The sequence below is a fragment of the Plantibacter sp. AC185 genome, assembly GCF_979258065.1.
The window spans coordinates 3,901,338-4,014,359 of record NZ_OZ409831.1 but is presented as its reverse complement, the minus strand read 5'-3'; the positions used below and the strand labels follow the sequence as shown (position 1 = coordinate 4,014,359).

Genomic DNA, 113,022 nt, shown 5'->3' with positions numbered 1-113,022 from the left:
GACCGAGCGTCGCGACGGTCAGGTGACCGATCTCGGCGCATCGTGGGTGCACGGGGTGAACGACAGTGCGGTCGCCGCGGCAGCCGACGCGTTCGGCATGCGGACGGTCGAGTTCACCGTCGGCGGCTACCAGCCGGACAGCCGGCGGATCGCGTACTACGGACCCGACGGCGAGCGCCTGTCGGACGCCGAGGCTCGCGGCTTCGCCGAGGACGTCCACGCCCTCGACGCGACGCTGCTCGGTGTCGTCGCCGAGTCCGCACCGGACGCGTCCTACCGTGACGTGACCGAGGCGGCGCTCGCGCTGCAGGACTGGGACGCCGAGCGGGTGCAGCGGGTCCGCGAGTACCTGGAGCATCGTTCGGAGGAGCAGTACGGCGCGTGGATCGAAGATCTCGCGGCCCACGGGCTCGACGACGACGCGATCGACGGTGACGAGGTCGTGTTCCCCGACGGGTACGACGTGCTCCCCCGGCGATTGGCCGAGGGGCTCGATGTGCGCCTGGAGCATGTGGTGACGAATGTGCGGTGGTCTGCGGACGGCGTCGAGGTCACCGCGCAGGGACCGATGGGCGAGGTGGTGCTGCACACGGGCTCGGTGGTGGTGACGGTGCCGGTCGGGGTGCTGCAGTCGGAGGAGTTCACGATCGATCCCCCGCTGCCGGAGCCGGTCGCCGGTGCGCTGTCTCGGTTGCGGATGAACGCGTTCGAGAAGGTGTTCCTCCGGTTCGAGCGGCGCTTCTGGGACGAGGACGTCTACGCGATTCGTCAACAGGGGCAGGAGAGCCGTCGCTGGCACTCCTGGTACGACCTCACGACGGCGCACGGATCGCCGACGCTGCTCACGTTCGCCGCCGGCCCGACGGCCGTGGAGATCCGGGACTGGGACGAGTCGCGCGTCGTGGAGTCGAACCTCGAGCAGCTGCGGCGCCTGTACGGCGACCGTGTCGAGGAGCCGACGGAAGTGCACGTCACCCGGTGGCAGGACGACCCGTTCTCCCGCGGGTCCTATGCCTACATGACCGTCGGCTCGACGACGGACGACCACGACGCCCTCGCGACCCCGGTCGGCGGCGTCGTGCACCTCGCAGGCGAGGCCACCTGGACCGACGACCCCGCGACGGTGACGGCGGCATTCCACTCCGGCCATCGGGCGGCGGAGCGCATCCTTGGTCAGTCGATCCCGATCGAGACCCTCTGGCGCGACGAGAGCGCAGTACCGGTCGTCAACCCGGTCCGATAGCGACCACGAGTGCGCTCTCGAGAGCGTCGAATGAGAGGAAACGTATGCGATTCATGATGTTCGTCCTCACGGACCCGGTGCCCGACGAGCCCACCGACGACTCCGACGTCGACCACTGGGTCCAGGAGCTCGACACGACGGGTCGGCGGCTCCTCGGCGACGTGCTCGACCCGAGCGAGGCGCGCGGCGTCCGCGTCCGCGCCGGCGAGCGCCTGGTCACCAACGGCCCGATCCCGGGTGCGACCGACACCCTCTGGGGCTTCGACATCCTCGACTGCGCCGACCTCGACGAGGCCATCGACGTCGCCGCCCGCCACCCGATGGCCCGCAACGGCCGCCTGGAGCTGCGCCCCTTCCCTGCAACGAGCTGAACGGCACGCTGTCGAGACCGAAGGGTCAGTACTCGCGCATCTCGTAGAACGGCAGATCGTTGCAGCCTGCCTCCAGTGCGTCCATCCGCCGCTCCATGGGTGTATCGAGTAGTCGCTCCAGCGGCGAGTTCGAAGCCCCTGCGGCGATCGCATCACACGTGGCGACGGCACGGAAGTGGGCCGGGTAGATGAAGATCGCCAAGACGATCGCCGCGAGGCTGAAAAGCAACAGCCCTGGAGCGATGCCCGTTCCTTCCGCTTGAGTTGGAATCCGACCCCGGCGATGATCGCTGCGATCGGCGCGAAGAGGGCCCCGGTAATGACGACACCCCCGAGTAAGGCGACGAGGGTAAGCCATACCTCTGGATTCCGCATTCGAACCTCCATTGGTTCCGATGCAGCTGATGCTCCTATCACGCCATGGCCCCGACAACCCCCAAGGCGGGGGGCAGCTGGCGAGCTGAGCGGTCCTCACGCCGACCAGGGTCCTCGGCATCGGTCGAAGCATCGCCACCGGCCTCGCCCGGGCTGGCGCCGCGGTCCTCCTGCCTGTGCGCTCGACCACGAGGGGCGAACACGTCGTCGAGCCGGTGGGGTGTCTCCAGCAACCTGTCCCACCCCTGCTTCTCCCCCACCAGTCTGTTGGCCGCCCAGCCGGGCATGGGTCGCCAGCGAGACACCGGAGCCCGTCGCGTGGTCACCCTGCTCTCACACCTCGGCGCCGCAGGCACGGTGTCGAGTGACTCGCAGCCTGCGCTCATCGGCGCAACGGCTTCGACCGCAGGAAGCGACGAGATCTACGGCCAGGTCTGGACCATCGGTGGCCGCCCCGCGCTCCTCCCGGCCCTGCGTCCGCCGATGCGGAACCTGGATGAGGCCCACAGAGGCCCTGGAACGAGTCCGAGCGGCTCATCGGTGGGTGCGCCCGCGTCTGCCCCGCCGGCCAGTTGTTCGAGTGCCCCGATACCCGCCGCGCCCGCGGCGATCGCGTCGACCAGGCCATCGGTCGCCCGCGTCGAGACGATCCGCATCGTCGCCCGCTACTCGGCGACGGGCCGCTGTTCAGCACCGCCAGCGATGCGGAGCATCCGCGTCGCCGTCGCGCGCACGAGTTCACGGAGATCCTCAGGCTCGTCGATGATGACCGCGTGATCTCCCATCCCGGCGATCACCGCTGGAAGCCAGTCGAGGCGTTTGGCTCGGATCGACACCCGATGCCAGCCAGATACGTCCTCGATCGACTCCACGGCGGCCACGCTCTCCGGGAAGCGGGCACGGATCTGCGGGACGCTCGCCTGGATGCGCAACCGGACGTGCCACCGGTAATCCGCCCCCACGAAGCGATCGACGAGTGGAGGGCGCTCCGCTCGAGCAACCGGGCCTGGGAAGACCCCGGGCAGCGTCCGCGCCGATCGGATGCGGTCGACCCGGAAGGTGCGCTCCTCCGCTTGTTCGACGTCGAATGCGTCCAGGTACCAACGACCGGCATGGACGAGCAGGTCGAACGGATGCACCGTGCGACGCGAGGGCGTGTCCTCCGCGTCGCGGTAGCGAAGTTCGAGGGGACGTCTCGCTCGGAGCGCATCCGACACGGTGAGCAGGACTCCCGCGTCGGGCACGTCGTGGCGCGACGGTCTCCGGGCTGCGGCCTGCAGGACCGCCTCGAGGCGGTCCACGGATGCGGCCGGGAGGGAACGCCGGATCTTCGCGAGGGCGATCTGCGCTGCGACATCCGGGAAGTCCGAGGTCGATTGGGCTTCACTCAAGCCGAGGAAGACGGCGACCGCTTCCTCGTCAGTGAGCATGATCGGCGACACCCGTCGGCCGACGGCGAGGCGGTACCCACCGTAGCGACCGCGCACCGATTCGATCGGGACATCCATGTCCACGAGACGCTGCACGGAGCGGCGCACGGTCCGTTCATCCACGCCCAACCGTTCGGCGAGCTCTGGCACGCTGCGGATCTCCGCCGACTGCAGCAACTCGAGCAGCTGCAGCGCTCGAGCAGTCGGCGAGCTGACATGTCCCATCTCATGAGAATACCGGGCGAAAACGGTCCGCTATTGGCTCTATCGTCGTCACGGCCCCGCACCTGTGGGGGAAGACCACCAGCCAAGGAGACACGCATGCACCTCGCAGCAACCCGGATCATCACCGACGACGTCGACACCCTGGTCGCGTTCTACGAACGGGTCACCGGTGCGACCGCGGCACGATTGCACCCACTGTTCGCCGAGGTGCGCACCGACACCGGCACGCTCGCCATCGCCAGTTCAGCGACCATCCCACTGTTGGGCGAGGACGCCGCCGCACCGCGAGCCAACCGATCCGTCATCCTCGATCTGCTCGTCGATGACGTCGACGCGGTCTACACGACACTCCAGGGCGTCGTGGAGACGTTCGTGAACGAGCCGACGACCATGCCGTGGGGCAACCGGTCGCTGCTGTTCCGCGACCCCGACGGCAACCTCGTCAACGTCTTCACCCCGACCACGTCCGATGCAGGTGAACGCGTCGGATCGTGAACCTGCACCTGCCGACTACGCCGGGATGACGCTCGACATGAGACGCGGTGCTGGCGGGAGCGCTTCGTGCCGGTCGGACGCGCGCAGTCCGTCGATCACGAGTGCGGCGTAGCGTCGTGCAGCTCGGACGCGCTCCGTCTCCGTCGTACGTGAGAGTCCGCGAGCCGCGAGCAGGACCACGAGGAAGTCGTCGAGGACGAAGTCCGCGCGCAGCGCGCCGGCGTCGATGGCGCGACGAGCGACGGCGGTGATCGCGCGCACGGCCTGTTCGCGCTGGGTCCGGAAGTCGACGGCATCGGGGTAGGCGGCGAGGAACGCGTCCGTGAACCCCTGGTTCCGGGCGTTGAGGACCAGGACCTCCTCGATGATGCCGCGGAATCCACGCCAGGGGTCGACGTCCGCGAGGGCGTCGACCACGATCGAGCGGCAGTCGTCGAGCTCGTTCACGAATGCGGCTCTGACGAGATCGGCTTTGGTCGGGAACCGTCGGTACAGGGTGGCCGGCCCGACGCCGGCTCGGCGGGCGATCTCTCGCATCGTCACGTGGAGGCCGTCGGTCCCGAACAGTTCGCGGGCCGCCGCGAGGACGCGGTCACGGTTCTCCTGCGCGTCGGAACGCAGATTCTGAGGCAGTGTCGCGGGCATGTGTCTCACATTACTCAAGTGGACGGGTGCGTCCGTTACGTTGCGGGAGGCGGGTCAGATCCCCCGCCGCGAAACGGAGTGCACCCATGCGCGCAGTGATCATCCGGACCTTCGGTGAACCGAGTGGGATGGAGGTGACGGACCTGCCCGTCCCCACGCCCGGGGCCGGTGAGGTCCTCGTTCGAACGGAGGCCGCAGGCGTCGGCGGGGTCGACGTCGTGATCCGCCGGGGCGGGATCGCCGAAGCCACCCGGGACTCGGGGATGATCCCGGGGAGTGAGGCCGCCGGCGTCATCACCGCGACCGGGCCCGACGTCGACCCCGCGTGGGTCGGTCGACGGGTGTGGGCGTTCACGGGGACCTCGGGCGCGTACGCCGAGTACGTGATCGCGCGAGCCGACGAGATCGTCGAACTGCCGTCCGACCTGACGTCCGTCCAGGCGGTGACGCTGGGCAGCGCGTTCCCGGTCGCGCACTTCGCGCTCGAACGCGCTCGCCTGGCCGAGGGCGAATCCGTCCTCGTCCGCGGGGCCGCCGGGAGTATCGGCCTGGCCGGCGTCGAGCTGGCCGCTCGTGCCGGCGCCGGCGTCATCGCCGTCACCACCTCGTCCTCCGAACGCGGGGAACGTCTGCGGGCGTTCGGTGCAACCCACGTGCTCGACCGCTCCGGTGCAGGCGATATGGACGCCCCGGCCGAGTTCGACGTCATCCTCGACATCGTCGGCGGCCCCGACCTCCCCCGGTTCATCGAGCGACTCTCGCCGAACGGCCGCCTGATCGCCGTGGGCGTGGTGGGCGGGTTCCCGCCCACCGACTTCGGCACGGCTCTGCTGGCCGGCTTCCGCCGATCGATCACCTTCGGAACCCTGAGCCTCGACACCGTGCCGCGCGAGGAACTCGCGCGGGTGCGAGCCGAGGTGTTCGACGACGCCGTCCGAGGCACGCTCTCACCGGTGGTCCACGACACCCTGCCGCTGAGCGACGCAGCCGAGGCACACCGTCTCATGGACGCCGGGGACGTGTTCGGGCGCATCGTGCTCGTCCCCTGAGTCGGCTGACGAGGCAGGCACCGATCCGCCACCGCTACAGCCAGATCGTCGCCAGCCAGATCTCGACGGCGGCGAGCACCAGCAGGGCGACATTCAGCCCGAGTACCCGGATCTCGCCGCGACGTAGGTGCAGGGTGATGCCACCGATCTGCACGAGGACCAGTCCGACCGCCGCAGCGACGCTCAACCAGGTGAGGACGCCCACGAGCGGGGGCAGGATGAGGCCGACCACACCCAACACTTCGAGCAGTCCGATCACTCGAACCGCCGAGAGCGGCATGCCGTCGACCCACGCCATCATCGGGCGGAGCTGCTCGGCCGAGCGGACGAGCTTCATGCCGCCCGAGTACAGGTACAGGACCGCGAGCAGTCCTGCGACGATCCAGTAAGCGACGACCATGTGCAACCTCCGAGTGGGTATATGCGTTGATGGTTACGATGGGTAACCAACGCAAGTGTGGACCGGTTCGGACCGGCGTACAAAAGGCACACGCGTGTGACCGAGCCGCGAGGGGTGCCGTGTTCCGCTACCAGAGGCTGTGTTCCGTCCGGGGCGACCAGGGCAAGGCCATCCGCTCACTCCTGGACCGCATCGCCGACAAGTGGGCGCTCCTCCTCATCGCGACGCTCCATGACGGCCCGTTCCGGTTCACCGAGCTCGAGCAGCGCATCCCGGGCATCTCCCGACGCATGCTCACCCTCACTCTCAGGAACCTGGAACGCGACGGGCTCGTCACCCGCACCACCTTCGCCGAAGTGCCGCCGCGGGTCGAGTACGAGCTGACGGACCTCGCGCAGTCGCTCATCCCCCACGCGGTGGCACTCGCCGAGTGGGCCGGAGAGCACGTCCCCGTGATCGAAGCGAGTCGAACGGCATACGACGAGCGGTTCTGACCACCGAGCCACGCTACGAACAACGAGAAAGTCCCGGAAACCAGAGGGTTTCCGGGACTTCATGGTCGGGCTGACAGGATTTGAACTTGCGACCCGTTGACCCCCAGTCAAGTGCGCCACCAAGCTGCGCTACATCCCGTTGTTTAGTTCTCGAGCCGTATTGCCGCTTCAACTCACCTGACCCCCAGGTACCAGGAGCGGGGCTCCCGGGCCACCTGACCTGGGGTTACAACTTTCACGGCATGCTCTGCGTGTCACGTTTTACACAGTTTGCAGCCTGTTGGTCACCTGATTGGTCCACCTCACTTCCTGGGCCGCGGGACAGCAATATTCGTCATCTCAGCTCGCCGACTTGCGAATGTTGCAGATCAGGTGAGCAAGCACCGCGTTGTCTCGGGTGTGGTCTCCACCTCTCGACAGCGGCACGACGTGGTCCAAGCTCGCGCTCATGGCGTCGGGAGGGAGCACTTCGGGATCGACCTCCTGTCCACAGATACCGCAAAGCCAATGGTCTCGTTCGTACACCTCCAACGGGTCGAATTACTCGATGGCCGCTTCCTCCCGCGCCCTCCGCTCATGCTTGACCGCGTTGCTGCTGACTCGGCGTCGACGATCCATTTCCGCTCGGTAGCGAGCCGAATGCACCGGCGCAAGATAGCGCGGCGAATCGACGGGGGCCGCGGCATAGCACTCCCAGAAGAAGTAGTCCACACCGTCGGGCTGCAGGTCCGTAATGCGCTCGTGACGCCATTCACACAGCACGCCGTTGACTTGGAAAGTGTGGCTGAACAACTGGCCTTCAAGCCGTTCGCCCCGTGGGACGTGCGGCCCGATCACCAAGGATGGGTAGTAGCCGTCGCTGGTGGCGCCGGCAACAAACATGTCGCCGCTTTCGGCAACGGCTATCACGACCCGCGAGGTGAAGTAGCTGTCGGCATGTCCTGGACGAGGTATTGGGTCAGGATGCCGTAACGCTCGATCACGTCACAGGGGCGCGGCCCGTATCCCTCCCATTCGATAGCTAGTTCAGGCAAGATTGCGTCCGGCCGGGTTTGGAACACGCGAGGGCCGCTGGTGCGCGAGCACGGTCGGGGTCCGACGGCTTCGACCGCCGCTGCCAGCCCCTCGGCATCGATGCTTGCGCTGCCGCGTCCGTACCGGCGGCGCAGCAGGCTGTTGCACCGTCCCGAGCACACGTGTCTGTCACTTTGAACCCAGTGGGCGCTGGTTGATTTGGGTTCACCGCCAACGACGCAAGGTTTGCCACCCGCGGCGCGACCTGCTGAGTGTCTCAACGCCGCGTCCATAACGCGGAAGTGAGCGTCTTGATCTGCCATGACGATCGACATTCCATCGTTGACGCTAGCGGAGTCCACTACTCGTGGCTGGTTACGGACAAGGCCAGCCCTGCCGCATCACCTGTGGTCTTCGAGACGCGTTCAAGGAGCGGCTGAACGCGGGCGCGTGCGTCTGCCCATCTTGACGTCCAGACGTCTGCGGCAACGGCAGTATCGATCTGATTGATGGCAGCGTCGAGGACAGCGGCATCCAGGTCATCTGCGAAAGCAATGAATCGCGCTATCCCCGCCAGATCATGGTTCTGAGGCTTCGTAATCGCCGGCACGAGGTCGCCACGCATCTGTCTGAGCCATTGGATTGCGGCGTCCCGATCGATGCCTGCCATGGCGCCTAAATCGGCGGTGAGTGCTCCCCATCCCGAGTCGGCTGGAGCGTGAGTCTCCACGCGCACCCCTCTGCGGATCGAACGTATTGCGAGGTCTGGGTACTGCCTCACGAGCGCGGAGGGGAACGGCTCAATCTCCTTCTCATGCTCTTCGAGGAACCCACGCACGACGCCGTTGCCCCGCTCTCCCCAACTCAGATGGTGGAGCAGGTACTCGATCGCGCCGAAAGGACGCCCTTCAGGCCATCCTTCCTCCCGTGCTTCTTCGACGACACGCAAGAGCCAATCCGTCGACAAGTTGCTGGCGATCTCGTCCGTGATGTCGGTCGACAGGTACGAGAGCCACGCGAGCAACAGGTCGAGGTTGTGGAGTTGATACTTCTTCTTGCGTTCCAGCGAGAGAGCAGCGGCGGTCCAGTCAACAGCCAGCATCTCTGCGAGAACGGTCGCGGCTAGTTCACGAAGTGCAGGCTCGGTACCTTCCATGAATGCGGTGCGAGCGGCGTCCGACTCGTGGGGCTCGCGTTCGTCATCATCATCGTCATCGCGTGCGGATGGTGCCTCGGCGAGCATGGCTACGAGGATCATCGTGCCGAATATCCAGTCTGAGAAGTTACTTGCCGCATCCGCGAGGTCGTGTTCCATCGCGTCCCGAATCTCACCGGCGCAGGCCTCGAAGACCGTTCTGGCTGTGCGAGGGGCGATGGAGGCGAGCGCGTCGATGAGGTCATACACCTCGAAGGGGTGCGAACGGGAGTCCCTCTCCGACAGCCAGCCAGTGAGGGCATCTGGGTCGACGCCGATTTCGAACTCGTCGCTCCATGCTAGGAGGTTTCCGGTCCGCCAGTCTGGGCAGAGTTCTTGGATGAGGTGGGTCCAGTCCATCGCTGACCAGCGGGTCCCGGCGACAGAAAGCCGCTTTGCAAGCACTCTGGCCGCGGCGGCGCCCCGAATTCTCTCGTAAGCAGGTTTGTGATTTGAACGAAGTCCACTCAACATCCATCGGTAACCGTTGACTTCTTCGGCTGCCAGATACGGAAGCCACTGGATGATGCTGCTCGCAAGCTCATCGGCGGCTGATTCGGGCAGTTTGTGCAGCCATTCCGAGGCCCAGAGGAGGTTCAGTGCGACGCCGCGGTCGCTACCAGGCGCCGCTGCGAGGCACTGGCGGAGAAGACTCTCGGAGACCTCCTCGTCGAGAATGGAGTTGGCCCACCGGTAGCGGTAGGCGTCCACACGATCGAATACTCGAAAAAGCCACAACTTGCCCGCGACTTCAACTTCGTTGTCTAGCAGGGCTGTACGGACGCCCGCTCGTACTGTGGCCCCGATCCCGTCTGCTTCACGTTGTCCGAGATTTTGCAAAGTGCGCTCAGCGATCCGGATGTGTGCGGCCCGGACGCGGCCGTCATGTTCGCGGATGAGTTTTTCGTTAGTCAGAAGCAACAGTGCTCGGTCGATGCGATCCACTTGCAGTGCACCCTCCGGACCGAAGCGGGCGCTCGCCTGCTTCGTGGCCACAGAGGCAAGCTCCTCACGAGAAACGCCTGCGTCTCTCGACGTCATTTGAGCTGTGCAGATGAACGCAAGCACCAGGGCAGCATCGACGTCCTCAACAGCCCGATCCAGTGCGCCGACAATGCGACGCTCGCCACCTGACGCCACGAACATGTACAGCCATGGCTCTGTAGCCGTGCGCGCCGCGAGGTCGAGACGTTGCTCGGGCGTGTCCGAGAAGACGGACCATCGCACCCGGTCGTCAAGTTGCGTCAGCAACGGGGCGACCATGTCGATGTTAGCTCGGCAGTACTCATCAAGAACTCTTACCGCCTGGGTCGCGAGAAGTGTCTCATCGTCCCGAGTCTCCAGCCGTTCTGTGGAAACCAAGAGGACAGCATGAGTATCATCCGCAGACGATTCAAAATCAGCGACCACCCCTCGCTCAATGGCTTGGGCGTCGTCGATCACCGCAAGCACCGGACCTTTCAGACGACGGAACTCTTCTACATCGACAGTTGAAGCAACGCCCGCCTGCTTCAGTTCAACAACCTTCCATCCCTCGCGGTTGAGCCGACGAGCAGCGTGGAATGCCGTGACAGATTTTCCCGTACCGCTAGACCCAGACAGGGTCGCGAACCGCGACGCGAGCAACCGCTCCGCGAGTCTCGGGGCTGCCGGCAGTTCCGGACACGCATCCACGTCTGTCGGGCGAAGACGCTCTCCCCTCAGCGCCGCCAGGAAGTTACGACTTCGGAGGAACGTGACGTACTTCCACCCTCTGAGCGGGTCGACGGGCGCAAGTGCTGTAGCAAATGCGGCGAGTGCCCAATCAGCGGTGCCCACGACCGCTCCGTCGCCTGTGGCAGACGGTCCGACGCGGACAACAGGCCATCTCTCCTCCAGCGGTGCAAGCAACGATTCGACGACAGTCGCATCGCTGCCGCTGTAGCCGAGCACCATGAGTGTTCGCGGCCGATCCGAGAGTTCGGTGACTCGGTCGAGTACCCCTGTGGAAACTTGGCCGTCCTCGTCCGGAAGCACCCAGTTTCCTTCCGGGTGGGCGGCGTCCCCGTGCGGCTTATGCAGAAGGCCGGCTGGCAATCCGACTCCGTACATGCGCTCATGGGCTCGCTCGAGGCAGGTATCCCAGTTGTATGAGACCACCGCCTCGACGTGTCCGGTGTTCACGAGACGAGCAATGTCGAAGTGAGCGCTCGACGGTTCTCGGTCAGCATCGAGAGCAACAAAGGCTGATTGAAAGGACAGCCTGGCGGATGGAAACTCTCGGATAAGCTCCCATCCAACCTGAAGAGCCGTTGAGTCTGACGACAAAATCTCTTTCGCGCTTCCTGTGGCGCTCGTGCGTGCCCGCAACTCCGCGAGAGCGTCAGGAACATCTTCGATCGCCTGCCAGACAAGAGGCGGAAGCTGCGCTGTCATGGGGTAGCCGCCGGCGGACAAGCCCGCACCAACGACGACAAAGGCGCCGAAGGACCTAACCATTCCAACCGCGTGCGCGAGCTCTACGTCTCTCTGGACAGCGCTCGTTGCTCTAGCCATTCCCCTGAATTCTCTCTCGCGTACGATCAGAGATCCGCTGTCGGAGCTGCGCGCGAACCTCATCATGGATGGTCGTGGAGGTTTCCTCCGCCGTTTCAACGGAGACCACGAGCGCGTAGCGGACGGTCTTGCCTGCACGGAGCCTTTGGGCATCGTCCATGCATTCGATGTGGATGGGGAACGCTTCGCCGTCACCGAAAACCATCGTTCGAGTGCCTTGGACGATCTCGTGCTGGAGACTCCCCCGCCTAACCGCGTTGTGCTCACCGTCCGTTCGGTCTCCGCCGGCGAGGCTGGTATCGGGTGTCGCGAAGTAGACCTTGGCACCTCGATACCTTGTCAGCTGACCCACGGTCGGAACCATGTATGCGAGGGTGATCGTGAAGCGGTGCCACTCCGCTCGCGCTCGAAGGGACGGCGGCAGAGGCAAGTCGTACGTGTGGCGCTGGTTCCGCGCGATCAGTCCTCCGCCAACGAGTGCAGCTCTGTTTGTTGCGGCGGTTCCGAGCCTGCTGGCGTCGAGCCGCCCATATCCGAGAAGCGCCGTCAGGCTCCGGCGGGCCTGCTGATTGCTGAGTCCGAGTTCGCGGCGGAGTCTCGGCTCCCAGTCACCCCAGTTGCTTGCGTGGGTAAGGAGGGCGCGTACAAGCAGTGGGTGGTATTGCGGGTCGGGGAATGCTGCGTCCTGGGCGTCGGGTGCGCCTGCTTCCAGGATATCGAACAGGCGACTCGCCTCGCGCGTCACCAATGCGGTGGCGTTGCTGGTGCCGACCGTGAACACGGTGCTATTGGTCGCGCCAGCTCGTCCGGGAGCGGCTACTTGGAGTCCGGGGCCCGCGATCGCTGTATGGGCGGGCTCGATGGTGACTGTTTCGTCACCGGGCGTGGTGATCGGGCGGGTGTAGAGCGCCCTTCCGCCAGTGTGGTGGAGGTCCGGCTTAACGGACCGATCGACACCGGGACCTGTCGCACCATAGTGAGCCGGCGCGCCTGGGTGGGTGATGTCCCAGACGGTGTCGGGCACGTCGATGTCTCCGAGTCCGTCTTCGTGAGTAGCGCCTATGGTGAGTGCGTTGAGTGCGTCGCCCGGAGGCAAGATGCCCCGCAGGAGCGCGGCGTCGTAGACGGAACGAGTTGCCGCTGACCGCGCGGCATCGGAATCCGTAAGGGTCGCGGCGGGGATGATAATCGGGTCGCTGTGGTTGCCTGCGCTGACAATGAAAAGCAGGTTGTAGGAGTGGGCGAGCCAGTCGAGCAGACGCCCTACGGGGCTCATCCTCCTCACGAGGGCTCTCGCTTGGGCACCAATGGAGAGGTTGACGATTCGGACGCTAGGTGCGACTGCTGCCCTTCCCCCTTCACCCTCAACAATGCGCTTGACCGCCTGGTGTAGGAGGTCGGTGAGGAGTCTGTTGGGGAGGATCTGCTCGTACCCTTCGGCAAACTCGTGGGGCCGCATGATGGGTCGCACGTACAGAGGGCGGTCCAGCGGTTCGCCGCCGATCGAGAGGTCGCCTTGCACGATGAGCGACGCCATCGCAGTGCCGTGGTTGCGTGATGACAACGGGTAGCTTTCAGCGACACCGTCAGGGTCATCGACCACCAGTCTGCCTGCGAGGGCGTCGTGGTTCGGAAACGGGAGCCCGTCAAGGAGTGCGATGCGTGGCAGGCCATCCACTCGATCTCCAGGTGGGAGTCGAACTTCGGCGACGGGTTCGAGGGTGGGTGGCGCGACGCTCATGGGCGTGAACGGGCTGACGAACATGACCTCGTCGGTTGTGAGCAGTCGGATGGATTCCGCGCCATTGTTGAGTACGGAAAGAACTTGTTGGATAGGAAGTTCCGCGAGCACTGCGTGATAGCCGATGTCGCCGATCTGCGATTGGTCGATGACTCGTCCACCGCTGGCAGTAATGGTTTGTTCAACATGAGTCTGGGCGCTGACGCGCTGGACCGCGTCGCGTCGGTACCAAAGTTCAATTTCCACCATGACCGTGCTGACGGACTGTCCAACGAGGTCGAGGGTTTCCTGCCACTTCTCGCGCAGCCCTGTCTCACGGATGCGATCCTCTGGTCCCCATCGTCGGATCGCGGTCAACTGTTGAAACGCCGACTTGAACTTGCCAAGGCCGTGCACGAAGGAGGCCGATGGATCTTGCTGCCAGAGGGCGAACAATCTCAGAAGTTCTTCGATCGCCTTGGCATTCGACATCACTAGGTAGAGGGAGTGCGCAACGGGTTTATCCGTGCGACCCGCTTCCCGTTCGGCCATGTAGAAATCGTCGTCTGGATCGGATCGGTCCCCCAGCAACTCGGACAGAAACTCAAGACCGTCAATCTTGTCGATCGCGTTACGAAAGTCCTTGATGCCTCCTGCGAGGTCGAAAACAACCACCAGCGCTGGATCGACTTCGTCAGGAGTTTCCGCGGAGAGACGCACCCGCTCCGCATCAAACGCTGCGGTCAGGTCACCGAATTGAGGCGCTAACCGCTGTCCTTGCCTGCCCGTACCGGGTTTGGATAGGCGCGGCGTGTCTCGCGGGGTCTGCGTGGGCCGTTCGGCGACGACTGGCGGACCGAATGCCAGGAGCGGTCGGCGCTCCGCGGTCACGCAGTGGCCTGACCGCGCCTGTGCTCAAGACGTTCTTGCACAATCCGCCGTAGGTTGCTGTCCGGCAGTTCCAGCACCGCTCGGCGGCGCACGTCGAGAGCAAACTCTTCCAGTTCGGAGTAGCTGGCCCCAGCGAGTTTGTCTGCCAATGTACGCGGAGCGAATCCGAGGTCACCGCCGAGCCGGGCGGCGAGCCGTTCGAGGAACCGCGTTGCTTCGGAGCGGCTCGGGGGTTCGAGTTCGGCCCGAATCTGGAAGCGCCTCCATGCGGCGCGGTCGAGCAGCTCGCTGTGGTTGGTCGCGCCAACGAAGAGCACGTGCGCAGGGAGCCGGTCGATCTGGAGCAGCAAGGTGGACACGACGCGCTTGATCTCGCCCGTCTCGTGCTGATCTGACCGCTCTTTTGCGATGGTGTCGAGTTCGTCGAAGAACAATACGCATCGTCGCGTGCGCGCGAACTCGAAGGCGTTATCGAGTCTGGCGGCCGTCTCGCCGAGGAAGCTAGACATAACTCCTTCGTAACGAATCACGTAGAAGGGGAGCATCAATTCGGAGGCGATAGCCTCCGCGACGCTGGTCTTCCCATTGCCGGGGGGGCCGGACAGTAGGAGCCGGTTGCGAGGCTCAATCCCATAGCTGCGGAGCAGCTCAGCGCGCTTCTGCTCCTCAATCAATTCTGTGACGACCCGCAGTGGAACGGAAGCGAGTTCAAGGTCATCGAGACGACGACTGGGTACGACTTCGTGAACGAGATCGCGAATCGCGGTGGCGCGATCATCGCGGACAAGCCCTTGCCCGGTCGTGGTGATCAGCTCTGAAAGACGGTCCGCCACGAGGTGGTGTTGGTTTGCACGCTCCTCGGCGATCACTGCCTCTACGAGGGTGCGGAATCGATCACGGTCCCCGTGGCGCTCGGCCTCGACGAGGTCGAGAAGCAGGTCGGCGCGCGCCATCTCTCGCCTCCCTCAGTTGAGTGCTGACATTCTTCGCCAACCCTACCGGTGGCGATGATCAGACTACCGAACCGCGCCGACATACTCGTAAGCACTAGTCACAAGCAAAAAAGCCAGCGGACCGGTTGATGATCACATCTAGAAACGACTCGGCCCTGGCGAGAGGATCATTCTCACCAGGGCTTTTCTGTCGGGCTGACAGGATTTGAACCTGCGACCCCTTGACCCCCAGTCAAGTGCGCTACCAAGCTGCGCCACAGCCCGATGCCATCTCCGCGGGCGGAGAAGACAACTCGAACAGTCTAGCGGATTCCGAGAGCGCTTCGTGACACGGCTCCGGCGACCACGGCCCGGCCCAGACAGGCCGCAATCGTCGGGTGGGAGGTCTCCCCTGCCCGCCCCCGCACGGGGCACGCTACCGTGACTCGTCCGCGCCCGCGTGACAGGACGAGCAGACCGATCCGGTCACCCGACGAAGGACCCCCATGCGCTACAGCCGTTACTGGAAAGAGGTCCGCGTCGCGGCACTCACCGCCCTGCCGGTCGCGATCGTCTCCGGCATCGTGCAGGTCAGCCGCAACACACCGATCGACGATGCCGTCATCGGCGGCGCCATCACCTTCGTCGCACTGTCACTGCTCATCCCCGTCGTGCGCCACTGGCTGCACCCCGAGTCCCGCGGCTGACCACCGCGGTACAATCAAGCGCCTCCAGGACGCGTCCAACGACGTGCCGAGAGGTCGGGGCATGCGCCCCGACAGCCGCTACTCAGCCTTGCGATCCGCGACGAGCTGGTCGCGCACCTTGCGACGCAGCACCTTGCCGATGAGCGACGTCGGCAGCTCGTCGAGCTGCACGACCCGCTTGGGCACCTTGTACGCCGTGAGGCGGGTCCGGCAGTAGTCGCGCAACGAGCCGGCGTCGAACACCGTCCCGGCACGCATGACGACCGCGGCCGTCACGTCCTCGCCACCGGAATCGCGCGGCAGGCCGACCACAGCCGCCGACTCGACGTCCGGGTGCGACAGGAGCGTCTCCTCCACCTCGGACGGGCTCACGTTGAACCCACCGGTGATGATGAGCTCTTTCACCCGGTCGATGACCGTCACGAAGCCGTCAACCGACACCGTCACGATGTCACCGGTCCGCAACCAGCCGCCCTCGAGCAACGCCTCGCGCGACTCGTCCGGACGACCCCAGTAGCCCTGGAAGACCTGCGGGCCACGGAGCAGCAACTCGCCCGACTCCCCCGCCGCACGATCCACCGTCGGGTTCTCGGGATCGACGACGCGGATCTCGGTGCTCGGGAACGGCACACCCACGGTGCCCGGCCGACGCGACGGACCGATCGGGTTGCCGAGCGCCACCGGCGACGACTCCGTCATCCCGTAGCCCTCGACGAGCAGACCGCCGGTCGCCTCCTCCCACCGCGTGACCGTCGACACCGGGAGGCTCATCGCACCGGAGATCGCGAAGCGGACACTCGTCAGGTCGACGCCCTTGCGGCTCGAAGCACGCGACAGCGCGTCGTAGATGGGCGGCACCGCCGGCAGGAACGTCGGCGGGGACTTCTTCGCGGCTGTGAGCACCAGCTCCAGGTCGAACTTCGGGAACAGCACGAGCCGCGCCCCGATGCTCATGGCGAACGTGAGGCACAGCGTCATGCCGTACGCGTGGAACAGCGGCAGGACTCCGTAGAAGACCTCGCCACCTTCGCTCAGGCCAGGCACCCAGGCGCGTCCCTGCTCGGCGTTCGCCCGCAGGTTGCGGTGCGTCAGGATGGCACCCTTCGGTGCCCCGGTCGTCCCACTCGTGTACTGCAGGAGCGCGGTGTCGTCGAGCGTCGGACGCACGACCCGCTTCGACAGCTTCCGTCCGCCGATCAGACGTTCCCACGGAAGCACGTGCTTCGCCGACGGGGTCGCGGTCATCGCCGCACGCGACTCGCGCGCACGCTTCACCGGCAACCGGAGCGCCAGACGCTTCGACAACGGCAGAGCCTGAGTGATGTCGACGGACACGATCCGGCCGCGCATCACGTCGGCCGGGAGGTCGGCCACGAGATCGTAGACCTTGTCCCACACGATCGCGACGTGCGCGCCGTGGTCCTCGAACTGATGCCGCAGCTCGCGAGCCGTGTAGAGCGGGTTGTGCTCGATGACCGTCGCGCCGAGCCGGAGCGCCGCGTAGAACGCGACGACGTGCTGCGGGCAGTTCGGCAGCACGAGCGCCACGCGGTCACCCGGCTTCACGCCGAGCTTGCGGAGCCCCTCGGCCGCTCGCGCGACCTGTTCGCCGAGCTCGCTGTAGCTCGTCTCGGCACCGAAGAATTCCAGAGCGATGCGATCACCGAAGCGCTTCACCGAGGTGTCGAGCAGGTCGACGAGCGTCTCGGTGACCTCGTCGATGTCGGCGGGCACGCCACTGGCGTAGGACGACAGCCACGGCCGCTCGGCCAGACGCTGACGCTGTGCCTCGCCAGCCTCGGTCGGCTCCGACGACTGCTCGCCCTCGCGCTGCTCGGCTGTGTTTCCTCGATGGTCCACGACGATCCTCCAGATGACACCCGTGCGCACCGCACGCATGCCTCCACCCTAGGCGGGCGCGTATGCCCGACCGGGGATGCGACCGGACCGCTTGACAAGCTCCAAAGCGACACCGGTGAATCGCCCGAGGAGTCGTGGAACAACGCCAGAAGCCGGCCACCCGAAGGCGACCGGCTCCCGATGGTCCAGCGACTCAGACGGCGTCGGGTGACGCGGGCGTCTTCGGCTGACGCTTCGCGGCCGCAGCCGCGTTGTCGGACATCGCCTGCTGGAGGTTCTCCCCCAGCGCGCCACCGGCGACCCCGCCCAGGAGGGCGGACAGGTCGAGCCCGGTGATGTCCTTGACGACCTTCGGCACCTCGCTGACGACCTGACCGACCGTCTTCGTGACGGCTGACGCACCCTCGGTCGAGATGACCGTGAGATTCGAGATGTTGCCGAGCGGCTCGGACACGGCTCGCGTGATCTCGGGCAGACGGGCGATGATCTCGGACGCGAGCCCGGCCTCACCGTACTTCTTCAGTGCCTCCGCCTTCGCGTCGATCGCCTCGGCCTCCGCCAGACCCTCCGCGGCCACGGCCGACGCCTTGGCGTCACCCTGGGCGCGGATACCCTCGGCCAGCGCGATCTGCTTGTCGCGCTCAGCGGTACCGGCGAGACGCACGGACTCCGCAGCGGCCTGGGCGTCCTGCACCGCCGCGACCTTGTTCGCCTCGGCGATGGTCTTCCGCTTGAACGCATCGGCTTCCGTCGCGGCGTTGGCCGCATCTCGGGCCGCCTGCGCGCGCTGGACCGTCGCGTACGCGTCGGCTTCGGCCGGCTTGCGCACCTCGATGTCGAGGCGCTCCTGCTCCACCTTCGCCTTCTCGGCGAGCGCCTCACGCTCCTGCTCCGCGACCAGGCGGTCCTGCTGCGCCGTGGCGAGCTGACCGGAGGCCTCGGCCTCGGCGTTCGCGCGGTCGGTCTCCGCCTTGATGGTCGCCTGCTTGAGGCTCAGGGCCTTCTGACGCTCCGCGACCTGCTCCGCCGCTTCGATCCGCGCGAACTCGGACGCACGAGCGGTCTCGGCCTCCTTGATCTCGGCGTTCTGACGCGCGAGCGCGTTCTCCGCTCGACCGAGGTCGGCGAGGTAGTTGGTGCCCGGCGTCGAGATGTCGGAGATGTTCAGCAGGTCGACCTGGAGGCCTTGCTCGGCGAGATCCGTCTTGGTCGCCTCGACCACCGCTTCGGACAGGGCGTTGCGGTTGGAGATGATCTCCTTGATCGGCATGTTGCCGATGATGGAACGCAGCGACCCTTCGAGGGACTGCTGGATGATCTGCGTCAGCGACCCCTGCTGCGAGAGGAAGCGCTGCGCGGCACGGCGCACACCCTCCGGCGTGCCGGACACCTTGAAGTTCACGCTCGCCTGGATGGCGACCTTGATGAAGTTCGTGTCGACGCCCTCCACGACGATGCCGATCTGGCGCTGCTCGAGCGAGATCGGGAAGCCCTGCTGCAGGATCGGCCAGATGAACACGCGCCCACCGATGACGACGCGCTGCCCGCCATCGGGCTCACCCGTCTTGGCGCCGGCCCCCCGACCGACGATGACGAGCGCCTGGTTCGGCGGTACGCGCTTGATCCGTCCGGCGACGAACGCGACGATCGCGAGCGCCACCACGACGAGTGCGATCACGGCGATCACCGTGATGTTGGTGGTGATGAAGTCCATAGGGCAGGTGCCTTCCCCTCGAGGGCGTGCTGGTGGATGGATGGAATCAGGGCTGCGTGTCGGCAGCGGCTCCGCTCGATGCGGGTTCGACCTTGACGCGGGAGCCCTGGAGCTCGACCACGCGGATTCGACTGCCGGTCTCGATCCGGGTGTCGGAGAAGGCGAGGCGCGTCTCGATCTCGTGCGGACCGTCGAGGCTCACCTCGCCGAAGGAGGCCGAGATGGTCGACCGGGCGACGCCGTAGAGACCGAGCGGTGAACTCGGCGTGCCGTCCTCCGAGCGCTTGAAACTCCGGATCATCAGCTGGACGCCGACAAGCACGAGGACACCGATGACGGCCGAGATGACGTACGCGGACCAGACGGGCAGCCCGTTCGCGAGCACGATCGCACCGACCGCACCGAAGACGGTGAACGCGCTCCCGAGCGCGGTGGCCGAGACCGCCCCGTCCAGGAAGTCGAAGATCTCACCGAAGACCAAGGAGATGAGGACGATCACGAGACCGACGGCGCCGACGATGATGAACAGGGTCATGGCACCAACCCTACTGAACGCCCAGACGGAGTGCGGGAAAGCGGTCTCCCGTGACGGCGCCGACGGTCTGCAGGCTCCTGTGGAGCGACTGCCGCTGCCCTCAGCTGACTTCGTCGAGCATCTCCGTCAGCCAGCCGGCACCGCGCGTCGTCGCGCCCAGACCCTCGACGCGTTCCCGCAGCTCACGGTCGGAGGTGACCACGACGACCGCGCCGTCGAGCCCACGGACGACGTCCACGATCGCGTCGTCGCCACTCCCCGCCGCGTCGGCGACCGAGACGCCCGCCCGCAGCTCGTGACCGGGCTCTCGCACGCTGTCATCGGTGTGGACGCCGCGGGCCTGTCCTTCGACGACGGCGACGTAGGCCGGCCACCAGCGGTTGAAGTCGAGGTCGAGCGCCTGGGCGTCGAGTCCCTCGTGCGCGAGGCGGACGAGTCGCGCGACGAAACGCTGCGCGGCACCCGCACGGTCCTTCCACCACCCGTCCGGTCGCGACCCGACGACGTTCGCCACGTCGACGACGACCGTGACGCGGCGCTCGAGCTGCGACCGCAGGCCGGGCCACGAATCGGCGAAACCGGGGTGCAGGGGCAACGCCTCGACCTCGTCGAGCGGCACCCAGGCGAGGGCGATGCTCTCCGGGTCGGAGACCACGGGTTCGAACGGCTCGACCGCCTCGACGATCACCGTCGTGTACGACCAGAATCCGAGATCGAGCACGGAGTCGAACCGCAACTCGATCGACTCGGCGGGGACACCCGCCTCCTCGTGCGACTCACGGACCGCGCCGTCGACAGCGCTTTCGAACTGATGACGCGCACCGCCTGGGATGCCCCAGGTGCCGCCGAAGTGGCTCCAGCCGGCCCGATGCTGCAACAGCACACCGCGGGCCCGATCGTGCACCAGGAGTCCGGCTGCACCGAACCGTCCCCAGTACTTCCGGCCGTCTCCGGATTCGACCCAGGCATCCCCGGCGTCCCGGACCGGGCCGCCGGGAGGATGCGCATCAGTCATTGGACCAGCCTGGCACGAAACGCTGTGCGCCACCCCCTTGCCCAGGGTCATCTCCACCGCACGTGCGGAATATGTTATATATTGAACTCCAGTATTGCATCGGCCGCGCTCGCGCCCGCCGCACCGAACCCACGCGAAGGACCCTCATGGATGCACGTCAACGCCGGACGCGGGCACGGCTCGCGCGCACGATCCTGCAACTCGCCGCAGAACGCCCCACCTCCGAGATCTCCGTCTCGGAGATCGCCGCACGCGCCGGCATCAACCGATCGACCTTCTACCAGCACGCGGCGGCGCCGTGCGAGCTGCTCGAATCAGTCCTCGCCGAGGAGCTCACGGAACTGAGCATGACCCACCTGGCGACCGTCTCCGCGGACGACGCCCCGGCGGCGATCACCCGGGCCACGGTCGCCGCGCTCCGCCACATCGACGAGCGCGCCGACATCTACCGCGTCGGTCTCGGCGACGACCTCATCGGCGCGAGTCTGCAGCCGATGCTCAACCGGGTCTTCACCTCGACGGTGCTCGACATCTTCGAGCGCGGGGCGATCACCCTCCCCCACGCCGAATGCCTGAGCGAGGAGCAGCACGAGCTGTTCATGCGATCAGCAGCGCACTTCGTCGCCGCGGGCTCCGTCGCGAGCTTCCGTGTCTGGCTCGACACCCCAGCACCACGCGACGTCGAGTCGTTCCTCGAGGTCATCCGCGAACTGCTCCCGAGCTGGTGGCCGTTCGAGACCGAACACGGGCCCGCCCTGGCGCCCGCCGACGAATCCACCCTCGCTCGCTCCTGATCACACATCGACCAGTACGACGAAGGCCCGGGACCACTCCATGGAGTGGTCCCGGGCCTTCGTCGTCGCCGTCCGAGGGACGGACGCGGCGGATCAGCGCTGGCGCTTCTCGCGGACGCGCATGTTGACGTTGATCGGCGTGCCCTCGAAGCCCCAGATCTCGCGCAGGCGACGGATCACGTAGCGACGGTAACCAGGGTCGAGGAAGCCGGTCGTGAAGAGCACGAAGGTCGGCGGGCGGCTCGCAGCCTGCGTGCCGAACAGGATGCGGGGCTGCTTGCCACCACGCAGCGGGTGCGGATGCGCCGCCGTGAGCTCAGCGAGGAAGGCGTTGAACTTGCCGGTGGGGATACGCATGTCCCACGACTCGAGTGCGACCTCGAGGGCCGGGACGAGGCGCTCCAGGTGACGGCCCGTCCGCGCGGAGATGTTGACGCGCGGCGCCCACGACACGTGCGAGAGGTCCTGCTCGATCTCGCGCTCCAAGTACTTCCGGCGTTCGTCGTCGAGCTGGTCCCACTTGTTGAAGGCGAGCACGAGGGCGCGACCGCTCTCGAGGACGAGGTCGATGATGCGCACGTCCTGCTCGCTGATCACCTCGGTGACGTCGATGAGGACGACGGCCACCTCGGCCTTCTCGAGCGCCGTGCTCGTGCGGAGCGACGCGTAGAAGTCGGCACCCTGCGACAGGTGCACGCGACGACGGATACCGGCGGTGTCGACGAAGCGCCAGATCTTGCCGCCGAGCTCGATCTGCTCGTCGACCGGGTCGCGGGTGGTCCCGGCGAGGTCGTTGACGACGACGCGCTCCTCGCCTGCGGTCTTGTTGAGCAGGCTCGACTTGCCGACGTTCGGGCGCCCGAGGATCGCGACGCGGCGGGGTCCGCCGAACTCGTCCTTCGCGACGGCCGAGACCTGCGGGAGGACCTTGAGGATCTTGTCGAGGAGGTCGGCGACACCACGACCGTGGATCGCGGAGACCGGGTGAGGCTCGCCGAGGCCGAGGTTCCAGAGCGCTGCGGCCTCCGGCTCCTGACGGGCGTCGTCGACCTTGTTGGCGACGAGGAAGACGGGGCGTCCGGTCTTGCGGAGCAGCTTGACGACCTGCTCGTCGGTCGCCGTGGCGCCGACCATGGCGTCGACCACGAAGATCACGACGTCGGAGAGGTCGATGGCGATCTCGGCCTGGGCCGCGACGGACGCGTCGATCCCCTTGGCGTCGGGCTCCCAGCCACCGGTGTCGACGACCGTGAAGCGACGGTCGTTCCACTCGGCCTTGTAGTTGACGCGGTCGCGGGTGACACCGGGGGTGTCCTCCACGACGGCTTCACGACGGCCGAGGATGCGGTTCACCAGCGCGGACTTGCCCACGTTCGGGCGACCGACGATCGCCACGACGGGCAGCGCCGGCAGGAAGCGGATCTCGTCCGGGTCCTCCGTCGCGCCGTCGAGGATGTCGAGGTCGTCGCCCTCGAGGTCGTAGTCGGCCAGGCCGGAGCGGAGGGACGCGGCCCGCTGGGTCGCGAGCTCCTCGTCCATGTCCTGGAGGCGGTCCGCGAGGTCGTCGGGGCCTCCGTCGAACTGCTCGTCATCGTGAGCCATGGGAGTTCCTTGCTGTGAGGGATTCGGTGACGCGGACGACCGCGTCGACCGTCTCGTCGAAGTCGATGTGCGTGGAGTCGACCGTGGTCACTCCGTCCGCCGCGTTCATGAAGTCGACGACCCTGGAGTCCGCCCGATCACGCCGCTGCAGTTGTTCCGCGACGTCGCCGGCAGGGTGGCTCTCGAATTCCGCTGAACGCCTGGCCATTCTAGCCGCTTCGGATGCCGTGAGCAGGATCCGAGCCTGAGCGTCCGGTGCGACCACCGTGGTGATGTCGCGTCCCTCGACGACGATGCCCGGGCGGTCGACGTCGGCGATGAGGGATCGGAAGGTCTCGTTGATCCACGCCCGCACCTCCGGGACACGGGCGACGGCCGACACGACGGCCGTCACGCGGGGGCCGCGGATCTCGTCCGTGACGTCGCGATCCCCGAGCGTGAACGCCGTCACGTCCGGGTCGAGGGAGACGGTGAAGGCGCCACCGAACGCGTCGAGCGAGCTGATCACCGCCGCCGAGTCCTCGGGGTCGACGTCCGCATCGAGCGTGTGGAGCGCGAGCGCGCGGTACCAGGCGCCCGTGTCCAGGTAGCGGTAGCCGAGCCGGCGGGCGACGGCCTTGCTCACGCTGGACTTGCCGCTGCCGGCCGGTCCGTCGATCGCGACCACGACGGGTGCGTCCGGCGTCGTCGACGCGTCGGTACTGGTGGGGTGCTGTTCGGTCATGTCTCTTCCTATACTTCCGCGATGCGCCAGCCGCGCGACTCGAGGTCGTCGACGGTGCGCTGCTTCACCTCGGGGAGGACCTGGACCTCCGCGAGACCGATGTTCGCGCCGGGCGAGTGCTCCAGACGCAGGTCCTCGATGTTGACGCCGATCTCGCCGAGCTCCGTGAACAGGGCGCCCAGCTGGCCGGGGCGGTCGTCGAGGAGGACGACGATGCTCGCGAACCGGCGGTTCTGGCCGTGCTTGCCGGGGAGCCGTGCAACGCCGGTGTTGCCGGCGGCGATCGTGTCCGCGATCGTGCGGCGAGCGCCCGGCACCTCCGGGTCCCGGAGTGCCGAGATGACCGACGCGAGGTCGGTGGACAGCTGCTCCAGCACCGGGAGGACCTCGGCGTGGTTGGCGCTGAGGATCTGGACCCAGAGCTCCGGTGCGCTCGAGGCGATGCGGACGGTGTCGCGCAGGCCCTGTCCGGCGAGCTGGATGGCGCCCTCCTCGGCGTCCTGCAGCTGGGCGGCCAGGAGGCTCGCGACGAGTTGCGGCGTGTGCGAGACGAGCGCGACGAAGCGGTCGTGTTCGTCCGGCGTCATCTCCATCGGGATGGTACCGAGGTCGAGCGCGAGGCCCTCCACCTGCGACAGCGCCCAGGCGGGTGTCTCGGCGTCGCGGCAGATCACCCAGGGGCGGCCGAGGAAGAGGTCGGCTCTCGCGGAGATCGCTCCCCCGCGCTCACGGCCGGCGAGCGGGTGGGAACCGATGTACCGGGTGAGGTCGACACCGCGCTCGAGCAGTGCACGGTACGGTTCGAGCTTCACGCTCGCGACGTCGGTCACGACGGCGCGCGGGAACGCGGCGAGTTCGGCCTCGATGACGCGGGCGGTGACGTCCGGTGGGACGCAGATGACGACGACGGACGGGTCGTCGTCGGGTTCCGCCGCACGACCCGCGCCGTAGTCGATGGCGAGGCGCAACTGGCTGGGCGACGCGTCGTCGAGGATGATGTCGACGCCCTTGGCACGCAGTGCGAGTCCGATGCTCGCGCCGAGGAGGCCGGCTCCGACGATGCGGACCGACCCCTGCACGCGCGCGGGCGCGGAGCTCAGGTCGCTCATGCCGTCGGCTCCGACGCCTCCGCTGCCGTGCCGTCGGCCGCGCGGGCTTCAGGACCGTGTGCGCGGGCGATGGTCAGGATGGCGCCGAGTTCGTCCTTGCTCAGCTCGCGCAGCTGCCCGGATCCGAGGGTCCCGAGGTGCAGGGGGCCGAACTGACGGCGCACGAGGTCGACGACCGGGTGGCCGACGGCGTCGAGCATGCGACGGACGATGCGGTTCCGCCCGGAGTGCAGCGTGAGCTCCACGAGGCTGAAGCCGTCCTCGGTGCCGAGCAGGCGGGCCTTGTCGGCGGAGATCGGTCCGTCCTCGAGCTCGATGCCCGCGGTCAGCTTCGCGAGGACCTGCGCAGTGACCTTGCCGGTGACCTTCGCGATGTACGTCTTCTGCACGCCGAACGACGGGTGGGCGAGCACGTGCGCGAGGTCGCCGTCGTTGGTGAGGATGAGCAGCCCGCTCGTCTCGGCGTCGAGGCGGCCCACGTTGAAGAGCCGTTCCTCGTACTGCTCGGTGAAGCGGCGCAGGTCGGGGCGACCGCGGTCGTCCTTCAGCGAGCTGTAGATGCCCACCGGCTTGTTGAGCATGAGGTAGCGCTTCGAGGCGTCGAGCTGGATGGCGCTGCCGTCGACCGACACGAGGTCGTGCTCCGGATCGATCCGCGAGCCGAGTTCGGTGACGACGACGCCGTTCACCTCCACGCGGCCGTCCTCGATGAGTTGCTCCGACACGCGCCTGGAGGCGACGCCGGCGTTCGCCAGCACCTTCTGCAAGCGGATGCCCTCTGATTCAGTGCTGGTCACTGTCGAATCCTTCCCGGCCATCGTCGAGCAACGGCGAGATCCGCGGCAGCTCCTCGATGGCGTTGATACCAAGTTGGGTGAGCAGGAGATCGGTGGTGCCGTAGTTGATGGCACCCGTCTCACTGTCGGTGAACATCTCCGTGATGAGTCCGCGCCCGAGAAGGGTGCGGACGACGGAGTCGACGTTGACGGCGCGGATCGAGGCGATCGCGCCGCGGCTGATCGGCTGCTTGTAGGCGATCACGGCCAGGGTCTCGAGCGCCGCCTGCGACAGCTTCGTCGGGTTCTGGGTCACGACGTAGTCGGTGACGAGCGCGTCGTAGTCGGCTCGGACGTAGATCCGCCAGCCGCCGCCGACCTCGCGGAGTTCGAACCCGCGTCGGACGCCACCGCGTTCGCCGTCGTAGTCGGCGACGAGTTCGACGATGGCCCGTCGGACGGCGCCGACCGGGACGTGCACGGCGGCGGCGAGGTTCACGAGGCTCTGCGGTTCGTCGGCGACCATGAGGATCGCCTCGAGCGCCCTCGGGACGTCCGGTGCGGGCACCGGCGCGGGCTCGGCCGGCAGGCCCTGGGCGGCGTCCATCGGCCGCTCGATCGACTCGGGTGTCGCGTCAGGCATCGTAATCGGCTCCCAGGTTGGCGAGGCTGTCGTCGTTCCAGGTCTCGGCGGTCCAGCGGAGCGTGAGCTCGCCGAGCGGTTCGATCTGCTCGAAGGACAGCGCGGCGTGTCGGTACAGTTCGAGCACGGCGATGAAGCGCGCGATGACCACGCCCTTCAGCTCCGCACCGGCCACGAGCTCGCGGAAGGTGTGGGACCCGCCGCGGCGCAGGATGGCGACGACGTGCGCCGCCTGCTCCCGGATGCTCACGAGCGGTGCGTGCAGGTGGTCGAGGCCCACGGTCGGCACCTCGCGCGGTGTGAACGCGAGGGTCGCGAGTGCGCCGAAGTCCTGCGCGGTCAGCGTCCAGACGAGTTCCGGGGTCTGCTGACGGTACTGCTCCTCCAGCCGGACCGCCCGGAAGTGGCGTGCCGCCTCCAGGTCGAGGCGCTCCGCGAACCACGCCGACGCCTGCTCGAACGCGCGGTACTGCAGCAGGCGGGCGAACAGCAGGTCCCTCGCTTCCAGCAGGGCGACGTCCTCCGCGTCCACGAGCTCACCCTGCGGCAGCAGCCCCGCGATCTTGAGGTCGAGCAGGGTGGCCGCGACGACGAGGAACTCGCTCGCCTGGTCGAGTTCGTCGTCGGCCTCGAGCGTGCGCAGGTAGGCGATGAACTCGTCGGTCACGCGGCTGAGCGAGACCTCGGTGATGTCGAGTTCGTGCTTGCCGATGAGGGTCAGCAGGAGGTCGAAGGGCCCTTCGAAACCCTCGAACGACACCCGGAACGACGGTGCCGGTGTTGGGTCGACGGGCGACGCCTCAGCGGAGCGCGAGCCGGTGTCGCCGGCCGGAGGGAGGACAGCCACGGGCGTCCGCGCGGGATCAGGCGATCGCGCCACGGGAGATGAGCTCTCTCGCGAGCTGACGGTAGGCCTTCGCGGCGGCGTGCTCCGGTGCGAACTCGGTGATCGGGGTTCCGGCGACGCTCGCGTCGGGGAACTTCACGGTCCGTCCGATGACCGTCTCGAGGACCTTCTCGCCGAACGCGTCGACGACGCGCTCGAGGACCTCACGCGAGTGCAGGGTCCGGGAGTCGTACATGGTGGCGAGGATGCCGTCGAGCTCGATCGCCGGGTTGAGGCGGTCGCGCACCTTGTCGATGGTCTCGATGAGCAGCGCGACACCGCGGAGCGCGAAGAACTCGCACTCGAGCGGGATGAGGACCCCGTGGCTGGCGGTGAGGGCGTTGACCGTGAGCAGGCCGAGCGAGGGCTGGCAGTCGATCAGGATGACGTCGTAGTCGTCGGACACCTTGCGGAGCACCCGGGCCAGGATCGTCTCGCGCGCGACCTCGTTGACGAGGTGGACCTCGGCGGCCGAGAGGTCGATGTTGGCCGGGAGCACGTCGAGACCCTCGATGGCGGTGTGCTGGATGACCTCGGCCGGGTCCTTCACGGTGCCGAGCAGCAGGTCGTAGACGGTGTTGGAGTCGTGGGTGGAGATGCCGAGACCGGCGGACAGCGCACCCTGCGGGTCGAAGTCGACGACGAGCACCCGGCGGCCGTATTCGGCCAGCGCGGCGGACAGACTGATGGTGGTCGTCGTCTTGCCGACGCCACCCTTCTGGTTGCAGAGCGAGATGATGCGTGCCGGACCGTGCTGCGCCAGTGTGGGCGGCACCGCGAACTCACGACGCGGGCGGCCGGTCGGGCCGTTCGGGTTCAGTTCGGCGGCGGTCTTGCGCGCAGAATCCTGCACTGCGCTCGTGTGCTTCGTACCGGCCACCGGTGTTGCCTCGCTCCCGCTTGCTGTCGTTCGAGTGACGAGTCTACCGGGCCACGGGTCAGGCCTGCGGTGCCGCTCCGCCCGTGGTCCATCTGGCCCGGGGATGGGACTGCGTGTACACGTCGCGAAGGTTGTCGACCGTCACCAGCGTGTACAGCTGGGTCGTCGCCACCGAGGAGTGACCGAGGAGTTCCTGCACGACGCGGACGTCGGCTCCACCCTGCAGCAGGTGCGTCGCGAAGGAGTGTCGGAGGGTGTGCGGCGAGACGTGCGATTCGAGTCCTGCGCGCTCGGCGGCGCGTTGGAGGACGAGCCACGCGCTCTGCCGGGACAGTCGCGCACCGCGCTGCCCGAGGAAGAGCGCCGGCGTGGACCGGCCGAGGCCGGAGAAGACCGGCCGGACGCGGACGAGGTAGCGGTCGACGGCGTCACGGGCGAAGCTGCCGAGCGGCACGATCCGCTGCTTGCCGCCCTTGCCGAGGAGCCGGACGATGTCGGTGTCGATGACGTCGTCGACGTTCAGGCCGACGGCCTCGGAGACGCGGGCCCCTGTCGCGTAGAGCAGTTCGAGGAGCGCCTTGTCGCGGACAGCGAGTAGGTCGTCGCCATCGGTCGTCTCGAGCAGCGCGCGGACCTGGTCGATCGTGATCGCCTTCGGGAGCCGCCCTGGGAGCTTCGGCGGGCGGACCTCGCGCGCGACGTCGACCTCGACGAGCTGTTCGTCGAGCAGGAACCGGTGGAGGCCGCGGATCGACGACAGCACCCTGGCGAGCGAGGACGCGCGCACCGGCTGCCCCTCGGGTGTCCGGAGCGACGCCGTGTACTCCGACACGTGCGCGGCGGTGACGGCCGGTGCCTCGACGACGCCGTGCGCGCCGAGCCAGGCGAGGTAGCCCTCGAGATCCCGTCGGTAGGCGGCCTGCGTGTTGGCCGACAGGCCGCGCTCGATCGCGATGTGCCGCAGGTAGTCGGCGACCGCGCGATCGAGCGCCACGCCTCAGGCTCCGCCCGGCCCGATCGTGGAGTCGCCGCTGTCGCGCAGCGTCGACCACCCGCGATCGCGAGCCGCAGCGGCCGTGAGGACGCCGAGCATCAGGATCGAGTTGTGGAGCCGGCCGTCGAGCACCGCGGCCACGGCGTCGTCGAGGGGCACCCACTCCACGAGGATGTCCGCCTCCTCCTCAGCACGGGCGAAGGCCTCGGCGGTCGCCGTGAGGTCTCGCGCGAGGTAGATGCGGATCGACTCGTTGCTGCCGCCGGGCGTCGTGTAGAACTCCGTCAGCAGCTGGAGCGAACCGGCGACGAGGTCGGCCTCCTCCTCCAGCTCGCGACCCGCGGCCACGGCCGGGTCCTCCCCCGAGATGTCGAGCAGGCCAGCCGGCAGCTCCCAATCGCGCTCACCGATCGGGTGGCGGTACTGCTGGATGAGCAGGACGCGCTCGTCGGCGTCGAGCGCCAGCACCGCGACCGCACCGGTGTGGTCGACGAACTCGCGCACGACCTCGCCGTCGCCGTAGCGGAACGTCTCCCTGCGGATGTCCCACACCTTGCCCGCGAACGCGCGCTCGGAGGACACCACCTCGACGGGGTGCGGCTCGTCGCGCAACGACGCGGCGTCGCCGATCGACTCAACCATTGGCGACGTCGAACAGGCGGCTCGCCTGCTGGCGCTCGAGCGAAGCACCGACGAGGCCGGCGAACAGCGGGTGCGCGTGGTTCGGGCGCGACCGCAGCTCGGGGTGCGCCTGCGTCGCGACGTAGAACGGGTGCACCTCGCGCGGCAGCTCGACGTACTCGACCAGCGTGCCGTCGGGCGACAGACCGGAGAACTGGAGGCCGGCGTCCGCGATCTGCTGGCGGTAGCCGTTGTTCACCTCGTAGCGGTGACGGTGACGCTCGGACACCTCGTCCGCACCGTACAGCTCGGCGACGATCGAGCCCTCGTCGAGCTTCGCCGCGTACAGACCGAGGCGCATCGTGCCGCCGAGGTCGCCGCCGGCGATGATCTCGACCTGCTCGGCCATCGTCGCGATGACGGGGAACTGCGTGTCGGGGTCGAACTCGGAGGAGCTGGCGCCCTCGAGCCCGACGACGTTCCGGGCGTACTCGATGACCATGCACTGCAGGCCGAGGCACAGGCCGAGCACCGGGATGCCGTTCTCGCGGGCGAACTTCAGGGCGCCGAGCTTGCCCTCGATGCCGCGGATGCCGAAGCCACCGGGGACGCAGATGCCGTCGACGTCGGCGAGCGCCTTGATCGCTCCCTCGACGGTCTCGCAGTCGTCGGACGGGATCCAACGGATGCTGACCTTGGTGTCGTGGGCGAAGCCGCCGGCCTTCAGCGCCTCGGTCACCGACAGGTAGGCGTCGGGCAGGTCGATGTACTTGCCGACGAGGCCGATGGTGACCGCGTGCTTCGGGTGGTGGACGGCCTCGAGGAGGTCGGCCCAGCCGCTCCAGTCGACCTCGTTCGTGACGAGACCCAGGCGGTCGGCGATGTACGCGTCGAGGCCCTGGTCGTTCAGCATGGTGGGGATGTCGTAGATGCTCGGGACGTCGACCGCGTTCACGACCGCGTCCTCGTCGACGTCGCACATGAGCGCGATCTTGCGCTTGTTGCTCTCGGTCACCGGGCGGTCGCTGCGGAGCACGAGTGCGTCGGGCTGGATGCCGATGGACCGGAGGGCCGCGACCGAGTGCTGCGTCGGCTTCGTCTTCTGCTCACCGGAGGCGCCCATGTACGGCACGAGGGACACGTGGACGAAGAACACGTTGTTCCGGCCGAGCTCGTGGCGGATCTGGCGAGCCGACTCGATGAACGGCTGCGACTCGATGTCGCCGACCGTGCCACCGATCTCGGTGATGATCACGTCGGGCTGGGGCGTCTCGGACGCCTGGAGGCGCATGCGGCGCTTGATCTCGTCCGTGATGTGCGGGATCACCTGCACGGTGTCGCCGAGGTACTCGCCGCGACGCTCCTTGGCGATGACGGTCGAGTAGATCTGACCGGTCGTCACGTTCGCGGCCTGGCTCAGCTCGATGTCGAGGAACCGCTCGTAGTGGCCGATGTCGAGGTCGGTCTCGGCGCCGTCGTCGGTCACGAAGACCTCGCCGTGCTGGAACGGGTTCATCGTGCCCGGGTCGACGTTGAGGTAGGGGTCGAGCTTCTGCATGACCACTCGGAGCCCCCGCGCCGTCAGCAGGTTGCCGAGGCTGGCTGCGGTGAGCCCCTTGCCCAACGAAGAAACGACACCACCAGTCACGAAGATGTGCTTGGTCGTGCCGTTGGAGCCCGAGACGATGCCGTCGATCGGAGAGTTCAGGTTGCCCGCTTCAGAAGTATTCACCACGGGCTTTTATCCTACCATCCAGTTCGGGTTCATGTGTCGCTTCCTTCGCGGTCGCGTCGTCAGGAGGCTGCGAGGGCGAGCAGTTCGCGGGCGTGGGCGAGACCGCTGTCGGACTCCGCGAGCCCGGAGAGCAGCCGCGCCATCTCCGCCTCCCGCTCGGCGCCGACGAGCTGGCGCACACTCGAGGCCGTCACCGAACCGTCGCCGCCCTTGACCACGCTCAGGTGGTTGTTGGCGAAGGCCGCGACCTGCGCGAGGTGGGTGACGACGATCACCTGCGAGCGCTCGGCGAGGGCCGCGAGGCGACGCCCGATCTCGATCGCCGCGGCTCCGCCGACGCCGGCGTCGACCTCGTCGAACACGAAGGTGGGCACGGGGTCCGCACCGGCGATGACGACCTCGAGGGCGAGCATCACGCGGGACAGCTCTCCACCCGAGGCGCCCTTGCCGAGCGGTCGGGGCTCGGCACCGGCGTGCGGCCGGAGGAGGAAGGCGATCACGTCCTTGCCGTGCAGCGTGAGGTCGTCGCGATCGGACACCTCGACGACGAGCTCCGCCTCGGCCATCGCGAGCGAGCGCAGTTCCGCGCTTGCGGCTGCGCCGAGTCGAGCGGCGGCTTCGATCCGGACGGCGCTCAACGTCGCGGCAGCGGCGTCGACTTCCCCGGAGAGTCGTTCGACGTCGCCCTCGAGCTGGGTGATGCGGTCGGAGTCGCCGTCGAGTTCCATCAGGCGGGTGCTGCCCGTCTCGAGCAGGTGCAGGACGTCCTCGGGCGTCGGCCCGTACTTCCTGGCGAGCGTCGCGAGGGTGGCGCGGCGCTCCTGGACGACCTCGAGTTCGCGAGCGCCGTCCTCGTCGAGTCCGGCGAGGTAGCTCGAGAGCTCGGCGGCGATCTCTGCGGCCAGGTAGCTCGCATTGGCGACACTCGCGGCGATCGCGCCGAGGGCGGGATCGTGCACCGAGGCCCGGTCGAGCTGCCGCCGCGCGCCTTCGAGCAGTCCGACGACGTCGCTCTCCTCGCCGGCCTCGGCCGAGACGAGTTCTCGGGCGCCGGCCGCCGAGAGACGGAGTTCTTCGAGGTTGGTCAGTCGATCGGCGCGCTCTGCCAGCTCGGCGTCCTCGCCGGGTTGCGGGTCGGCCTGCTCGATCTCCGCGAGCGCGACGCGCAGTTGCTCGGCCTCGAGGAGTCGCGTGTCGCGCTCGTTCGTCAGGGTCTCGAGTTCCGTCCGCAGCTCCAGGAGCTCCGTGTAGCGCCGCTGGTAGTCACCGAGGGCCAGCTGGAGTGGCTCACCGGCGAAGCGGTCCAGGGCGTCGCGCTGGGCCGGCGCGGCCCGCAGACGGATCTGGTCTGACTGCCCGTGCACGACGACGAGCTGCTCGCCGAGTTCGGAGAGGATCCCGATGGGCGCCGTCCGGCCGCCGACGATCGCGCGGCCGCGGCCCTCGGCGGTCACGATCCGGCCGAGCAGCAGCTCTGCCGCATCACCCGCGGGATCGAGGTCTCCCCCGGCCTCGCGGACGCGCTCGGCGACCGAGCCGTCGCCGGGCACCAACCAGCGTCCCTGGACGCTCGTCTGCTTCTGGCCCGCTCGCACGACGCCGCTGTCCGACCGCTGACCGAGGAGCAGCCCGAGGGCGGTGACCACCATCGTCTTGCCTGCGCCGGTCTCGCCCGTCACGGCGGTGAAGCCGGGTCCGAGTGGGAGCGTCCCGGACGCGATGACGCCGAGGTCGCGGATCTCGATCTCCTCGATCATGCGGTGCCCTCCTGATCGCTGTGGTGTCGGGTGGCGGTGGAGGCCGGGAGGTGGATCGTGCCGGTCATCGGCTCCTCACGTCCGACGGGGCCGCGCCAACCGGTGACCGGCAGCCGGAACTTGTTGACGAGACGATCGGTGAAGGTGCTCTCGTGGAGGCGCGCGAGGCGGACCGGCACCGAGGAGCGTCTGACGACCACCCGTGCGCCCGGCTGGAGGTCCTTGGCCCGGCGACCGTCGCACCAGAGCACGCCGAGGCCGTCGGTGCGTTCCAGGACCTCGACGGCGAGGGACGACTCCGGGCCGACCACGAGCGGCTTCGCGAACAGGGCGTGCGCGCTGAGCGGGACGAGGGTGATGGCCTCCACCGACGGCCACACGACCGGCCCGCCCGCCGAGAAGTTGTAGGCGGTCGAGCCGGTCGGCGTCGAGATGACCACCCCGTCGCACCCGAAGGAGGAGAGCGGACGCTGATCGACCTCGATCACGACCTCGAGCATGCGTTCCCGGCTCGCCTTCTCGACCGTGGCCTCGTTGAGCGCCCACGTCTCGTAGACGACCTCCGCGCCGACCTTGACCCGGACGGAGAGCGTCATGCGCTCCTCCACGAAGTAGTCGCGACGCACGACCCGTTCGACCGTCTCGGCGAGGTCGTCGCGCTCGCTCTCGGCGAGGAAACCGATGTGACCGAGGTTCACCCCGAGCAGCGGCGCCGTGGATCCTCGCGTGACCTCGGCCGCGCGCAGGATCGTGCCGTCGCCGCCGAGGACGATCGCCAGTTCGATGTCGCCGAGGGAGACCTCCTCGTCGAGGATGGAGACGACGTCGAGATCCGGGTCGACCGCGATGAGGTCCGCCCGCTCCAGCGCGCTGAGGACCGGGCGGACGCCCGCCTCCAGGAGCAGCCTGGACACGAGCACGGCGGCATCGCGCGAGTCGTCGCGGCCGGTGTGCGCGACGACCAGGATGTTCCTCGCCGCGACCGCAGGATCGGTGGAATGTGCCATCGGGTTACGCTCCAGCCATCGAGGTGATCTGCTGCATCCATTCTGTCGGATTGGTTCCGTGCTCCGCCGATATCCACACCACGTACTCGCGGTTGCCGTGGGTGCCGACGATCGGCGACGGGATGAGCCCGGCCGTCCCGAGCCCGAGGTCCCAGGCCGCCCACAGGACGCCTGCGACGGCATCGGCACGGAGCGCGGGCTCGGTGACGACGCCCTCACGGACGCCACCACGACCGACCTCGAACTGCGGTTTGACGAGCAGGACGAGTTCCGCCGGTGACGCGACGACCGACACGAGTGCCGGGAGCACCTGCGTGAGGGAGATGAACGAGAGGTCGCCGACCACGAGCGACGGACGCTCGTCCAGACCGGTGAGTTCGCTGAGCTGCTCCGGCGTCAGGAAGCGGACGTTACACCCCTCGACGACCCGCACCCGCTCGTCGTCTCGGAGCTGTGGCACGAGCTGGTCGTGCCCGACGTCGAGGGCGATCACCCGACGCGCTCCACGCTCGAGCAGGACCTGGGTGAATCCTCCGGTGGAGGCGCCGGCGTCGAGGACGAGTGCGTCGTCGACAACGACAGGGAAGGCGTCCAGGGCGGCGAGCAACTTGTGGGCGGCGCGACTGACGTAGTGGTCGGCGCCGGCGACGACGACCCGAGCATCCGGGTGGACCCGGTGGGAGGCCTTCACGATCGTGCGGTCGTCGACGCTCACGAGGCCGTCGGCGATGAGCTGGGCCGCATGGGTCCTCGAACGGGCGAGTCCGCGCGCGGCGAGGGCGGCGTCGAGGCGGGCGGGCTGCGCGGCGGCGTCCGGCGAATCGGCTGCAGCCGGCGGTTCGGGTGTGTTCTCCATGCGCTACGCCGAGGTCTTCGGCGAGTCGCTCCCCTCGAGCGTCGCCCGCAGTTCGTCGACGAGCTGGCTGTATGCGGCGGCCCGCTCCTCGAGCGGCTGCTCGTCGATGAGGTGGACGCGGGACACGAGGCCGTCGGTCGGGTGCTCCGGTTCGTTCGTCACAGGGCAACCCTACCGGCCGCCGCCCTCGCCGCCCCCGGGAACCGCTGTGGGCGAACACCCGTGGCGACCCGCGCCTCCCGAGGGGTGGGCATCACTCCGCGTACAGGTGCTCCGGGACGTTGAGCCCGTAGATGGCACGGCCTGACGCCCAGATCGCGGCGCACGCGGCACGCAACAGGTCGATCCGGGACGGGCCGTCCGACTCCACCACGACGTCGTTCCCACGGATCCGCACCGTGGCCGCACCGACCGTCGCCGCCTTGCCGTCGCGCGACATGGTGGTGGCCGGATACGGCTCGTGCAGCTGCCGCAGGTCCTCGAGGATGAAGGTCGGCCGGGAGTGCTGATCGGCCGCGAGGACGTGCTTGGCCCGATCGATGCCGGTCAGGACCAGGGCTGACGCGATCCCGGCGCGGTTCGCGCCGAGGATGTCGGTGTCGAGTCGGTCGCCGATGAAGAGCGGCTTCGATGCGCCGAAACGCACCTTCGCCTCGTCGAAGATCGGTACCTCCGGCTTCCCGGCGACGGTCGCCAGACGGCCGACCGCCGTGTGGACGGCCGACACCAGCGTGCCGTTCCCCGGAGCGATCCCGCGAGCCTGCGGAATGGTCCAGTCCGTGTTCGTCGCGACCCACGGCAGCTCGGATCCGTCGGCGGTCGGCGTCTGCAGCGCGAACGCCGCTTCGGCCAGCTGCGACCAGCCGACCTCGGGAGCGAAGCCCTGGATCACCGCAGCCGGCGAGTCCTCAGCCGAGCGGGTGACGACGAAGCCACCCTTCTCGACCTCGTCGACGAGCCCGGCGCCACCGACCACCAGGATCGTCGACCCGGCGGGCACCAGGCCGGCCAGGAGCCGGACCGCGGCCTGTGGGCTCGTGACGACCTCTGCCGGCGCGACACTGAGGCCGAGGTCGGTGAGATGCTGCGCGACGGAGGCGTCCGTCCGGGAGGCGTTGTTCGTGATGTATCCGACGCGAACGTGTTCCGCCGCCAGATTCAGCGACTCCACCGCGTGCGGGATCGGGTTCGGGCCGGCATAGACCACGCCGTCAAGATCCGCGAGGACCACGTCGACGCCGTCGAGCGGGGTCACGGGCTTAGGCCTTCTCGTCAGCAGCGGACTCACCGGACGGCTCCTCCCCGGGCTGATCGTCGGATCCAGCGGCATCAGCCGTTGGCGACTCGGGTTCGTCGTCGAACTCGACGAACTCCTCCACGACCACCATCGTCTCGCCCTCGTCGTCCGCAGCGGACTGCTCGAGCGCTTCGGAGGCGATCATCGCCCGGTCGTGCCAGACGGTCGCCTCCTCCTCACGGCCGAGGACCTCGAGGGTCTCGGCGTACGCGTTGAACAGCGCCGGGCTGTAGGAGAACGCACGCTTCGGGTCGAGCTGTGGGATCTGGAGCTCGAGCAGCGCGTCCTCGGTCTGCCCGAGGTCGAGCCGGGCACCCGACATCGCGATCGCGAGGGCGACGCGGACCGGCACGTCGAGGGTCGAGCGATCGACGGACCGTCCGAGTTCCAAGGCACGCTCCGGTCGGCCGACGCCGCGTTCACTGTCGACCATGAGCGGCAGCTGGTCGTCCTTGCCGGAGATACGGCGGTAGGTCCGCAGCTCACGAAGCGCGAGGGCGTAGTCGCCGGTCTCGTACGCGGTGATGGCGAGGGTCTCGCGGACCATCGCGATCCGGCCGGCCCGACGGGCAGCGGACATCGCGTGGAGGTGGGCCAACGCAGGATCGCTGTCGATCAGTCGCGCCGCCATCGCCAGGTGCTGGGCGACGCCGTCGGCGTTCTCCTTACTCAGGGTCTTCAGCTCGTTCCGCGCACCCTTGTCGAGGTCCTGCGGCGTGACGTCGTCAGGGATCTCCGGGTCGTCGTGACGCGGCCGGATCGACTTGAGCTCGAACGCGATGCGCTCTTCCTCGGTCAGCTCGCGCTCGCGTCGGAACGCGTCTCGGTCGCCGCGGGCTGGAGCGCCATCGCGCGTCCACAGCTCGCGTCCACCGCCGTCGCGCCCGCGGTCGGGACGGCCACCACGCTCAGAGGAGTGCCCACGGTCGGTCCGGTTTCCGCGGTCCGGGCGATCGCCGGACGACGGACGGTCGCCGCTCCGTGCGGGACGGTCTGAGCGCTGCGGACGATCCCCCGACGACGGCCGGTCCTGCTGCCAGGCGGGACGGTCCGACCGTTGCGGACGGTCGCCGGACGCTGGCCGATCCTTCTGCCACGCGGGACGATCAGAGCGCTGCGGGCGGTCCCCCGACGCCGGGCGGTCCTTCTGCCAAGCAGGACGATCCGAACGCTGCGGACGATCCCCGGACGCCGGGCGATCTTTCTGCCAAGCAGGACGATCCGAACGCTGCGGACGATCCCCCGATGACGGACGGTCACCACTCCGTGCTGGACGGTCGGAACGCTGCGGACGATCCGTGCGTGGACGATCACTCCGGGGCGCATCGGACCGCTGCGGGCGGTCGGTGCCGCGAGCACGATCATCGCGCCGTGGAGCACCACCGTTCCCACGGTTGTCACCGGAAGATCTCGGAGGACGTCGCTCACCCTTGTCGGGCTGGTCTGCTGACTGGTCACTCACGATGATCTCCACGGTGCTCGGACGCCGTCACCCGGCGTCAACCTACTGTTGAATTCTTGTCCCACGGTACCCGTGAAACGACGACTTCACGCACGATGCGTGTTAACGCAAAATGGCCACCCAAGAACCTTGGGTGGCCATTTCAACGAAGAAGTCCGGCGGTGTCCTACTCTCCCACAGGGTCCCCCCTGCAGTACCATCGGCGCAAAGAGTCTTAGCTTCCGGGTTCGGAATGTGACCGGGCGTTTCCCTCTCGCTATGGCCGCCGAAACACTATTGATGTATCAAAGTGAACAAGCAAACCAACACGCTGTGCGAACACAGTGGTGTTGTTTGCGGGTTCTCGACCGTACATCGAGAACCACTCAGTGGACGCGTAGCATCTTCGTATTCAAACAAAGAAAGTGTTATCAAATTATCGGCTTATTAGTACCGGTCAGCTCCGAGAGTCTTTCGTCCTCTCTTCCACATCCGGCCTATCAACCCAGTAGTCTGGCTGGGAGCCTCTCGCCCGAAGGCATGGAAATCTCATCTTAAGGCCGGCTTCCCGCTTAGATGCTTTCAGCGGTTATCCATCCCGAACGTAGCTAATCAGCGGTGCTCCTGGCGGAACAACTGACACACCAGAGGTTCGTCCAACCCGGTCCTCTCGTACTAGGGTCAGATCCTTTCAAATTTCCTGCGCGCGCAGCGGATAGGGACCGAACTGTCTCACGACGTTCTAAACCCAGCTCGCGTACCGCTTTAATGGGCGAACAGCCCAACCCTTGGGACCTACTCCAGCCCCAGGATGCGACGAGCCGACATCGAGGTGCCAAACCATGCCGTCGATATGGACTCTTGGGCAAGATCAGCCTGTTATCCCCGAGGTACCTTTTATCCGTTGAGCGACAGCGCTTCCACAAGCCACTGCCGGATCACTAGTCCCGACTTTCGTCCCTGCTCGACTTGTCAGTCTCACAGTCAAGCTCCCTTGTGCACTTACACTCGACACCTGATTGCCAACCAGGTTGAGGGAACCTTTGGGCGCCTCCGTTACTTTTTGGGAGGCAACCGCCCCAGTTAAACTACCCACCAGGCACTGTCCCTGAACCGGATTACGGTTCGAAGTTAGATATCCAGAGTGACCAGAGTGGTATTTCAACAATGACTCCACCTGAACTAGCGTCCAAGCTTCAAAGTCTCCCACCTATCCTACACAAGCCACACCGAACACCAATACCAAGCTGTAGTAAAGGTCACGGGGTCTTTCCGTCCTGCTGCGCGTAACGAGCATCTTTACTCGTAATGCAATTTCGCCGAGTTCGCGGTTGAGACAGCTGGGAAGTCGTTACGCCATTCGTGCAGGTCGGAACTTACCCGACAAGGAATTTCGCTACCTTAGGATGGTTATAGTTACCACCGCCGTTTACTGGGGCTTAAATTCTCAGCTTCGCCTTGCGGCTAACCGTTCCTCTTAACCTTCCAGCACCGGGCAGGCGTCAGTCCGTATACATCGTCTTGCGACTTGGCACGGACCTGTGTTTTTAGTAAACAGTCGCTTCCCACTGGTCTCTGCGGCCTTCAAACGCTTTCGGAGCAAGTCCTAATACGCCTCAGGCCCCCCTTCTCCCGAAGTTACGGGGGCATTTTGCCGAGTTCCTTAACCACGATTCTCTCGATCTCCTTAGTATTCTCTACCTGACCACCTGAGTCGGTTTGGGGTACGGGCCACTAGAACCTCGCGTCGATGCTTTTCTTGGCAGCATAGGATCACCTACTATCCCTTACGGGTCCGTATCGTGTCTCAGCCTTCACGAGAGACGGATTTGCCTATCTCTCAGCCTACGCACTTACACCGGGACAACCATCGCCCGGCATAGGCTACCTTCCTGCGTCACACCTGTTAATACGCTAAACGCACCAGCATGGGGTCGAGCGTTAGACCGGACCCATCATCCCCGAAGGGAATCAGTCGTCCGGGTTAGGACTCTTAGCACCACTGGATTGTCTTGGGCGGTTCTTCGCGGGTACGGGAATATCAACCCGTTGTCCATCGACTACGCCTGTCGGCCTCGCCTTAGGTCCCGACTTACCCAGGGAAGATTAGCTTGACCCTGGAACCCTTGGTCTTTCGGAGGACATGTTTCTCACATGTCTTTCGCTACTCATGCCTGCATTCTCACTCGTGTAGCGTCCACGGCTGGTTTACACCGCCGCTTCACTCGCCACACGACGCTCTCCTACCCATCAATACGGCTGGACCACGAAGGCCTACCAAAAATATCAATGCCACAACTTCGGTGGCGTGCTTGAGCCCCGTTACATTGTCGGCGCGGAATCACTTGACCAGTGAGCTATTACGCACTCTTTCAAGGGTGGCTGCTTCTAAGCCAACCTCCTGGTTGTCTGTGCAACTCCACATCCTTTCCCACTTAGCACGCGCTTTGGGACCTTAGTTGGTGGTCTGGGTTGTTTCCCTCTCGACGATGAAGCTTATCCCCCACCGTCTCACTGCTGCGCTCTCACTTACCGGCATTCGGAGTTTGGCTGACGTCAGTAAGCTTTTGGGCCCCATCGGCCATCCAGTAGCTCTACCTCCGGCAAGAAACACGCAACGCTGCACCTAAATGCATTTCGGAGAGAACCAGCTATCACGAAGTTTGATTGGCCTTTCACCCCTATCCACAGCTCATCCCCTCAGTTTTCAACCTAAGTGGGTTCGGTCCTCCACGACGTCTTACCGTCGCTTCAACCTGGCCATGGATAGATCACTTCGCTTCGGGTCTAGGACATGCGACTGAATCGCCCTATTCAGACTCGCTTTCGCTACGGCTACCCCACACGGGTTAACCTCGCCACATATCGCTAACTCGCAGGCTCATTCTTCAAAAGGCACGCTGTCACACCAACAAGGGTGCTCCAACGGTTTGTAAGCAAACGGTTTCAGGTACTATTTCACTCCCCTCCCGGGGTACTTTTCACCTTTCCCTCACGGTACTTGTCCGCTATCGGTCATCTGGGAGTATTTAGGCTTATCAGGTGGTCCTGACAGATTCACACGGGATTTCTCGGGCCCCGTGCTACTTGGGATACTCCTCGCACGATTGCAGCATTTCGACTACCGGGCTGGCACCGTCTCTGGCTGGGCTTTCAATCCCATTCGTCTATACCACGTTCTAATGCTCCCCGAATATCAGTTCGGAGTGAGAAGTCCCACAACCCCGGACATGCAACGCCTGATAGCTATCACACATGCCCGGTTTAGCCTCTTCCGATTTCGCTCGCCACTACTGACGGAATCACTGTTGTTTTCTCTTCCTGGGGGTACTGAGATGTTTCACTTCCCCCCGTTCCCTCTACCCGCCCTATATATTCAGGCGGGAGTCACCAGATCACCACAAGGGGCCTGGCGGGGTTTCCCCATTCGGAAATCCTCGGATCACAGCTCGTTTATCAGCTCCCCGAGGCTTATCGCAGATTACTACGTCCTTCTTCGGCTCCAGATGCCAAGGCATCCACCGTTTGCTCTTAGAAATTTGAAATCACATGAGTTTGAATCGATCGGCACCAGTTACCTGATGCAGATTGACCAATGATCAACATCACTTCCGAAGAAGTATGTTTTGATCTTTGTGATCCACAACCCCGAAGGGTCATGAATCTAAGATGCTCGCGTCCACTGTGTAGTTCTCAAAGTACGGGCGGTACCTCTCTCCTTGACCATTGATGTCAAGCAAAAGAGGCCCTGAGGTTCGTCCTTCCTCCACCGAAGCGGAGAAGATCCGGTCCCTCAGGACCCAACAGCGTGCATATGCAAACCCTCCAGCCGGCCACCGTTCCAATCTCCCGAAGAAGACGTACTTGCTGGCAGACTCTCACGTCTGCATCAATGTCAATGTTCCACCCATGAGCGCCACCCGAGAACATTCGTCTCAGTGTGACTTGGCAACGTAAACCTCGCTGTATACAGACGAGCGTTGCACATGCTCCTTAGAAAGGAGGTGATCCAGCCGCACCTTCCGGTACGGCTACCTTGTTACGACTTAGTCCTAATTACCGATCCCACCTTAGACAGCTCCATCCTTGCGGTTAGGCCACTGGCTTCGGGTGTTACCGACTTTCATGACTTGACGGGCGGTGTGTACAAGGCCCGGGAACGTATTCACCGCAGCGTTGCTGATCTGCGATTACTAGCGACTCCGACTTCATGAGGTCGAGTTGCAGACCTCAATCCGAACTGGGACCAGCTTTTTGGGATTCGCTCCACCTTACGGTATTGCAGCCCTTTGTACTGGCCATTGTAGCATGCGTGAAGCCCAAGACATAAGGGGCATGATGATTTGACGTCGTCCCCACCTTCCTCCGAGTTGACCCCGGCAGTATCCCATGAGTTCCCACCATTACGTGCTGGCAACATAGAACGAGGGTTGCGCTCGTTGCGGGACTTAACCCAACATCTCACGACACGAGCTGACGACAACCATGCACCACCTGTTTACGAGTGTCCAAAGAGTTGACCATTTCTGGCCCGTTCTCGTATATGTCAAGCCTTGGTAAGGTTCTTCGCGTTGCATCGAATTAATCCGCATGCTCCGCCGCTTGTGCGGGCCCCCGTCAATTCCTTTGAGTTTTAGCCTTGCGGCCGTACTCCCCAGGCGGGGCGCTTAATGCGTTAGCTACGACACGGAAACCGTGGAATGGTCCCCACATCTAGCGCCCAACGTTTACGGGGTGGACTACCAGGGTATCTAAGCCTGTTTGCTCCCCACCCTTTCGCTCCTCAGCGTCAGTAGCGGCCCAGAGATCTGCCTTCGCCATCGGTGTTCCTCCTGATATCTGCGCATTCCACCGCTACACCAGGAATTCCAATCTCCCCTACCGCACTCTAGTCTGCCCGTACCCACTGCAGACCCGAGGTTGAGCCTCGGGATTTCACAGCAGACGCGACAAACCGCCTACGAGCTCTTTACGCCCAATAATTCCGGACAACGCTTGCACCCTACGTATTACCGCGGCTGCTGGCACGTAGTTAGCCGGTGCTTTTTCTGCAGGTACCGTCACTTTCGCTTCTTCCCTGCTAAAAGAGGTTTACAACCCGAAGGCCGTCGTCCCTCACGCGGCGTTGCTGCATCAGGCTTTCGCCCATTGTGCAATATTCCCCACTGCTGCCTCCCGTAGGAGTCTGGGCCGTGTCTCAGTCCCAGTGTGGCCGGTCACCCTCTCAGGCCGGCTACCCGTCGTCGCCTTGGTGAGCCGTTACCTCACCAACAAGCTGATAGGCCGCGAGTCCATCCTTGACCAAAATTCTTTCCAGCAACTCACCATGCGGTGGAAGCTCGTATCCGGTATTAGACGTCGTTTCCAACGCTTATCCCAGAGTCAAGGGCAGGTTACTCACGTGTTACTCACCCGTTCGCCACTAATCCACCCAGCAAGCTGGGCTTCATCGTTCGACTTGCATGTGTTAAGCACGCCGCCAGCGTTCGTCCTGAGCCAGGATCAAACTCTCCGTAAATGTTGAATTGCACGACCACCGAAGCAGCCGGCACATTTCGCGCACCATGCCACCGGAATAGGTGAACACGATGCAAGTTTGAAACTGACAGAACAAATCATTACTGACTTGCTTTGTTTTGTTTAAATGTTTTCCAAAGGAATCTCTTACAACATCAACCAACCGAAAAGGAAGGCATCAATTGCACGAGGTTTTTGGCATTTGACATTGTGCACGCTGTTGAGTTCTCAAGGATCGGATGCTCCTGCCTTTGGCCATCACGACCGCCCTGCAGGGCAACTTCTCTAACTTACCACTTCTTCGGTTCTTGTCAAGTCGAACCAGGAGCTGATCTGAGTGGACCGAAGTCCGTCTGATCCTCACCGCTTCGATGACCCGAGAGCTGGGAAGTTCCAACCTAGTCTTGAAGTGAGACGATCTCAAGTGTGAGTTTGACTCACGTGGAGATGCTCGGCTTTTGGCTGGGTATCAGTCCCACTTGAGGCCGGGAAGCTCTTCCGCTTCCCGCACCTTTGGGGTGACGAGTGATTACTTTACGCAGACCGCCAGGGGCTGGCAAATCATCGCTGCATCCCGGGCGTGTCGCCCGGATCCACGCGCTTCAGTCCCGATCAGCGTCACCGATGCCGAGGACGGCCGCTGAGCCGGAGCCGGCCGCGACGACCGTCGCGACGGCGAGTGGGCTTCCGCCCCAGGCGGTGAACGAGTACTCGTCTCCGGCGGAGTCGACCGACCAACCGCGCTCGCCCGTGGTCGCGTCGATGCCGACGAGCGTGCCGTCGAGCGTGAGCAGGAGGGTCCGGTCGCTGTATCCGACGAGGCTGCCCTCGGCGTCCTGCTCCTCGTATCGGATCTCACCGTCTCGAGCGCCGACCCCGGTGTATCCGCCTTCGCCGTCACCGAGCATGATCGTGTCGCCCACGGTGTACGCGCCGTCCCAGGTGCTCGTCAGTCCGCTGCGCCACTCGACCTCGCCGGATCGCGGGTCGAGGCGGCGGACCCGCTCCCCCGACTGGTCGGCGACGACCAACAGCCCGCTCGCGTCGAGCACCACCGGCAGCGCCCCGGTCGCCTTCCAGCGCTCGGCGCCGGTGCGGTCGTCCACCCCGCGGATCGTGGTGTCGTTGCCGGAGTAGTCGATCGCGACGAGATCGCCGCCCACCTGCTGGTAGTACCAGGAGAGGTCGCCCTGCCAGTCGATGGTCGATCCGTCGTCGAGCGAGTAGACCGCACTGTCGTAGAAGAGCTTGTCGCCCGCGGTGGTCGCCCGCTCGCCGGCATCACCGTTGACCTCCCAGACCGGGTCGGTCAGATCCGTCGACCGATAGCGACCGACCGTCCCGGTGCCGTCGGCCGTGGTCGACGAGATGAGCAGGTCACCCTCGAGCCCCGGGACGAACGCCGCCGGCGCGGCGAAGTCGGCGAAGCCGATCCCCTCGACACTCGAGTGCTCTTGCGAGGTGGACACCACGTGCCCGTCGCGACGGCTCACGGCGACCATGAGGTCGCCCTGGCTGAGCACGATCGCGGCCGCATCCGGTGGGGAGACGACCACCGGTGCGTCGAAGCGGTCGAACTCCGGAGAGAGCTCGGTGACGCGACGGTCCCAGAGGGTGTGGCCGTTCGCCGTGTTCACCAGGGAGACCACCGTCTCGCCCGGAGCGTCGTCGAGGGTCGTCTGATCCAGTGGCCGGTCGGTCGACCACACGAGCAGCGCGGTGTTGGGGCTCGCGGTGTACCCGTTGAGGTAGAGCTCGTCGCCCGCGGGCACCTCGTCATCCAGCGGATGCGCGAGTTCCCAGGTTCCGACGGTCGGCTTCGTCGGGAGGTCGCGGAGGAGCGCGAGCCCCTCGACGCGGTGGGGAACGGCCGCGACCACGATGAGCACGACCGCGACGATCGCAGCGACCACGGCGAGTGCGAGTCCGCCGAGGAGGAACCATCGTCGGCGCGAGGTGGTCCGCTTGACCGTGGTGGGCAACGAATCAGGGTGCCAGAGGGCGCGGGGCGCAGTCGGTTCCTGCGGTGCATCCCCCGCGGCGGTTGCCGAGGCCGGTTCGGCCGCAGCGACTGTCGCCGGGTGCGGAGTCGACGCCTGCGCCGGCGCCGGGTCGGTGGATTCGGGATCCGGGACCGGTGTCGGCACCGCGCTCGGGGCGATCGACGTCGCGGTACCGGGGTTCGTGGGCTCAATCGTGTCGACGTCCGGCGACGGCAGTCGATCGGCTTCCGCTGCTGGGGCACCGGTCTCGACGTGGGGTGCATCGGTCTCGACGAGGTCGCCGTCATCGGCCGGCGTGGGCCGGTCGTCCGTCGACTCCGACTGGAGCTCGTCCGCCGGCTCCGGCTCGGCCGCCGCCTCGGCCGGCGTCTCCACCGTCGACAGCTCATCCGTGCGCAGCGGCAGCATGGCCCCACAACTCGGGCACACACCGTCGCGACGGTCGACGATCTCGGTCCCGCACGCCTCGCAGAGCTGCACTCGGAGCATCCCCTTCAGGTTCGATGACGACGGCGATGCCGTCGTCGGCGGATCAGGCGGGCGCTCCGTCGAGGAACAGCCCGGCGAGGGTGCGCTTGCCGCGGCGCAGCACGGCCACCCCGCCCGTGAGGAACCGGTCGTCCAGGGTCGCGTCGACGTCGTCGATCTTGCGGTTGTTCACCGAAACCCCTCCCTGGGCGACCGCGCGTCGAGCCTCACCGAGGCTCGCACACAGCTCCGTGTCGACGAGCGCCTGGATGACGAGCGTCTCCGCGGCCACCCGCGCGTTCGGCAACTCCGTGACGGCCGACCGCAGCGTGTCCGCGTCGAGTGCGTCCAGATCGCCCTGACCGAAGAGCGCGGCCGACGCGGCGATGGCCGCATCCGTCGCGGCGACCCCGTGGACGAGCGCGGTGACGGCGTAGGCGAGGGTCTTCTGCGCCTCACGCTTGAACGGTTCCGACTCGGTCGCGGCCGCCAGTCGCTCGATCTCCACCCGATCGAGGAACGTGAACACCTTCAGCCGGGCGATGACGTCCGCATCGTCGGTGTTGACCCAGAACTGGTAGAACGCGTACGGGCTCGTCATGCTCGGGTCGAGCCAGACCGCGTTGCCTTCGCTCTTCCCGAACTTCGTGCCGTCCGAGTTCGTGATCAGCGGGGTCCCGATCGCGTGGACGGTGGCCCGCTCGACCCGGTGGATGAGGTCGGTGCCGCTCGTGAGGTTGCCCCACTGGTCGCTCCCGCCGGTCTGCAGGACGCAGCCGTATTCGCGGTACAGCTCGAGGTAGTCCATCCCCTGGAGGATCTGGTAACTGAACTCGGTGTAGCTGATCCCCGCCTCCGAGTTGAGACGGGCACTGACCGCGTCCTTCTTCAGCATCGTGCCGACGCGGTAGTGCTTGCCGATCTCCCGCAGGAAGTCGATCGCGGAGAGCGGTGCGGTCCAATCGAGGTTGTTGACCATGCGCGCGGCGTTGTCGCCCTCGAAACTGAGGAAGCGTTCGATCTGCGCGCGGAGCGACTGCACCCACTCGGCGACGGTGTCCGGCGTGTTCAGCGTGCGCTCGGCGGTCGGTCGTGGGTCGCCGATGAGGCCGGTCGAACCGCCGACGAGCCCGAGCGGGCGGTGTCCGGCAAGCTGAAGCCGACGCATGACGAGCAGCTGGACCAGGTTGCCCAGGTGGAGGCTCGCAGCCGTCGGGTCGAACCCGCAGTAGTAGGTGATCGGCGCTCCACCGAGCAGACGCTTCAGCTCTTGCTGATCCGTCGACACGTGGACGAGCCCGCGCCAGACGAGTTCGTCCCAGACGTCCTCGAAGGTCGGATCGTTGCGCTGGTCAGGAAGAGCGAGGTTCGACACGCTTGCAAGGCTATCAGCGCGGCATCGGCTGCCGGATCGGGCGCATCGGCACCGGCGCGATCGTGGCGACCGTGACGTGCAGGAATTCCTCTCATTCGTCAGAGTTGTGGAAATACCTGCATGTTGCGACTAGGGTGATCGAGCCCACCCACCGCCGAGAGGAGAACCGTGTACGTGCTGACCGTCGATCAGATCGCGAGCCGGACCGGCCCTGATCGAGCCGCCGGTGTCATCGAGTCGATCAACGACCGGTTCCCGGACCGCCTGCTCCTCCAGGCCGAACGCACGGCGGGCGACGAGTTCCAGCTCGCCACCGAGGACGCCGAGGTCGCGCTCGCCATCGCCTTCGACCTCCTCCGGGATCGCGGCTGGAGCGTGGGCATCGGACAAGGCGACGTCCGGCGTCCGCTCCCCGATTCGACCCGAGCCGCGACCGGTCAGGCCTTCTACGCCGCGAGGGAGGCCGTCACGCGGGCCAAGCGGGCGCCCTTCCGGTTCGCGCTCGAGGCGGCCGACCAGCAGGGCGGCGCCGATGTCGAAGCACTCATCGTGCTCCTCCTCCACCTCCGCGACCGGAGGACCGCCGGCGGCTGGGAGGTCGCCGACCTGCTCGCGGCCGGCGTGACCCAGTCCGAGGCCGCGGCACGACTCGGCATCACCGAGAGTTCGGTCAGTCGCCGGGTCGCGGCCGCCGGAGTCCGAGCCGAAGCCGCAGCGACCACCGCGCTCATCCGCCTCCTGGCGAAGCTCGACCAGGACGCCTCCGTGCACCACCCCGACGACCGAAAGGACGAGCGATGAACCTCATCACGCTCACGCCCATCACCTGGCCGACCGTCATCGGCCTCCTCGGAAGCGCGCTCGTCTTCCTCCTGCTGGCCCGGGTGCTGACCGCGCGTCTCGCGGATCGTCTCATGGTCGTGGCGGCTGCCCTCATGGTGATCGGGGCCCTCCTGGTCGCGCTCGTCCCCTCGGTTCCGCCGACCGGTCCGGCACTCGTGCTCCTCGGCGTCTTCGTCCTCGCCGTCGCGGTCGCCGGCGGTGGTCCGGTCGCCTCCTTCGTCCTCGCCCTCGCGACGAAGGGCAGCGTCGCCCCCGGGATCCACGGCGGCATCCTCGTGGAGCACCGGAACCCGAGCGCCTCGCAGGTCGTCGGACGTCCCATCGAGGTGCTGCGCGGCGGGACCGCGATCGGGATCCTCGAACGGCTCGCCCTCGTCGCCGCGTTGTTCTCCGGCTATCCGGAGGCGATCGCGGTCATCGTCGCCGTGAAGGGTGTCGGACGCTTCACCGAACTCGACTCGGCCGAGGCGCGCGAGCGGTTCATCATCGGCTCGCTCGCCAGCCTCCTCTGGGCTGCCGGGGTGGCGTCGATCCTGCTGCTCGCGCGAGGCTGAGTCGGCGGGTCAGTCCACCGCCCTGGGCGACCGGCGGTAGGGCGAGACGGTCGTCTCCCCCGGGAGCACGAACCGCCACGGGTAGGCGGCTCCCCCACCGACCCCGCTGACGCCCGTCCGCGGACCGGCCGCCGAGGCGAGCGGGCGCTCGGGCAAGAGCAGATCGAACGGCGGCTCGGCGAGGTCGTCACCCGACTGGTCGAGCGCGATCCCGAGCGACACGGTGAGCCGCGCCGGTCCTCTGGCCAGGTCGCGATCCAGCACCCGGTCACCGCGTCGCAGCCGCGCGAGCTCCAGCCCCGCGACGACCTCGCCGGCACGCAGGAGGACGGCCGACGCCGTGCCGACCGGTGAACACACGACGTTGATGCAGACGTGCATGCCGTAGCTGAAGTACGCGTACAGATGCCCGGGCGGACCGAACATCGGACTCGTGCGCGGCGTCGGACCGCGGTGCGCATGGGATCCGGGATCCTCGCCGACCCCGAGATAGGCCTCGACCTCGGTGAGACGGACCGACACGGTGCCCTCGGGCGTCGTGTGGGACAGCACCGCGCCGAGCAGCGCGGGCGCGACCTCGAGGGCCGATCCCGAGGTCAGCGCCCGCAGCGGACCGGCCGACGTCATCGGACCCCGCCCCGTCTAGAGCGAAAGGGCCTGCGACAGCGTGCCCACCCGCCCGACGAGTGCCACGAGCTGGTCCTGGACCCGCTCCGGCGCCGTCCCGCCGGCGCCGAGTCGGCTGCCGATCGAGCCGTCGACGGTCAGTACCCGTCGCACAGCCGGCGTGAGGTGCTCCGAGACACCCGCCAGTGCGGCGTCGTCCGGTTCGTCGAGGGCCAGCCCGCGCTCCTCGCAGTACCGCACGAGCTCGCCGCTGATCTCGTGGGCGTCGCGGAAGGCGACACCCTGCTTGACGAGCCACTCGGCGACGTCCGTCGCGAGGGAGAACCCCTCCGGTGCGAGCTCGCGCAGCCGTGCCGTGTCGAAGCGGAGCGTCGCCACCATCCCGGTGAACGCCGGCAGCAACACCTCGAGCTGGTTCACGGAGTCGAACACCGGCTCCTTGTCCTCCTGCAGGTCGCGGTTGTACGCGAGCGGCAGCGCCTTCAACGTCGCCAGCAACCCGGTCAGGTTCCCGATGAGTCGCCCGGACTTCCCGCGGGCCAGTTCGGCGATGTCGGGGTTCTTCTTCTGCGGCATGATGCTCGAGCCGGTCGAGTAGGCGTCGTCGAGGGTCACGAACCCGAACTCGCGGGTGTTCCAGACGATGATCTCCTCGGCGAACCGGGACAGGTTGATCCCGATCAGCGAGGTGATGAACGCGAACTCGGCGACCACGTCGCGGCTGGCGGTGGCGTCGATCGAGTTCTCCGTCGGCCGGTCGAGCCCGAGCTCGTGCGCGACGAGCACCGGGTCGAGCCCGAGGGAACTGCCGGCGAGCGCTCCGGAACCGTACGGCGAGGCGCTCGCCCGGGCGAGCCAGTCGCGGAGCCGTTCCAGGTCGCGGGTGAGCGGCCAGGCGTGCGCGAGCAGCTGGTGGGCGAGCAGCACCGGCTGGGCGTGCTGCAGGTGCGTGCGGCCGGGCATCACCGCGTCCGGGTGTGCTTCGGCCTGGGAGACGATCGCGTCGATCAGGTGGATGACGTCGCGGGCGATCACCCGTCCGTGATCGATGAGGTAGAGGCGCACGAGCGTCGCGATCTGGTCGTTCCGGCTCCGGCCGGCACGCAGCTTCCCACCGAGTTCCTTGCCGGCCCGTTCGACGAGCCCGCGTTCCAGCGCCGAGTGGACGTCCTCATCGCCCTCCGCCGCGACGAACGTCCCGTCAGCCACGTCGGCGTCCAGGACGTCGAGGGCGGCGAGCATCCCGCGAAGCTCGTCCTCGTCGAGGTACCCCGCCGACGCGAGCGCCTTGGCGTGGGCGCGGGAACCCGCGATGTCGTATGCGGCGAGGACCCAGTCGAACTGAGTGGACTTGCTCAGACGGGCCAGTTCCGGCGACGGTCCGCTCGCGAAGCGTCCACCCCAGAGGGCCCCGGATTCGCCTGCTCGGTTCTGCTGATCTGCCACGATGGGCCTCCTGTACTGCTGGCGTCCGGAGTGCTCCGGACTGGTCGGTCGGCCGCAGCCGGGGAAGGGTCAGGCCGCGGAGCCGGCGTGCTGCTGCTCGAGCAGCCACACGAGCAGGGCCTTCTGCGCGTGGAGGCGGTTCTCCGCCTCGTCCCAGATGATGCTCTGCGCCCCGTCGATGACCTCGGCCTCGACCTCGAAGCCGCGATCGGCGGGCAGGCAGTGCATGAAGACGGCGTCGGACGCGGCGAGCCCCATGAGCCTGCGGTCGACCCGGTAGCCGCCGAAGATGGCGACGCGTTGCGCCTTCTCGTCCTCCTTGCCCATCGACACCCAGGTGTCGGTGATCATCACGTCGGCATCCGCCGCCGCCGCGTCGGGGTCGGTGGTCACGAGCACGGAGCCGCCCGTCGTCGCGGCGATGCGCTCCGCGTCGGCGACGACGTCCGCAGCCGGGGCGAACTCGGCCGGGGCGGCGACGCGGACATGCATCCCCGCCGTCGCGCCGGCCAACAGGTAGGAGTGGGCCATGTTGCTCGCTCCGTCGCCGAAGAACGACATCGTCAGACCGGCGAGCTCGCCCTTGTGCTCGCGGATCGTGAGGAGGTCGGCGAGGAGCTGGCACGGGTGGAAGTCGTCGGACAGCGCGTTGACGACGGGCACCGTCGTCCCGGCCGAGATCTCCTCGAGACCGGACTGGGCGTAGGTCCGCCAGACGATCGCCGCGACCTGACGTTCGAGGACGCGAGCGGTGTCGGCGGCCGTCTCCTTGCCGCCGAGCTGGCTGTTGGCCGTCGAGATGATGAGCGGGGATCCGCCGAGGTCGGCGATCCCCACGGCGAAGGAGACGCGTGTCCGCGTCGAGGACTTGTCGAAGATGACCGCGACGGTCTGCGGGCCTTCGAGCGGCTTCCGCGACCAGCGGTCGCGCTTCAGCTCGGTGGCGAGGTCGAGGATCTCGGCCTGCTCGGACGGGCTGAGGTCGTCGTCGCGGAGGAAGTGACGGGTCATGGCTGGTGGTCCTGTTCGTGTGGGTCGATGGCCGGTCAGGCCTGGACGGCGTCGAGCGCCGCGCGGAAGAGGGAGGTGAACTCGTCGATCTCGGCGTCGCCGATGATGAGCGGCGGCGCGATCCGGATGCTCGTCGCGTTCGGGGCGTTGATGATGAGCCCTCGGTCGAACGCCGCGGCCGACAGCTCGGCCGCCACCGGGGCGCTCAAGCCGATGCCGATGAGCAGCCCGTGTCCGCGGACCTCCTCGACGAGCGGGGAACCGATGGCGGTGATGACGGCCCGCAACTGCTCACCGCGCGCGGCGGCGTTCTGCACGAGACCGGCGCGCTCGATCTCCTCGAGCACCGCGTTCGCCGTCGCGGTCGCGAGCGGGTTGCCTCCGAAGGTGCTGCCGTGCTGGCCGGGTCCGAACAGCTCGGAGGCGGCGCCGAAGGTGACGAGGGCGCCGATCGGCATGCCACCGCCGATCCCCTTGGCGACGGTGATCGCGTCCGGGACGATGCCGTCCCGCTGGAACGCGAACCACTCCCCCGTCCGACCGGCCCCGGTCTGGATCTCGTCGATGATGAGCAGCACGCCGTGTGCCTCGGTGAGTGCCCTGGCACGGGCGAGGTAGCCCTCCGGCAGGTCGATGACGCCGGCTTCGCCCTTGATCGGTTCGAGGATCAGCGCGGCGACCCGGTCGTCGATCGCCGCCTCGAGTGCCTCGATCGTGGTCGGGATGTGCTCGACGCCGCCCGGGAGCGGGTGGAACCCCTCCTGCAGGGCAGGCTTGCCGGTCAGGGCGAGCGCGCCGAAGGTCCGCCCGTGGAAGGAGTTCTCCAGGGTGAGGACCCGGGTCCGCGATCCGTCGCCGTGGTTGAGTCGGGCGAGCTTGAACGCCGCCTCGTTCGCCTCGGCACCGGAGTTCGCGAAGTACACCCGACCGCCCTCGTCCGCTCCGGCGAGACGCTTCAGTCGGGCCGCGAGCTCGAGCTGCGGCGGACTCGAGAAGTAGTTGGAGACGTGCGCGAGCGTGCTCGCCTGTCGCGTGATCGCACCGACGAACGCCGGATGCGCATGTCCCAGTGCGTTCACCGCGATGCCCGCGAGGAAGTCGAGGTAGCGGTTGCCCTCGGCGTCCCAGACATGGCATCCCTCACCGCGCGTCAGCATCGCGATCGGCGTGTTGAACGTGCGCATCATGTCGCGGTCGACGCGGCTCTTCCAGTCGCTCATGAGTCCTCCGGGACGACCTCGGTGCCTGAGCCGTTCTGGGTGAACACCTCGAGCAGGATGGAGTGGGGTACGCGGCCATCGATGATGGCGGCCTTGGCGACCCCGCCGTCGACGGCGTCGAGGCAGGCGGTCATCTTCGGGATCATGCCCGATTCGAGCGTGGGCAGCATGGCTCGGAGCTCACTCGTCGTGATCTGCGAGACGAGCGAGTCGCGGTTGGGCCAGTCGCTGTACAGCCCGGCGACATCGGTCAGGATGACGAGCTTCGCGGCACCGAGTGCCACGGCGAGCGCCGCGGCGGCCGCATCGGCGTTCACGTTGAGCGTCTGGCCGGGCTGGTCGAGGTCGGGGGCGATCGAGGAGACCACCGGGATGTTGCCGGCGTCGAGGTAGGCCTGCACCGAGGTGGGGTCGACGCTGACGACGTCGCCGACGAGCCCGATGTCCACGGTCTCGCCGTCGACGACGATCGAGCGACGACGCCCGCCGAACAGGCCCGCGTCCTCGCCGGACAGTCCTGCGGCGAGCGGGCCGTGTTCGTTGATCCGCCCCACGAGCTCGGGGTTGACCTGACCGGTGAGGACCATCCGGACGACCTCCATGGCCTCGGGCGTCGTGACCCGGTACCCGCCGCGGAACTCGCTGTGGATGTCGAGCCGCTCGAGCATCGCGGAGATCTGCGGGCCACCACCGTGCACGACGACGGGCTTCAGCCCCGCGTAGCGCAGATAGACCATGTCCTCGGCGAACGCCTGCGCGAGCTCGTCGCTCACCATCGCGTTGCCGCCGAACTTGACGACGATCGTCTGGTCGCGGAAGGTCTTCAGCCAGGGAAGCGACTCGATGAGGGTGGCGGCCTTGATCGCCGCCTCCTCGGGAGAGTTGTCTCGGTACTGGGTCATCATCAGCTCGCGTACGCGCTGTTCTCGTGCACGTAGTCGTGCGTGAGGTCGTTCGTCCAGATGGTGGCTCCCGTGTCGCCGGCGTGGAGGTCGATGAGCACGTGCACGGCGCGCGGCGACAGGTCGACGAGGTCGCGCGACTGATCCGGCTCGCCGGCCGTGCACACCTGGACGCCGTTCATAGCCACGTCGATCCCGTACGGGTCGAACTCGGCACCCGTGGTCCCGACGGCCGCGAGCACCCGGCCCCAGTTCGGGTCGTTGCCGAAGATGGCCGCCTTGAAGAGGTTGCTGCGGGAGACCGCGCGGGCGACCTCGACCGCGTCGTCCTCGGACACCGCGCCGACGACCTCGATCGCGACGTCGTGGGCCGCGCCCTCGGCATCGGCCTGCAACTGCAGGGTGAGGTCGCGGCACACCTCCGTCAGCGCCTCGGTGAAGGCGGACAGCTCCGGGGTCACGCCGCTCGACCCGGAGGCGAGGAGTGACACCGTGTCGTTGGTGGACATGCAACCGTCGGAGTCGAGACGGTCGAAGGTGACGCGGGTCGCGCTGCGGAGCGCCTGATCGAGCTGCGCCGGCTCGAGCACGGCGTCGGTCGTGATGACGACGAGCATCGTCGCGAGCCCGGGGGCGAGCATGCCCGCACCCTTCGCCATGCCGCCGACGGTCCATCCGTCCGCGCTCCGAACGGCCTGTTTCGGCTTCGTGTCGGTCGTCATGATCGCGGTCGCCGCGGCGAGGCCGGCAGCTTCGCTCGCACCGTCCTCGTCGGCGACCGCGCGGGTGGCGTCCCAGACGCCCGCGGTCAGCTTGTCGAGATCGAGCTGTTCGCCGATGAGCCCCGTGGAGCAGACGAGGACGTCGCCGGCCGAGATCGCGAGCCGCTCGGCGACGGCCTCCGCGGTCGCGTGCGTCGTCTGGAAACCGCGCGTCCCCGTGTAGCAGTTCGCGCCGCCGGAGTTCAGGACGATCGCCGAGACGATGCCGTCCTGCATGACCTGCTCGCTCCAGAGGATCGGGTTGGCCTTGCACCGGTTGCTCGTGAACACCGTCGCCGCGTGCTGCAGCGGACCGACGTTGTGGACCACCGCGAGGTCGAGGCCCCCGGAGGTCTTGAGGCCGCAGGCGACGCCCGCCGCGAGGAACCCTGCTGCTGCTGTCACACTCACGGTGCCACTCCATTCACACTCAAGCCGGTCGTCTCGGGGAGCCCGAGCGCGATGTTCGCCGATTGGATCGCCGCGCCGGCGGTCCCCTTCACGAGGTTGTCGACGGCGGTCACGACGACGACCCGTCCCACCGTCTCGTCGACGGCGAGTCCGATCAGCGCGGTGTTGGCGCCGAGGACGTCGGCCGTCCGGGGGAACGAGCCCTCGGGCAGCACGTGGACGAACGGCTCGTCGGCGTAGGCCGTCTCCCAGGCCTCGCGGACCGCTGCCGCCGTGGTGCCCGGGACGATGCGTGCCGTCGAGGTGGCCAGGATGCCGCGTGACATCGGGACGATGACCGGGGTGAACGAGATGGACGCGCGATCGGCACCGGCCGCCCGGAGGCTCTGCGTGATCTCGGGGATGTGACGGTGGGTACCGCCGACGGCGTACGGGTTGGCCGTGCCGAGCACCTCGCTCGCGAGCAGGTTGACCTTCAGGCTCTTCCCCGCGCCGGACGGCCCGACGGCGAGCACGGAGACGAGGTCGAGCGGCTCGATCACCCCCGCGGCGATGCCGGGCGCGAGGGACAGGGCGACGGTGCTCGCGTTGCATCCAGGAGCGGCGATCCGCTTGGCGCCCACGAGAGCGTCGCGCCCCCGACCGGTGGACGTCTGGAGCTCCGGCACACCGTAGGCCCAGGCGCCGAAGTAGTCGCCGCCGTAGAAGGCGTCCCAGTCGGCTTCGTCGACGAGCCGGTGGTCGGCTCCGCAGTCGACGACGAGGGTCTCCGGTGGAAGCGATGCCGTGACCTCACCCGACTTGCCGTGCGGCAGGGCGAGGAAGACGACGTCGTGTCCCGCGAGCACCTCCGGCGTCGTCGCCTCGAGGACGAGATGCCGGAGTGATCGGAGGTGTGGCTGGTGGTCGACGAGCGGTTGACCGGCGTTCGCGTGCGCGGTCACCGTCCGGACGTCGAAGTCGGGGTGGTCGGCGAGCAGCCGAAGCAGCTCGCCTCCTGCGTAGCCGGATGCTCCGGCCACCGCTACAGAGAAGGACATGGCTCTACCTTATTGAGTGGACGCTCGAGGGGCGGAGGCGGCGACTCCTGGACGACTGCACGGTCACCTGGACCGTGCGAGCACCGGGGTCGCCTATCGTCGCTCTGCGGTAGCGCGTGCGGACACGGTACGGCGGAGGGCGCGGAGCGTGATCGCCCGCGAAGAACCCTGTGCCTGGAAACGTGCCATGTCGAGAGCGTACTACGACGACGAGGATGCCGACGAATCCGCGCCCGGAGCAGCCCGCTCCGCGATGAGCGCGGCCTGGACCCGCGACCGTGCGTCGAGCTTCACGAGGATCCGGGACACGTGCGTGCGGGCCGTCGCCTCGGACAGCCCGAGCGCGGTCGCGATCCCGGCGTTGCTCAGCCCCTCGCGCAGCTGCTCGAGGACCTCACGCTCCCGCGGTGTCAGCGTGGCCAGACCGGGGTGCGCCGGCGCCGGCGCCGGCACGACCGGAGGTCGGGCTGCGGCGAGACGTTCGAGGACTCGGCGGGTCACCTCAGGGGCGAGCACCGCCTCGCCCGCGTGCACTCGTCGGATCGCATCGACGAGGCCGGCAGCGGAGACCGTCTTCACCAGGAAGGCGTTCGCCCCGGCCGCCAGCGCCTCGTCGACGTACCGGTCGAGCGCGAAGGTGGTGAGCATGATGATGCTCGGCGGTGGGGTGGCCGCAGCGAGGATGGCCGGGATCGCGTCGATCCCTGAGGCACGCGGCATCTGGACGTCGAGCAACACGACGTCCGGTCGGTGTCGCACGGCTTGCGCGACGACGGCCTCCCCGTCCGCCGCCTCGGCGATGACCAGGATGTCGTCCGGCTCGTCGAGCAGCGCTCCCAGACCCGCTCTGACGGCCGCATGGTCGTCCGCGATGAGGACCGTGATGGTCATGACGCCCCTCCTACAAGGGCGACCGCGGCGGTGGAGGTCGGCACCCGGGTCGGCACCGTGAGCGCCGTCCGCCAGTCGGGACCGTCCGGCCCCGCGACGAGGTCGCCTCCGACCAGACGTGCCCGCTCGGCCAGGCCGACGAGGCCGACCCCACCGGACCCGGCGAGCACGGAAGACGAGGTCGCCGTCGGCAGCGGGTTGCTGAGCGTGACGGACAGGGCACCGGGCGGGAGCGAGACCTCGACCCGCACGGAGGCACCCGGTGCGTGCTTCGCGGTGTTCGTCAGGCCTTCGACGAGCGTGCGGAGCCCGACGATCGAGGTCTGCGCGGGGACCTCGGCGAGCGCCGCGTCGTCCGGTGCCCGTACCTCCACCTCCAGTCCGTTGGCACGGGCGACCTCGACCGCGCGGCGGACCGACTCGGCCGTGAGCCGGTCTGGCGCCTGGGCCAGCTCGTCGGCCGACTGGTCACCGCGGAGCACGTCGATCATCGTGCGCATGTCGGCGAGCGCGTCGAGACTGCTGGTCCGGACGAGTGCGAGGCTGCGCCGCAGCGCAACCGGGTCGGTGCCGTCACGTCGTTCCAGGGCCGCCGCCGACTGCATCGCGATCGCCGAGAGGTGACCAGCGATGACGTCGTGCAGCTCCCGGCTGAGCTCGAGCCGTTCACGGGTCACGGCGTCCTGCCGGAGCGCAGCCGCTGCCTGCGCGATCGTGTCCGCGCGCTCGCGCTGGCGTTCGGCCTCGAGGCGGGGGTACCGGACCATCCTGCCGTACCAGATCGAACTCGCCAGGATGACCGGGACGATGATGAGCGAGCCGAGGACCACTCCCCGACCGAGCCGGGTGACGGCCTCGACGTCGTCGGTGAACCAGATCACCGCGAAGACACCGACCGACACGACGGCGAGCGCGGTGCAGGCGAACGCGGCGACGTCCATGACCCGGGACCGCGAGTAGAGCGCCGCCGCGTAGGCGAGGTCGGACACGACGATGAGCATCCCGAGGCCGCTGCCTCCGGTGGTGAGCGCCTCGGCGAGGGCGATCAGGACGCCGACGGCCAGCGTGGTCAACGGGCGTCGGCGGCGGAGCAGGTGCACCGTCAGGATGGCGACGAGGAACGCGAGCGTGAGGAGGAGCGGCGGTTCCGACACGGTCGTCCCCCAGGGGACATGGATCCCGAGGAGGGCGAACAGGAGTCCCATGGCCGCGCACACCGTGGTGATGACCGACTCACGGTGTCGATCCACCCATGCGCGCGGTCCTTCGAGAGCAGCCATACCTCCATCACACCAGCTCGAGCCGCGCGGCGCGAGCGTCGGAGGGACGAGCCGGCGTACGCAGTTCCGCTGACCCCGTCGCCGGAGGATCAGCAGCACGGTCGATGTGGCACGGCATCACCCCGCGACACCATCGGAACATGGACAGCTTCACTGAACTCTTCGGCACGAGCCCACTCATCTGGGCCATCCTCGGCGCGGAGGCCGCGTTCTGGATCCTCCTCTTCGGCGGGCTCGCGGTCCGCTACCTCCTCCGGCGGCGCCGGCTCAGCGCGATCATGTTGATCGGTGTACCGGTCGTGGACCTCGTCCTCCTGGTCCTGACCGCGACCGACCTCGCGTCCGGCGAGGAGCCGAACGTCACGCACCTCCTCGCGACCATCTACCTGGGCTTCACGGTGGCGTTCGGCCACGCGCTCATCACGAAGGCGGACGTCTGGTTCGCACACCGGTTCGCGGGCGGTCCAGCACCGCGGCCGAAGCCGAAGTCCGGGCCCGCGTACGTCCGGGCCGCCTGGTCGGAGTGGCGTCGGGTGGTCCTCGCCGTCGCGATCGCGGTCGCCGGGCTCCTCGCGATGCAGGCCATGGTCGGCTGGACCGTCCCCGCCTCCTTCGCCCTCGCGAACGAGGACGTCATCTGGGGCATGATCATCAAGCTCGTCGCGGTCACCGCCATCTGGTTCGCCGCAGGCCCGGTGTACGCCGTCCTCTTCCGGAGCTCCGCGCCCGCGTCTGACACCACGGAGCGGGTTTCGGATTCCGTTCCAACATCTCAGGGGCGTCCCTAACGGCGCTCTATCTCATATCTGAGATAGAGTGACGACATGGAAGACACGGCAACGTTTGAACGAACGGACCCTGCGGCACCGCTCCGGCAGGTCGGAGCACTCATCCGCGGCGCCCGTCAGGGACGCAAACTCACCCAGGCCCAGCTGGCGGAACGCGTCGGTACGAGCCAGAGCGCGATCAACCGGATCGAGCAGGGCAGTCAGAACATCAGCATCGACCTCCTGAGCCGGATCAGCACCGCGCTCGAGAGTGAGATCGTCAGTTTCGGCGAACAGAAGAAGAACTCGCACCTCCGCGTCCAGGGTGGCCGACAGCTGCACGGGACCATCGCGGTGCGTTCGAGCAAGAACGCCTCGGTCGCGCTCCTGTGCGCCGCGCTCATGAACCGCGGCCGCACCACGCTGCACGGCATCGCCCGGATCGTCGAGGTCGACCGCATCATCGACGTCCTGCGCAGCCTGGGCGTCTCCGTGGTCTGGTCGCCCGACGGCCAGGACGTCGAGATCCACGTCCCGGACGACCTCTCACTCGAGAGCATCGACGAGGACGCCGGTCGCCGGACCCGCAGTGTGCTCATGTTCCTCGGTCCGCTGCTCGGCCGCTACGACACCTTCGCCCTCCCCTACGCCGGTGGTTGCGACCTCGGGACCCGCACCGTCGAACCGCACCTCATCGCGCTCCGGCCGTTCGGCCTGTCCATCGAGGCGACCGCCGGCTGGTACCAGGCCACCGTCGCCCCCGACGTGCCCGAGGAACTGAGCGTCGTGCTCACCGAGCGCGGCGACACCGTGACCGAGAACGCCATCATGGCCGCCGCGGTCCGCGACGGTGTGACGACCATCCGCAACGCCAGCCCGAACTACATGGTGCAGGATTTGTGCTTCTACCTGGAGCTCCTCGGCATCACCATCGAGGGCATCGGGAGCACGACGCTCCGGATCACCGGCCGCAGCGTCATCAACGAGGACGTGGACTACTGGCCGAGTGAGGACCCGGTGGAGGCGATGAGTCTGCTCACCGCCGGGATCGTCACCGACTCGGAGATCACCGTCACGCGCGTGCCGATCGAGTTCATGGAGATCGAGCTCGCGACGCTCGGCGAGATGGGACTGCGCTACACCCGCTCCCCCGAGTACGCAGCCGCGAACGGTCGGACCCGTCTCGTCGACGTCACCGTGCATCCCTCGAAGCTGCACGCCCCGATCGACAAGATCCACCCCATGCCGTTCCCGGGGCTCAACATCGACAACCTCCCGTTCTTCGCGGTCATCGCGGCCTGCGCCGAGGGCGACACGCTCATCCACGACTGGGTGTACGAGGGCAGGGCGATCCACCTCACCGACCTGACCCGACTCGGCGCGAACGTCCGCCTGCGCGACCCGCACCGCATCGACGTCTCCGGGCCGACGCACTGGTCCGGCGCCGAGGTGAGCTGCCCTCCCGCGCTGCGACCGGCAGTCGTCATCCTGCTCGCCATGCTCGCCGCGAAAGGTACGAGCGTGCTCCGGAACGTCGACATCATCGCTCGCGGGTACGAGCAGCTGCAGGAGCGGCTCATCACCCTGGGTGCGTCGATCGAGACCTTCCGCGACTGAGTCCGTCCCGTCCGACGGACGCGGCCCCGCAGATCGTCGATCCGCGGGGCCGCTGTCGTCCGGTACGACCGGCTCAGTCCCGGATGCTCGCGCCGAAACGCTCGGCCGCCACTGCCGCGCCGGCGAGCTTCGCGTCGCTCGCCTCCGCCGCGGTGAGCGTGCGGTCCGGCGCGCGGAACCGCAGCGCGAAGGTCAGGCTCTTGCCGCCCTCGGGGACGCCCGAGCCGCGGTAGTCGTCGACGAGGCGGATGTGCTCGAGCAGTGAACCGGCTCCGACCCGGACGGCGTCGAGGACCTCGCCGGCGGAGACCGTCGCGGGGACGAGCAGCGAGAGGTCCTGCGTCGCAGCGGGCAGGGTGCCGATGCCGACGGCCTCGGGCAGTGCGTCGCCGAGCGCGATGATGCGATCCAGGTCGAGTTCCGCGACCGCTACGACGCGCGGCAAGTTCGCCTCCTCGGCGACGGCCGGGTGGACCTCCCCCGCGTATCCCACCAGGACGTCGCCCACGTGCAAGGCCGCGGTCCGTCCGGGGTGCAGTGCCTGGTGGCTGCCCTGCGAGACGGTGATGTCGACACCGGTCGCCACTGCGACGGCCTGGACGGCCTCGAGCGCGTCCGCGATACCGGCCGCGACCGCGGGCTGGCCCGGCTGCTTCGCGACGGCGTTGCCGACCGCGAGGAATCCGAGATGACGCGGTTGGGCCGGGACGCCCGCCTCGAGCTCCTCGAGCTGGGCCTCGCTCGGACGGACCGCCGCCTGCGGGAGTTCGGCCTGGCCGAACGCGCCGTGACGGGACGGACGGAACACCGCGCCGACCTCGAAGATCGAGAGGTCGGTCAGACCGCGCGAGACGTTCCGGTGGGCCACCGCGAGGAGACCGGGCAGGATCGACGCGCGGAGGAAGGGGGCCTTCGCGTCGAGCGGGTTCGCGAGCTTCACGGCCGGGAACTCACCTGGTTGCGGTGCGCCGAACCGGGCGTTCTCCCCGGCGGAGACGAACGGGTAGGCCAACACCTCGGTGGCGCCGCCGTAGGCGAGCGCGTCGGCGACCCCACGGCGCAGCCGCTGCGAACGCGAGAGCCCGCGTCCCGGAGGCGCGACGGGGAGCACAGACGGGATGCGGTCGTATCCGAGGATCCGCGCCACCTCCTCGGCGAGGTCCTCCTTGCCGGTGATGTCGTGGCGCCAGCTCGGCGGCGTCACGAGCAGGCCGCCATCGGTAGCCTCGACGGCCGCGCCGATCTCGGCGAGCGCGGATCGTGTCTCGTCCGCTCCGAACGTGACGCCGATGAGGCCGTTGATGTAGTCGTCGGGGAGCAGGATCGGCTCGCGATCCGGCGCCGTGGTGACGGTGGAGCCGAGGTCGTCCGTCCGGCCGCCGGCCAGGTCGACGAGCAACTGCGCGACGCGACCGGCGGCCGCGACGGCGATCTGTGGATCGACACCGCGCTCGAACCGCTTGGACGCCTCGCTCGGCAGCTTGTGGCGACGCGCGCTCCGCGCGATGGACACCTGGTCGAAGTTCGCGGCCTCGATGATGACGTTGCGCGTGGCATCGGTGATCTCGGTGTCGAGGCCACCCATCACGCCCGCGAGCCCGATCGGGCCCGAGTCGTCGGTGATCAGCAGGTCCTCGTCGTGGAGCTTCCGCTCCTGGCCGTCGAGCGTGACGAAGGTCTCGCCGGACCGCGCGCGCCGGACGACGATGCCGCCAGTGAGCTTGTCGAGGTCGTACCCGTGGATCGGCTGCCCGAGCTCGAGCATGACGTAGTTCGTGATGTCGACGACGAGCGACAGCGAGCGGATGCCGGCGAGCTTCAACCGGGCAACCATCCACGGCGGGGTCGGCTTCGTCGGGTCGACGTCGCGCACGACGCGGGTGACGAACACGCTCGACCCGACGCGACCGCGGATCGGCCCCGCATCCTCGATCGTGACGGGGAAGCCGTCGAGTGGCCCGGTGAACGCCTCGGGGACGCTCGCCGCCGGGTCGCGGAAGGCCGCACCGGTCGCGTGCGAGTACTCGCGTGCGACCCCTCGGATCGAGAACGCGTAGCCGCGATCGGGCGTCACGTTGAGCTCGACCGCGGCGTCGTCGAGACCGAGCAGGCTGATCGCGTCGGTGCCGACGGGTGCCTCGACCCCGATCGTCGAGAGACGCAGGATCCCGTCGTGGTCCTCACCGAGGCCGAGCTCGCGAGCCGAGGCGATCATGCCGTCCGACACGTGGCCGTAGGTCTTTCGAGCGGCGATCGGGAACGGACCGGGCAGCACGGCGCCGGGCAGGGTGACGACCACCTGGTCGCCGACGAAGAAGTTGCCGGCACCGCAGACGATGCCCCGTACGGCCCCGTCGGCGTCACCCTCGGCGACGCGGACCTGGCACCAGCGGATGGTCTTGCCGTTGGACTGCGGCTCCTCGACGAACTCGAGGACCTCGCCGACCACGATGGGACCGGTCAGCTCGAAGCGGTGGACGTCCTCCTCCTCGAGCCCGACGCGCACGAGCGCGGCGTGGACGTCTTCAGGGGTGGTCCCCGGGGCGAGTTCGACGAACTCCCCGAGCCAGCTCAATGGAACACGCACGACTACACCACCATCCCGAACTGCTGGGAGAAGCGGACGTCGCCCTCCACCATCTCTCGCATGTCCTGCACGCCGTCGCGCAGCATCAGGCCGCGCTCGACGCCCATCCCGAAGGCGAAGCCCGAGTAGACCTCGGGGTCGATACCGGCGGACCGGAGCACGTTCGGGTTGATCATGCCGCACCCACCCCACTCGATCCAACGCGGTCCGTCCTTGAAGGTCGGGTGCCAGAAGTCGAGCTCGGCGCTCGGCTCGGTGAAGGGGAAGTAGCTGGGACGCAGGCGGACCTTCGCGTCGTCGCCGAAGACGCTCTTCACGAAGTGGTCGAGCGTTCCGCGGAGGTGCGCCATCGTCAGGCCCTTGTCGACGGCGAGACCCTCGAACTGCATGAAGACGGGCGTGTGCGTCGCGTCGAGCTCGTCGGTGCGGTAGACCCGCCCGGGGGCGAGCACGTACACGGGGAGTTCGCGCTCGAGCAGCGAGCGCACCTGGACCGGCGAGGTGTGCGTCCGCAGGACGAGGTGCGACTCCAGCGGCTCCACGAAGAAGGTGTCCTGCATCGCGCGGGCCGGGTGGTCGGCGTCGAAGTTCAGGGCGTCGAAGTTGAACCACTCGCTCTCGACCTCTGGCCCCTCGGCGATCTCCCACCCCATGCCGACGAAGATGTCGGACACGCGGTCCTGGAGCAGCGTGAGGGGGTGCCGGGCACCGGGCAGGCGTCGCAGCGGCACGGCGGTGACGTCGATCGCCTCGGCGGCGAGGCGTGCCTCCGTCTCGGCGGCGACGATCTCGCCCTCGCGCTCGCTCAACGCCTTCGAGACGCGCCCGCGGGCCTGACCGACCAGCTTGCCGAGCGCGGCCTTCTGGTCGTTCGGCACGCTGCGGAGCGATCCGTTGAGGGCGGCGAGCGGTGACGCTTCGCCGGCGTGGGCTGATCGGACCGCTTTCAGGGCGGCCGAGTCGGTGGCTGCGGCGATCGCTTCGAGAGCGGCGTCGACCGCGGCGTTCACCGCTGGTTCGGAGATTGGGGATGCGTCGGACACGAGAGCCAAGTCTACCCAGGCGGTCGGCCCACATGGGCGACCGTCCTCGCCCCGACGGCGGCCCGATCGCCCGGGCTCCGTCGGGACGACGTCAGATGCTCGCGCCGGACGACTGGTTCCCCGCCTGGATGCCGAGGATCTTGGTCGTCGTGTCCTCGGTCACGGCCTGTTCCTTCGGCGTCCGCGGCGACCGTCGGGTACGCACCTCGACGATCTTCGCGACGCCCGAGAGGATCAGGCAGAGCACGATGTAGATCGAGCCCATCACGATGATCGAGGGGATGATCGGGCTGCCGTAGAGCGCCTGCGACCCGAACTGCTTCGCGAGGTAGAGGAGCTCCTGATAGGTGATCAGGAAGCCGAGTGCCGTGTCCTTGAGGGCGACGACGAGCTGGGCGATGATCACCGGCAGCATCGCGCGGATCGCCTGCGGGAACAGGATGAGGCGCAGGACGGCGGACTTCCGCAGGCCGATGGCGTAGGCGGCCTCGCCCTGCCCCTTCGGCAGCGACTCGATACCCGCTCGGAAGATCTCGGAGAACACCGCGCCGTTGTACAGCGTCAGCGCGATGGCGACGGCGACGAACGGCGTCACGAAGGTGAAGCCGAGGGGCGGCAGCCCGTAGTACATGAGCATCATCAGGATGAGGACCGGGACCGCCCGGAAGAACTCGATGAAGATCGTGAACGGGACGCTGATGATCTTGTGGTCGGACAGTCGGCCGATCGCCAGCAACAGTCCGAGGACGACGCTGCAGACCGCGGCGACCGCGAACGCGGACAGGGTGGCACCCGTCGCCTGGAGGATCTGCTCCCAGACGCGCGGGAAGGTGAAGAGCTTCCACTTCGAGGCGGTGAACTGTCCGGTCTCGATGAAGCGGAAGACGACGAACGCGAGGATGCCGGCGACGACGAGCACCGTCGCCGCACCGATCCAGCGATAGCGGACGATGGCCTTCGGGCCGGGGGTGTCGAACAGGACGGAGCTCATCGCGCGATCCTCCACTTCTTCTCGAAGGCCCGTTGGGCGAGGGACAGGAGCGACACGAGCGCCACGAAGATGAGGGCCACCCACAGCAGTCCGATGAGGAGCGGCTCACCGCGCTCGGACAGGTTCGCGCGGATCGCGCCCGCTTCGGCGACGGAGAAGCCGGCGGCGACCGTCGTGTTCTTGAGCAGGGCGATGAGCACGCTGAACAGCGGTGGCAGGACGGCACGGAACGCCTGCGGCAGGATGACGAGCGTCATGGTCTGTCCGAACGGCAGCCCGATCGCGCGTGCGGCCTCGGCCTGACCGATCGGCACCGTGTTGACGCCGGACCGCAGGACCTCTGCGACGTAGGTCGCGGTGTAGAGGCTCAGCCCGATGATCGCGAGCGTCGTGTAACTCACTTCGGGGAGCCCGAGCTTCGGGTAGCCGAAGGCGAAGAAGAAGAGGATGAGGGTCAGCGGGGTGTTGCGCACCGTGTTGACGTACACGGTGCCGAAGAGGCGCATCGCCGGGACCGGCGAGACCCGCATGGCACCGACGATGGTGCCGAGGATGAGCGCGAAGAACCCCGACACCACGAAGAGCAGCAGGGTGTTGCGGAAGCCCGTGACGAAGAGGTCGAGGTTGTCGAGCAGGACGTTCATGTCGCGCACGCCTTTCGGGAGGGGGACGCCCGTGGCGGGCGCCTGGGCGGAGTCGACGGGACAGCTCCCCCGGACGGCCGCTGGTCGGCGGCCGCCCGGGGCGCTGCTTAGTAGTCGTCGACCGCCGGCTGGGTCACCTTGGTGCCGGAGGCGCCGAGGGTGGCGTCGTAGATCTTGGTCCAGGTGTCGCCGCCATCGGTGAACATCGTGTTGATGAAGTGGCGGAGGGCGTCGTCACCCTTCGGCAGACCGATGCCGTAGAGCTCGGTGCTGAACGGCTCGCCCACGACCTTGAGGTCGTCGGGGAACTGCGCCGCGTACCCGATCAGGATCGCCTGGTCGGTCGTGACCGCGTCGACCTTGCCGTCGTTCAGGGCCTCGACACACTGCGAGTAGGTGTCGAACTCCTCCGTCTTGGTGTCGGGGAAGTTGTCCTTGATGTTCTGGATGGGCGTGGAGCCCGTCGCCGAACACACGGTCTTGCCGGCGAGGTCGTCCTCGCCCTTGATGTCGTCGTTGTCCGCGGCGACGAGCAGGCCCTGGCCGGTCTCGAAGTACGGTCCGGCGAAGTCGATCTGCTCCTTGCGCTTGTCGGTGATCGAGTAGGTGCCGACGTAGTAGTCGATGTCACCGTTCACGATGGCCGACTCGCGGTTGGCGCTCGGGATCGCCTTGAACTCGATCTTGTCGGCATCGAAGCCGAGCGACGCGGCGATCCAGGTGGCCATCTCGACGTCGAAGCCGGAACGCTCGCCGGTGGCGGCGTCGAGGTAGCCGAGACCGGGCTGGTCCTCCTTGACGCCGATGCGGACCTTGTCGGCCTTCACCATCGCGTCGTACGTGGGGCTGCCCTCGAGCTGGACGTCGGTGGCGACCTCGAAGAGTGCGCCGCCGTCGGACGCGCCGTCGGTCGATCCGGTGCCGGCGTCGCCGCCGCTGCACCCGCTGAGCGCGAGCGCTGCTGCAGCGACTCCCGCGGTGATGAACATGAGCCTCTTGCGCATGTTTTCCTTCCTTCCTTGGTGCCCGGGACGGGCCGATCGGTTGGTCAGTTCCGGGTCGCCGCGCGGGTCGCGCGATCCGGAGTCGGATGGGTCAGTGGGTGAGGAGCTTCGACAGGAAGTCCTTCGCCCGCTCGGACTGCGGGTTCGTGAAGAACGACTCGGGGTCGGTGTCCTCGAGGATCTCGCCGTCGGCCATGAACACGACGCGGTCGGCGGCCTTCCTGGCGAAGCCCATCTCGTGGGTGACGACGATCATGGTCATGCCCTCACTGGCGAGCTGCACCATGACGTCGAGGACCTCGTTGATCATCTCGGGGTCGAGGGCCGAGGTCGGCTCGTCGAACAGCATGACCTTCGGCTTCATCGCGAGGGCGCGGGCGATCGCCACGCGCTGCTGCTGCCCGCCGGACAACTGTGCCGGCAGCTTGTCCGCCTGCACGCCGATGCCGACGCGCTCGAGCAGCACCTTCGCCGCATCGTCGGCGTCGCGCTTCTTCTGCTTGCGCACCTTGATCGGGCCGAGGGTGACGTTCTCGCGGATCGTCTTGTGCGCGAACAGGTTGAACGACTGGAACACCATGCCGACGTCGGCGCGCAGCTCGGCGAGCTGCTTGCCCTCCTCCGGCAGCTTCTTGCCGTCGATCCGGATCTCCCCCGAGCTGATCGTCTCGAGCCGGTTGATCGTCCGGCAGAGGGTGGACTTGCCGGACCCGGACGGTCCGATCACGACGACGACCTCACCCTTGTTGACGGTGAGGTTGATGTCCTTCAGGGCGTGGAACTCGCCGTAGTGCTTCTCGACGTTCTCCATGACGACGAGGGGCTCGCCGCGCCCTGCCTGGATCGGGTTGCTCGTGGTCTCGTATGCGCCGGCGGCACCATGCGAGGCTGCTGCATCGGGTTCCGTCGGGCCGGAGTTCGGGGACACTGTTGGCTCCATGTAACCCAAACTAGGTGACCGTGTGTTTCGTGCGCATGACGGAAGCGCTACGGTTACCGTTTCGTAACCTCGACGGTCGACGCCTCAGGCGCTCAGGCGTGCTGCGCGAACGCGCTCTCGAAGACGCACACCGACGCCGCAGTGGCCAGGTTCATGCTCTCGGCACGGCCGTAGATCGGTACCGTAACCGCACGGTCGACGAGCTCGAGGTGCTCATCGGTGAGTCCCCTGGCCTCGTTGCCGAACACCCATGCCGTCGGCCGCGCGAGCACGCCTTCCGACCGGGCCACGAGGAGGTCCTCGCCCTTGATGTCGGCAGCGAGCGTCTGCAGTCCCGCTGCGCGGGCCCGTTCCAGCACGGCGGGCAGCTCGACACCGACCGCGACGGGCAGGTGGAAGAGCGAGCCGGTCGTGGAGCGCACGACCTTCGGGTTGTAGAGGTCGACGGTCCGTCCGCTCAGGACGACGGCGTCCGCGCCGGCGGCGTCCGCGGCTCGGATGATCGTCCCGAGGTTGCCCGGGTCGCGGACCTCCTCCAGGATGACGACGAGCTGCGGCTCTCCGGCGAAGATGTCCTTGATCGAGGTCGGGAACTGCTGCGCGACCGCGATGAACCCCTGCGGGGTGACGGTGTCGGCCATCGACTCGAGGACCTGCTCGGTGACGAACTCGATCTCGAGTCCCGCATCGGTGGCCGCGGCCCCGATGTCGGTGTAGCGCTCGAGGGCCGTCGGCGTCGCGTACAGCTCGAGGATCAGGTCGGGCCGGAACTGCAGGGCCTCCGAGACCGCCTGTGGTCCTTCGAGGAGGAACAGGCCGGTCTCCTGTCTCGCCGGACGCTTGGCGAGTTTGGCGACGGAACGGACGCGCGGTGACCGCGGATTGTCAAGCACGCACCCATCCTATGGGTCGCACTCCGGACAGACGAAACGGCCCGATCCCTGGTGGGATCGGGCCGTTCGAACACATCGTCCGGGCGGACGCAGGGCTTCCGACTACGCGGAGACCTTGGGCGCCGAGGTGTCGGCGGGCAGCGCGGCCTTGGCCGACGCGACGAGGGCCGCGAAGGTGGCGGGCTCGTGCACCGCGAGGTCCGCGAGGATACGGCGGTCGACCTCGATCCCGGCGAGGCCGAGACCCTGGATGAAGCGGTTGTACGTCATGCCGTTGGCACGCGAAGCCGCGTTGATGCGCTGGATCCAGAGGCGACGGAAGTCACCCTTGCGCGCACGACGGTCGCGGTACGAGTAGACGAGGGAGTGAGTGACCTGCTCCTTGGCCTTGCGGTACAGACGCGAACGCTGACCGCGGTAACCGGCGGCGCGCTCGAGGATGACGCGACGCTTCTTGTGAGCGTTGACCGCCCTTTTGACTCTTGCCATGTTCCTAGTTCCTTACGGGTAAACGGTCTAGCGACCGAGCAGCTTCTTCATGACCTTGGCGTCGGCGGGCGCCAGCACCTGGTCCTGGTTCAGGCGACGGGTGCGACGGCTGGACTTGCTCTCCAGGTTGTGTCGCATACCGGCCTGCTGCTTCATCAGCTTGCCGCTGCCGGTGACCTTGAATCGCTTCTTGGCCCCGGAGTGGGTCTTCTGCTTCGGCATGGGATTCCTCGTTTCTTATCGGTTCTCGTCGGTGGATGACTCCACCGGAGCAGCCTCGTCGGCTTCGTCGGCGTCAGCCGGACGTGCCTTGGATGCCGCACGTTGTGCGTTGGCTTCGGCTTTCGCCTCGGACTTGTTCTTGAGTGGACCGACGACCATCACCATGTTGCGACCGTCGACCATGGGGGTGGACTCGACGGTGCCCCACTCGGACACGTCCTCGGCGAACTTCTGGAGCAGGCGGACGCCCTGCTCTGGGCGGGACTGCTCGCGGCCGCGGAACTGGATCATGGCTTTCACCTTGTCACCGGCCTTGAGGAAGCCCTCGGCGCGCTTGCGCTTGGTCTCGTAGTCGTGCTGATCGATCTTGAGGCGGAACCGGACCTCTTTGAGGATCGTGTTCGCCTGGTTGCGCCGGGCCTCTTTGGCCTTCTGCGCAGCCTCGTACTTGAACTTGCCGTAGTCCATGATCTTCGCGACGGGCGGCTTGGAGTTGGGTGCGACCTCGACGAGGTCGAGATCCGCTTCCTGCGCGAGGCGAAGGGCGACCTCGATTTTGACGACGCCGACCTGTTCTCCGCCGGGACCGACGAGTCGGACCTCCGGGACGCGGATACGGTCATTGGTACGGGGATCGCTGATGCGGAGCTCCTCTGACTGGGTGGGATGCCACGCGACCAGGTCCGATACCTGCGACGCGACGAAATCGGTTCACCACACACCCGTACCCTCCGCCGGTGTTCAAAACACCTGTCGGAAGGCACCACGCCCGACGACCCGAAGCGGTGAAGCGACAGGCGGAGCGTGACAACCCGGTAACCTTGTGAAGCGGTCAAGCGCGGGTGGGAGAATCTCCTCTTTCGTACCGAGACATGTCTCGGAGCACCGCACGAGTCTAACAGAGGATCCACGTGAACAACACCACCAGCCCGTACGACCACGACGACGAGTCGGGAGGGGCCGATCAGGCCACCCGGGACATCGCCGACGTCCCCGCCGTCGAGGTCATCACCACCGCCGCCGTGCACCTCATGAGCGCTGCAGCGGTCAAGTGCGGCCTCGCGGATGCCCCCGACGCCCAGACGGACCTCGACGAAGCCCGCAAGCTCATCAACGCCCTCGCCGGGCTCATCACCGCAGGTGCCCCGGAGATCAGCGACATGCACGCCCGCTCGCTGCGCGACGGCCTGCGGTCCCTGCAGCTCGCCTTCCGGGAGGCGTCCACCATCCAGGATCCCATCGGCAAGGGTCCCGGCGAGAAGTGGACCGGCCCGGTCACCTGATCGCAGGGCGGTGCTCCGCCTCGCCGATCAGTCGGCGGGGCGGAGCGACACCGCGAGCGAGTCGACGCGCGTCGCGATGACCTCGTCCGCGGCCCAGCGCTGAGCGAGCCGCGCGAGCACCGCGTCGAGCTCCTGCTGGGTCAGTCCCTGCAGCAGGCCGAGCTCGACCACGAGCTCGGATCCGGCGAGCTTCGCCTCCGGATCTCCGGCTCGCAGACGCACACTCACGACCGCGAGCTCCTGCTCGATCGATCGCTCGAACGCGCCGCGCACCAGCGGGTCCGCGAAGCTGGGCGTCCACGGCTGCGACTGCGCGATCGCCCACAGCGCGGGGCGGCGTACGGCGAACTCGGTGCTCGACGTCGGATCGAGGACCACCACGTCCGTCTGCTCACTCGCGGCCGCCAGGGCGACCCGGACGCCGTCGGCCGGGATCGGCCTCGCCGTCCGGTTCCAGGCGGACATCGCCTGCACCGAGCTGAACACCGGGAGCACGGTGCGGCCGTCCGGACCCGTCACGGTCACGATGGACAGCTCCTGCGACTTGTCGACCAGTTGGCCGTGCTCGTTCTCGCCGGCCTCACCGAGGTGGGCCACGAGCGGGATGAGCAGGCGGGAGTCCCGGAACGCGTCGACGACCTCGGCCTCGCCGACCTCGCCGGCCCGGAAGCGTCGGAGGGACTCGATCAGCCGCTCGGGCGCACTGCCGTCGTCACCGGAACTCGCGTTCGGCTGGAAGCTCCGACCGGCCCAGGGCTGGCCGGCCGAATCGGCACCACCCATCGCACGGTGGGCATGCCCGCCCGACGGACCCTGCCGGTCGGGCTCGGAGGATTCGTCAGCGGCCCGAGACATCCAGCGCCTCGGCCAGGGTGAATGCGCCGTTGTAGAGCGCCTTCCCGATGATGGCCCCTTCGAGCCCGAGGGGGACCAGCTCGCGCAGCGCGACCAGATCGTCGAGGCTCGAGATGCCGCCGGAGGCCACCACCGGCCGCTCCGTGCGCTCGAGCACCTGTCGGAGCAGTTCGATGTTCGGCCCCTGCATCGTGCCGTCCTTCGTGACGTCCGTCACGACGTAGCGTGCGCAGCCCGCCTCCTCGAGACGGTCGAGGACGGTCCACAGGTCGCCGGCGTCCTGCGTCCACCCGCGAGCGGCGAGCGTCGTGCCACGGACGTCGAGGCCGACCGCGATCGCCTCGCCGTACTGGGCGATGACACTCGCGGCCCACTCGGGGTTCTCGAGCGCCGCGGTCCCGAGGTTGACGCGTGCGACGCCCGTCTCGAGCGCCTGCTCGAGGGAGGCGTCGTCGCGGATGCCGCCCGACAGCTCGATGTTGACGCCGCGCGCCTTCGAGATGACCTTGCGGATGATCGACCGGTTGTCGCCACGGCCGAACGCGGCGTCGAGGTCGACGAGGTGGATCCACTCCGCCCCCTGACGGGCCCAGTCCAGGGCCGCGTCCACGGGCTCACCGTAGTTCGTCTCCGAACCGGCCTCGCCGCGCGTCAACCGGACGGCCTTCCCGTCCACGATGTCGATCGCGGGGAGCAGCGTCAGTCCGGCCGTCGTGTTGAACTCGTTCATGATCCACCGTCTCTTCGGGAGCTGCGAGCCCCTCGGTTCCCGGCGCACAGCATGCCTCGTGGCACAAGCACCTGATCCTAGTCGGCTACAGGGTGCCGAGCCAGTTGGACAGCAGGCGGATACCGGCGTCGCCCGACTTCTCCGGGTGGAACTGCGTCGCCGACAACGGACCGTTCTCGACGGCCGCGAGGAACGGCACGCCGTGGGTCGCCCAAGTGAGGCGCGGCTCTGGGAACGGCGGCATGACCTCGAGGGTCCACTGCTGTGCGGCATAGGAGTGGACGAAGTAGAAGCGCTCGTCGGCGAGGCCGTCGAAGAGCACGGACCCCGCGTCCGGCGACACCGTGTTCCAGCCCATGTGCGGCAGGACGGGAGCCTCGAGTTCCGTGACCGCGCCTGGCCACTCCCCCAGGCCGTCGGCCTCGGAACCGCGCTCCAAGCCGCGCTCGAACATGACCTGCATCCCCACGCAGATGCCGAGGACCGGACGGCCTCCCGCGAGACGGCGGTCGATGACCTCGTCGCCGTGCGAGGAACGGAGGGCGCGGATCACCGCGTCGAAGGCACCGACCCCTGGCACCACGAGACCGTCGGCGGCCTGGGCGGCCTTGCGGTCACCCGTCAGTACGACGTCGGCGCCGGCGAGCTCGAGGGCCTTGACGGCGGAGTGCACGTTGCCGGAGCCGTAGTCGAGGACGACCACCGACGGGCGTGCACTCACAGCGCGCCCTTCGTCGACGGGATGCCCTGGACCAGGGGGTCGAACGCCTTCGCCTGCCGGAAGGCCCGCGCGAACGCCTTGAACTCCGCTTCGGCGATGTGGTGCGGATCGCGACCGCCGAGGACGTTCACGTGCACGGTGAGGCCCGCGTTGAAGGTGATCGCCTCGAAGACGTGACGCACCATCGAACCCGTGAAGTGCCCGCCGATGAGGTGGAACTCGAATCCGGCCGGTTCCCCGCCGTGCACGAGGTACGGACGACCGGAGATGTCGACCACGGCCTGCACGAGGGCCTCGTCGAGCGGGACCAGCGCGTCCCCGTACCGCGAGATGCCGGCCTTGTCGCCGAGCGCCTGACGGATCGCCTGGCCCAGGACGATACCGACGTCCTCGACCGTGTGGTGGACGTCGATGTCGACATCGCCCGTCGCACGGACGGTCAGATCGGTCAGCGAGTGCTTCGCGAAGGCCGTGAGCAGGTGGTTGTAGAACGGGACGGAGGTCTCGATGCTGCTCGTGCCGGTGCCGTCGAGGTTCAACTCCAGCTCGATGCTGGACTCGCTCGTCGCGCGCTGGATCCGGGCCGTGCGCTGCTGGGTGGTCATGGGATCCAGTGTATCGAGCGCACCGCCGCTGCACGCCGTGTGTCGACGGGTGGGCATCGTCGCGTCATGCGGCTGCACCAGGCCGTGCCGACGCCTATCGTTGAGAGGTCATGACTTCCACACCCAGCATCGCCCCGGCCGTCCCACTCGACGCGACGGAGATCGCCGCTCTCCGTGAACGGTTCCCGATCCTCGCCCGGGAGATGAACGGACACCCGCTCGTCTATCTGGACTCCGGAGCCACTTCGCAACGCCCGATCGAGGTCATCGACGCGGAGCGTGACTACGCGACGCACCAGAACGCCGCCGTCCACCGTGGCGCCCACCTCCTGGCCGCCGAGGCGACGGAGCTCTTCGAGGACGCTCGCGCCACGGTCGCCGCGTTCATCGGTGCCGACGAGCGGGAACTCGTCTGGACCTCCGGCGCGACCGCAGCCCTCAACCTCATCGCCGGGGCCATCGGGAATGCGAGCGCCGGCCTCGGTGGTGCTGCCGCCGAGCGGTTCCGACTCGGTCCAGGCGACGAGATCGTCGTCACGGAACTCGAACACCACGCGAACCTCATCCCCTGGCAGCAACTCGCCGCACGTACCGGTGCGACACTCCGTCACCTCCCGGTCGACGACCACGGCGTGCTGCGCTTGGACGCCGTGGACGACATCATCGGCGAACGCACGCGCATCATCGCCTTCGCGCACGTGTCCAACGTCACCGGGGCGATCGCGCCGGTCTCCGAGCTCGTCGCCCTCGCCGAACGCGTCGGCGCGCTGACCGTGCTCGATGCCTGCCAGTCCGTGCCGCACCTGCCCGTCGACGTCGCGTCCCTCGGCGTCGACTTCCTCGTGTTCTCCGGCCACAAGATGCTCGGTCCGAACGGCATCGGGGCCCTGTGGGGTCGCCGCCGGCTGCTCGACGCCCTTCCCCCCTTCCTCACCGGCGGGTCGATGATCACGACCGTCACACTCGACGGCGCCGACTTCCTGCCCGCTCCGCAACGGTTCGAGGCCGGGACCCAGCCGGTGTCGCAGGCGATCGCCCTCGCGAGCGCCGTCCGGTTCCTGCAAGCGGTCGGCATGGACCGTGTCCACGCCACCGAGGCGGCCTACGGACAGCGTCTCGCGGCCGGACTCGCTGCCATCCCCGGCGTCACGCTCATCGGGCCGCCACCCGGGACGCCTCGCGCCGGGCTGGCGAGCTTCGACCTCGCCGGTGTGCACGCCCACGACGTGGGTCAGTTCTTCGACGACCGGGGCATCGCGGTCCGCGTCGGTCACCATTGCGCGCAACCACTCCACCGCCGGTTGGGACTCACCGCGTCCACCCGCGCCAGCAGCTACCTCTACACGACGGAGGCCGAGATCGACGCCTTCCTCCACGCGGCCACCCTGGTCGGTCCGTTCTTCGGGGTGTCCCGATGAGCGGCCTGGAGAGCCTCTACCAAGAGCTCATACTCGACCACGCCCGCCAGCGCCACGGCTTCGGGTTGCGGGACGCGCCCGCCGCCGAGTCGCACCAGCTCAACCCCACCTGCGGCGACGAGGTCACCCTGCAGCTCCATCCCGGGCCCGACGGTCGTCTCGCACCGATCGCCTGGGAGGGGCACGGCTGCTCGATCTCGCAGGCGTCGAGCTCCTGCCTGAGCGACCTCGCAGCAGGCCTCACACCGGCCGAGCTCCAGGCCCTGGTCGACGAGTTCCGGACCGTCATCCGCTCGCGGGGCACGCTCGAGTTCGACGAGGAACGGTTCGGAGACGCCGCGGCGTTCAGTGGCGTCTCGCGCTACATCGCCCGCGTGAAGTGCGCCATGCTCCCGTGGGTCGCCGCCGAGGAGGCCATCTCCCGCCTGCCGTGAGCAGGCGCCCCACCCCCGCCCGGCTGAGGGCTGGTCAGGCGGGGCTGATCGCCGCGACGGCCTCGAGGAACGCGGTCGTCTCCGCTTCGGTGCCCGCGGTCACGCGCAGGTGGTTCGGGATACCCACGTCACGGATGAGGATCCCCCGCGCCAAGAGCGACTCGAACGCCGCGTGCGGATTGGCGACGCCGCCGAACAGGACGAAGTTGGATCCGCTCCGCTTCGGGTCGTAGCCGAGACGCCCGAGCTCGACGACGAGGCGATCGCGCTGCGTCCGGATGTCGTCGACCATCGCCAGCATCTCGTCGGCGTGCCGGAGCGCGGCGGTCGCGGCCGCCTGCGTCAGGGCGCTCAGGTGGTACGGGAGCCGGACGAGTCTCAACGCGTCGACGACCGCGGGGTCGGCCGCAAGATACCCGAGACGGACCCCGGCGAAGGCGAAGGCCTTGCTCATCGTCCTGGAGACGATCAGGCGAGGACGCCCCTCCAACAGCGTGAGCGCGCTCGCCTCGTCGTCAGGAGCGAACTCCGCATACGCTTCGTCGACGATCACCATGCCCCGCGAGGCGTCGTACACCGCGGTGACGGTCTCGAGCGACAACGGTGTTCCGGTGGGGTTGTTGGGCGAGCAGAGGAACACGAGGTCGGGATCCGCCTCGGCCACCTGACGCGCGGCGGTCTCGGGCGAGAGCTCGAACTCGGCGTCACGCGCCGCAGAGATCCACCTGGTGCCGACACCGGCGGCCAGGAGCGGATACATCGAGTACGTCGGCGTGAACCCGAGGAGCGATCGCCCGGGACCACCGAAGGCCTGCAGGATGTGCTGGAGCACCTCGTTCGACCCGTTCCCCGCCCAGATCTGCTCCGGGGACACCCCGTGACCCAAGTATCCCGCCAGGGCCTCGCGGAGTTCCGTGAACTCGCGATCGGGGTATCGGTTCACCGTGAGGACCGCCGACGCGAGCGAGGCGACGATGTCGTGCGCGACCGCTTCAGGGATCGGGTGCGTGTTCTCGTTGACGTTGAGCGCCACCGGCACCAGGGCCTGGGGAGCGCCGTACGGGCGCTGTCCTCGGAGGTCGTCGCGGATGGGGAGGTCGTCGAGAGCGGTCACTCCACAATGCTAGCCACTCCGACCGGCGCGCTCACTCCGCCTGACGCTCCCGACGAAGGACCTCGTGCCGGGGGCTCGCCGGGTTCAACAGCGAGTGGCGTCGCCCGTAGGCGAAGTACACGATGAGACCGATCACGAGCCAGACCCCGAACCGCAGCCAGGTCTCCCAGTGCAACTGCAGGATCAGGAAGCCGGACGCCAGGACGCCGAACGCCGGGACGAACGGCATCAACGGCAACCGGAAGGAGCGGGGCTCGTCCGGCTTCGTGTACCGGAACACGATCACCGACACGCAGACCACGATGAAGGCGGCCAGGATGCCGATGTTCGTGAGGTCGGCGACCTGCTTGATCGGGAACACCCCGGCGAAGACGGCTGCCGCGCCGCCGGCGATCCAGGTCACCCGCTGCGGCACGCCTCGCCGGTCCGTGCGCGAGAACCACCGCGGAAGGAGACCGTCACGACTCATCGAGAACCAGACACGGGTGACGCCCAACAGGAACGTCAGCATCACGGTGAGGATCGACAGGACGGCGAACACGGAGATGATCGTCGCCACCACGGGCAGGCCGACACTCTGGAACGCCGATGCGAACCCGGCGGTGGGGTCGATGTCGGTGTAGTTCTGCATACCGGTCAGGACGAGGGTGGCCGCGACGTACAGGAGCATGGCGACGATGAGGGAGAGGATGATCGCCTTCGGCATGTGCTTCTTGCCGTCCTTCGCCTCCTCGGCCGCCGTGCTCATCGCGTCGTATCCGAAGACCGCGAAGAAGACCGTCGCGGCACCGGCGAACACCGGCCCGAAACCGCTGGGGAGGAACGGATCGTAGTTCTCCCCGTTGATGTAGAAGACCCCGAGGCCGATGATGAACAGGATGAGCAGGACCTTGATGCCGACCGCGATGAGCTCGAATCGACCGAAGGCCTTCGTCCCGCGACTCAAGATGAAGGTCACGAGGAGACAGACGAAGATGGCGGGGAGATTGACGAGGCCGCCCTTCCCCTCGTCGGCGGTCGAGGTCATCCAGGCCGGCATGTGGATCCCGATGCCGGACAGGAAGGCGTCGAAGTAGCCGGAGATCCCGATCGCGACCACCGCGACGATCGCGATGTACTCGAGCAACAGGTCCCAGCCGATGAACCAGCCGATGATCTCGCCGAGCGCCACATACCCGTAGGTGTAGGCGGACCCGGCTCTCGGGATCATGCCGGCGAACTCCGCGTACGACAACGCCGCGGCCGCGGAGGCGAGACCCGCGATCAGGAACGAGAAGAGGACGGCCGGCCCGACAGCGGGCGAGGCCTCGCTCCCATGAGCGACGAGTCCGGCGAGGGAGAAGATCCCCACCCCGATGATGCCACCGACCCCGATGGCCGTGAGTTGCCAGAGCCCGAGGCTCTTGAACAGCTTCGAACCGGAGGTCTCATCCTCGATCTCCGCGATCGGCTTCTTCCGGAGCAGCGAGCGGCTCCGATCGTCTGTACTCATGCTTGCCTCCGACGATGCTGCGGGCGTCGTTGCACCGCGCCATCGACGATAGCTGAGAACCAGCGCGGAGTGACCCGCCGATTGTCGGCCTACTCGGCCGCGTAACGCTGCGGGATCGCCAGGCGCTGCCCGGGCTCGACACCGGCGGTGCTGAGCTGGTTGAGGTTCATGATCTCGGCGATGACGTCGCGCGGGTCGGCGTCGGGCGCGATGGACTCGGCCAGCTGCCAGAGCGACTCGCCCGGGTCGACCGTGATGTACGTGAACGTGGCTCCCGCCGCCGCTGTGTTGGCCGCGGCACCGCCTGCGGAGAGTCCGACGACCGCGACGCCGATGACCAGCGGGATGGCGGCGAGCGTGGTGAAGACGACGCGGCCGCGCTTCGTCAGGCGGAGTCGGCGTGTGGACGGTGCGTCTGACGCCGGTGCCTGCGCCGTCCGTGCGGGAAGCGCCCGGTGGGACCCGATCAGTGCTGCGCTCATGTCAACCCTCCAAGAGTGTGCTCATCATGTGATGAGGACTCGTACCCGACACTCGACCAGGAGTGCCGGATACGAACCTGTGTTCCGAATATATCTTCGATTGTTCGAATACTCAACCCTGTCTTCGTACCTGAGACGCGCGGGATCGGCGACACGCTCGAACAGATGTTTGTCTGGACGAGCTGGTGCGGATACAGTTTCGAGTGTTGGAAGCAGTACACCACCACCCACCGACATCGGTCACCGACAGCCGATCAGGGCAGGAGCGAAGATGGCAGCGAACACGGCGGGCGACGGAGCCCGGGAGCGCCAGATCGGCGGCACCCGGCGACGGAAGAGCCTGAGCGACAAGCAGCTGGCGATCCTCGACGTCATCCAGCGTTCGGTCTCACAGCGCGGATATCCGCCGAGCATGCGCGAGATCGGCGACGCCGTCGGGCTCGCCTCCCTGTCGAGTGTCACGCACCAACTCGGACAGCTCGAACTCAGCGGATACCTCCGACGCGATCCCAACCGTCCCCGCGCCATCGAGGTGCTCATCGACCTGCCGAGCGCCGTCGAGGGGAGCGATCCCGACTCCGCTCCCCCGGTCGGCGACGCAGCCATGGTCCCGCTCGTCGGTCGCATCGCCGCCGGTATCCCGATCACGGCCGAGCAGCAGGTCGAGGAGATCTTCCCCCTGCCGCGTCAGCTGGTCGGCAAGGGCAGTCTGTTCATGCTGAAGGTCGTCGGCGACTCGATGGTCGACGCCGCGATCTGCGATGGCGACTGGGTCGTCATCCGCGAGCAGAAGACCGCCGAGAACGGCGAGATCGTCGCGGCCATGCTCGACGAGGAGGCGACCGTGAAGGTGTTCCGCCAGCGCGACGGCCACACCTGGCTGCTCCCCCGGAACTCGGCCTTCGAACCGATCCTCGGCGACCACGCCGAGGTCCTCGGCAAGGTCGTCGCCGTGCTCCGGACGGTCTGACCGACCGGACCACTCCGCGGCACGGACGAGGGCCGGGACGATCCGTGGATCGTCCCGGCCCTCGTCCGTGCCGGACCGACGACGTCAGCCGGTCGCACCGACCCGTGCGCGGACCACACGCGTGGCCTCGACGATGTTGGCGAGGGAGGCGACCGTCTCCTCGTACCCTCGCGTCTTGAGTCCGCAGTCCGGGTTCACCCAGACCTGGCGCTGCGGGATCCCCTCCAGCGCGATCTCGAGCAACGCCGTCACCTCAGCGACGCTCGGCACCCGAGGCGAGTGGATGTCGTAGACGCCCGGGCCGATGCCGTGGTCGAAACCACTCGCCCGGATGTCGGACACGACCTCCATCCGAGACCGGGCCGCCTCGATGCTCGTCACGTCGGCGTCCAGGCGCCGGATCGCGTCGATCACCACACCGAACTCGGAGTAGCAGAGGTGGGTGTGGATCTGCGTCTCGGCGCGCACGCCCGCGGTCGCCAGCCGGAAGGAGCCCACCGACCAGTCGAGGTACCGCCCCTGGTCGGCCCGCCGGAGCGGGAGTAGTTCGCGGAGTGCGGGTTCGTCGACCTGGATGATGCGGATGCCGGCCCGCTCCAGGTCGGCGATCTCGTCACGCAGGGCGAGGGCGACCTGGTTCGCCGTCTCGGCGAGCGGTTGGTCGTCGCGCACGAACGACCAGGCGAGGATCGTCACCGGGCCCGTGAGCATGCCCTTCACCGGCTTGGTGGTCAACGACTGCGTGTAGGCCGACCACTCGACCGTGATCGGCGCCGGCCGCGAGACGTCACCCCACAGGATCGACGGACGGGTGCATCGCGAACCGTAGGACTGCACCCACCCGTGCTCCGTCACGGCGAACCCGTCGAGGTGCTCGGCGAAGTACTGGACCATGTCGTTGCGCTCGGGCTCACCGTGGACGACGACGTCGATGCCGAGGTCCTCCTGCAGCGCCACGACGCGCCCGATCTCCGCGCGCATCGTCTCGACGTAGGCCTCCTCGTCGAGCGTCCCGGCGACCCGCTGCGCGCGGGCGCGACGGATGTCGCCGGTCTGCGGGAAGGAACCGATCGTCGTCGTCGGGAGGAACGGCAGGCCGAGCGCCTGCTCCTGCGCCGTGGCGCGCTCCTGGTAGTCGTCTCGGGTGAAGTCCGCTGGTGCGAGCGCTGCCGTCCGTGCGCGGATGGCGGCATTGACGACCCCGGGCGCGGCGAGCCGATCGTCGAGCGCGGCCGACGCTGCGGTGAGCTCGGCCGCGATGGCCGCGCGCCCTTGGGTGAGACCGCGTGCGAGGACCGCGATCTGATCCACCTTCTGGTCGGCGAAGGCGAGCCAGCTCCGGAGACGGGGGTCGAGCTTCGTCTCCACCGACACGTCGTGCGGGACGTGCAGGAGGGACGTCGAGGTGGACACCGCGAGCTGTGGGAAGCGCTCCGCCGCGCTCGCGAGCAGGTCGGCCGCGGCCACGAGGTCGCCGCGCCACACGTTGTGGCCGTCGATCACTCCCGCGACGACGGTCTTCGTGTCGAGTCCGGGAGACGAGTCCGGCAGGCCTCCTCGGACGAGGTCGACACCGACCGCCTCGACCCCCGACTCGGCGAGCACCGGGAGGGCGTTGCCCAAGGCGCCGTACGGAGCAGCGACGAAGATCGCCGGGCGGTCCGACACGGCGGACAGGACGGCCGTCGATCGTTCGAGCGCCGCGAGGACCGTCGACCTCGGCACGTCGAACGTCTCCGACACCAGTGCGGGTTCGTCGAGCTGCACCCAGGGCGCGCCGGCAGCGGCGAGGCGCTGGAGGAGTTCCGCGTAGACGGGCAGCAACGCCTCCAGTCGGTCGATCGGGGCGAATCCCGCTGAGGCCCCCTCGGCCGCCTTGGACAGCAGCAGGAACGTCACGGGGCCCACGATGACCGGCCGCGTCACGTACCCCTCGGCGAGGCCCTCGCGGAACTGCTCGACCACTCGGTCGTCGGAGAGCGCGAACGGCGTCGACTCGCCGATCTCCGGGACGAGGTAGTGGTAGTTCGAGTCGAACCACTTCGTCATCTCGAGCGGGGCGAGGTCGCCGGCGCCACGAGCGATCGTGAACGCCCCGACGAGGTCGACCCGACCGTCGGCCCCGACGAGCGACGAGAAGCGCTCCGGGACGGCGCCGACGGTGAGCGCTGCGTCCAGGACCTGGTCGTAGAACGAGAAGCTCTCGGGGATCGCGGCGTTCGTCGGGTCGAGGCCGAGCCCCGCGAGGCGGGCACGCGTGGCGGCGCGCAGCTCGGAGGCCGTCCGCTCGAGCGCCTCGGCGTCGATCCGGCCGGCCCAGAAGGACTCGACGGCGCGCTTCAACTCCCGGTTCGGCCCGATGCGCGGGTAGCCGAGGATGGTGCCGACGGGGAATGCGGAAGTGGGGTTCATCGTGCGTCCTTGCTGGTGAGTGGATCGGGGATGGGATGACGGACCGGTCGGCCGCCTTGCACGGGGATGCCGGCACGGTGCAACACGTCGAGCACCGTCCGATGCTGGTTGAAGGCGTAGAGGTGGACGCCCGGCGCGCCGCCCGCGACGACGTCGCGGATGAGCCTCGCGGAGTAGTCGGTGCCGATGTCGATCCGTCCCGCTTCGTCCGGCTCGACCTCGAGCGCGATGGCCAGGTCGCTCGGGAGCGCCTCGCCGCTGAGCTCGAGCACTCGACGCAACCGCGCCGGACTCGTGATGGGCATCACGCCCGGCAGGATGGGCATGGTGACGCCGTGACGTCTCGCGCGTTCGGCGAAGGCGAGGTAGTCGTCGGCGTGGAAGAAGAGCTGGGTGATGGCGAGCGTCGCCCCAGCCGCCTGCTTGGCCAACAGGGTGTCGAGGTCCTGCGTCGTCGACCGCGAGCGCGGGTGTCCGTTGGGGAACGCGGCGACCGCGATCCGCGGCCGATGGCGTCGCCCGAGCTGCACCGCGCCCGGGAGGCCGACCAGCGACCCCTCGGCGTAGGGCTCGTGCTCGGCACTGACCCGGCCGATGAGCTGCACGAGTTCCGCGGCACTCCCCAGATCACCGAGGAAGGCGTCCCCCTCGACGGCTCCGGCAGGCGGGTCGCCGCGGAGCGCGAGGAAACTGTGCACCCCGGCATCGAGGAAGTCCTTGATGAGTCGGCTGGCCTGCGCGTGCGTCGAACCGACGCAGGTGAGATGGGCCATCGGGTCCACCGAGGTCGACGTCCGGATGCTCCGCAGCACGTCCAGGCTCGCCGTTCGCGAGGAACCGCCGGCGCCGAAGGTGACCGAGATGAACTCCGGGCCGGCGGCGGCCAGGTGCTCGACCGTCCGTGCGAGCGCGACGCCGCCGTCGAGCGTCTTGGGCGGGTACAGCTCGAAGGAGAAGGGGGTACGCCCGGGACAGGCGGGCTCCGTCATGGTCATGGGGTCTCGTCTCGGTGGCAGCGGATCGAGAGCCGGCGACCACGCAGCACGCAGCGGTTCCGCTGGTGTGTCGTGGGCGGGTGCCGGGCTCGGCTGTCGCTCCGATTCCGCCGGTGAGGGCGGTTACGATGCGCACGACGATAGCAACGCCCGACGATCCGCGCGACGGACATCTGTCCGACAGCGTCATCCTGCGACACATTCCCCCGGCGGCGCTCCGGTCCTACGCTGATGCCATGACCGAGGGCACCAGGCACCGGGGCGCCGAGCGCCGAGTACTCGGTTCGCGCGTCATCGCGTCCTGCGTGGCGGTGGTGATCGCCCTGTCCGGGTGCACGGCCGCCGGTTCGTCCGCGCCGACGGCGACACGTGCAGCCTCAGCGGAGGACCTCGTCGTCGAGTTCCGTCAGAACCGGGACCAGTACGCGAGCGACGCCGCGATCGTCCGGGTCGGCAACGGCGGCGACCACGACATCACGATCGTCGGACTCGAGCTGGCGGGGTCGGCGTTCACCGCGCCGACCGTCCGGGACCGATCCTCGACGATCCGCGCTGGACAGACCACGGACCTCGCCGTCGAGCTGCCCCCGATCGACTGCGACGCCCGCGACGGGGAGTCGCAGGTCGATCTCCTGCTCCGAGTCGACGACGGCGCGGTCCTCTCCGCCGCCGACCTCCCCGATCCGACGAACGCGCTGCAGCGGATCCGTGCCTCGACGTGCACCGTGGCGGCGGTGCAACGCATCGCCGAGGTGGCCGCGGCTCCCGGGATCCGCCTCGAGGGTGCCGGAGCCACGACGGTCGCCGTCCTGACGATCACGGCCGTGCCGACCGGCGCTCCGGGTCGGCTGGAGCTCGTCGCACTGCGCTCGACCGTCCTGCTGCGACCGGCGCCGACGGACGGCGGCGGTGACCCACCCCAGGACTGGCCGCTCAGCCTGACCGTGGACGCCGCCGACGGTCCGCAGTCCATCGAACTGCGGATCGTGCCGACCCGGTGCGACCCGCACGCCCTGGCGGAGGACAAGGTGGGGACCCTCTTCCCACTCGTCGTGCGGATCGACGACGGCCCGGAGGCCGTCATGACCCTGCCGCTCGACGCCGACACGGCGGAGGCGCTCAAAGATGCCGTCCGCGCGCGCTGCGCGTGAGGAGTCGGGTCAGCCGGCCACGGCGGGTGCCGGGACGACCTCGGCGAACGGCGCGAGGGCGGCGGCGAGCTCGGCACCGACCAGGGCGTGCACGATCGTGCCACGCTCGTCGTAGTCCGTCGACAGCACCTTGCCGCGTTCGTGCAGCAGCGTGACCAGGTCTCCGCGGTCGAAGGGCACGATGACGTGGACCTCATTGCTCGGCGACGGGATCAGCGTCTCGATGCGCTCCATGAGCTCGTCGATCCCGAGCCCGGTCCGGGCCGACACGAAGACGGCGTCCGGGACGAGACCGCGGAGCACGAGCAGCTGGCCGTCGTCCACGAGGTCGGCCTTGTTGAACACGACCAGCTCGGGGATGTGCCGAGCTCCGACCTCACCGATGACATCGCGCACGGTGGCGATCTGGCCGGCGGGGTCGGGGTGCGCGGCGTCGACGACGTGCACGATGACGTCGCTGTCGGCGACCTCCTCGAGCGTCGAACGGAAGGCCTCGACCAGCTGGTGCGGCAGGTTGCGCACGAAGCCGACCGTGTCGGCCAGGGTGTACTCGCGTCCGTCGGAGGTCACGTTGCGGCGGACCGTCGCGTCGAGCGTCGCGAAGAGCGAGTTCTCAACCAGGACGCCGGCCTTCGTGATGCGGTTCAGCAGGCTGGACTTCCCGGCGTTCGTGTACCCCGCGATCGCGACCGACGGCACCGTGTTACGGCGACGGTTGGCCCGCTTGGCCTCGCGCGCAGGCTTCATCGCCGTGATCGACTTGCGCAGTTTCGCCATCCGGGTGTGGATGCGGCGTCGGTCGAGTTCGATCTTCGTCTCACCGGGGCCCCTCGACCCCATACCGGCACCGGCACCACCGACCTGGCCACCGGCCTGACGGCTCATGGACTCGCCCCAGCCGCGGAGGCGGGGCAGGAGGTACTCGAGTTGGGCGAGCTCGACCTGTGCCTTGCCCTCCCGGCTCTTCGCGTGCTGGCTGAAGATGTCGAGGATGACCGCCGTGCGGTCGATCACCTTCACGCCGACCGCGTCCTCGAGGGCGCGACGCTGGCTGGGTGCGAGTTCCGTGTCGGCGATCACCGTGTCGGCGCCGAGCGCCTGGACGATGGACTTCAGTTCCTGGGCCTTGCCTCGACCGAGATACGTGCTCGGGTCGGGGTGCGGTTTGCGCTGCAGGAGCCCGTCGAGCACGACGGCACCGGCGGTCTCCGCGAGCGCTGCGAGTTCGCGCAGGGAGTTCTCCGCGTCGTGGAGCGCACCCTGCGGGTAGACGCCGATGATGACGACGTTCTCCAGCCGGAGCTGCCGGTACTCGACCTCGGTGACGTCCTCGAGCTCGGTCGAGAGCCCGGCGACGCGACGGAGGGCCTGTCGGTCCTCGCGGTCGTACTGCTCGCCGTCGTCGGAGCTGCCGCCCGATGCATCGCCGGTCTGCAACGCCGCGGCACCGCTGCCGAACAGGGTGTACCCGCTCGATCGGGACGCGGCGCTCGTGAGCACGCGTGCGACGACGTCGTCGGGATCGGTGACCGAGGCGTCGTCCACCACCGCCTCGACATCGACATCGGTGTCGTCTGCGTGGTCCTGGGGTGCGTCCATCGGTGGTCTAGGCATCGCGTTAACCCTACTTCCTCCTGGTCCGGTACCGTTCCTGTATGTCGAACGAGCACTACTTCACCGCCGAACCCGCGAGCGAGTTGCAGCTCAAACCGATCACCGCACGGCTCGGCGGCGTCGACCGTTCGCTCGTCTCGGCGGGCGGCGTCTTCAGCCCAGGCCACCTCGATCAGGGCACCCAGGTGCTGCTCGCGAACACCCCTCCTCCCCCGCCGACGGGCGACCTCCTCGACATCGGCTGCGGCTGGGGCCCGATCGCCTTGTCGCTCGGGCTCGCGTCGCCGGACGCGACCGTCTGGGCGGTCGACGTGAACGAACGCGCGCTCGACCTGACCCGGATCAACGCGGAACGCCTCGGGCTCGCCAACATCCGTGCCGTCCTCCCCGACGACGTCCCCGACACGGTCCGCTTCGCGACCATCTGGTCGAACCCGCCGATCCGCGTCGGCAAGGACGAGCTGCACCGCATGCTCATGCACTGGTTGCCACGGCTCGAGGACGAGGGTGACGCCTGGCTCGTCGTGCAGAAGAACCTCGGCTCGGATTCACTGCAGAAGTGGTTGCAGGAGCAGCTGCCGACGTCGTTCCACGTCGGACGTGCGGCCATGGCCAAGGGCTTCCGCGTCCTGCACGCCCGGCGCCGGGAGCTCCGTTCGGCCTGAGCGGCTCAGGCCAGGGTGATCGTCCCGGAGTAGACGAGCGTCGCCGGACCGGCCAGCACCACGTGCTCGCCGTCTGCGCCGGGAACCATGCGCACCCCGAGCACTCCGCCCGGCACCTCGACGCGCCAGTCGTTCGGAGCCGCCGCGCCCGCCCAGTGGCGGAACGCGAGCGCCGCGGCAGCCGTCCCGGTGCCACAGCTCAGGGTCTCGCCGCTCCCGCGCTCGTGGACGCGCATGCGGATCCGGGCCACGCCGTCGGCGATGAGCGGCTCACCCGGGACGACCAACTCGACGTTGGCACCGTGCGGCGGTGCGGGGTCGAGCTGTGGGACGTACTCCAGTTCCGCTCCGTCGAGTTCGGCGGCGTCGGCGACCGCGACGACGATGTGCGGGTTGCCGACGTCGATCCCGATCCCCGGGCGTGCCACGGGCAGCCCCTTCACCCGGACGAGCGTCTCCCGCTCGTCGAGGCTCCAGCGGCCGAGGTCGACGGCGTAGCCGAGCGGGTCGTAGCCGACCATCCGGACGCCGGCGCGGGTGCCGATGGCGAGCTGTTCGCCGGGGGCCAGCTCCACGAGTCCGCTCTCGAGCAGGTAGTGCAGGAACACCCGGATGCCGTTGCCGCACATCTCCGCGACCGAACCGTCGGCGTTGTGGTAGTCCATGAACCACTCCGCGGCAGGGTCTTCAGCGAGCACGGCCGCCCCGGCATCGAGGTGCGCGGACCGGACGGCGCGGATGACGCCGTCAGCACCGATCCCGAAGTGCCGGTCGCAGAGCGCCGCGATCTGGCCCGGATCGAGGGCCTCCTGGCCGTCAGGATCGGAGAAGAGCACGAAGTCGTTGCCCGTGCCGTGGCCCTTCGTGAAGGAGAGTGTCGACGCCATCCGACCAGTCTACGGGCGCGCTCGGCGGGCCAGCTCACTCGCCTCGGCGCTGCCGCCCTCCACCCAGGTGATCGCCGGATAGCGCTTGAACCAGCTGACCTGACGGCGCGCGTACCGCCTCGTCAGGCGCTGGGTCTCGGCGATCGCCTCCGCTTCGGTGAGCTCCGACCGCAGTTGCGCCACCGCTTGGGCGTACCCGATCGCACGGACGGCGGTGACGCCCTGCTCGAGGCCGTGGTCGAGCAGCTCGGCGGTCTCCGCGACGAGTCCTGCGTCCCACATCATCTCGACGCGCCGGTCGAGGCGCTCGACGAGGACCTCTCGCGGCGTCGAGACCCCGATGACCTCGACCGGCCGCCATGGGACGGGGCGTTCCGGAAGCGCTGCACCGTGGCCGCGCTCGGCCAACTCGTGGACTTCGAGTGCGCGCACGACCCGGCGGGCGTTCGCCGCATCGATGCGGTCGGCGGTCGTGGGATCGGCCAGGCGGAGCCGCTCGATGAGCGCCGGGAGCCCCTCCTCCTCGAGTTCCCGTTCCAGGCGCTCGCGCAGGGCGCGGTCTCTCGGGGGGAACCGGAAGTCGTGGATGACGCTCGAGACGTACAGCCCGGAACCGCCGACGAGGATCGGCGTCACCCCACGCGCGGTGAGCTCGTCGATCGCGGCACGGGCCGTCGGCTGGTACCAGGCGACGGACGCCTCCTGCGTGACGTCCAGGACGTCGAAGAGGTGGTGCGGGATCCCGCGCCGCTCCTCCATGGGCAGCTTCGCGGTCCCGATGTCCATGCCGCGATAGAACTGCATGGCATCGGCGTTGACGATCTCGGCTGGACGCCCCGCCTCGCGGAGAGCGGTCGCCAGCTCGAGCGACAGTGCGGACTTCCCCGTCCCGGTCGCTCCGACGACCGCGAGGAAGCCGGTCACCGACGTTCGCCGTCGCTCGGGTCGTAGATGGGAGACGTGGTCACGCCGACGGTCGGCGCCCCGATGCGCAGCCCCGGCAAGCCGAGTGAGACTCGGCCTGGCTCCGCCGCGGCGGCCGTCGTCGGCACACCGCAGGAGTCGGCCTGAGCTCGATCCCAGGCGTCTCCGGCACGCGTCCGACGGACCCGCAGTGGCTCACCGCCGGGTGCGTCGGCGATGAGGTGGAACGACGCTGCCTCGGTGATGGTCACGGTCACGACGTCGCCCGGTCGCGGCACCTCGGAGCCCGCCGGCACCTCGAAGTGGACGAGCCGGGAGTCCTCGGCCCGCCCGCTCAGTCGATGCGTGGTGTCGTTCTTGCGACCCTCGCCGACCGCGACGAGCAACTCGACCTGCCGGCCCACCTGGCGCTGGTTCTCCTCGAGACTGATGCGGTCCTGCAACGCGATGAGTCGCTCGTACCGCTCCTGCACGACGGCCTTCGGGACCTGATCGGGCATGGTGGCCGCCGGTGTACCGGCACGGATCGAGTACTGGAAGGTGAAGGCGCTGGCGAACCGTGCGGCCTCGACCACGCGGAGGGTCTCCTGGAAGTCCTCCTCCGTCTCGCCGGGGAACCCGACGATGATGTCGGTCGAGATGGCCGCGTGCGGGATTCTGGCACGGACCCGGTCGAGGATCCCGAGGAAGCGCTCGGACCGGTAGGAGCGACGCATCGCCTTGAGGATGCGGTCGGAACCCGATTGCAGCGGCATGTGCAGTTGCGGCATCACGTTCGGCGTCTCGGCCATCGCATCGATCACGTCGTCGGTGAAGGCGGCCGGGTGCGGGCTCGTGAACCGGACGCGCTCCAGGCCCTCGATCGTGCCGGCCGCCCGCAGGAGCTTGCCGAACGCCTGACGATCCCCGAACTCGACACCGTAGGAGTTCACGTTCTGCCCGAGCAGCGTCACCTCGATGGCGCCGTCCTCGACGAGCGCGCGCAGCTCACCGAGGATCTCGCCCGGGCGACGGTCCTTCTCCTTGCCACGGAGCGACGGCACGATGCAGAAGGTGCACGTGTTGTTGCATCCGACGGAGATCGAGACCCAACCGCTGTAGCTGGAATCGCGTTTGGTCGGGAGGGTGGAGGGGAAGGTGTCGAGCGACTCCAGGATCTCCAGCTGGGCCTCGTCGTTGTGCCGAGCCCGCTCCAGCAGCGACGGCAGTGAACCCATGTTGTGCGTCCCGAAGACGACGTCCACCCACGGGGCCTTCCGGAGGATGACCTCTTTGTCCTTCTGCGCCAGACAACCGCCGACGGCGATCTGCATGCCGCTGCGCTGCTTCTTGATCGATGCCAGGTGGCCGAGGTTGCCGTACAACTTGTTGTCGGCGTTCTCGCGGACCGCGCAGGTGTTGATGACCACGATGTCCGCCTGCTCGCCGTCCGCCTTGATGTAACCGGCGGCCTCGAGTGACCCGCTGAGCCGCTCGGAATCGTGCACGTTCATCTGGCACCCGTAGGTGCGGACCTCATAGCTCCGCTGCCGACCTGACTCGTCGATCGCGGCGGGTGAGGCGCTGATGACCGTGGGCGTCTCGACGATGCTGCTCATACCGGCAGTCTACGCGCGGCCTGAGATGCCTCCGGTCAGCGGAAACTCACGCCGGAACGCTTCGACCCCGACAGGGCACGCGAGCACGCCTCACGGATGATCGCCGAGCCGTATCCGCGTCTCGCGAGATAGGCCGACAGACGTCGCTCGGCCGTCGCCTGATCGAGGGAGCGCAGTTGACCGGCGCGCTTCTCGGCGACGACCAGCGCTCGTCGGAGCTCGTCGTCGTCGTCGATGGCTTCGAGGGCCTCGGAGACGATCGAGGCGTCGATGCGTCGCGAGGAGAGTTCGCGGCCGATCACCGCACGGGACTGCCCCTTGCGGGTGTGCAGGCTCTCGACGAGTTGACGCGCGAGTTCGGCGTCGTCGAGATAGCCGCGTCGGCGGAGCTCGGCGAGGACGTGCTCGACCTCGTCGGGTGCGGCGTCGTGGCCACGGAGGAGTTCCGCGATCTCCCACTCGGAACACCCGCGGCGGGCGAGTCGTCGCACCGCGAGCAGATCGAGTTCGGCCAGCCGGACCTCCGGATCGACCGGAGCCTCGACCTCATCGGCTTCGGCGCGGTCGTCTGCGTCGTCGTCCTCCGGCGCCTCGACGACCGCGGTCCAGGCGAGGGTCCGCGGTGCGGGCTCGGGTGGTGTCGTCGGGTTCGTCGCCGCGGGGAGATCGCTCGACACGTCGCGCGGCGGGGTGGTCTCCGTCTCGGTGCGTTCGGTGGACGTCCGCCGCAACGGAGCGACGGGACGCACGACGGGCGCGGCCACGACCGGTGCGTCGTCGGTCTGCCCGACGAACCAGCCGCTGGGCTCGGCAGCGGCATCGGGCGCCGGACGGCGACCGAACAGCGAGGTCACGGGGGCCACGTGCTCCGACGACTCGTCGGCCGGACCGGCGGGAGGGAAGGAGACGACCATGGTGACCTCGCTGTTCGGGGCGCGCGTTACGCGCTGCGCTTCGCGGCGGACTTCGGTGCGCCGGCGGCTGCGAGCTGCGGGGCTCCACCGGTCGCCGCCTCGAGCGCCGCGGCCTCGGCAGCAGCGACCTCGGCTGCGGCGGCATCCGCGGCCTTCTTGGTGGCGGCACCCTCGGCACCGACACCGAGCTTGCCGAGGATCCGGCGCTCGATCTCAGCGGCGATGTCCGGGTTCTTCAGCAGGAAGTTCCGGGCGTTCTCCTTGCCCTGACCGAGCTGATCGCCCTCGTAGGTGTACCAGGCGCCGGCCTTCTTGACGATGGCGTGCTCGACACCGAAGTCGATCAACGACCCTTCGCGGGAGATGCCCACGCCGTACAGGATGTCGAACTCGGCCTGCCGGAAGGGCGGAGCCATCTTGTTCTTGACGACCTTCACGCGCGTGCGGTTACCCACGGCCTCCGTGCCGTCCTTCAGCGTCTCGATGCGACGGATGTCGAGTCGGACCGAGGCGTAGAACTTCAGGGCCTTACCACCGGCGGTCGTCTCGGGGCTGCCGAACATCACACCGATCTTCTCGCGCAGCTGGTTGATGAAGATCATCGTCGTGTTCGTCTGGTTCAGGCCACCGGTCAGCTTGCGCAGCGCCTGCGACATGAGGCGGGCCTGCAGACCGACGTGCGAGTCACCCATGTCGCCCTCGATCTCGGCGCGGGGCACGAGCGCCGCGACGGAGTCGATCACGATGAGGTCGATGGAACCCGAGCGCACGAGCATGTCGGCGATCTCGAGCGCCTGCTCACCAGTGTCGGGCTGGGAGACGAGCAGCGAGTCGATGTCGACGCCGAGCTTCTTGGCGTACTCGGGGTCGAGTGCGTGCTCCGCGTCGATGAAGGCGGCGATGCCCCCGGCACGCTGGGCGTTCGCGATGGCATGGAGCGTGAGCGTCGTCTTACCCGAGGACTCAGGCCCGTAGATCTCGACGATGCGGCCACGCGGGAGCCCTCCGATGCCGAGTGCGACGTCGAGGGCGATCGAGCCGGTGGAGACGACCTCGACCGGTGCGCGCTCGTCGCTACCGAGGCGCATCACCGAGCCCTTGCCGAACTGACGGTCGATCTGGGCGAGTGCGGTTTCGAGGGACTTCTCGCGTTCAGCTGGACTTGGCATGGTGTGCTTCTCTCTGCTCGGTGTCGGGTGCCTATAGGCTGTCGCCGCGTGTTCCGGGACCCGCTTCTGCTGAAGGTCGGGGCCCGAGGGCGACAAGGCGTCGGTCGTTCCTGATGTCTCCGACGGTACGCGCCACCACCGACATACACCGGCGGACGGCCCGATCCGTGCAGAACGCACTCACGAATGATCCTGTGGAGGACACTAGCACCACTAGAACGGATGTTCGATACCGATCGGGCGGCGTGTCGAAGACCGCTTCGCCCGTGGCCCTGGACGCGCTACGCGCCCGGCTGCAGTCGTCCGACGCCGTGGCGTCGCTCGTCCGGCACGTCGGTCGCGGTGCAGAGCGCGATCCAGACGTCGCGGGGCGGGACACCGGCGCGCAACGCCTCCTCGGCGGTCTTCGAGCCGAACTCGGTGAGTCCGAGGTCACCGGTGAGTACCGCTCCGTAGGCCGCGCCGAACTCGTCGGCGACGGCCGTCCTGAACTCACTCAGCTTCATTCCTGCTCCTGTCCCTTCCTCCGTCGTCCGTCCGGACGCGGAAACGCCCCGGGAGAGGGATCCCGGGGCGTTCTGCTGCCGTGCTCGCTCGATCAGCGGGAGACGAGTTCGTCCAGCTCGTTGACCAGTTCGTCCGGAACGGTGTCCGGGATGTTCGGGGAGAGACCCTCGATGACCGCGAGGCGGTCTCCGACCTCTCGCATGATGACGGAGATGGGGGTGTCGAGGGCGTCGGCCACCGATGCGAGGATCTCGCTCGATGCCTCCTTCTGGCCTCGTTCGACCTCGCTCAGGTATCCGAGTGCGACGCTCGCCTTGCTCGCCACCTGGCGCAGCGTGCGACCCTTCTGCAACCGAAAGTCCCTCAGCACGTCGCCGATCTCTTGACGGACTAGAACCACGTGACCCTCCCTCTGTGCTCTACGACCTCGTGTCGTACAGCGCTCTGCTTCTGCAACGCGGATTCACGTCGTCCCAGCTGATCGCCGTCTCGTTCGTGGATGGCCAACATTACAACCACCGTATGCCGAACAGTAACCAGGATCACTGGGCTTTTCTTGTGAATACGTCATCTGTAACGCGATGGAAACGGACGGTATTCCGCCGATCGGAGTCGGCGTTCACTCGAGTGCGTCGAGTTCGCGCACGAGGGCTTCCAACGCCAGCTCGACGGTCCGGTGTCGGATCTCCTGACGGCCTCCGTCCAGGGTGAGCGGCACCACCCGTCCACCCGCTCGCGTCACGATCCCGACGAAGACCGCCCCGACGGCCTGGCCGTCCTGCGGGTCAGGCCCGGCGACGCCGGTCGTCGCGATACCGACGTCTGCCGGAAGCCCGTCGATCGCCAGGGCACGGCGCACGCCGTCGGCCATCTGGAGGGCCACCTCCGGGTGCACGGCGCCATGGAGCGCGAGGAGGCCGGCGTCGACTCCGAGCAACGAGTGCTTCAGGCGGGTGTCGTAGGCGACCACACCGCCTCGAACCGTGGCGGACGCACCGGGAACGCTGATGAGCGCCGCGGCCAGCAGCCCGCCGGTCAGGGACTCCGCGACACCGATCGTCAACCGGGCGTTGATGAGGGCGTGGACCGCCGAGGCGGCACCGGCATCGGCCGACTCGACGGCATCGGACGTCATCGCTTGACCTGCCGGTCGGCGCGCGACCCCCGGACGGCGGTGACGACGTAGTCGATGCCGCTCGCGATGGTCAGGAGCACGGCGATGGTCATGAAGACCCCGTTCACCCAGAGCACCCAGTCACCGAGGAGCACCCAGAACGGCGCGAGGGCGAGTGAGATCGCGACGGCCTGTGCGAGAGTCTTGAGCTTCCCCATCCACGCGGCTGCGACGACATGGTCGGAGATCACGATGAAGCGGTGGACGGTGATGCCGATCTCGCGCACGAGCACGACGATCGTGACCCACCACGGCAGTTCGCCGAGGATCGACAACGCGACGAGCGCTCCGCCCGTCAGCACCTTGTCGGCGATCGGGTCGAGGATCTTGCCGAGGTCCGTCACGAGGTTGCGACTGCGGGCGATGTGCCCGTCGATGCCATCGCTCGCGATCGCGACGACGAAGAGCAGGGCCGCCCACCACCGCAGTGCGCCGTCGGATCCGTCGTCCGCCAGCAGCATCCACATGAACACGGGCGCGAGCACGATCCTCGCGACGGTGATCGCGTTCGGGAGGTTCCAGTTCGAGATGCGCGGCGCAGCAGCCGACGCGTTCGATGCCGTCATGTCTACTCCCGACCGGTGAGACTCCAGGCGTCTTCGTCAGAACCGCCCTCGACCTCAGGATAGTCCTGGAACTGGGCCTCGACCGGGTCCGCACCGTAGCGGTCGGGCTCGACGCCGCCGGCGGCACCGACGACCGGGGCGGCCACGGCGGCTGTCGAGGCCGCCGCTGCGGGGGCCGGAGCGGCCGAACCATCGTCCTCGCCGCGCAGACGGGCCAGGACCCCCGGCAGCTGCTCGGCGGTGACGAGGACGTCGCGGGCCTTCGAGCCCTCGGACGGGCCGACGATCTCGCGGGACTCCATGAGGTCCATGAGCCGGCCGGCCTTCGCGAAACCGACCCGGAGCTTCCGCTGCAGCATCGACGTCGATCCGAACTGCGTCGACACCACGAGCTCCGCTGCGGCGAGCAGGAGTTCGAGGTCGTCGCCGATGTCCGCGTCGATCTCCTTGCGCTCCGCGACGGCCTGGACGTCCTTCCGGTACTCCGGCCGCGCCTGGTTCGTGACGTGTTCCACGACCCGCTGGATCTCGTTCTCGCCGACCCATGCACCCTGCACGCGGATGGACTTGTTCGCACCCATCGGCAGGAACAGGGCGTCGCCCTGACCGATGAGCTTGTCGGCGCCCGGCTGGTCGAGGATGACCCGCGAGTCGGTGACGCTCGTCACGGCGAAGGCGAGGCGCGAGGGGACGTTCGCCTTGATGAGGCCGGTGACGACGTCGACCGACGGACGCTGCGTCGCGAGGACGAGGTGGATACCGGACGCACGGGCCAGCTGCGTGATGCGGACGATGGAGTCCTCGACGTCGCGGGGGGCGACCATCATCAGGTCGGCGAGCTCGTCGACGACGACCAACAGGTACGGGTAGGGCTTCAGCACGCGTTCGCTGCCCGCGGGGAGGACGATCTCGTTGGCCACGACGGCCTTGTTGAAGTCGTCGATGTGCCGGTACCCGAAGCTCGCGAGGTCGTCGTACCGCATGTCCATCTCCTTCACGACCCATTGCAGCGCTTCCGCCGCCTTCTTCGGGTTCGTGATGATGGGCGTGATGAGGTGCGGGACGCCCGCGTACGGCGCGAGCTCGACGCGCTTGGGGTCGATGAGGACCATGCGCACCTCGCTCGGCTTCGCGCGCATGAGCAACGAGGTGATCATGGAGTTCACGAAGACCGACTTGCCGGAGCCGGTGGACCCGGCGACCAGGAGGTGCGGCATCTTCGCGAGGTTCGCGACGACGTAGCCGCCGCCGACGTCCTTGCCGACACCGATCGTCATCGGGTGGTTGCTGTTCGTGGCCGCCGTCGAGCGCAGGATGTCGCCGAGGGTGACGATCTCGCGGTCGGTGTTCGGGATCTCGATACCGATGGCGCTCTTCCCCGGGATGGGCGAGAGGATGCGGACCTCGTTGGACGCCACGGCGTAGGAGAGGTTCTTGCTGAGCGCCGTGACGCGCTCGACCTTGACGCCTGGGCCGAGCTCGATCTCGTACTGCGTCACGGTCGGGCCGCGGGAGAAGCCGGTGACCTTCGCGTCGACGCCGAACTGGTCGAGGACGCTCGTGATCGCGGCGACCGCTTCGTCGTTGGCCGCACTGTGGGTCTTCGCGGGCTCCCCCGCCGCCAGCGTCCCTGCGGACGGGAGACGGTACGGCGTGTCGTCCTGGCCCTGCTGCGCCATCGGGCGCGCCGAGAAGTCGATCTGGTCGGGTGCGCCGAGGAGCGCCGGATCGAGGTCTTCGATGACCTCGGTCGCGCCGGGGATGCTGTCGTCGTGTAGACCCGTCTGCGGCTTGATCTCGCCCGTGTTGAACCGCTTGACGGCGCTCTCCGCCGCTTCGAGGTCGCCGAGGAGCTCGGAGCCGAAGGCGTCGTGCACCGGCGCGGCTTTCGGCGACGCGGCAGGCGCGGCCACCGGTTCGAGCGGCGAGTCGAATCCGCCGGACGGCTTCTCGAGGCCGAGGAGCTCGGTCATGTTGTCGCCCATGAGCGGGTCCTCGAACGTCGGGTCGTCCTCGCGTCGGCTCGTGTTGCGACGCCACCACGGCAGGGCCGCCGGCTCGTCGGGTTCCTCGTCGAGGTCGTCGAGTCGCTTCGTCCGCACACTCTTCGGCTCTGCGGGCTCTCCCTCTGGTGCCTCCGGCTGCTCGCCGAACATCCAGGTGGAGAACTGCCGCACGCGGGCACCGACGCGGTTCGGCGGCGTCTTGGTCACGATGAAGAGACTGAGGAGGATCAGGAGCGAGATGAGGACGGTCGCGCCGATCGGGGTGATGATCGCGGCGAGCGGAGCGCCGAGGATCCACCCGAGGAGACCGCCGGCCTGCGCCAACGCGGGCAGGCCCTGACTCGGGTTCGGCTGGCCACCGTGGATGTGACAGAGCGCCGAGATGCTGATCAGGAGCAGACCGAGGCCGATGCTGATGCGACCGTTGTCGTCGACCGAGGCCGGGTGCCGGAACAGCCAGACCGCGAAGACGATCATGATGACCGGGAGCACGAAGGCGAGTCGGCCGAAGAGGCCACCGAACGACCAGGCGTCAAAGGTCTGAGCGACCGGGTCGGCCGCGCCGAACCACTCGACGACGGCACCGACGACGGCCAGGAGGAAGAGCAGGAAGGGGAAGCCGTCGCGACGGTCCTCCTTGGCGATGCGCTCGGGACCGAGGGCGCGGACCGCTCCACCGACGCCGTGCGCGAGACCGAGCCACATCGAGGTCAGCACACTGCGCTGCTCCTCGGCGGCCGGATAGGCGACGGTCTTCTGCTGCTTCGTCGTCGACGCGCCCGCCTTGGGGCCGGGCTTGGTGTTCGTCTTCGTGCTCGTGGTGCGCGACGAAGCGCCACTCGGCGAGGAAGCGCTGCGCGAACGGCTGGTCGAGTTGGAACGTGCGGCCATGCGTTCACGGTACTCGTCGCCACCGACGCAGCCCGGCAAGCTGGCGGGGTGTCCACGATCCGCGATCCGCCGGGCGGTCAGCGCAGATTCAGGACCATCGTGTCGCGGGTCCCCCGCCGGTCCACGGTCGCGAACCCCTCGGTGCGGTACAGCGAGACGGCGTGGTTCGCCCGCTCCACGCTCAGGCTGATGCGCTGGTACCCGGCTGCTCTGGCGAGCTGCACGGTCGAACGGAGCAACTGCCGTCCGACGCCCTGGGCGCGGTGGATCGGGCTGACCCCGAGGATGAGTTCGGGGACCCCGCCCGCCACATAGCCGAAGCCGGGTGCATCGGACGGGAAGAGTCGATACCAGCACGCGCCGACGGGCGCTCCGTCCTGCCCGACGGCGACGACCCCGGCGTCGCCGGGTCGACGCCAGCCGTGCACATACCGGGTGTGCTGCGCATCGGCGAGGACGGCGGACCGGGGACGCGGCGCGACGGCGTTCCAGTTCGCCGCCTCGACCATCATGTCGGTGAGGACGCGCACATCAGCCACCGCGGCTTCGCGGATCGAGTAGACCGCCATGGACGGATGGTACGCCAACGGTGTTTCGAGCAGATGACGCGTGAGGGGTCGCTGGCGCTCAGTACCGGATGGCGTCGATCACCTTCACGCGGACGGCGACGAGCGCCGGGAGGAGCCCGGCGATCGCCCCGACGGCCGTGGCGCTGACCAGCCCGAGGACCGCCGCCTCGATGGGGAACGGCGGGAAGTCCGTCACGAGCCCCTGACCGATGAACTGCTCGACGATCGGACTCTTCACGACGGCGACGGCGAGCATGACACCGATGACCCCGGCGACGAAGGTGGCGACGACACTCTCCATCATCACGGCGAAGAACACCCGCGGCGCGGTCGCCCCGAAACTGCGTCGGATCCCGATCTCGCGGATCCGCTGGCGGACGGTGACGAGCGAGAGGTTGATCAGCCCGAGGGCCCCGAGCAGGAGGATGAGTCCGGCGACGGCACCGACCACGAGCTTCAACGACAGGAGCGGGTCCTCCCCCGTCTGGCCGAAATCGTTGCGGAACACGTCGACGCTGTACGCGTCACCGAGTTCGGCACGCAGGTCGGACTGGATCCGCTGGGTGAAGGCTTCGGCGTCCGCGTTCGGGACCCAGAACTCGAACTGCGGCAGCTGACCGGGCTGGCCCATGCCCTCCTCGGCGCCGGCCACCGGACCGATGAGCGCCGTCCCCGCGGGCAGGATCGACAGCTGCGGTTCGGTGTCCCACTCGTTGCTCGCGTACACCCCGACGATCACGGCCGTGACCGGGTGTTCACCGTGGACCGTGACCGTCGGGTGCGCCTCGATGGGCGGCGACCCGAGGCGCTGCCAGAACGCCGGGTTCACGACGATCGCGGGTGCGAGGCGGTCGCCGTCGTCCTCCTGGAACCAGGTGCCCTCGTCGAGTCTGATGCGGTGCATCTCGCCGTACGGGACATCGACGACGGTCGCCGGTACCGCAACCGTCCCATCGGCGAACTGCACGTTGAGCTGGGTGCTGCCGGATTGCGAGACGTACCCGATGCCGTACCGCTCGGCGAGGTCGTGCACCGCCGTGATGTAGGTCTCCGGGTCGGGTTGCTCCGTTCCGGTGCCGTAGGCCGATGCCATGAGCGTGGCGGGTCGGCCACCGTAGCGTTCCTGCGACTCGGTCTGGGCCTGCGCCGCGAGCGACGACATGCCGACCATGCTCGTGAGGGCGCACACCGCGACGCCGACGCCGATGAGCGACAGGATGACCCGGCCACGATGGATCCGCAGCTCCTGGGCGGCCTCGACGACCGCTCCGACGATCGAGGTCAGGATCCTAGACATCCGCGGCCTCCAGTTCGTGATCGGGGGTGAGCACGCCGTGGTCGAGACGGTGGTGGGTCGTCGCGAGTCGGGCGATCGCCCGGTCGTGGGTGATCGTCACGAGGGCGGCGCCCGTGGAGCTCGCCACCTCGTCGAGCAGGGACATGACGGAGGTGCCGGTCTCGACGTCGAGAGCGCCGGTCGGCTCGTCCGCGAGGATGAGCCGTGGCCCGCGGACAAGCGACCGTGCGATGGCGACGCGCTGCTGCTCGCCGCCGGACAGTTTCGTCGGCATCGCGTCGAGGCGGTCGCCGAGTCCGACGCGTTCGAGCATCGCGGCGGCGATCTCGCGGCGACGCCAGAACGAGCGTCCGCTCGCGTAGAGGAGCGGCGTCGTGACGTTCTCGAGCGCGGTCCGGCCCGGCAGGAGGTTGAACTGCTGGAAGACGAAGCCGATCTGGGCTCCGCGCAGGCGGTCGCGCGCACCGGACCCGAGACGCTCCGCCGGCCGGCCGTCGAAGACGAGCGATCCGGAGGTCGGCTTGTCGAGCAGGCCGAGCAGGTTCAGGAGCGTCGACTTGCCCGAACCCGACCGACCGACGATGGAGACGCGATCGCCCTCGTGCACCTCGAGGTCGACGCCGTCGAGGATCGTCAGCGGCGGCGCATCGGGGATCTGGACGACCCTGGTGATCCCGCGGAGTTCGAGGAGCGTCACCCGACCGACCCGTCGCAAGCCATACTGCCGTCCGGAAGCGTGGTGCAGCCTTCGGGCGCGGGTGCGACGGCTCCAGGGACGAACTGGAGCACCGAGTCGCCTTCGGCGACACCGTCGACGATCTGCACCTGCTGCCCGTCGTTCAGTCCCAGCGTGACCGGCCGTTCCTCCTGCGCACCGTCGGCGCCGACGACCCAGACGGTCCCGGTCCCGGCAGAACCCTTGACCGCGGTCGTCGGGAGCACGAGGACGTTCTCGGCGACGCCGCCCGCGAGTTCGATCGTCGCGGCGAGTCCGGCGAAGACCCGGACGTCACCGGGCACCGCGCAGGTGACGGCGGTTCCGCCGGCACCGGGTGTCTGCCCGGATCCACCGCCCGTCGTCGGCTCCTCCTCGTCGCCACCACTCGACGGCGTCGTGACGCGCACCGCCGGACAGACGAACGGGGCCGGGCCGCCGTTGATGGTGACCGTCGCCTCGCCGGGGATGGTGAGCAGACGGTACTGCTTGTCGGCGCTCAACGCCCCGGTGATGGAGAACGTGGCCGGCGACACCTGCGCCACCGCGTCGCCGATCTGCACCGACTGCCCGTGGATGAGCTTGACGTTGCCGAGGGTGCCCGCGACCGGCGCGGTCACCTGCACGTACCGCTCTTTGCCCTCCTCGTCGATCGTCTTGACGTCGAGGATGGGATCACCCTCCGCGAGGACGGCCCCCTTGGCGGCGAACACCTCGTCGACGGTGCCGGCGACGGTCGACTTCGCCGTGCTGGCCGGGTCGGCGACGACCTGGCCCTCCACCGAGACGGTGTTGACCACGGTGCCGAGCGCGGCCTGGACCTGTGGTTCCACGAGGCTCCCCGTCGGCTGCGTCGGCCCCTCCTCCTGTGGTGCGTCCGGGAAGAACGCGACCTTCACGAGCGCCACCGCGATCGCGGCGAAGACGAGCAGTTTCAGAATGGGGAACACCCAGGTGCGGACAATGCCCACGCCGACCTCCGGAATCCACCGCAGTCGGAGTGACGAGCGGCCATAGGGGATTCCAAGGTAGCAACGCGGAAGGCGGCCGGACATCACCCTCGCGAATGATGTTCGACCGCCTCCTGGCGGGTGGGACCGAGCGGACCCGACCGGTGATCAGGCCTCGATGACGAGCGGGACGATCATCGGGCGGCGGCGGAAGGACGTGTTGACCCAGCGGCCGACGGTCCGACGGATCACCTGCGACAGCGCGTGCGTGTCTCGGACGCCGTTCTCCGCCGCCTCGGCGAGTGCCTTGGCGACCTTCGGCTTGATGTCGGCGAAGACCTTGTCGTCCTCGGCGAAGCCCTTCGCGTGCACCTCGGGGCCGGAGATGATGTGTCCGGTCTTCGAGTCGACGACGACGATGACCGAGATGAAGCCCTCCTCCGCCAGGATGCGACGGTCCTTGAGGTCGGCGTCGGTGATCTCGCCGACGGTCGAGCCGTCGACGTAGACGAGCCCGACGTCGAGCTGGCCGACGACCTTCGCGACGCCGTCCTTCAGGTCGATGACGATGCCGTCCTCGCCGATGAAGGTGTTCTGCGCCGGGACACCGCTGTCGATCGCGAGCTTCTGGTTCGCAACGAGGTGACGGTACTCGCCGTGGACCGGGAGCACGTTCTTCGGCTGGAGGATGTTGTAGCAGTAGAGCAGCTCACCGGCGGCCGCGTGACCGGAGACGTGGACCTTCGCGTTGCCCTTGTGGACGACGGTGGCGCCGAGCTTCGTCAAGCCGTCGATGACGCGGTAGACCGCGTTCTCGTTGCCCGGGATGAGGCTCGAGGCGAGGATGACGGTGTCGCCCGGGCCCGGCTCGATCGCGTGGTCGAGGTTCGCCATCCGACTGAGGACGGCCATCGGCTCGCCCTGTGACCCGGTCGACATGTAGACGATCTTGTCCTCGGGGAGATCCTTCGCCTTCTTGTAGTCGATGAGCAGGCCCTCGGGGACGTTCAGGTACCCGAGGTCGGCTGCGATACCCATGTTGCGCACCATGGAACGACCGAGGAACGCAACGCGGCGGCCGTGGGCGTGAGCCGCGTCGAGGACCTGCTGGACGCGGTGCACGTGACTCGAGAAGCTCGCGACGATGACGCGGCGCTCGGACTTCGCGATGACCTGGTCGAGGACCGGCCCGATGGACCGCTCGAGCGGCGTGAATCCCGGCACGTCGGCGTTCGTCGAGTCGACGAGGAAGAGGTCGACGCCTTCTTCACCGAGGCGGGCGAAGGCGCGGAGGTCCGTCAGGCGGCCGTCGAGCGGCAGCTGGTCCATCTTGAAGTCACCGGTCACGAGGACGGTGCCGGCGTCGGTGTCGATGAACACCGCAAGCGCGTCCGGGATCGAGTGGTTGACCGCGACGAACTCGAGGTCGAACGGCCCCAGCGCCTCGATCTGGCCCTCCTTCACCGGCAGGGTGTAGGGGACGATGCGGTGCTCCTTGAGCTTCGCCTCGATGAGCGCGAGCGTCAGGCCGGAACCGATCAGCGGGATGTCCTTGCGGAGCTTCAGGAGGTACGGCACGGCGCCGATGTGGTCCTCGTGACCGTGCGTGAGCACGACCCCGACGATGTCGTCGAGCCGGTCCTTGATGGAGGTGAAGTCGGGCAGGATCAGGTCGACGCCCGGCTGGTGCTCTTCGGGGAAGAGCACGCCGCAGTCGACGATCAGGATCTTGCCGTCGATCTCGAAGCAGGTCATGTTCCTGCCGATCTCGCCGAGTCCTCCGATGGGGATGACGCGGAGCGTCCCCGGCTCGAGGACTGGCGGATCGATGATGGTATTGGGCATGTAGCCCCCCTCTGGTTTGTCTAGCGAGTCGTACCGGCGACCTTGGGCAGCGCGCCACCGGCGGCGGCGTTGCGGTCTGGCCGGAAGTTGCGGAAGTCGACGCCTGGGATGTCCTTCACCAGGTCGATCTCATCCTCGATCTGCGCGGCCTCCCACTCCTCCGGACCGACCAGCGGAAGACGTACCCGCGGGCTCTGGATCCGGCCGAGGCCGTGCAAGATGTATTTGGCGGCGACGGTGCCGGGGACGTGGGTCATGACCGCGCGCACGAGCGGCTCGAGCTGCCGGTGCGCTGCGGTGGCTGCGGGGAGGTCGCCGGAGTTCACCGCGTCGACCATGTGTCGGTAGGGCGTCGGCGCGATGTTGGCCGTGACGCCGATGAGGCCGGTGCCGCCGATGGCGAGCGTCGGCAGTGCGTTGGCGTCGTCGCCCGCGAAGTACATGAGGTCCGTCTGGTTCATGACCCGGCTCACCTCGCTGAGGTCGCCCTTGGCGTCCTTCACCGCGAGGATGTTCGGGTGCTTGGCCGCACGCAGGATCGTCTCGTAGGTGATGGGGATGCCGGTTCGCCCCGGGATGTCGTAGAGGATGACCGGCAGATCCGTGGAGTCGGCGATCATGCGGAAGTGGGTGAGCACGCCGGCCTGGGTGGGCTTGTTGTAGTACGGGGTGACGATCATGTTGCCGTCGGCGCCCGCCTGCTCGCTCTTCTTCGCGAGCTCGATCGCGTGGGCCGTCTCGTTGGAGCCACCACCGGTGATGATCTTCGCGCGCCCGCCCGCGACGGCCTTGCCGACCTCGACGAGCTTGACCTTCTCCGGGTCCGTCAGCGTCGAGGTCTCACCCGTGGTGCCGGTGACGACGATGCCGTCGGCCCCCGCGGTCACGACGTCGTCGATGTGTCGCTCGACGGCCTTCCAGTCGACCTCGCCGTCGGCGGTGAACGGCGTCACCAGGGCGACGAGGACTTGACCGAAGGGGTTCTCTGCACGCGACACCCTCTCAGGCTATCGGGTTTCCCTCTTCCGGGTCACCACCCGCACGGCCGTCACCTCGCGTCACACTGGCCGAGGGACCGGCACCCGGAACCTATGCTGACGGACACCATGTCCCCGCTGCTCGCCGTCTCACTGATCCTCGTCCTCGTCCTGTCCACGACGGCGGCGGGTCTGGTCGTGCGTGCACGGAGCGGGCGTGCAACGCACCGCACCGACGGGCACCGCATCTCGTCGGCGGCACTCGGGACGACCGCTCCGCTCGGCCGATCGGCGACCCTGGTGCAGTTCAGCACCGAGTTCTGTGCACAGTGTCCCGGGACCAGACGACTGCTGCACGAGCTGGCCGACGGGGAACCGGGTGTGGGCGTCCTCGACGTCGACCTGACCCACCGTCCCGACCTCGCCGATCGTTTCTCCGTCCTGCAGACGCCCACCGTCCTCCTCCTCGACCGCGCGGGGATCGTGCGCGGTCGGTTCTCCGGGGCCGCACGCCGTGCGGTGCTCGCCGGCGAGCTCCAGTCCGTCCTCGGGAGACCAGCATGACCTCGAACCCGCCAGCAGCACAGCCGACCGGCATCGACCCGCGCAGCCCGCGGTTCGGTGCGACCATCACCGCCGTGCTCCTCCTCGTCGCCGTCTTCCTCGCGCTGACGGCGCCGTTCGCCGACACGCTGGCCGCGCGGGCAGTCCAACCGGCCTTCCTCCTCCTCATCGTCATCGCGGCTCTGTTCGCGTGGGGCGCGTTCGCCGGGATCCGACGTCACCCGTACGGTGTCGTCTTCCGGCGCCTCATCCGTCCGAGACTCGGCCCGCCCGTCGAACTCGAGGCACCCGAACCACCGACCTTCGCGCAAGGCGTCGGGCTGGTGGTGGTCGCGATCGGACTCGTGCTGCACCTCATCGGGGTGCCGGGATCCCTCGTCGTCTCCGCCGGTGCAGCGTTCGTCGCCGCCTTCCTCAACGCGGCGTTCGGGTTCTGCCTCGGCTGCCGCCTGTATGTGCTCCTCCTCCGCGCCCGCGTCGTCGGACGACAGGCGTGACGGTGGCCTGCAGCACCTGACGACACCGTTTGTCGACGGGGTGACCACCCAGGTCGATCCGGTTAGGCTGACCCCACGAACACCAGCGCCGATGCGCTCCTGCACGGCCCGACGATGGAGGTTGCACCATGGCGGTAACAAGCGAAGCCACGACGGTCTGGAACGGCACGCTCTTCGAGGGATCCGGGCACACGAGCCTCGACACCTCCGAGGCGGCCGAGTTCGCCGTCGACTGGAAGGCACGCTCCGAGGGCTCCAACACGACGACGACCCCGGAGGAACTGCTCGGGGCTGCGCACGCCTCCTGCTACTCGATGGCGTTCGCCAACGAGCTCACCAGCGCCGGCTTCCCGCCGGAGCGCATCCAGGCGACCGCGGCGGTCTCCTTCACCCCCGGCACCGGCATCACCGGCAGCCACCTGCTCGTCAGCGCGGTCGTGCCCGGCATCTCCGAGGCCGACTTCGAGCGCATCGCCACGGCGGCGAAGGACGGCTGCCCGGTCTCGCAGGCGCTCGCCGGCATCCCGATCACTCTCGAAGCCAGCCTCGCGTAACCACCACCGTCCAGCAGCACGACCAGGAAGGCGACGCGCATGCGCATCGTGATCGGCGGAGCCTCCGGGCTCATCGGAACGGCGCTCGGGCGCTCCCTCGAGACCGACGGCCATGACGTCGTCCGGCTCGTACGACGTCCGGCGCGTGGTGCCGGAGAAGCGGAGTGGGATCCGCTGGCAGGCGTGCTGGATCCGGCGGTCGTGAGCGGCGCCGACGCGGTCGTCAACCTCTCCGGCGCCTCCCTCGGCAAGCTGCCGTGGACGGCGGCCTACCGGTCCACGATCCTCTGGTCACGACTCAGCGCCACCCGGACACTCGTCGACGCCATGAACCGGGCGGAGCAGCCACCGGCCGCCTTCCTCAGTGGTTCGGCGGTCGGGTACTACGGCGACCGTCCCGGAGAGACCCTCACGGAGGACTCCTCCAGAGGGGCCGGATTCCTCGCCGACGTCGTCGTCGCCTGGGAGGACTCGGCGCTCGCGGCGCCCGACGCCGTCCGCACCGTGCTGCTCCGCAACGGCATCGTGGTCGACCTGGCAGGCGTGCTCAAGCCGCTGGCACCGCTCACCCGGTTCGGGGTCGCCGGTCCGCTCGGTTCGGGCCGCCAGTTCTGGCCGTGGATCGGGCTGCAGGACGAGGTCCGGGCGATCACCCACCTCCTGACCTCGACGCTCTCCGGACCGGTGAACCTGTGCGGTCCGCAGGCCGCCCGCGCCGACGACCTCATGTTCGAGCTCGCCAGACGGATGAACCGGCCCTACCTGCTCCGCGTCCCGAAGATCGCCCTCAAGGCGCTCCTCGGCGACGCCGCCGACGGACTGCTGCTGAGCGATCAGCGCGTCGAACCTCGTCGGCTCCTGGACGACGGCTTCACGTTCAGCACGCCGACCGTCGAGCAGGCGTTGGCCGAAGCACTCGCCCGCGACTGAACGACGGGACGCCGCCGCTCCGGTCAGCTCCGCGAGAGCCGGATCGCCTGTCGGATGGCCTGCCGTGCGCGGCGGCGGTCTCCGGCACCGTCGTAGACGAGTCCGAGGCGGTACCAGGATCGCCAGTCGTCGGGAGCGGCCTCGGCCGCGTCACGGTATTTCGGGAACAGCTCGTCTGCGGCATCACGCAGCGGTCGGCCGCTCTCGCGGGTCTCGACCTGCTCGGGCGGAAGGCCGCCCTCGGCCTCGAGGCGGACGCCGAGGCGCTCGGCGCCCAACCCGAAGGCGATCTCGCGCCAGAGCGCCCAGACGCCGAGGATCGGCAGGACGACGAGCGCCGCACCCATGGCGATGCCGACAGGTTCGCCCGTGCCGAGGAGGACGACGGCACGGTACCCGACGAGGACGATGTAGAGGACGAGCAGGGCCGCGATGATCGCGACCATGACGCGGGTCTTCACAGGGCGCTGGCCGCCGCGGCTTGGCCGGAGACGTGCTCGGGCGCCCCCTGGGCGGGCCGCCGACCCGCCGGCCCTGGGCGATCGAGTCCGAGGTCGAGCAGACTGTCGAGACCGACGGTGACCCCCTGGGCGTCGCGGGCGGCCACGAGGGCGAGCCGGATGCCCCGCTCGTAGGACGCAGGCGAGATCGTGTCGTGCGTGATCGTGACGAGTTCGTCGACGCCACCGAACACGACCTCCTGGCGGGCGACGACGCCCTGGAGCCGCAGGCTGTGGATCGGGATGCTCGAGACCTGCTGTCCCCTCGCCCGCTGGTCGGTGTGCGGGGCGGCGACCGGCCCACGGTCGCCACGTGCGGCCATCATCAGCTCAGCGGTGCGCACGGCGGTCCCGGAGGGCGAGTCCACCTTCGTGTCGCGGTGGGACTCGATGATCTCGATCGAGTCGAAGAAGCGGGCCGCGACGGTCGCGAGACTCGTCGACAGGACGGACCCCAGCGAGAAGTTGGGGATGATGACGACGCCCTGCTCGGGCAGCTCGGCGAGCCGTCGGTCGAGTCGCTGGATACGCTCGGCCGACCAACCGCTCGTCCCGACGAGCACGTTGATCCCCTGCGCGACGGCGTGGTCGACGATCCGCTGGCTGACGCCTGGCACCGTGACGTCGACGACGAGGTCCGCCCCGTCCATCTCGCTCAGCTCGCTCGACGAACCGAGCGACGCGACCAGCTCGAAGTCGTCGAGTGAACCGATGATGCTGGTGAACAGTCGGCCCATCTTGCCGCTCGCGCCGGCCAGCGCCACTCGTGTCGTCATGCCCTCAGCTTACGTGCTGCCCGCGCGCCGTCCTCGGGCGGAGGCCTGCCGACCTGCTCCCCCGCCGCCGACTAGACGATGTGCGGCTCGGGAAGACCCGTGCGGAGCTCCATCGGGAGGTGCGCGAGGTCGTTGTGGGTGATGAGGCTCCACGGACGCCCGGCACGCTGGTGCAGCACCGTCAGTCCGCCGTTGGCCTGGTTGATGCTCACCCAGCGCCATGCGGGCGCCTGGAGCGCTTCGCGGACGAGCCACCCGATGACGAAGTTGTGCGTGATGAGCAGCTCGTGATGGTCACCGCGCTTCGGCGAGAGGAACTCGGCGGCGGCGTCGGCCATCTGCGCTTCGCCCGCCTCGATCTCCGCCTCGGTGATCGAGCCGAAGAAGGGGTCGAACGCCGACGGCGTCTCCGGTGTGCGACCGCTCGGGACGCAGTCGAAGAGCAGTGACGACGGCTCCGGTGTGACGGCCGGCATCCGCTCGGCGATGATCTGGGCGGTCTCCGCGGCACGCTGCAACGGCGAGTGCCACGCCGCGGTCATCGGGACACCGCCGAGGCGCTCCGCGAGCAGCTGTGCCTGACGCCGACCGCGGGCCGACAGTGGTCCGTCGGGCAAGCCGTGCTCAGCGTGTTGCTGCTCGCCGTGTCTGACGAGATACAGGTAATGGGACATTCAACGCACCCCCGCGATGATCGGAGCGAAGGTGTCCTCGTCGACGGCTCCGACCGCCGACACCGTGATGGGCTGCGCGGCGAGGTGCTGCGCGAGCTGCTGGACGTCGTCCTGACCGACGGACTGCAGGCGACGGATGCTCTCGTCGAGGTCGATGAACTCGCCGAGGGTCAGCTCCGCTCGACCGAGGCGACTCATGCGCGAGTCCGAATCCTCCAGGGCCAGCGCCGAGGCGCCGCTCAGCTGGCCGAGCGCGCGCGACAACTCCTCGTCCGTCACGCCGTGCTCGGCGAGCCGGTGCAGCTCGGCGAGCATGAGCTCGGCCACGGTCGCCGCCTTCGCCGTGGAGCAGGCGGCAGCGAGGCCGAAGACGCCGGCGTCCGAGTAGCTGCCAGCGAACGAGTACACCGAGTAGGCGAGCCCGCGCCGTTCACGGATCTCCTGGAACAGGCGGCTGGACATGCCGCCGCCGAGGATGGAGTTGAGCATGCTCATGGCGAATCGTCGCTCGTCGCCCGCGATGAGGCCCGCTCCGCCGATCTGCAGGTGGACCTGCTCGGTGGGTCGGTGCACGACCGAGAGCGGCGATCCGCCGACGACGGCAGCAGGAGCGAGTGTCCGACGCGCGACCGGTGCGGCGACCGCGTCCGCCGGCCAGCCCGCACGCACGAGCGCCTCGGACACCTGGGCGACGAGCGCGTCGTGATCGACGGCGCCGGCCGCCGTCACGATGACGTCGTTCGCCCGGTAGTTGGCTCGGTAGTGCGCCACGACGGCGTCTCGGCCGACCTCGATGATCGACTGCGGGTGACCGCCGATGGGACGCCCGAGCGGGTGCTCGCCGAGCACGCGCTCGAAGAACCGTTCGTTGGCGACGTCCCCTGGATCGTCGTCCATCATCGCGAGCTCTTCGAGGATGACGCCGCGTTCGTTCTCGAACTCCTCCGGGTCGAGTAGCGAGGAGGTGAGCATGTCGGTGATGACGTCCACCGCCATCGGCAGGTCGCGATCGCGCACCTTGGCGTAGTAGCAGGTGTGCTCCTTGGCCGTGAGCGCGTTGTGCTCGCCGCCGACGGCGTCGAAGGCGACCGCGATGTCGAGGGCGGAACGCGACGGCGTGCCCTTGAACAGGAGGTGCTCCAGGAAGTGCGTCGAGCCGAAGGTCGCCGGTCGATCGGCGGTCGCCGGTTGTTCGTCGCGGGAGCCGACGGCCACCCAGTAGCCGATCGTCGCGCTGCGGCTGCCCGGCATGTGTTCGCTCAGGATGCGCAGCCCGTTGGGCAGGACCGTCCGGCGGACGAGCGCGTCCCCGGATGCGGTGAACGCGAGCTCGGGACGAGTGAGCGGAAAGTCGACGGCGGCGTTCATCACCCCAACCATACGTCAGGTTCCCGGGCGTCGCGCGCGAGCGTCGGTGCGCGGGCGCCCGCCGGTCGACTCAGCGCAAGCGACCGGAGACGCGGTCGAGCTCGAGGATCTGCCCGCGACTCAGCCGCACGTCGGCCGCCGCGATGAGCGAGTCGACGTGAGCCGGCTGGGACGCGCTCGCGATGGGTGCGACGACGCCGGGCCGCGACATGGCCCAGGCGAGCGCGGCCGAGGCCACCGTGCAGCGGTTCTCCTCCGCGATCTCGTCGAGGACGTGCAGGACCCGGAGCCCACGGCGGTGGAGATGGGTCGCGGCGCGACTGCCGCGGGTGCTCGGGTCGAGGTCGGAGCGGGTGCGGTAGCGGCCCGTCAGGAAGCCGTTCGCGAGGGCGAAGTAGGGCAGGACACCGAGGTGCTGGGCCGTCGCGACGAGCGCGAGGGTGCTCTCGTACGGCTCCCGGTGCATGAGGCTGTAGTGCGTCTCGAGCGCGACGAACTGGGTGAAGCCGCTCGCCGAGAGGATCCGCGCCTCCATCAGCCGTTCAGGGGTCGTGTTCGAGGTGCCGAGGTAGCGGACCTTGCCGGTCTCGATCAACCAGTCGACCGTCCCGAGGCTGTCGGCCAACGGGATGCTCGGGTCGTCGTCGTGGAAGGACAGCAGGTCGATGTGGTCGGTCTGCAACCGTTCGAGCGCCGCCTCGACCGCGCGGATGATGCTCACCGAGCCGAGACCCGGGTAGTCGGGGTGCCGGCCGATCTTCGTCGCGACGACCATGTCGTCCCGGTTGCGGCGCTTCCGCATCCAGTTGCCGATGAGGATCTCGCTGCGTCCGCCCGCGTAGCTGTCGGCGGTGTCCACCATGTTGCCGCCGGAGTCGTGGAACCGGTCGAGGATGTCCGATGTCGTGTCGGGGTCGACGGTCCACCCGAACACGCTGCCGCCGAGCACGACCGGGAAGACCGACAACTCGGAGTCGCCGATCGTGCGCCTCGGTGCCTCAGAAGGCTCGGGGTCCTGGACGGGCGTCGGGAAGGACGGGTGCGGGACGAGCTGCTCGGGACGCCGACTCGCGTCGTCGTCGACGCCGTCCGCTGCTCCGCCGACCAGAGAACTGCCACGGGTGCTCGACGAGCGCCAGAGGTGTGGCATCCCCTGCCCCTCTCTCGGTCCGCCGACCGGTGACGCGCTGCACCGTCGGGATCCGTGCGTGGCGCGACGGGCCGGTGCTTGCTCACCAGGCTAGAGGAGACCGGCGACTTCGGCTGGACGACATCACGACCGGGTGGCAACTGATTCGTAACGATTCCCCTTTCCACCCGGGGCGGCCCTTCAACGGGGCGACATCACCGTTCCTTGAAGTACCGGAAGAGCTGCTCCTCCTTCGTGAGCGCCACCCCGCCGATCACTCCGCACAGGACGGCGGGCACGGCGACCACGGCTGGTCGGATCGCGATCCCAGCGACCACTCCAAGGCCTTCCTGGGGCGCGATCTCCAGGAGCAGCAGGATGGCGGACACCGCCATCACTGCAGCGCCGACGGCCCAGCAGAGTGTTTCGCAGACGAGTTGCAGCACCTGGGACCCGACCGGCACCCCTGCATGACGCGCGGATGCCAATTCGATGCGGCGGGTTCGGGTCGCGACGAACCCGATTGCGGCGGCGATGACGATTCCGACGAGCGGCGCGAATCGAGAGAGACGCTCGGCGTACCGCGCGGCGCCGTCGAAGTGAGCGCCGAGCGTGCTGTTGAGCTGCGCGAGCCGGGGCGGCGATGCATCCGTTGCCCCAGCCCCTGGGAGGAGGACGGTGCGCAGCGCATCGGTCGACGACTGCGACTGCGGCCAGGTGTCGATCCAACATTCGTCGAACGGTCCGATCGCCGCTGTCGGAGCAATGAGCGCGTATCCGAGGCCAGGCCGGCGGCCGTCCTCCGCGGAGGTAAAAACGGCTCCGACCTCGACCGTGCCGCTCATCAACGGGAGCTTGTCACTGGCATCGAGTTCGAGGGCATCTGCGAGCGCGGCCGAGACGAGCACGCCACGGTGGGGGCGCGGCGTATCGAGCGCAACGAAACCGGAGAAACCCGGACTGGCCTCGAACGTCGGTACGGACGAACTCGGAAGCGCCAGCAGGCGTTCGTTCTCAGTCGACGGCCTCATGGCTCCCGCAGCGTCGATGCCTGGGATCGTCGTGAGCCGGTCGCAGGCTGGCCCGTCGATCTGTTGGGGGGCGATGTAGACCAGGGTCGCCCCACCCGCACGTCGGTAGACGTCGGCAGCAGTCAGGAGTTGGGACATCGTGCCGATCTCAGCCAAGCCCAGCACAAGGACGATGGCGAACAACACACAACCGAGCATCGTCGCCTTCGTCGTGCCGGACTGCACGTCGAGCGCTGCTTCTCGGAGGGTCGATGCCCACCTCATCGCGCTGCACCGAGTGCGATCTCGTCAGTGCATGCATCGCGCGTGCGCTCATCGTGCGTCGCGATGACGACGATGGTCCCGTCGGATGCGATCGACCCGATCGCCTCGTTCACCGACACGGCCGTGCGCTGGTCCAGCTGAGCGGTCGGCTCGTCCACTAGCAACAGGTGGGGATGCGTCGCAAGTGCGCGGGCGAGCATCAGGCGCTGCGCTTCCCCGCCCGAGAGGTGTCGAAACTGACGCAGGCTGACTGCGGCGAGACCCACCGTCTCGAGGTCGGCGAACGCGCTCTGCCAAGCATGGTCGTGATCCGCGCCGCGCGCGAGATAAGGGAGCGCGACGTGGTCGAGAACAGTCCGTCTCGCAACTCCGTGCGGATTTTGGAACACCCAACTGGTCACCGCGACGTCCTCGCGCACGATCACACCCTTCGTCGGGCGCAGCCAGCCTGCGAGCAGACTGAGCAACGTGCTCTTGCCCGAACCGGATGGCCCGGTCACCGCGTACACGCACCCCGGTACCAAGCGGAACGAGAGGTCTTCAAACAGCCAGTCGCCCTGTGGGAAGCGCAGGGACAGGCCCTCGGCCGTCAACCGCATGGTCGACCGGGAGGGAGCCGAACGTCGACTACCACGACCTCGGCGTCTGCTGGCACAACGACGTAGCTCTGACCGAGACCTGATCCGACGACCTCGACGACGACGGTGTGACCGGCACTGGAGATACACCCCATCGAACCGTCTAGTCCGAAGACCGCAGCGGGTGGCACGGTGGTCACCGTCACCGGCGATGCGAGCTCAAGGTCGACGATGAAGTCCGTGCCATCGTCCGCTGCAACCCACGCTGCGAATTCAGACGACCGGCCGAGCTCGTGAAGGGCTGCAGGATCCGCGATGGCCCCCTGATCGTCCACCGCAACCCGGACTTCGCCCGCGACGATGACCCGTGGGCCAGGAGCGAGCGTGTCAGGTAGCGCGGCGACACGTGCACTGGCGATGACCGGCGGCGCAACGAACAGCGCGTCATCCGGCGCGACGGATGCACCGAGAACTGTCGGACAGCTCGTGATCCCCGTCACAGGTGCGGGGATCCAGACGAAAGCCTCCCGAGGTATGACGCTCCAGTCGCTGCTGTCCACGCCGTTGCGCTCCGCGAGGTCGCGAGCCGCGCGCAGGGTCAGAGGGCCGAACTCGCCGTCGGCATCCAGCGAGTAGCCCAGTCGATTCAGCTCGGTTTGGAGGCCTCTGACATCGGTTCCGACGGAGTCCTGTCCGAGGTCCCGCCACAGCGGC

At 68.2% G+C, this 113,022-nt stretch carries 106 protein-coding genes, 2 tRNA genes and 3 rRNA genes (2 of these 111 running past the window's edge); 22 read left to right on the top strand and 89 right to left on the bottom strand.

Going from position 1 to position 113,022, the window contains the following annotated elements:
- Positions 1–1,243, top strand: partial view of a flavin monoamine oxidase family protein gene (locus tag ACZZZB_RS18700; protein WP_463530458.1) — the 3' portion only. 170 nt of this gene lie to the left of the window's left edge; the window shows 1,243 of its 1,413 coding nt (coding positions 171–1,413); its start codon lies off the left edge, out of view; its stop codon occupies positions 1,241–1,243.
- 44 nt (positions 1,244–1,287) lie between these two features.
- Complete coding sequence (locus tag ACZZZB_RS18695; RefSeq protein WP_463530457.1) at positions 1,288–1,614, top strand: YciI family protein; 327 nt, start codon at positions 1,288–1,290, stop codon at positions 1,612–1,614.
- Between the two features lie 25 nt (positions 1,615–1,639).
- On the opposite strand, the gene ACZZZB_RS18690 is transcribed toward ACZZZB_RS18695, so the two are convergent.
- Both ACZZZB_RS18690 and ACZZZB_RS18685 read right to left on the bottom strand, forming a co-directional pair.
- Positions 1,640–1,843 carry a hypothetical protein gene (locus ACZZZB_RS18690; RefSeq protein WP_137241559.1) on the bottom strand — a complete coding sequence of 68 codons (204 nt, stop codon included), beginning with the start codon at positions 1,841–1,843 and terminating at the stop codon, positions 1,640–1,642.
- Between the two features lie 811 nt (positions 1,844–2,654).
- Positions 2,655–3,644 carry a helix-turn-helix transcriptional regulator gene (locus ACZZZB_RS18685; protein WP_463530456.1) on the bottom strand — a complete coding sequence of 330 codons (990 nt, stop codon included), beginning with the start codon at positions 3,642–3,644 and terminating at the stop codon, positions 2,655–2,657.
- A gap of 96 nt (positions 3,645–3,740) precedes the next feature.
- Between ACZZZB_RS18685 and ACZZZB_RS18680 the strand changes: the two genes are divergently transcribed.
- Positions 3,741–4,139: a VOC family protein gene (locus ACZZZB_RS18680; RefSeq protein ID WP_463530455.1), complete on the top strand. Its 399-nt coding sequence runs from the start codon at positions 3,741–3,743 to the stop codon at positions 4,137–4,139.
- A 15-nt stretch (positions 4,140–4,154) separates the two neighbouring features.
- Here the strand turns inward: ACZZZB_RS18680 and ACZZZB_RS18675 are convergent, their stop codons facing one another.
- Positions 4,155–4,784: a TetR/AcrR family transcriptional regulator gene (locus tag ACZZZB_RS18675; protein WP_463530454.1), complete on the bottom strand. Its 630-nt coding sequence runs from the start codon at positions 4,782–4,784 to the stop codon at positions 4,155–4,157.
- 86 nt (positions 4,785–4,870) lie between these two features.
- On the opposite strand from ACZZZB_RS18675, the gene ACZZZB_RS18670 reads away from it, so the two are divergent.
- Positions 4,871–5,833: a zinc-dependent alcohol dehydrogenase family protein gene (locus ACZZZB_RS18670; protein WP_463530453.1), complete on the top strand. Its 963-nt coding sequence runs from the start codon at positions 4,871–4,873 to the stop codon at positions 5,831–5,833.
- Between the two features lie 34 nt (positions 5,834–5,867).
- Here ACZZZB_RS18670 and ACZZZB_RS18665 read toward each other — a convergent pair whose 3' ends face one another.
- The gene (locus tag ACZZZB_RS18665; RefSeq protein ID WP_463530452.1) at positions 5,868–6,233 is read right to left on the bottom strand and encodes a DoxX family protein; all 366 of its coding nucleotides are present in this window, start codon (positions 6,231–6,233) and stop codon (positions 5,868–5,870) included.
- Between the two features lie 119 nt (positions 6,234–6,352).
- Here ACZZZB_RS18665 and ACZZZB_RS18660 point away from each other — a divergent pair, with 119 nt between their 5' ends.
- Complete coding sequence (locus ACZZZB_RS18660) at positions 6,353–6,727, top strand: winged helix-turn-helix transcriptional regulator (RefSeq protein ID WP_086475396.1); 375 nt, start codon at positions 6,353–6,355, stop codon at positions 6,725–6,727.
- A 62-nt stretch (positions 6,728–6,789) separates the two neighbouring features.
- Here the strand turns inward: ACZZZB_RS18660 and ACZZZB_RS18655 are convergent.
- From ACZZZB_RS18655 to ACZZZB_RS18625, 7 genes are all read right to left on the bottom strand, one after another.
- Positions 6,790–6,866 (bottom strand) — tRNA-Pro (locus tag ACZZZB_RS18655).
- 200 nt (positions 6,867–7,066) lie between these two features.
- Positions 7,067–7,252, bottom strand: coding sequence for an HNH endonuclease (locus tag ACZZZB_RS18650; protein WP_463530451.1), 186 nt, complete (start codon positions 7,250–7,252; stop codon positions 7,067–7,069).
- Between the two features lie 15 nt (positions 7,253–7,267).
- Positions 7,268–7,609 carry a hypothetical protein gene (locus tag ACZZZB_RS18645; RefSeq protein ID WP_463530450.1) on the bottom strand — a complete coding sequence of 114 codons (342 nt, stop codon included), beginning with the start codon at positions 7,607–7,609 and terminating at the stop codon, positions 7,268–7,270.
- 493 nt (positions 7,610–8,102) lie between these two features.
- A complete protein-coding gene (locus tag ACZZZB_RS18640; RefSeq protein ID WP_463530449.1) occupies positions 8,103–11,471 on the bottom strand; it encodes a hypothetical protein in 3,369 nt (1,122 codons plus the stop codon).
- On the bottom strand, positions 11,464–13,911 hold the full coding sequence (locus ACZZZB_RS18635; RefSeq protein ID WP_463530448.1) for a S8 family peptidase: 2,448 nt from the start codon (positions 13,909–13,911) through the stop codon (positions 11,464–11,466). Before ACZZZB_RS18635 ends, ACZZZB_RS18640 begins: the two co-directional genes overlap by 8 nt.
- Before the next feature lie 167 nt (positions 13,912–14,078).
- Positions 14,079–15,035: an AAA family ATPase gene (locus tag ACZZZB_RS18630; protein ID WP_463530447.1), complete on the bottom strand. Its 957-nt coding sequence runs from the start codon at positions 15,033–15,035 to the stop codon at positions 14,079–14,081.
- A gap of 190 nt (positions 15,036–15,225) precedes the next feature.
- A tRNA-Pro gene (locus ACZZZB_RS18625) sits at positions 15,226–15,299 on the bottom strand.
- 221 nt (positions 15,300–15,520) lie between these two features.
- Here ACZZZB_RS18625 and ACZZZB_RS18620 point away from each other — a divergent pair.
- Positions 15,521–15,721, top strand: coding sequence for a hypothetical protein (locus ACZZZB_RS18620; protein ID WP_463530446.1), 201 nt, complete (start codon positions 15,521–15,523; stop codon positions 15,719–15,721).
- 78 nt (positions 15,722–15,799) lie between these two features.
- Here ACZZZB_RS18620 and ACZZZB_RS18615 read toward each other — a convergent pair whose 3' ends face one another.
- From ACZZZB_RS18615 to ACZZZB_RS18600, 4 genes are all read right to left on the bottom strand, one after another.
- Positions 15,800–17,620 carry a long-chain-fatty-acid--CoA ligase gene (locus tag ACZZZB_RS18615; RefSeq protein ID WP_463530445.1) on the bottom strand — a complete coding sequence of 607 codons (1,821 nt, stop codon included), beginning with the start codon at positions 17,618–17,620 and terminating at the stop codon, positions 15,800–15,802.
- Positions 17,621–17,774: 154 nt separating this feature from the next.
- The gene (locus ACZZZB_RS18610; RefSeq protein ID WP_064295482.1) at positions 17,775–19,295 is read right to left on the bottom strand and encodes a flotillin family protein; all 1,521 of its coding nucleotides are present in this window, start codon (positions 19,293–19,295) and stop codon (positions 17,775–17,777) included.
- A 46-nt stretch (positions 19,296–19,341) separates the two neighbouring features.
- Positions 19,342–19,830 carry an NfeD family protein gene (locus ACZZZB_RS18605; RefSeq protein ID WP_064295483.1) on the bottom strand — a complete coding sequence of 163 codons (489 nt, stop codon included), beginning with the start codon at positions 19,828–19,830 and terminating at the stop codon, positions 19,342–19,344.
- 100 nt (positions 19,831–19,930) lie between these two features.
- A complete protein-coding gene (locus ACZZZB_RS18600) occupies positions 19,931–20,845 on the bottom strand; it encodes an NUDIX domain-containing protein (RefSeq protein WP_463530444.1) in 915 nt (304 codons plus the stop codon).
- Between the two features lie 146 nt (positions 20,846–20,991).
- Here ACZZZB_RS18600 and ACZZZB_RS18595 point away from each other — a divergent pair, with 146 nt between their 5' ends.
- On the top strand, positions 20,992–21,639 hold the full coding sequence (locus ACZZZB_RS18595) for a TetR/AcrR family transcriptional regulator (RefSeq protein ID WP_164486954.1): 648 nt from the start codon (positions 20,992–20,994) through the stop codon (positions 21,637–21,639).
- A gap of 93 nt (positions 21,640–21,732) precedes the next feature.
- Here ACZZZB_RS18595 and der read toward each other — a convergent pair whose 3' ends face one another.
- The 16 genes from der to ACZZZB_RS18515 all read right to left on the bottom strand — a co-directional run bounded on the left by der (position 21,733) and on the right by ACZZZB_RS18515 (position 37,157).
- On the bottom strand, positions 21,733–23,241 hold the full coding sequence (gene der / locus ACZZZB_RS18590; protein ID WP_085514417.1) for a ribosome biogenesis GTPase Der: 1,509 nt from the start codon (positions 23,239–23,241) through the stop codon (positions 21,733–21,735).
- A complete protein-coding gene (cmk, locus tag ACZZZB_RS18585) occupies positions 23,228–23,965 on the bottom strand; it encodes a (d)CMP kinase (RefSeq protein ID WP_274500036.1) in 738 nt (245 codons plus the stop codon). Before cmk ends, der begins: the two co-directional genes overlap by 14 nt.
- An 8-nt stretch (positions 23,966–23,973) precedes the next feature.
- Positions 23,974–25,074, bottom strand: a complete 1,101-nt coding sequence (locus tag ACZZZB_RS18580) for a prephenate dehydrogenase (RefSeq protein ID WP_274500037.1) — start codon at positions 25,072–25,074, stop codon at positions 23,974–23,976.
- On the bottom strand, positions 25,071–25,892 hold the full coding sequence (locus ACZZZB_RS18575; protein ID WP_086475416.1) for a pseudouridine synthase: 822 nt from the start codon (positions 25,890–25,892) through the stop codon (positions 25,071–25,073). The genes ACZZZB_RS18580 and ACZZZB_RS18575 overlap by 4 nt, the downstream gene beginning before the upstream one ends.
- A complete protein-coding gene (scpB, locus tag ACZZZB_RS18570) occupies positions 25,858–26,457 on the bottom strand; it encodes an SMC-Scp complex subunit ScpB (RefSeq protein ID WP_463530575.1) in 600 nt (199 codons plus the stop codon). Before scpB ends, ACZZZB_RS18575 begins: the two co-directional genes overlap by 35 nt.
- Before the next feature lie 28 nt (positions 26,458–26,485).
- Positions 26,486–27,373: a segregation and condensation protein A gene (locus ACZZZB_RS18565; RefSeq protein WP_463530443.1), complete on the bottom strand. Its 888-nt coding sequence runs from the start codon at positions 27,371–27,373 to the stop codon at positions 26,486–26,488.
- Positions 27,357–28,232: a ParA family protein gene (locus ACZZZB_RS18560; RefSeq protein WP_071260744.1), complete on the bottom strand. Its 876-nt coding sequence runs from the start codon at positions 28,230–28,232 to the stop codon at positions 27,357–27,359. The genes ACZZZB_RS18565 and ACZZZB_RS18560 overlap by 17 nt, the downstream gene beginning before the upstream one ends.
- Positions 28,233–28,317: 85 nt before the next feature.
- Positions 28,318–29,253 carry a site-specific tyrosine recombinase XerD gene (gene xerD / locus ACZZZB_RS18555; RefSeq protein ID WP_086475418.1) on the bottom strand — a complete coding sequence of 312 codons (936 nt, stop codon included), beginning with the start codon at positions 29,251–29,253 and terminating at the stop codon, positions 28,318–28,320.
- Positions 29,254–29,256: 3 nt separating this feature from the next.
- Complete coding sequence (locus tag ACZZZB_RS18550; RefSeq protein ID WP_463530442.1) at positions 29,257–29,895, bottom strand: NUDIX domain-containing protein; 639 nt, start codon at positions 29,893–29,895, stop codon at positions 29,257–29,259.
- The gene (locus ACZZZB_RS18545) at positions 29,888–31,582 is read right to left on the bottom strand and encodes a CTP synthase (RefSeq protein ID WP_194718987.1); all 1,695 of its coding nucleotides are present in this window, start codon (positions 31,580–31,582) and stop codon (positions 29,888–29,890) included. Before ACZZZB_RS18545 ends, ACZZZB_RS18550 begins: the two co-directional genes overlap by 8 nt.
- A gap of 86 nt (positions 31,583–31,668) precedes the next feature.
- Complete coding sequence (recN, locus tag ACZZZB_RS18540; protein WP_463530441.1) at positions 31,669–33,366, bottom strand: DNA repair protein RecN; 1,698 nt, start codon at positions 33,364–33,366, stop codon at positions 31,669–31,671.
- On the bottom strand, positions 33,363–34,373 hold the full coding sequence (locus ACZZZB_RS18535; protein ID WP_463530440.1) for an NAD kinase: 1,011 nt from the start codon (positions 34,371–34,373) through the stop codon (positions 33,363–33,365). The genes recN and ACZZZB_RS18535 overlap by 4 nt, the downstream gene beginning before the upstream one ends.
- A 4-nt stretch (positions 34,374–34,377) precedes the next feature.
- On the bottom strand, positions 34,378–35,229 hold the full coding sequence (locus ACZZZB_RS18530) for a TlyA family RNA methyltransferase (RefSeq protein ID WP_463530439.1): 852 nt from the start codon (positions 35,227–35,229) through the stop codon (positions 34,378–34,380).
- A gap of 3 nt (positions 35,230–35,232) precedes the next feature.
- The gene (locus ACZZZB_RS18525) at positions 35,233–35,391 is read right to left on the bottom strand and encodes a hypothetical protein (protein WP_162852287.1); all 159 of its coding nucleotides are present in this window, start codon (positions 35,389–35,391) and stop codon (positions 35,233–35,235) included.
- 91 nt (positions 35,392–35,482) lie between these two features.
- Complete coding sequence (locus ACZZZB_RS18520; RefSeq protein WP_463530438.1) at positions 35,483–36,559, bottom strand: HAD-IIA family hydrolase; 1,077 nt, start codon at positions 36,557–36,559, stop codon at positions 35,483–35,485.
- Positions 36,489–37,157 carry a hypothetical protein gene (locus tag ACZZZB_RS18515; RefSeq protein ID WP_463530437.1) on the bottom strand — a complete coding sequence of 223 codons (669 nt, stop codon included), beginning with the start codon at positions 37,155–37,157 and terminating at the stop codon, positions 36,489–36,491. Before ACZZZB_RS18515 ends, ACZZZB_RS18520 begins: the two co-directional genes overlap by 71 nt.
- 114 nt (positions 37,158–37,271) lie before the next feature.
- Between ACZZZB_RS18515 and ACZZZB_RS18510 the strand changes: the two genes are divergently transcribed.
- The gene (locus ACZZZB_RS18510; protein WP_463530436.1) at positions 37,272–37,523 is read left to right on the top strand and encodes a hypothetical protein; all 252 of its coding nucleotides are present in this window, start codon (positions 37,272–37,274) and stop codon (positions 37,521–37,523) included.
- Between the two features lie 618 nt (positions 37,524–38,141).
- On the opposite strand, the gene rrf is transcribed toward ACZZZB_RS18510, so the two are convergent.
- From rrf to tyrS, 5 genes are all read right to left on the bottom strand, one after another.
- Positions 38,142–38,258, bottom strand: a 5S ribosomal RNA gene (gene rrf, locus ACZZZB_RS18505).
- A gap of 136 nt (positions 38,259–38,394) precedes the next feature.
- A 23S ribosomal RNA gene (locus tag ACZZZB_RS18500) occupies positions 38,395–41,512 on the bottom strand.
- Positions 41,513–41,964: 452 nt separating this feature from the next.
- Positions 41,965–43,485: ribosomal RNA gene (locus ACZZZB_RS18495) — 16S ribosomal RNA — on the bottom strand.
- The 16S, 23S and 5S rRNA genes sit together here, the layout of an rRNA operon.
- Before the next feature lie 601 nt (positions 43,486–44,086).
- Entirely contained in the window at positions 44,087–45,976 is a 1,890-nt protein-coding gene (locus ACZZZB_RS18490) for an outer membrane protein assembly factor BamB family protein (protein ID WP_463530435.1), read from the bottom strand.
- A 43-nt stretch (positions 45,977–46,019) separates the two neighbouring features.
- Complete coding sequence (gene tyrS / locus ACZZZB_RS18485) at positions 46,020–47,330, bottom strand: tyrosine--tRNA ligase (RefSeq protein WP_229939659.1); 1,311 nt, start codon at positions 47,328–47,330, stop codon at positions 46,020–46,022.
- Positions 47,331–47,498: 168 nt separating this feature from the next.
- Here tyrS and ACZZZB_RS18480 point away from each other — a divergent pair, with 168 nt between their 5' ends.
- Complete coding sequence (locus ACZZZB_RS18480) at positions 47,499–48,131, top strand: DNA-binding protein (protein ID WP_463530434.1); 633 nt, start codon at positions 47,499–47,501, stop codon at positions 48,129–48,131.
- Positions 48,128–48,727, top strand: a complete 600-nt coding sequence (locus ACZZZB_RS18475) for a hypothetical protein (protein WP_194645660.1) — start codon at positions 48,128–48,130, stop codon at positions 48,725–48,727. The genes ACZZZB_RS18480 and ACZZZB_RS18475 overlap by 4 nt, the downstream gene beginning before the upstream one ends.
- Positions 48,728–48,736: 9 nt before the next feature.
- Here the strand turns inward: ACZZZB_RS18475 and ACZZZB_RS18470 are convergent, their stop codons facing one another.
- The 9 genes from ACZZZB_RS18470 to ACZZZB_RS18430 all read right to left on the bottom strand — a co-directional run bounded on the left by ACZZZB_RS18470 (position 48,737) and on the right by ACZZZB_RS18430 (position 58,316).
- Positions 48,737–49,354, bottom strand: coding sequence for a DNA-3-methyladenine glycosylase (locus tag ACZZZB_RS18470; protein ID WP_202938873.1), 618 nt, complete (start codon positions 49,352–49,354; stop codon positions 48,737–48,739).
- Between the two features lie 15 nt (positions 49,355–49,369).
- A complete protein-coding gene (gene argH, locus ACZZZB_RS18465; protein ID WP_463530433.1) occupies positions 49,370–50,800 on the bottom strand; it encodes an argininosuccinate lyase in 1,431 nt (476 codons plus the stop codon).
- Between the two features lie 69 nt (positions 50,801–50,869).
- Positions 50,870–51,811, bottom strand: a complete 942-nt coding sequence (gene argF / locus ACZZZB_RS18460; RefSeq protein ID WP_463530432.1) for an ornithine carbamoyltransferase — start codon at positions 51,809–51,811, stop codon at positions 50,870–50,872.
- 35 nt (positions 51,812–51,846) lie between these two features.
- Positions 51,847–53,031 (bottom strand): acetylornithine transaminase, encoded by a 1,185-nt coding sequence (locus ACZZZB_RS18455; protein ID WP_079707057.1) that lies wholly within the window; start codon positions 53,029–53,031, stop codon positions 51,847–51,849.
- Positions 53,028–53,933, bottom strand: a complete 906-nt coding sequence (gene argB / locus ACZZZB_RS18450; RefSeq protein ID WP_079707058.1) for an acetylglutamate kinase — start codon at positions 53,931–53,933, stop codon at positions 53,028–53,030. Before argB ends, ACZZZB_RS18455 begins: the two co-directional genes overlap by 4 nt.
- Before the next feature lie 2 nt (positions 53,934–53,935).
- Positions 53,936–55,105, bottom strand: coding sequence for a bifunctional glutamate N-acetyltransferase/amino-acid acetyltransferase ArgJ (argJ, locus tag ACZZZB_RS18445; protein ID WP_086473853.1), 1,170 nt, complete (start codon positions 55,103–55,105; stop codon positions 53,936–53,938).
- A complete protein-coding gene (argC, locus tag ACZZZB_RS18440) occupies positions 55,102–56,145 on the bottom strand; it encodes an N-acetyl-gamma-glutamyl-phosphate reductase (protein ID WP_229939655.1) in 1,044 nt (347 codons plus the stop codon). The genes argJ and argC overlap by 4 nt, the downstream gene beginning before the upstream one ends.
- A 201-nt stretch (positions 56,146–56,346) precedes the next feature.
- Positions 56,347–57,036 carry a response regulator gene (locus tag ACZZZB_RS18435; RefSeq protein ID WP_463530431.1) on the bottom strand — a complete coding sequence of 230 codons (690 nt, stop codon included), beginning with the start codon at positions 57,034–57,036 and terminating at the stop codon, positions 56,347–56,349.
- A complete protein-coding gene (locus ACZZZB_RS18430) occupies positions 57,033–58,316 on the bottom strand; it encodes a sensor histidine kinase (RefSeq protein WP_463530430.1) in 1,284 nt (427 codons plus the stop codon). The genes ACZZZB_RS18435 and ACZZZB_RS18430 overlap by 4 nt, the downstream gene beginning before the upstream one ends.
- Positions 58,317–58,456: 140 nt before the next feature.
- Here ACZZZB_RS18430 and ACZZZB_RS18425 point away from each other — a divergent pair, with 140 nt between their 5' ends.
- Complete coding sequence (locus ACZZZB_RS18425; RefSeq protein ID WP_229939652.1) at positions 58,457–59,104, top strand: hypothetical protein; 648 nt, start codon at positions 58,457–58,459, stop codon at positions 59,102–59,104.
- 36 nt (positions 59,105–59,140) lie between these two features.
- Positions 59,141–60,700 carry a helix-turn-helix domain-containing protein gene (locus ACZZZB_RS18420; RefSeq protein ID WP_124769494.1) on the top strand — a complete coding sequence of 520 codons (1,560 nt, stop codon included), beginning with the start codon at positions 59,141–59,143 and terminating at the stop codon, positions 60,698–60,700.
- Positions 60,701–60,773: 73 nt separating this feature from the next.
- Here the strand turns inward: ACZZZB_RS18420 and pheT are convergent, their stop codons facing one another.
- The 10 genes from pheT to infC all read right to left on the bottom strand — a co-directional run bounded on the left by pheT (position 60,774) and on the right by infC (position 70,155).
- Positions 60,774–63,287, bottom strand: coding sequence for a phenylalanine--tRNA ligase subunit beta (gene pheT, locus ACZZZB_RS18415; RefSeq protein ID WP_137243213.1), 2,514 nt, complete (start codon positions 63,285–63,287; stop codon positions 60,774–60,776).
- 2 nt (positions 63,288–63,289) lie between these two features.
- Entirely contained in the window at positions 63,290–64,330 is a 1,041-nt protein-coding gene (pheS, locus tag ACZZZB_RS18410; RefSeq protein ID WP_137243214.1) for a phenylalanine--tRNA ligase subunit alpha, read from the bottom strand.
- A gap of 91 nt (positions 64,331–64,421) precedes the next feature.
- Positions 64,422–65,321 carry an amino acid ABC transporter permease gene (locus ACZZZB_RS18405; RefSeq protein WP_137243215.1) on the bottom strand — a complete coding sequence of 300 codons (900 nt, stop codon included), beginning with the start codon at positions 65,319–65,321 and terminating at the stop codon, positions 64,422–64,424.
- Entirely contained in the window at positions 65,318–65,965 is a 648-nt protein-coding gene (locus ACZZZB_RS18400; RefSeq protein WP_079707378.1) for an amino acid ABC transporter permease, read from the bottom strand. The genes ACZZZB_RS18405 and ACZZZB_RS18400 overlap by 4 nt, the downstream gene beginning before the upstream one ends.
- A 107-nt stretch (positions 65,966–66,072) precedes the next feature.
- Entirely contained in the window at positions 66,073–66,969 is an 897-nt protein-coding gene (locus tag ACZZZB_RS18395) for a glutamate ABC transporter substrate-binding protein (protein WP_137243216.1), read from the bottom strand.
- Positions 66,970–67,060: 91 nt separating this feature from the next.
- On the bottom strand, positions 67,061–67,780 hold the full coding sequence (locus ACZZZB_RS18390; protein ID WP_079707380.1) for an amino acid ABC transporter ATP-binding protein: 720 nt from the start codon (positions 67,778–67,780) through the stop codon (positions 67,061–67,063).
- A 221-nt stretch (positions 67,781–68,001) separates the two neighbouring features.
- The gene (locus ACZZZB_RS18385) at positions 68,002–68,802 is read right to left on the bottom strand and encodes a TrmH family RNA methyltransferase (protein WP_085512981.1); all 801 of its coding nucleotides are present in this window, start codon (positions 68,800–68,802) and stop codon (positions 68,002–68,004) included.
- A 102-nt stretch (positions 68,803–68,904) separates the two neighbouring features.
- On the bottom strand, positions 68,905–69,291 hold the full coding sequence (rplT, locus tag ACZZZB_RS18380; protein ID WP_064294422.1) for a 50S ribosomal protein L20: 387 nt from the start codon (positions 69,289–69,291) through the stop codon (positions 68,905–68,907).
- A gap of 27 nt (positions 69,292–69,318) precedes the next feature.
- Positions 69,319–69,513, bottom strand: a complete 195-nt coding sequence (gene rpmI / locus ACZZZB_RS18375; RefSeq protein WP_056012069.1) for a 50S ribosomal protein L35 — start codon at positions 69,511–69,513, stop codon at positions 69,319–69,321.
- A gap of 15 nt (positions 69,514–69,528) precedes the next feature.
- Positions 69,529–70,155, bottom strand: coding sequence for a translation initiation factor IF-3 (infC, locus tag ACZZZB_RS18370; RefSeq protein ID WP_137243217.1), 627 nt, complete (start codon positions 70,153–70,155; stop codon positions 69,529–69,531).
- A 269-nt stretch (positions 70,156–70,424) separates the two neighbouring features.
- On the opposite strand from infC, the gene ACZZZB_RS18365 reads away from it, so the two are divergent.
- Positions 70,425–70,796 carry a DUF1844 domain-containing protein gene (locus ACZZZB_RS18365; protein WP_056012072.1) on the top strand — a complete coding sequence of 124 codons (372 nt, stop codon included), beginning with the start codon at positions 70,425–70,427 and terminating at the stop codon, positions 70,794–70,796.
- A 27-nt stretch (positions 70,797–70,823) separates the two neighbouring features.
- Here ACZZZB_RS18365 and ACZZZB_RS18360 read toward each other — a convergent pair whose 3' ends face one another.
- The 4 genes from ACZZZB_RS18360 to hisB form a co-directional block, all read right to left on the bottom strand.
- A complete protein-coding gene (locus tag ACZZZB_RS18360; RefSeq protein WP_370582709.1) occupies positions 70,824–71,651 on the bottom strand; it encodes an SseB family protein in 828 nt (275 codons plus the stop codon).
- Positions 71,635–72,381 carry a bifunctional 1-(5-phosphoribosyl)-5-((5-phosphoribosylamino)methylideneamino)imidazole-4-carboxamide isomerase/phosphoribosylanthranilate isomerase PriA gene (gene priA, locus ACZZZB_RS18355; RefSeq protein WP_079707068.1) on the bottom strand — a complete coding sequence of 249 codons (747 nt, stop codon included), beginning with the start codon at positions 72,379–72,381 and terminating at the stop codon, positions 71,635–71,637. Before priA ends, ACZZZB_RS18360 begins: the two co-directional genes overlap by 17 nt.
- 85 nt (positions 72,382–72,466) lie before the next feature.
- Positions 72,467–73,102 carry an imidazole glycerol phosphate synthase subunit HisH gene (gene hisH / locus ACZZZB_RS18350; RefSeq protein ID WP_463530429.1) on the bottom strand — a complete coding sequence of 212 codons (636 nt, stop codon included), beginning with the start codon at positions 73,100–73,102 and terminating at the stop codon, positions 72,467–72,469.
- Entirely contained in the window at positions 73,099–73,707 is a 609-nt protein-coding gene (gene hisB / locus ACZZZB_RS18345) for an imidazoleglycerol-phosphate dehydratase HisB (protein WP_079707070.1), read from the bottom strand. Before hisB ends, hisH begins: the two co-directional genes overlap by 4 nt.
- A gap of 110 nt (positions 73,708–73,817) precedes the next feature.
- On the opposite strand from hisB, the gene ACZZZB_RS18340 reads away from it, so the two are divergent.
- The gene (locus ACZZZB_RS18340) at positions 73,818–75,125 is read left to right on the top strand and encodes a SufS family cysteine desulfurase (RefSeq protein WP_124769501.1); all 1,308 of its coding nucleotides are present in this window, start codon (positions 73,818–73,820) and stop codon (positions 75,123–75,125) included.
- Entirely contained in the window at positions 75,122–75,559 is a 438-nt protein-coding gene (gene sufU / locus ACZZZB_RS18335) for a Fe-S cluster assembly sulfur transfer protein SufU (protein WP_191941341.1), read from the top strand. Before ACZZZB_RS18340 ends, sufU begins: the two co-directional genes overlap by 4 nt.
- Positions 75,560–75,593: 34 nt before the next feature.
- On the opposite strand, the gene ACZZZB_RS18330 is transcribed toward sufU, so the two are convergent.
- From ACZZZB_RS18330 to ACZZZB_RS18320, 3 genes are all read right to left on the bottom strand, one after another.
- Complete coding sequence (locus ACZZZB_RS18330; protein ID WP_463530428.1) at positions 75,594–76,673, bottom strand: histidinol-phosphate transaminase; 1,080 nt, start codon at positions 76,671–76,673, stop codon at positions 75,594–75,596.
- Between the two features lie 31 nt (positions 76,674–76,704).
- Entirely contained in the window at positions 76,705–78,165 is a 1,461-nt protein-coding gene (locus ACZZZB_RS18325; RefSeq protein ID WP_137243223.1) for an amino acid permease, read from the bottom strand.
- An 89-nt stretch (positions 78,166–78,254) separates the two neighbouring features.
- Positions 78,255–78,647: a LysM peptidoglycan-binding domain-containing protein gene (locus ACZZZB_RS18320; RefSeq protein WP_137243224.1), complete on the bottom strand. Its 393-nt coding sequence runs from the start codon at positions 78,645–78,647 to the stop codon at positions 78,255–78,257.
- A 271-nt stretch (positions 78,648–78,918) separates the two neighbouring features.
- Between ACZZZB_RS18320 and lexA the strand changes: the two genes are divergently transcribed.
- Positions 78,919–79,617, top strand: a complete 699-nt coding sequence (gene lexA / locus ACZZZB_RS18315) for a transcriptional repressor LexA (protein ID WP_071262299.1) — start codon at positions 78,919–78,921, stop codon at positions 79,615–79,617.
- An 84-nt stretch (positions 79,618–79,701) separates the two neighbouring features.
- Here the strand turns inward: lexA and metE are convergent, their stop codons facing one another.
- Together metE and ACZZZB_RS18305 are read right to left on the bottom strand one after the other, a co-directional pair.
- Positions 79,702–82,029, bottom strand: a complete 2,328-nt coding sequence (gene metE, locus ACZZZB_RS18310; RefSeq protein WP_463530427.1) for a 5-methyltetrahydropteroyltriglutamate--homocysteine S-methyltransferase — start codon at positions 82,027–82,029, stop codon at positions 79,702–79,704.
- Positions 82,026–83,024, bottom strand: coding sequence for a methylenetetrahydrofolate reductase (locus ACZZZB_RS18305; protein ID WP_228501991.1), 999 nt, complete (start codon positions 83,022–83,024; stop codon positions 82,026–82,028). Before ACZZZB_RS18305 ends, metE begins: the two co-directional genes overlap by 4 nt.
- A gap of 236 nt (positions 83,025–83,260) precedes the next feature.
- On the opposite strand from ACZZZB_RS18305, the gene ACZZZB_RS18300 reads away from it, so the two are divergent.
- Positions 83,261–84,175, top strand: a complete 915-nt coding sequence (locus tag ACZZZB_RS18300) for a hypothetical protein (RefSeq protein WP_463530426.1) — start codon at positions 83,261–83,263, stop codon at positions 84,173–84,175.
- A gap of 9 nt (positions 84,176–84,184) precedes the next feature.
- On the opposite strand, the gene hflX is transcribed toward ACZZZB_RS18300, so the two are convergent.
- Positions 84,185–85,789, bottom strand: a complete 1,605-nt coding sequence (hflX, locus tag ACZZZB_RS18295; protein WP_228498742.1) for a GTPase HflX — start codon at positions 85,787–85,789, stop codon at positions 84,185–84,187.
- 41 nt (positions 85,790–85,830) lie between these two features.
- Here hflX and ACZZZB_RS18290 point away from each other — a divergent pair, with 41 nt between their 5' ends.
- Positions 85,831–86,454 (top strand): class I SAM-dependent methyltransferase, encoded by a 624-nt coding sequence (locus ACZZZB_RS18290; RefSeq protein ID WP_085513008.1) that lies wholly within the window; start codon positions 85,831–85,833, stop codon positions 86,452–86,454.
- 5 nt (positions 86,455–86,459) lie between these two features.
- Here ACZZZB_RS18290 and dapF read toward each other — a convergent pair whose 3' ends face one another.
- The 16 genes from dapF to dapA all read right to left on the bottom strand — a co-directional run bounded on the left by dapF (position 86,460) and on the right by dapA (position 103,464).
- Positions 86,460–87,341, bottom strand: coding sequence for a diaminopimelate epimerase (dapF, locus tag ACZZZB_RS18285; protein ID WP_463530425.1), 882 nt, complete (start codon positions 87,339–87,341; stop codon positions 86,460–86,462).
- Positions 87,342–87,350: 9 nt separating this feature from the next.
- The gene (gene miaA, locus ACZZZB_RS18280) at positions 87,351–88,265 is read right to left on the bottom strand and encodes a tRNA (adenosine(37)-N6)-dimethylallyltransferase MiaA (RefSeq protein WP_463530424.1); all 915 of its coding nucleotides are present in this window, start codon (positions 88,263–88,265) and stop codon (positions 87,351–87,353) included.
- Positions 88,262–89,863 carry a tRNA (N6-isopentenyl adenosine(37)-C2)-methylthiotransferase MiaB gene (gene miaB / locus ACZZZB_RS18275; protein ID WP_463530423.1) on the bottom strand — a complete coding sequence of 534 codons (1,602 nt, stop codon included), beginning with the start codon at positions 89,861–89,863 and terminating at the stop codon, positions 88,262–88,264. Before miaB ends, miaA begins: the two co-directional genes overlap by 4 nt.
- A gap of 35 nt (positions 89,864–89,898) precedes the next feature.
- Positions 89,899–90,777, bottom strand: a complete 879-nt coding sequence (locus ACZZZB_RS18270; RefSeq protein WP_192018598.1) for a regulatory protein RecX — start codon at positions 90,775–90,777, stop codon at positions 89,899–89,901.
- 26 nt (positions 90,778–90,803) lie between these two features.
- Positions 90,804–91,946, bottom strand: a complete 1,143-nt coding sequence (gene recA / locus ACZZZB_RS18265; protein WP_079707085.1) for a recombinase RecA — start codon at positions 91,944–91,946, stop codon at positions 90,804–90,806.
- A gap of 281 nt (positions 91,947–92,227) precedes the next feature.
- Positions 92,228–92,452 (bottom strand): DUF3046 domain-containing protein, encoded by a 225-nt coding sequence (locus ACZZZB_RS18260; protein ID WP_079707086.1) that lies wholly within the window; start codon positions 92,450–92,452, stop codon positions 92,228–92,230.
- 92 nt (positions 92,453–92,544) lie between these two features.
- Complete coding sequence (locus tag ACZZZB_RS18255; RefSeq protein ID WP_056012120.1) at positions 92,545–92,853, bottom strand: helix-turn-helix domain-containing protein; 309 nt, start codon at positions 92,851–92,853, stop codon at positions 92,545–92,547.
- A 219-nt stretch (positions 92,854–93,072) separates the two neighbouring features.
- Entirely contained in the window at positions 93,073–93,588 is a 516-nt protein-coding gene (locus ACZZZB_RS18250) for a CinA family protein (protein ID WP_202938884.1), read from the bottom strand.
- Positions 93,585–94,193: a CDP-diacylglycerol--glycerol-3-phosphate 3-phosphatidyltransferase gene (pgsA, locus tag ACZZZB_RS18245; protein ID WP_137243233.1), complete on the bottom strand. Its 609-nt coding sequence runs from the start codon at positions 94,191–94,193 to the stop codon at positions 93,585–93,587. The genes ACZZZB_RS18250 and pgsA overlap by 4 nt, the downstream gene beginning before the upstream one ends.
- 2 nt (positions 94,194–94,195) lie before the next feature.
- Positions 94,196–97,090: an FtsK/SpoIIIE family DNA translocase gene (locus ACZZZB_RS18240; protein WP_463530422.1), complete on the bottom strand. Its 2,895-nt coding sequence runs from the start codon at positions 97,088–97,090 to the stop codon at positions 94,196–94,198.
- 77 nt (positions 97,091–97,167) lie between these two features.
- Complete coding sequence (locus tag ACZZZB_RS18235; protein ID WP_086473880.1) at positions 97,168–97,659, bottom strand: GNAT family N-acetyltransferase; 492 nt, start codon at positions 97,657–97,659, stop codon at positions 97,168–97,170.
- A gap of 58 nt (positions 97,660–97,717) precedes the next feature.
- The gene (locus tag ACZZZB_RS18230; RefSeq protein ID WP_138944604.1) at positions 97,718–98,956 is read right to left on the bottom strand and encodes an ABC transporter permease; all 1,239 of its coding nucleotides are present in this window, start codon (positions 98,954–98,956) and stop codon (positions 97,718–97,720) included.
- Positions 98,949–99,653 (bottom strand): ABC transporter ATP-binding protein, encoded by a 705-nt coding sequence (locus tag ACZZZB_RS18225; RefSeq protein WP_191941351.1) that lies wholly within the window; start codon positions 99,651–99,653, stop codon positions 98,949–98,951. Before ACZZZB_RS18225 ends, ACZZZB_RS18230 begins: the two co-directional genes overlap by 8 nt.
- Positions 99,650–100,642, bottom strand: a complete 993-nt coding sequence (locus ACZZZB_RS18220; protein WP_124769515.1) for an efflux RND transporter periplasmic adaptor subunit — start codon at positions 100,640–100,642, stop codon at positions 99,650–99,652. The genes ACZZZB_RS18225 and ACZZZB_RS18220 overlap by 4 nt, the downstream gene beginning before the upstream one ends.
- A gap of 147 nt (positions 100,643–100,789) precedes the next feature.
- Positions 100,790–102,466 (bottom strand): ribonuclease J, encoded by a 1,677-nt coding sequence (locus ACZZZB_RS18215; RefSeq protein ID WP_064294449.1) that lies wholly within the window; start codon positions 102,464–102,466, stop codon positions 100,790–100,792.
- Between the two features lie 20 nt (positions 102,467–102,486).
- Positions 102,487–103,464 carry a 4-hydroxy-tetrahydrodipicolinate synthase gene (gene dapA, locus ACZZZB_RS18210; RefSeq protein ID WP_137243236.1) on the bottom strand — a complete coding sequence of 326 codons (978 nt, stop codon included), beginning with the start codon at positions 103,462–103,464 and terminating at the stop codon, positions 102,487–102,489.
- 93 nt (positions 103,465–103,557) lie between these two features.
- On the opposite strand from dapA, the gene ACZZZB_RS18205 reads away from it, so the two are divergent.
- The 4 genes from ACZZZB_RS18205 to ACZZZB_RS18190 all read left to right on the top strand — a co-directional run bounded on the left by ACZZZB_RS18205 (position 103,558) and on the right by ACZZZB_RS18190 (position 105,988).
- Positions 103,558–104,007 carry a thioredoxin family protein gene (locus tag ACZZZB_RS18205; RefSeq protein ID WP_463530421.1) on the top strand — a complete coding sequence of 150 codons (450 nt, stop codon included), beginning with the start codon at positions 103,558–103,560 and terminating at the stop codon, positions 104,005–104,007.
- Positions 104,004–104,504: a DUF4395 domain-containing protein gene (locus ACZZZB_RS18200; RefSeq protein ID WP_463530420.1), complete on the top strand. Its 501-nt coding sequence runs from the start codon at positions 104,004–104,006 to the stop codon at positions 104,502–104,504. Before ACZZZB_RS18205 ends, ACZZZB_RS18200 begins: the two co-directional genes overlap by 4 nt.
- 128 nt (positions 104,505–104,632) lie before the next feature.
- Positions 104,633–105,058 carry an OsmC family peroxiredoxin gene (locus ACZZZB_RS18195; protein ID WP_064294452.1) on the top strand — a complete coding sequence of 142 codons (426 nt, stop codon included), beginning with the start codon at positions 104,633–104,635 and terminating at the stop codon, positions 105,056–105,058.
- 39 nt (positions 105,059–105,097) lie between these two features.
- Positions 105,098–105,988 (top strand): TIGR01777 family oxidoreductase, encoded by an 891-nt coding sequence (locus ACZZZB_RS18190; protein ID WP_463530419.1) that lies wholly within the window; start codon positions 105,098–105,100, stop codon positions 105,986–105,988.
- A 23-nt stretch (positions 105,989–106,011) separates the two neighbouring features.
- Here the strand turns inward: ACZZZB_RS18190 and ACZZZB_RS18185 are convergent, their stop codons facing one another.
- The 8 genes from ACZZZB_RS18185 to ACZZZB_RS18150 form a co-directional block, all read right to left on the bottom strand.
- Positions 106,012–106,434 carry a hypothetical protein gene (locus ACZZZB_RS18185; protein ID WP_463530418.1) on the bottom strand — a complete coding sequence of 141 codons (423 nt, stop codon included), beginning with the start codon at positions 106,432–106,434 and terminating at the stop codon, positions 106,012–106,014.
- An 11-nt stretch (positions 106,435–106,445) separates the two neighbouring features.
- Entirely contained in the window at positions 106,446–107,264 is an 819-nt protein-coding gene (gene dapB, locus ACZZZB_RS18180; RefSeq protein WP_159879073.1) for a 4-hydroxy-tetrahydrodipicolinate reductase, read from the bottom strand.
- A gap of 71 nt (positions 107,265–107,335) precedes the next feature.
- Positions 107,336–107,938: a histidine phosphatase family protein gene (locus tag ACZZZB_RS18175; protein ID WP_071262315.1), complete on the bottom strand. Its 603-nt coding sequence runs from the start codon at positions 107,936–107,938 to the stop codon at positions 107,336–107,338.
- Positions 107,939–109,306: a M16 family metallopeptidase gene (locus tag ACZZZB_RS18170; protein ID WP_463530417.1), complete on the bottom strand. Its 1,368-nt coding sequence runs from the start codon at positions 109,304–109,306 to the stop codon at positions 107,939–107,941.
- Between the two features lie 70 nt (positions 109,307–109,376).
- Positions 109,377–110,456 (bottom strand): aldo/keto reductase, encoded by a 1,080-nt coding sequence (locus ACZZZB_RS18165; RefSeq protein WP_079002693.1) that lies wholly within the window; start codon positions 110,454–110,456, stop codon positions 109,377–109,379.
- Positions 110,457–110,650: 194 nt separating this feature from the next.
- Entirely contained in the window at positions 110,651–111,652 is a 1,002-nt protein-coding gene (locus ACZZZB_RS18160; RefSeq protein ID WP_463530416.1) for a hypothetical protein, read from the bottom strand.
- A gap of 74 nt (positions 111,653–111,726) precedes the next feature.
- Positions 111,727–112,329, bottom strand: a complete 603-nt coding sequence (locus tag ACZZZB_RS18155) for an ATP-binding cassette domain-containing protein (RefSeq protein WP_426738540.1) — start codon at positions 112,327–112,329, stop codon at positions 111,727–111,729.
- On the bottom strand, positions 112,320–113,022 hold the 3' portion of the coding sequence (locus ACZZZB_RS18150) for a peptidoglycan-binding domain-containing protein (protein WP_463530415.1). The gene runs 308 nt beyond the window's last position; the window shows 703 of its 1,011 coding nt (coding positions 309–1,011); its start codon lies beyond the right edge, outside the window; the stop codon is at positions 112,320–112,322. The genes ACZZZB_RS18155 and ACZZZB_RS18150 overlap by 10 nt, the downstream gene beginning before the upstream one ends.

What these genes read in the sequence shown, in the direction of transcription:
- ACZZZB_RS18435 (WP_463530431.1), bottom strand. Translation starts at nt 57,036, where the DNA reads ATGACCATCACGGTCCTCATCGCGGACGACCATGCGGCCGTCAGAGCG.
- ACZZZB_RS18475 (WP_194645660.1), top strand. Translation starts at nt 48,128, where the DNA reads ATGAACCTCATCACGCTCACGCCCATCACCTGGCCGACCGTCATCGGC.
- ACZZZB_RS18580 (WP_274500037.1), bottom strand. Translation starts at nt 25,074, where the DNA reads ATGAGCGACCTGAGCTCCGCGCCCGCGCGCGTGCAGGGGTCGGTCCGC.
- ACZZZB_RS18340 (WP_124769501.1), top strand. Translation starts at nt 73,818, where the DNA reads ATGACTTCCACACCCAGCATCGCCCCGGCCGTCCCACTCGACGCGACG.
- ACZZZB_RS18195 (WP_064294452.1), top strand. Translation starts at nt 104,633, where the DNA reads ATGGCGGTAACAAGCGAAGCCACGACGGTCTGGAACGGCACGCTCTTC.
- ACZZZB_RS18400 (WP_079707378.1), bottom strand. Translation starts at nt 65,965, where the DNA reads ATGAACGTCCTGCTCGACAACCTCGACCTCTTCGTCACGGGCTTCCGC.
- ACZZZB_RS18645 (WP_463530450.1), bottom strand. Translation starts at nt 7,609, where the DNA reads ATGTTTGTTGCCGGCGCCACCAGCGACGGCTACTACCCATCCTTGGTG.
- ACZZZB_RS18230 (WP_138944604.1), bottom strand. Translation starts at nt 98,956, where the DNA reads ATGTCTAGGATCCTGACCTCGATCGTCGGAGCGGTCGTCGAGGCCGCC.
- sufU (WP_191941341.1), top strand. Translation starts at nt 75,122, where the DNA reads ATGAGCGGCCTGGAGAGCCTCTACCAAGAGCTCATACTCGACCACGCC.
- cmk (WP_274500036.1), bottom strand. Translation starts at nt 23,965, where the DNA reads ATGACCGAACAGCACCCCACCAGTACCGACGCGTCGACGACGCCGGAC.
- ACZZZB_RS18490 (WP_463530435.1), bottom strand. Translation starts at nt 45,976, where the DNA reads ATGCTCCGAGTGCAGCTCTGCGAGGCGTGCGGGACCGAGATCGTCGAC.
- ACZZZB_RS18155 (WP_426738540.1), bottom strand. Translation starts at nt 112,329, where the DNA reads ATGCGGTTGACGGCCGAGGGCCTGTCCCTGCGCTTCCCACAGGGCGAC.
- recA (WP_079707085.1), bottom strand. Translation starts at nt 91,946, where the DNA reads ATGCCAAGTCCAGCTGAACGCGAGAAGTCCCTCGAAACCGCACTCGCC.
- priA (WP_079707068.1), bottom strand. Translation starts at nt 72,381, where the DNA reads ATGAACGAGTTCAACACGACGGCCGGACTGACGCTGCTCCCCGCGATC.
- ACZZZB_RS18515 (WP_463530437.1), bottom strand. Translation starts at nt 37,157, where the DNA reads ATGGCGGCGCGACTGATCGACAGCGATCCTGCGTTGGCCCACCTCCAC.
- ACZZZB_RS18190 (WP_463530419.1), top strand. Translation starts at nt 105,098, where the DNA reads ATGCGCATCGTGATCGGCGGAGCCTCCGGGCTCATCGGAACGGCGCTC.
- hisB (WP_079707070.1), bottom strand. Translation starts at nt 73,707, where the DNA reads ATGACCACCCAGCAGCGCACGGCCCGGATCCAGCGCGCGACGAGCGAG.
- ACZZZB_RS18610 (WP_064295482.1), bottom strand. Translation starts at nt 19,295, where the DNA reads ATGGACTTCATCACCACCAACATCACGGTGATCGCCGTGATCGCACTC.
- ACZZZB_RS18535 (WP_463530440.1), bottom strand. Translation starts at nt 34,373, where the DNA reads ATGGCACATTCCACCGATCCTGCGGTCGCGGCGAGGAACATCCTGGTC.
- ACZZZB_RS18520 (WP_463530438.1), bottom strand. Translation starts at nt 36,559, where the DNA reads ATGCCGCTGGATCCGACGATCAGCCCGGGGAGGAGCCGTCCGGTGAGT.
- ACZZZB_RS18620 (WP_463530446.1), top strand. Translation starts at nt 15,521, where the DNA reads ATGCGCTACAGCCGTTACTGGAAAGAGGTCCGCGTCGCGGCACTCACC.
- der (WP_085514417.1), bottom strand. Translation starts at nt 23,241, where the DNA reads ATGGCTCACGATGACGAGCAGTTCGACGGAGGCCCCGACGACCTCGCG.
- dapF (WP_463530425.1), bottom strand. Translation starts at nt 87,341, where the DNA reads ATGGCGTCGACACTCTCCTTCACGAAGGGCCACGGCACGGGCAACGAC.
- ACZZZB_RS18420 (WP_124769494.1), top strand. Translation starts at nt 59,141, where the DNA reads ATGGAAGACACGGCAACGTTTGAACGAACGGACCCTGCGGCACCGCTC.
- ACZZZB_RS18395 (WP_137243216.1), bottom strand. Translation starts at nt 66,969, where the DNA reads ATGCGCAAGAGGCTCATGTTCATCACCGCGGGAGTCGCTGCAGCAGCG.
- ACZZZB_RS18695 (WP_463530457.1), top strand. Translation starts at nt 1,288, where the DNA reads ATGCGATTCATGATGTTCGTCCTCACGGACCCGGTGCCCGACGAGCCC.
- recN (WP_463530441.1), bottom strand. Translation starts at nt 33,366, where the DNA reads ATGATCGAGGAGATCGAGATCCGCGACCTCGGCGTCATCGCGTCCGGG.
- ACZZZB_RS18605 (WP_064295483.1), bottom strand. Translation starts at nt 19,830, where the DNA reads ATGACCCTGTTCATCATCGTCGGCGCCGTCGGTCTCGTGATCGTCCTC.
- pgsA (WP_137243233.1), bottom strand. Translation starts at nt 94,193, where the DNA reads ATGACGGCATCGAACGCGTCGGCTGCTGCGCCGCGCATCTCGAACTGG.
- ACZZZB_RS18675 (WP_463530454.1), bottom strand. Translation starts at nt 4,784, where the DNA reads ATGCCCGCGACACTGCCTCAGAATCTGCGTTCCGACGCGCAGGAGAAC.
- ACZZZB_RS18670 (WP_463530453.1), top strand. Translation starts at nt 4,871, where the DNA reads ATGCGCGCAGTGATCATCCGGACCTTCGGTGAACCGAGTGGGATGGAG.
- ACZZZB_RS18630 (WP_463530447.1), bottom strand. Translation starts at nt 15,035, where the DNA reads ATGGCGCGCGCCGACCTGCTTCTCGACCTCGTCGAGGCCGAGCGCCAC.
- scpB (WP_463530575.1), bottom strand. Translation starts at nt 26,457, where the DNA reads ATGGACGCCGCCCAGGGCCTGCCGGCCGAGCCCGCGCCGGTGCCCGCA.
- ACZZZB_RS18235 (WP_086473880.1), bottom strand. Translation starts at nt 97,659, where the DNA reads ATGGCGGTCTACTCGATCCGCGAAGCCGCGGTGGCTGATGTGCGCGTC.
- ACZZZB_RS18680 (WP_463530455.1), top strand. Translation starts at nt 3,741, where the DNA reads ATGCACCTCGCAGCAACCCGGATCATCACCGACGACGTCGACACCCTG.
- ACZZZB_RS18455 (WP_079707057.1), bottom strand. Translation starts at nt 53,031, where the DNA reads ATGAGCGACTGGAAGAGCCGCGTCGACCGCGACATGATGCGCACGTTC.
- argC (WP_229939655.1), bottom strand. Translation starts at nt 56,145, where the DNA reads ATGTCCTTCTCTGTAGCGGTGGCCGGAGCATCCGGCTACGCAGGAGGC.
- ACZZZB_RS18470 (WP_202938873.1), bottom strand. Translation starts at nt 49,354, where the DNA reads ATGACGTCGGCCGGTCCGCTGCGGGCGCTGACCTCGGGATCGGCCCTC.
- metE (WP_463530427.1), bottom strand. Translation starts at nt 82,029, where the DNA reads ATGAACCCCACTTCCGCATTCCCCGTCGGCACCATCCTCGGCTACCCG.
- ACZZZB_RS18260 (WP_079707086.1), bottom strand. Translation starts at nt 92,452, where the DNA reads ATGAAGCTGAGTGAGTTCAGGACGGCCGTCGCCGACGAGTTCGGCGCG.
- argF (WP_463530432.1), bottom strand. Translation starts at nt 51,811, where the DNA reads ATGACCCGTCACTTCCTCCGCGACGACGACCTCAGCCCGTCCGAGCAG.
- rplT (WP_064294422.1), bottom strand. Translation starts at nt 69,291, where the DNA reads ATGGCAAGAGTCAAAAGGGCGGTCAACGCTCACAAGAAGCGTCGCGTC.
- ACZZZB_RS18300 (WP_463530426.1), top strand. Translation starts at nt 83,261, where the DNA reads ATGACCGAGGGCACCAGGCACCGGGGCGCCGAGCGCCGAGTACTCGGT.
- ACZZZB_RS18240 (WP_463530422.1), bottom strand. Translation starts at nt 97,090, where the DNA reads ATGGCCGCACGTTCCAACTCGACCAGCCGTTCGCGCAGCGCTTCCTCG.
- ACZZZB_RS18305 (WP_228501991.1), bottom strand. Translation starts at nt 83,024, where the DNA reads ATGACCATGACGGAGCCCGCCTGTCCCGGGCGTACCCCCTTCTCCTTC.
- ACZZZB_RS18290 (WP_085513008.1), top strand. Translation starts at nt 85,831, where the DNA reads ATGTCGAACGAGCACTACTTCACCGCCGAACCCGCGAGCGAGTTGCAG.
- ACZZZB_RS18270 (WP_192018598.1), bottom strand. Translation starts at nt 90,777, where the DNA reads ATGGTCGTCTCCTTCCCTCCCGCCGGTCCGGCCGACGAGTCGTCGGAG.
- ACZZZB_RS18665 (WP_463530452.1), bottom strand. Translation starts at nt 6,233, where the DNA reads ATGGTCGTCGCTTACTGGATCGTCGCAGGACTGCTCGCGGTCCTGTAC.
- ACZZZB_RS18185 (WP_463530418.1), bottom strand. Translation starts at nt 106,434, where the DNA reads ATGGTCGCGATCATCGCGGCCCTGCTCGTCCTCTACATCGTCCTCGTC.
- argB (WP_079707058.1), bottom strand. Translation starts at nt 53,933, where the DNA reads ATGACCCAGTACCGAGACAACTCTCCCGAGGAGGCGGCGATCAAGGCC.
- ACZZZB_RS18390 (WP_079707380.1), bottom strand. Translation starts at nt 67,780, where the DNA reads ATGGAGAACGTCGAGAAGCACTACGGCGAGTTCCACGCCCTGAAGGAC.
- ACZZZB_RS18405 (WP_137243215.1), bottom strand. Translation starts at nt 65,321, where the DNA reads ATGAGCTCCGTCCTGTTCGACACCCCCGGCCCGAAGGCCATCGTCCGC.
- ACZZZB_RS18170 (WP_463530417.1), bottom strand. Translation starts at nt 109,306, where the DNA reads ATGAACGCCGCCGTCGACTTTCCGCTCACTCGTCCCGAGCTCGCGTTC.
- ACZZZB_RS18600 (WP_463530444.1), bottom strand. Translation starts at nt 20,845, where the DNA reads ATGACTGATGCGCATCCTCCCGGCGGCCCGGTCCGGGACGCCGGGGAT.
- ACZZZB_RS18215 (WP_064294449.1), bottom strand. Translation starts at nt 102,466, where the DNA reads ATGCCCAATACCATCATCGATCCGCCAGTCCTCGAGCCGGGGACGCTC.
- ACZZZB_RS18325 (WP_137243223.1), bottom strand. Translation starts at nt 78,165, where the DNA reads ATGAGTACAGACGATCGGAGCCGCTCGCTGCTCCGGAAGAAGCCGATC.
- ACZZZB_RS18640 (WP_463530449.1), bottom strand. Translation starts at nt 11,471, where the DNA reads ATGGCTAGAGCAACGAGCGCTGTCCAGAGAGACGTAGAGCTCGCGCAC.
- ACZZZB_RS18430 (WP_463530430.1), bottom strand. Translation starts at nt 58,316, where the DNA reads ATGGCTGCTCTCGAAGGACCGCGCGCATGGGTGGATCGACACCGTGAG.
- ACZZZB_RS18685 (WP_463530456.1), bottom strand. Translation starts at nt 3,644, where the DNA reads ATGGGACATGTCAGCTCGCCGACTGCTCGAGCGCTGCAGCTGCTCGAG.
- lexA (WP_071262299.1), top strand. Translation starts at nt 78,919, where the DNA reads ATGGCAGCGAACACGGCGGGCGACGGAGCCCGGGAGCGCCAGATCGGC.
- ACZZZB_RS18530 (WP_463530439.1), bottom strand. Translation starts at nt 35,229, where the DNA reads ATGGAGAACACACCCGAACCGCCGGCTGCAGCCGATTCGCCGGACGCC.
- dapB (WP_159879073.1), bottom strand. Translation starts at nt 107,264, where the DNA reads ATGACGACACGAGTGGCGCTGGCCGGCGCGAGCGGCAAGATGGGCCGA.
- ACZZZB_RS18550 (WP_463530442.1), bottom strand. Translation starts at nt 29,895, where the DNA reads ATGGTTGAGTCGATCGGCGACGCCGCGTCGTTGCGCGACGAGCCGCAC.
- ACZZZB_RS18595 (WP_164486954.1), top strand. Translation starts at nt 20,992, where the DNA reads ATGGATGCACGTCAACGCCGGACGCGGGCACGGCTCGCGCGCACGATC.
- ACZZZB_RS18425 (WP_229939652.1), top strand. Translation starts at nt 58,457, where the DNA reads ATGGACAGCTTCACTGAACTCTTCGGCACGAGCCCACTCATCTGGGCC.
- ACZZZB_RS18250 (WP_202938884.1), bottom strand. Translation starts at nt 93,588, where the DNA reads ATGACGTCCGATGCCGTCGAGTCGGCCGATGCCGGTGCCGCCTCGGCG.
- ACZZZB_RS18200 (WP_463530420.1), top strand. Translation starts at nt 104,004, where the DNA reads ATGACCTCGAACCCGCCAGCAGCACAGCCGACCGGCATCGACCCGCGC.
- miaB (WP_463530423.1), bottom strand. Translation starts at nt 89,863, where the DNA reads ATGAGCAGCATCGTCGAGACGCCCACGGTCATCAGCGCCTCACCCGCC.
- ACZZZB_RS18165 (WP_079002693.1), bottom strand. Translation starts at nt 110,456, where the DNA reads ATGCCACACCTCTGGCGCTCGTCGAGCACCCGTGGCAGTTCTCTGGTC.
- ACZZZB_RS18615 (WP_463530445.1), bottom strand. Translation starts at nt 17,620, where the DNA reads ATGCGTGCGGTGCGCACGGGTGTCATCTGGAGGATCGTCGTGGACCAT.
- ACZZZB_RS18575 (WP_086475416.1), bottom strand. Translation starts at nt 25,892, where the DNA reads ATGGCCGGGAAGGATTCGACAGTGACCAGCACTGAATCAGAGGGCATC.
- ACZZZB_RS18205 (WP_463530421.1), top strand. Translation starts at nt 103,558, where the DNA reads ATGCTGACGGACACCATGTCCCCGCTGCTCGCCGTCTCACTGATCCTC.
- ACZZZB_RS18320 (WP_137243224.1), bottom strand. Translation starts at nt 78,647, where the DNA reads ATGAGCGCAGCACTGATCGGGTCCCACCGGGCGCTTCCCGCACGGACG.
- hflX (WP_228498742.1), bottom strand. Translation starts at nt 85,789, where the DNA reads ATGCCTAGACCACCGATGGACGCACCCCAGGACCACGCAGACGACACC.
- ACZZZB_RS18175 (WP_071262315.1), bottom strand. Translation starts at nt 107,938, where the DNA reads ATGTCCCATTACCTGTATCTCGTCAGACACGGCGAGCAGCAACACGCT.
- rpmI (WP_056012069.1), bottom strand. Translation starts at nt 69,513, where the DNA reads ATGCCGAAGCAGAAGACCCACTCCGGGGCCAAGAAGCGATTCAAGGTC.
- ACZZZB_RS18360 (WP_370582709.1), bottom strand. Translation starts at nt 71,651, where the DNA reads ATGTCTCGGGCCGCTGACGAATCCTCCGAGCCCGACCGGCAGGGTCCG.